The organism is Streptomyces sp. CNT360, from assembly GCF_000424785.1.
Genome location: NZ_AUKO01000031.1, coordinates 1 through 112377, shown reverse-complemented (window position 1 = coordinate 112377; position 112377 = coordinate 1). Strand labels below are relative to the sequence as shown.

Below are 112377 nucleotides of genomic sequence, written 5' to 3'. Positions count from 1 at the left end.
CTGACCCTCGACCAAGCCGCCCGCCCGCGCTGTGACCCGCCGCTCACGCCGCGGCGGCCTGGACCGGGCTGTCGGCAGTGATGCCCTGGGTCGATGCGATCACACCCCGCAGCTTCTTCGCGAGGGCCTCGTAGAACATGCTGAGCGGAAACTCGTCGGGCAGCACCTCGTCCACCAGCTTGCGCGGCGGCAGGCTCACGTCCAGCGCGTCGGGGCCCTTGGCCCAGGTGGAGCCGGGGTGCGGGGCGAGGTAGGTGGAGACCAGCTCGTACGCCTTGAACCAGTGCACCAGCTTGGGGCGGTCGATACCGGCGCGGTAGAGGGTCTCGATCTCCTCACGGAGGGCGACGGTGACCTGGCGGGCCCGGTCCCAGTCGATGGCCAGCTTGTTGTCGGTCCAGCGCAGCGCGTCGTGCTGGTGCAGGTAGGCGAACAGGAGCTGACCGCCGAGGCCGTCGTAGTTGCGCTTGCGCTCACCGGTCACGGGGAAGCGGAAGAGCCGCTCCAGGATCATGGCGTACTGCACGTCGCGGCCCTGCGGAAGGCCGTCCGCCTCCAGCTTGACGCCCTCGTGGAAGGCGGTCAGATCGCAGCGCAGCTCTTCGAGGCCGTACATCCAGAACGGCTGCCGCTGCTTGATCATGAAGGGGTCGAACGGCAGGTCGCCGTGGCTGTGGGTGCGGTCGTGGACCATGTCCCACAGTACGAACGTCTGCTGACAGCGCTCCTGGTCGGCCAGCAGTTCCCGTGCCTCCTCGGGGAGTTCCAGGCTGGTGACCTCGCAGGCCGCCTGGACGACGCGGCGGAAGCGGGCGGCCTCGCGGTCGCAGAAGATGCCGCCCCAGGTGAAGCGCTCGGGGGCCTCCCGTACGGCGATGGTCTCCGGGAAGAGCACGGCGGAGTGGGTGTCGTAGCCGGAGGTGAAGTCCTCGAAGGTGATGCCGCAGAACAGCGGGTTGTCGTAGCGGGTGCGCTCCAGCTCGGCCAGCCAGTCGGGCCACACCATGCGCAGCACGACGGCCTCCAGGTTGCGGTCGGGGTTGCCGTTCTGCGTGTACATGGGGAAGACGACCAGGTGCTGGAGGCCGTCGGCACGGTCCTGCGCGGGCTGGAAGGCGAGCAGCGAGTCGAGGAAGTCGGGCACACCGAAGCCGCCGTCGGCCCAGCGGCGCAGGTCGGCGACCAGGGCGCGGTGGTAGGCGATGTCGTGCGGCAGCAGCGGCGAGAGCTCCTGGACGGCACTCAGGACGCGTTCGAGTTCCGCCCGCACGGACTCCGGGGAGGGGGCGCCCTCGGCGTCGAAGTCGATGGAGCCGTCCTTCGACTGGGCAGGGCGGATCGCTTCCACCGCCGCCTTCAGCGCGGCCCAGGCGGGGTGTGCGGCCACGCTCCCGGCAGCAGCCCCCTCGGACGGCGAAACGCCACCCCGGCCGGGCGCGGGCGAAAGGATTTCCGTCATGTTGACCCCTCCACAGGAGAAACTCGCGTAAGGAAACCGTATACGCGACGCCACCCCCTCTCAAGAGGAGGGGGCAGAAGATTATCCTGTGCACATCGGGGTACCGCCGTCATTCTTCCGGCCAATGACGGTTTCGGCGCACACGTTTCCCAGCGCGCCCGATGTCTCGGCGGCCCCGGCAGCTACTCGTAGGTGCGGGCCACCCAGCCCCACCCAGCCCCACCGAGCCCACCGCCACCCTGGTGGCCCCACCCTCCGAGTCCCGGCCCGGGGCGCCGTTCCGGACTCCGGGCGGGCCGCTAGTCTGGCCCGCGCCACCGATCGACCCCGCGCGAAAGCGAGACCGCACCGTGCCGCTGCTCACCGTCGGACACCGCGGAGTGATGGGCGTCGAGCCCGAGAACACCCTGCGCTCCTTCGTCCGCGCCGAACGCGAAGGGCTCGACGTCATCGAGCTGGACCTGCACCTGAGCAAGGACGGCGCCCTGGTGGTGATGCACGACGCCGATGTGGCCCGCACGACGGACGGGTCGGGCCCCATCGGCGGACTCACCCTCGCGGAGCTGCGTGCACTGGACGCGGGCGAGGGCGAGCGGGTACCGGTCTTCGAGGAGGTGGTGGACGCGGTCCGCCGCCCGCTCCAGGCCGAGATCAAGGACCGGGCGGCCGCACGGGTGCTCGCCGAGACCATCGAGCGGCGCAAGCTGCACGACCGCGTCACCGTGATCTCCTTCCACGCCGAGGCGCTGCGCGAGACCCGGGAGCACCTGCCGGACATCCCGATCGTGCTGGTGGCGGGCCGCTCCTCGCCCAGCGCGCCCGAGCGCGCCCGGGAACTGGGCGCGGGCATGGTGTCGCTGGAGCTCCAGCACCTGGACGCGGACATCGTGGCGCGTGCACACGCCGCCGGGATCGAGGTCATCAGTTGGACCGTCAACACCGACGAGGACCTGGCCCGCGTCCGGGAGCTGGGGCTCGACGGTGTCGTCACGGACATGCCCGCCGTCCGCCGGGCGGTCGTCGCCATGCCGTAGGGCGTTCCGTCCGGACCGGCAGGCCGCCGGTCCGGACGGAACCCCGGCCGCCGCTGTCGCTCAACCTCCCGGATTCCCCCCTCCGGAATCCGGAAGCCCCCTGGGGTGCGGTGCGGCCGACACCGCGGGGCGCCCGGCAGAGCGCCCCGCGCATGACCCGGGTCGGTCCGGGATCAGGGGCGGTAGATCCAGATGGTGTAGAAGTCGGGGCCGGTCCCGGGATCGGCCACACAGTCCACGTCCGTGAAACCCTGCGGGAAGTAGTCCTCCCTGGCCTCCTGTTCGCAGAACGCCTCCCCCTGCGGATAACTCCAGCCGCCGGCTATCTCCCACCCCGAGGCGGTGTGTGCGGTGCCTGTGGACGCCGTGTCGGCGAGAGCACCGGTGGCGGTCAGCGGAACGGTGACCGCCGCGGCACCTGCGGCGAGGCCGACAGCGAGGCGAGTACGCCATGACTTCATAAGTCCTCCGAACGGTAGAGCCGTGCCCACGATTGCCCGCGCGGCTCCTGCGGGCTGCGCCGGCCGGCAGGCGGTTCCGCACGCAGCGTTCACGGAATGCGGAGTGGGCTCCGGGGGGGGTCCTCGACATGGCGAGGATTCGCGTGAGGCCGGCGGCCCCTCCTTGGCGGGGGTCCGGTGCTCACGGTCATCGACGCTACGGCCGCCTCACCGCGCCCACATCGACCTTTCGGCCGACACACCGGCGCCCGGCGGAGCGAGCGGATCGGCCGAAGGGCTGACCTCAACCACCCCGCGTTGCGGCATAGTTGTGCTGGTCGGCATGCTCATGGTCGTGATGGATGCACACAACTTCGCCGAGGCCACCATCGGCCTGCCCGTCAGCGTGCGCGACCTTACGCCGCACGACCTGCCCGCCTGCACCTGGTCGGGCTCGGCCACCCACCTGCGCCACGTCGAGCGGGAGCTGGCGCGCGCCGCGTCGGGCGAGGTGGACTACCTGGCCGTGTGCACCCCGGTGGACCTACCCGTGGCGATCGGCGGCGTCGACTATCACGTGTCCGAGGGAGCCGGAACCGTGTGGCAACTCGCCGTGCTCCCCGCGCTCCGGTCCCGCGGGCTGGGAACGCTGCTGATCCGAGCGGCCGAACAGCGGATCAGGGGCCGCGGCCTGCACAGGGCCGAACTCGCCGTGGAGGAGGACAACCCCCGGGCCCGCGCCCTGTACGAGCGTCTCGGTTACACCGCGTACGGTCGTGAGCCCGACGCCTGGGACGAGGAAGGGCCCGACGGGTCGATCCGTCGCCACGAGACGATGTGCGTCCTCATGCGAAAGGGCCTGTGAGTCCCGCCCGGGCCCCGCCACGAGGCATCTCTCCCGCTCGGCGGCACTACACGTAGCGCATGGCGCCCCAGTAGTCGGCGTCGAAGCGGACCGGGTCGATGCGGACGGGCTTCGAGCCGTGTGCCTCGATCATCCTGCCGTCTCCGACGTACAGGGCGACGTGGTAGATGGACCCGGCTCCCTCCTCATGGGCGTAGAAGAGCAGGTCGCCGGGTTCGAGGTCGTCCCGCGCCACCTTGTGGCCGCCGCCCTGCACGGCCTGCGCGTCGGCGTCCCGCGGCAGTTCGATGCCGTGTGCCTGGTACACGGTGGAGGTGAACCCGGAGCAGTCGACGCCGAATCCGGAGCGCCCGCCCCACAGATAGGGCAGGCGCCGGAACTTCTTCGCGAAGCGCACCAGGTCGGCCCCGGTGGGGCGGGGTATGTCGGTGGCGTGCCGGTACACCGTGACGTCTTTGGCGGCCAGCCACTCGGCGCCGTGGTCCGGGGTGTCCACCAGAACGGACCCGGACGTCCGGGCCAGCACCGGCAGCCGCGTGTTCACACCGATCCGCAGGTCCGCGGAGCGCAGCTGCGGGTCGTCGTAGAGCCGGGCCCGCAGGTGCTTGTCGACCAGGGCGAAGGGCCGGTGTGCGGCGACGGCGCCGTACCCGGCGTTGCGGGTGAGCTGGGTCGTGGGTATCCAACCCGGGTAGCCGAGGGGGTTCTTCGGGGTGGACTGGTCGGGGACGGCGACCTTGCTCCACTCGCCCTTCCGCTCCAGGACGTGCACGGGGCGCCCGTACAGCACCTGGGTCTGCGTCAGCCCCTGGGAGATCAGAGCGCGCTTCTGCTCGGCGGTCATGGCCCGCAGCCACGCGTCCGGGCGTGCCGGGTCACCGAGGGCGGGCGCATCGACGGGGCGGGCGCTGTGCGGGCTGGTCCACACGGTGGCCACGGAGACGTCCACGTACGCCGTGGGCGGCTTCCGGGAGGGGTCCGCACCCGGCTGTGCGGCGGCGTGTGCTGCGGCGGACGGAAGGGTCAGGGCCATGGCGGAGGCCAGTACCGTCAGTCCGGCAGTCGCCCGTCGGCGGCCGGAGCGGCGGGTGGTGACGCGCATGAGGCGGTGCCTCCTCGATCGGGAGTGTGCGGGGGCTCGGGGGTACGGAGAGCTGGGACGCGTCCGTCAGGCGTCGTACCGGCGAGGTCGCAGGTGCGGGCCGGGCCGGGCCGCAAGGGGACGTGGGGAGGGCGTGGGGAGACTGGGGGACATGGCGAAAAATGGTCAGCCGGGGCCGTGCGGGGTGCCCGGCTCGGGGGTGGGGGCCTCCAGCCGGGCGCGGTCGGTCCAACTGGCGCGGGTGACCGCGTGGATCACCGCGCGGGCGGCCGTCTGTGCCATCCCGCTGGTGCACACGGCCAGGACGTACGGGGGCGCGTCCGTCGGCTCGATCAGGGCGACGTCGTGCAGCACGCCGTCGACCCAGCCGTTCTTGTTGGCGACGCGGGTGCCGGGTGGCAGGGCCGCGGGGATCTCCTCGCGGTGGAGCTGCCGGCGCATCGGCTCCAGCAGTCGGCCGTGCCGCTCCGTGGCCAGCGCGGCCACCAGCTCGGCCGCGGCGCGGGCGGTGACGGTGTTGGTCAGCCCCGCCGCGCGTGCGGCATGGTCGCCGATCGGCCGGGTGAGGGTCATTCCGGCCGGTGCCTCGGCGGCCGCGGCTGCCACCCCGACCTGCTCCAGGACCACATCGGTGGCCAGGTTGCTGCTGGCACACACCATCCGCTCCAGCAGCCAGCCCAGCGAGGCGGTACCGCCCAGGCGCCGCCACGGCTCGATGTCGTTGTCGTAGGAGCGGTCGGTGCGGTAGGTGCCGGAGTGCGCCGAACGGAACTCCTGGTGCACCGCCACCGAGGTGGCCGGATCGAGTCTCCGCGCGGCGGCCCGCGCGGCGGCCAGCTTCATCAGGCTTGCCGCGTAGTGCGGCTCGTCCGCGCGGACGTGGAAGGCGGCGGGCCGCCCGGGCCGGCCGCACCACACCGAGACCGCGGCCTGGCCGGAAGGCAGGTGCAGGGCGGCCAGCGCGGCCGCCGTGCTGCTCATTCCGGCTGGGTCAGCGTGATCGGGCGCCCGGTGGCCTGGCGTACCGCGATCACCGCCAACCCGACGACGATCCAGATGCCCCCCGCGATCTGCGCCTTGGCGTCCGCGTTGCAGAGCACGTACGCGATGACGGCGAAGCCGATCAGCGGGACCACCAGGTGCAGGCCCCAGGTCCGCTGCCGCCGTTTGACCAGGTAGTAGGACACCACCGAGACGTGCAGCAGCAGAAAGGAGAAGAGCGCCCCGAAGTTGACCATGCTGGAGAGCAGGCCGATCTGCCCGACGAAGAACACGCCCAGCACCAGGCTGAGTCCGCCCACCAGGAGCACGGCGCGCTGCGGCACCCGGCGGACGGGATGGACGCGGGCGAGGAAGGTGGGGAGCTGTCGGTCACGGGCCATGGAGTACAGCAGGCGCGAGGTGGCGCCCTGCGCTGCCAGGGAGTTCGCCAGCGCCGCGGACAGGGCGACGGTCAGGGCCACGACCGCCTTGAACCAGCCCCCTCCGACGAGGTCGGCGACGGTGTAGAAGGCCTCGTTGGTGGCGGTGTCGCCGTGGAACTGCGTCTTCCCCGGGAGCAGCAGGCCCGACAGGAAGGTCTGCACGACGAACAGCGAACCCACCAGGGCCAGGGACAGCACGGTGGCCCGGCCGACCAGCTTCGAGCCGCCCTTGACCTCCTCGGACAGCGTGGAGATGGCGTCGAAGCCCAGGAAGGACAGCGCCGCGACGGACAGTGCGCCGAAGACCATGCCGACGTGGAAGTGCTCCGGGTCGAACAGCGGATCGAGGCTGAGGTGGGCGCCGTTGACCCCGCGGGCCACCGCGACGGCACCCAGCACGAGGAACAGCAGCAGCACCAGGCTCTCGCCGATGAGGAACACCCGGGTCGCCCACGCGAAGAGCTCCACCCCGGCGAGGTTGACCACCGTGTTGATCAGCACGAAGACGACCACCCACAGCCACTGCGGCACGCCGGGCACGATCGCGTGCAGCGCGGCGGCCCCGGTGACGTACAGCAGGGTCGGGATGAGCAGGTAGTCGAGCAACACACCCCAGCCCGCCAGGAATCCGACCGGGGCGCCCACCCCGCGTCCGGCGTAGGAGTAGACGGATCCGGCCAGGGGGAAGGCCCGGGACATCTCGCGGTAGCTGAACGCCGTGAAGACCATCGCGACGCAGCCGATGGCGTAGGTCAGCGCCACCATGCCCTTGGAGAAGTTGAACACCGACCCGTAGATGGCGAAGGGCGCCGTGGGGACCATGAAGACGAGCCCGTAGACCAGCAGGTCCTTCAGCCCCAGGGAGCGCTTCAGCTCCTGCTGGTAGCCGAGCCGGTTGAGCTCCTGTTGCTGCTCGCGCACCTGTTGCTGCTCGCGCGTCAGCCGTTGCCCGGGGCCGCTCCGCTGCTCGCTCCCGGGCTGTCGTTCGTTCCCCTGCGGCTGCTGTGCGCCGTGGGTCTCAGGGCCTGCCATCGGCACTCGTCCCCTCTGCCGGCGACGGGATGCCTGCCGTGGCTGCGCGTGTTCTGCCGGCCATGGGTCGCTCTCCTCCTCGGCGTGCGGACGGCAGCCATCGTGGGACGGAAAAGGTCGGAAAACAAGACCTTAAAAGCCGGACTTCTGTCCGGCGGCCACCTGCACCGGCCGCGCAGCACGCTTCCGGGTGACCTCGGAGTGACCTGGGGCACACGCGCGGCCACTTCGCGTGACCGTGGTGGCGCCGTCGCCCGGCGTGGCGCAGGATCGGGCAGCGACGGGCAGGAGCGGCGGGCGTATGCGCCCGGAGGGAGAGTCACCCATGGAGCAGGCCGAGGAGCCGACCACGACGCCCCGGCCCCAGCCGTCACAGGGCGCCGGCGCGGACGGCCGGGCGCCGGGCGGGCTGGGCCCCCTGCAGGTGCCCAGCGCCGTGGACTTCGTCACCGACCGGCTGCTCACCGCCATCGCGCTGGGTGAGTTCAGCGTCGGGGAACGCCTGCCCACCGAGCGTGAGCTGGCGGACATCCTGGCCGTGGGGCGGCCCACGGTGCGCGCCGCGACGGCCCGGCTGCGCGAGATCGGCTGCCTGGAGGTCGTCCGGGGGCGCAGCGGCGGCCACTACGTGCGCTCGGGGTGGCAGCGCGAGTCGGGGCCCGCGGTACGCCGCACCCTGTTGCCGCGCTGGGAGCGCACCAAGTCGCTGCTGGACGCCCGCTGTCTGCTGGAGTCGCTGATCGCCAGAACCGCGGCGGAGCGCCGTGACGAGGAGGACGGCGAGCGCATCCGTCAGGCGCTGGAGGAGTACACCGAGGCCGCCGCCTGCGGGGACAGCGCCCGCATCCGTACCTCCGACGCGAGGCTGCACCGCGCCGTCACCCGGGCGGCGAAGAACGAGCCGCTGGCCGTGTACGGCCACACGCTGCTCCAGGAGATCAACGACGGTTTCCCCATCGAGCCGTACCAGGGCGATCTCACCGAGCGCGCGCTGGCCGAGCACCGTGCTCTGGTCCGAGCGGTGCTGGCGGGCGACCAGGAAGAGGCGGGCCGGGTGGCGGCGCACCACTTCACCATCACCGAACAGACCCTGAGCGCGGTGCTGGAGCGCAGCACGGAGGCCTGACGGCGGGGCGGCTCGCCGTGGCAGGAACGCGTTACAGGGGCTTGACCAGCAGCTCGAAGGCGAGGTCCGACCGCCGGGGGATGCCGAACCGCTCGTCCCCGTACGGGAAGGGGGACAGCTCGCCGGTGCGGGTGTAGCCGCGCCGCTCGTACCAGGCGATCAGGGACTCCCGCTGCCGGATGACCTGCATCCGCATCTGCGTCGCACCCCAGTGCTCCCGCACGGTCCGCTCCGCCTCCGCGAGCACGGCCCGGCCCACGCCCCCGCCCTGCAGGCCAGGAGCGACCGCGAACATCCCGAAGTACGCCTCGGTGCCCCGGTGTTCCAGCTGGCAGCAGGCGACCAGGCCGCCGCCGTCCCGCTCGACCACCAGCATGATGCTCTTCGGGTCCCGGACGACGGCACCGACACCCTCCGGGTCGGTGCGCTGGCCCTCCAGCAGGTCGGCCTCGGTGGTCCAGCCCGCACGGCTGGCCTCGCCGCGATAGGCCGACTCCACGAGAGCCGTCAGCGCGGGGATGTCGGCCTCGACGGCGTGGCGGAAGGTGAGGGGCAGCTCGCCCCGCTGTGCGGTCTCGCTCATGTCGGCCGACCCTATCCGGCGCCGCGGGCGGAAAGCGGAACCGGCCCGGGACGCCTGAGGGCCTGCGGAAACGAGGGGCGGAGCCGACGTGCACCAGCCCGCTCGGAACTAGAGTGCGGAGGCATGGTGCATGTACTGAGCAACCGCATCCTGCTGCGGCCCACGGACCCAGACCGGTCGCGGACCTTCTACGGTGAGACGCTCGGCCTGGAGATCTCCCGGGAGTTCGGCACGGGCCCCGAGCGGGGCACCGTCTACTTCCTCGGCGGCGGTTTCCTGGAGGTCTCCGGGCGCAGCGAAGGACCCGCGGGAGAGACGCTCCGACTGTGGCTCCAGGTGGCCGATGCGCAGGCGGCGCACGAGGAGCTGCGGGCCGCCGGGGCCGAGATCCTCCGCGCTCCGCAGCGGGAGCCCTGGGGGCTGATCGAGATGTGGATCGCGGATCCGGACGGTCACCGCCTCGTGCTGGTGCAGGTCCCGGACGACCATCCGCTGCGCTACCGGCCCGGCATCTGAGCTCCGAGCACCGCCACGCCCTCCGCGACGGCGGTGGCGGCGGCGGTGGCCGCCGCGTACCCGAGGACGAGCCCGGGGCAGTCGGGGCGCCGGGTACGGGCTGGCGGCGGCGCGGATGCGCGCCCATGTGCTCTCGCGCCCGCGGGTGGTGCGGTGGATGCACCGTCTGTTCGCCGGGGCCTTCGCCGCGCTCGGTGCCCGCCTCGCGTTCTTCTGAAGACGTCACCCCTCACCCCGTCGCCCCTCGCCCCCGAGACACAGCGGCGGGCCGCCGCAGTACCGCTGTGCCGCCGAGTCGCTGCTGCAGCGGTTGGTCCGCCGCCCTCACCGCGGCGGCGCCTGGTTCCCGGTGGCTGCGGGGGCGGAGGGCCGGGTCTCAGCGGATCGGCATCCCGGAGAGGGTACGGGCGATGACCAGGCGCTGGATCTCGCTGGTGCCCTCGAAGATGGAGTAGATCGCGGCGTCGCGGTGCATCCGCTCGACCGGGTACTCGCGGGTGTAGCCGTTGCCGCCGAGGATCTGGATGGCCTGCGCGGTGACCTTCTTGGCCGTCTCGCTGGCGAACAGCTTGGACATGGAGCCCTCGGCCGACTCGAACTTGCGGCCGGTCACCCCCATCCACGAGGCGCGCCACACCAGCAGGCGGGCGGCGTCGATGCTGGTGCGCATGTCGGCGAGCTGGAAGGCGACGCCCTGGTTGTCGATGATCGGGCGGCCGAACTGCTCGCGGGTCCTGGCGTAGTCGAGCGCCACCTCGTACGCGGCCCGCGCGGTGCCGACCGCCATCGCGCCGACGGCCGGGCGGGAGGCCTCGAAGGTCGCCATGGCCGCGTTCTTGACCCTCTCCCCGCCGGGGTTCTTGGCCCGCTCACGGGCGCGGGCGAGGCGCTCGTCCAGCTTCTCCTTGCCACCGAGCAGGCAGTGCCCGGGTACCCGCACCTCGTCCAGTACGACCTCGGCGGTGTGCGAGGCGCGGATGCCGTGCTTGAGGAACTTCTGCCCCTGGGAGAGGCCGGGGGTGCCGGGCGGGACGATGAAGGAGGCGTGTCCCTTGGAGCCGAGTTCGGGGTCGACGCAGGCCACCACGACGTGGACGTCCGCGATGCCGCCGTTGGTGGCCCAGGTCTTGGTGCCGTTGAGCACCCACTCGTCCTTGGCCTCGTCGTAGACGGCGCGGGTGCGCAGGGAGGCGACGTCGGAGCCGGCGTCCGGTTCGGAGGAGCAGAAGGCGGCAACCTTCACGTCGTTGGCGTCGCCGTACATCTGGGGCACCCAGGTACCGATCTGCTCCTCGGTGCCGTTGGCCAGCACACCGACAGCGGCCAGTCCGGTCCCGACGATGGACAGGGCGATGCCCGCGTCGCCCCAGAACAGCTCCTCCATGGTCATGGGGATGCCGAGGCCGGTGGGGTCGAAGTACTGCTGGGCGTAGAAGTCGAGGGAGTAGAGACCGATCTTGGCGGCCTCCTGGATGATCGGCCAGGGGGTCTCCTCGCGCTCGTCCCACTCCGCGGCCGCGGGGCGTATCACGTCGGCGGCGAAGCCGTGGAGCCAGTCGCGGACTTCCTTCTGGTCGTCGTTGAGGTCCAGTGCGAACTCGGTCTCGGCCATCGTCGGTCCTCCGCCTGTCTCAGAGCTCGTTCGGAAGCTCGTTACCTTCGGTAATCCGCAGTCTGTTACCCGCCAGTAGCCGGTGTCAACTCCCGCTCACCGCCCGTGCAGCGCCCGCTCACCAGCAGATCCCCGCACGTGAGCGCGACAGCGGGGTGCTACGTTGCGGCCGGTGGAAGACGCATGAGGGGGCGGGAAAGCACATGGAGACCACACGCCAGGACGGCCGCACCGGCAGTAGCGCACAGCGGCGCAGGGAGCTGCTGGAAGCCGCCGAACGGGTCGTGCTCCGGGAGGGGCCCGGGGCCTCCATGAACGCGATCGCCGCGGAGGCCGGCATCACCAAGCCCATCCTCTACCGGCACTTCGGCGACAAGGGCGGCCTCTACCGCGCGCTCGCCGTCCGGCACACCGACGCGCTGCTGGCCTCCCTGCGCGCCGCCCTGGACGCGCCCCGCGAACGGCGCGAGCGCGTCGAGGCCACCCTGGAGACCTACCTGGCCGCCATCGAGGCCCACCCCCAGGTCTACCGCTTCCTGATGCACCCTGCGGAGGACTCCTCCAGCAGCGAGCGGGGCTTCGACGTGGGACAGCACGCGGCGCCGCTGCTGCGGCGGTTGGGCGAGGAGCTGGCCACGGTGATCGCCGAGCGGCTCGACCTGGGCCCCGACAGCGAGGAGCTGGCACGGGTGTGGGGCCACGGCATCGTCGGAATGATGCACGCGGCCGGCGACTGGTGGCTGCGCGAGAAGCCGTGCGAGCGCAGCCGGTTGGTGCAGCATCTCGCGGACCTGCTGTGGGGCAGGCTCGCCGCGGCCGGTGACCGCGTGGGCGGCCCGCGCTTCTGAGCAGCTCCCCCGCCGCAGCGACCGCGCGCTCCTGCGGGCTCTTTGCCCGGGAAGCGGATGCGGGAAGCGGTCACGCCTCCCTCGGCGGACGGCGGAACCACTCCGCCTTGCGTACGGCGCGCAGGGTGCGCCACCGGGCGGGCCCGGTGAGCCGGTCGACGTAGAGGCCGCCCTCCAGATGGTCGTACTCGTGCTGGAGGCAGCGGGCGAAGAAGCCGGTGCCCTCGACCCGTACCGGTTCTCCGTGCACGTCCTCCCCCTCGACGACGGCCACGTCGAAGCGGGGCGTACCGGCCTCCAGCCCAGGGAGCGACAGACAGCCCTCGGGGCCGCGGACCCGCGGCCCCTCGGTGTGCACCAGGCGCGGATCGACCACGTGACCGCGGTGGCGGCGGTCCTCGTCGTCGGGGCAGTCGTAGACGAACACCCGCAGTGGTACGCCGACCTGACAGGCCGCCAGCCCCACCCCGTGAGCCGCGTACATGGAGGCGAACAGGTCCTCCACCAGCGCGCCCAGCGGACGGTCCGCCTCGGTGACCGGGCGGCTCGGCGCATGCAGCACGGGGTCGCCGTACGTCCGCACAGGGCGTGCGGTGCCGGCTGAGCCCGGAATACGGCCACGTCGCATGGCCGTCAGCCTACGCGGAGGGCCGAGCCGGTGATCTTCGCAGGGTGGCGCGGTCAGCACAGCCGCCGGATCTCGGTAGGCTGCTCCTCTACGCGAGGGGCAAGGAGGTTCGGACAGATGGCAGGCAATGCGGAGCCACTGTCGCCGCGGTCCAAGCTGGCCGTGACGGCGGGCAAGGCGGCCGCGGCGGTGTCGCGGGCGGCGGGCCGCGGCAGCGGGTCGGTGATCGGCGGCAAGGTGGCGCTCAGGCTCGACCCGGACCTGCTGCAGCGGCTGGCGCAGCACCTGGACGTGGTCCTGGTGTCCGCCACCAACGGCAAGACGACGACCACCCGGCTGATCGCCGAGGCGCTGCGGGCCAACGGCGAGGTGGTCTCCAACGCGCTGGGCGCCAACATGCCTGCCGGTATCACCTCGGCTCTGGCCGGTGGTTCCAGCGCGCGGTACGGCGTCATCGAGGTGGACGAGAAGTACCTGTCCACGGTGGCCCGTGACGTGACGCCCAAGGCCATAGCGCTGCTGAACCTCTCGCGTGACCAGCTCGACCGCGCCGCCGAGACCCGGATGCTGGCCGAGCGGTGGCGCGAGGGCCTCTCGGGCCAGAAGGCCGTCATCGTCGCCAACGCCGACGACCCGCTGGTGGTCTGGGCCGCCTCCTCCTCCCCCAACGTGGTCTGGGTGGCCGCGGGCCAGGAGTGGAAGGACGACGCCTGGTCCTGCCCGGCGTGCGGCGGCGTGATGCAGCGCCCCGGCGACGACTGGTTCTGCGCCGAGTGCGGCTTCCGCCGCCCCACGCCGACCTGGGCGCTCTCCGGCGACCACGTGCTCGACCCGCACGGCTCCGCCTGGCCGATCCACCTCCAGCTCCCCGGCCGCGCCAACCGGGCCAACGCCGCGACCTCGGCAGCCGTCGCCGCCGCCTTCGGCGTGCCGCCGCAGACCGCGCTGGAGCGGATGTACGCGGTCAAGGCCGTCGCCGGCCGGTACGACGTCGTGCAGTTCCAGGACCGCGACCTGCGGCTGCTGCTGGCCAAGAACCCCGCAGGATGGCTGGAGACCTTCTCCCTGATCGACCAGCCGCCCACGCCGGTGATCCTCTCGGTGAACGCCCGCAGCGCGGACGGCACCGACACCTCCTGGCTGTGGGACGTGGACTACGGGCGGCTGGCCGGGCACCCGATCTGCGTGATCGGCGACCGCAAGCTGGACCTGGCGGTGCGGCTGGAGGTCGCGGGCGTGCAGTTCCAGGTGTGCGAGGACGCCGCGGACGCGGTACGCAGGTGCCCGCCCGGCCGGATCGAGGCCATCGCGAACTACACCGCCTTCCAGGACCTGCGCCGCGCCGTCGGCAACTGATCACCCGTATGGTGGGAATCCGGGCGGTCGGTCACGCCGACCGCGCGACCGCCCGGCCCAGCGATCCGCTCAAGGAGAAGTGGCGGCATGAGTGACACGAGTCTGCGTCTGGTGTGGGTCTACCCCGACCTGCTGAGCACGTACGGCGACCAGGGCAACGCGCTCGTGGTGGAGCGACGGGCACGGCAGCGGGGACTGGACGTCCAGCGCCTGGACGTCCGCTCCGACCAGCCGATCCCCACGTCCGGGGACATCTACCTGATCGGCGGCGGCGAGGACCGGCCGCAGCGGCTGGCGGCCGAACGGCTGCTGCGCGACGGCGGGCTGAACCGCGCGGTGGACAACGGCGCCATCGTCTTCGCCGTGTGCGCCGGGTACCAGATCATGGGCCACGAGTTCGTCAACGACCTCGGCGAGCGCTCGGCCGGGCTGGGGCTGCTCGATGTGACCAGCACCCGCGGCGAGGCCGCCCGCTGCGTGGGCGACGTCCTCGGCGACGCCGACGAGTACCTGGGCCTGCCCCACCTGACCGGCTTCGAGAACCACCAGGGCATCACGCACCTGGGCCCGGGGGTACGCCCGCTGGCCCGGGTGCGGCTCGGCCACGGCAACGGGACGGGTGACGGCACCGAGGGTGCCTGGCGCGACACGGTCTTCGGCACGTACCTGCACGGCCCGGTACTGGCCCGCAACCCGCTCATCGCGGACATGCTGATCAAGCTGTCGCTGGACGTGAACGCGCTGACGCCCGTGGACGACACCTGGTACGAGGCGCTGCGGCAGGAGCGGATCGCCGCGGCGACCCAGCCTGTCTGAGCCCCCGCCTTCCCGCCCGGCCGGGTCGGCCGACACCGCCCGTGGCGGGCGCCCCGCCGAGGGTGTCCGCCACGGGCGGTTCTAGTCTGGTGCGGGCGTATCGGTCGGTTGCGGGAGAGTTCGGATGGATCACGGCGGGCACGGCACGATGATGGATCTGCCGCCGTTCACGGTCGCGCGGGGCCTGGAGTTCACGGGTGAGCCGTTCTTCCTGGTGGGGTGTCTGCTGGCGCTGGCGCTCTACGGCTGGGGAGTGGCGCGCCTGCGCAGACGGGGCGACGTGTGGCCGGTGGGCCGCACCGTGGGGTTCGTCCTCGGTGTGCTGACCGTGGGCCTGGTGATGTGCACGGGGCTCAACGACTACGGCATGGTCCTCTTCAGCGTGCACATGGTGCAGCACATGGTCATCAGCATGCTGTCGCCGATCCTCCTGCTGCTGGGCGCCCCGGTGACGCTCGCACTGCGGGCGCTGCCGTCGGCGAGCCGGAGCCGGGGGGCGCGCAAGGGGCCGCGGGAGCTGCTGGTGGCCCTGCTGCACAGCCGCTACATGCGCGTGATCACGCACCCCGCGTTCACCATTCCACTGTTCATCGCGAGCCTGTACGCGCTGTACTTCACCCCGCTGTTCGACTTCCTGATGGGCTCCATGGTGGGGCACCTGGCGATGATGGTGCACTTCCTCGCCGTGGGCCTGGTCTTCTTCTGGCCGATCATGGGCGTGGACCCGGGCCCGCACCGGCCCGGGTACGTGATGCGGATGCTGGAGCTGTTCGCGGGCATGCCGTTCCACGCCTTCTTCGGGATCGCGCTGATGATGGGCTCCGAACCGATGGTGGAGACCTACGCCCATCCGTCCGCCTCCCTCGCGGTCAGCGCCCTCTCGGACCAGTCCGCTGCGGGCGGTATCGCCTGGGCGTTCAGCGAGATCCCGTCGGTGATCGTGCTGGTGGCCCTGGTGTTCCAGTGGTACGTGACCGAGCAGCGGCATGCCCGGCGCCGGGACCGCAGGGCGGACCGGGACGGCGACCAGGAGCTGGCGGCGTACAACGCCTACCTGGCGTCCCTCCGGACCGGGGAGCAGTGACGGGCACGGGAGCCCCTTCCGGGCAGGCTTCCACGGGGGCGCGCGGGGCAGGTACGCAGGCGCCTTGAGGTGCACAGTGGCGCACGGGGCCGCACGCGGGTGACCATGGTGACTTGGCCGCGGCCCCGGCGCGTGCGCAACCCGTACTCCGCGGGGCTGCCGGGAGGAGGCTGTGCAGTGATGGCTGGACTGACACGGGTGCCTGGCTCCGCGAAGGCGATGACCGTGTGCACGGTGGCGGGCCTGGTGACGGTCACGGGGTACACCGTGGCTCTGGGAAGCAGTGGGTGGCTGTGGTTCTGCTGGGTCGTCCTGGCGCTGGTCACCCTCGGAGTGTTCGCCACCCGCACCTGAGAAAGCGTACGGGCACGGCGACAGGAGCGGACACGCAGGACGCCGGGTCCCGGTACCCGCCCGGAAAGGGGCGGGTACCGGGACCCGGCGCTGTGCGGCGCGCGCCGCCCGGTGCAGCCGTCAGCTACCGGGCACGGAGCTGTCAGGTACCGGCGGGACCGTCAGCTGCGGGCGCCGAACTCGGCCAGGAAAGCCTTGTCGAACGCCTTGAGATCGTCCGGCTTCCGGCTGGTGATCAGCTTGTTGTTCCCGCCCTCGCACACCTTGACCTGCTCGTCGACCCAGTTGCCGCCCGCGTTGCGGATGTCGGTACGCAGGCTCGGGTACGAGGTCAGCGTCCGGCCGCGTACCACATCGGCCTCGATCAGCGTCCAGGGCGCGTGGCAGATCGCGGCGACCGGCAGGCCCGCTTCGAAGAACCCCTTCACGAACGCGACAGCCTTCCCGTCGGTACGCAGGAAGTCCGGGTTGGCCACTCCGCCTGGCAGCACCAGCCCGTCGAAATCGGCAGGATCCGCCTGAGCGACGAGCTGGTCGACGGGGAAGGTGTCGCCCCGGTCCAGGTGCTGGAACGCCTGCACGGGCCCGGCGCTGGTGGAGAGCAGGATGGGCGTGCCACCCGCCTCCTCGACCGCGTGCCACGGGTCGGTCAGCTCGATCTGTTCGGCGCCCTCGGGCGTGACGAGAAAGGCAACACGCACGAAGCCTCACGTCCTTTCCGTCGTCTCGCGTGCATTTTGCCGGGTCCCCGCTGCGGGGAGAGGTATGCGTACGTGAGGCAGGCAGTTGCGCGGCGCGAGAGAGACCGAGGGAGGGGGGAAGGGCGGACGGGCGGAGGGCCGAACGCCGAGCCGCGGAGTGCTGCGCGGGTGGACGGCCCCCGGTGCCCGGTCAGCCCGGCGTGCGGCTCGTCCGCCGGAAGAGCCGGGTGGCTCCCGCCAGGCACAGGGCGGCGAAGGCGACGGTGACCGCGGCGCCCACACCGACCGTCCCGGTGGCGAGGTCACCGCGGAAGGCGTCGCGGACGGCCTCCACGGTGTAGCGGAACGGAACCGCGCGGGAGACGGTGTCCAGCCAGCCGGGGGCCAGATCCATGGGGAGCAGCAGACCGGACAGCAGCATCAGCGGAAGCACGGCGGTGTTGGCGATGGCGGCGAACTCGGGCGTGGTGCGCACCCGCATGCCCAGCCCGTGCGAGAGGGCGGCGAGTGCGGCGGACAGCACGGCGACGAAGGCGAGGCCCACGAGGACCCCCCACACCGACACGCGCAGCCCGAACACGAGGCCGAGGAGGACCAGCAGCACGGACTGGGCCACCAGTTGCACGACGTCCCGCAGGGTGCGCCCGACCAGCAGGGCGAGCGGACTGACGGGCGTGACCCGCATCCGGTCGACGACGCCGGTGGTGCGCTCGACCAGTTGACCCATGCCTACGTAGGCGCCGCCCAGCAGCGTGAGCTGGACGAGTACGCCGGGCACCAGAACCTGCCATGACGAGCCGTCCTGTCCCAGGTCGAGGCGGGTCAGCAGCGGCCCGAACAGGCCGAGGAAGAGCAGTGGCTGGAGCATCCCGAAGTACATGCTGGTCTTCGAGCGCAGCGTCGCCCGCATGCAGCGGCCGAAAACGAGTGCCGTATCGGCCCAGAAGTGTCCGCGGGCGCGTACCGCGGCGTCGGTGGAGGGCGTGGTGGTGGCTGGGGCGGTGCTGGTGGTCATGGCGATGACGTTTCCGTGAGAGAGGTTCCGGGAAGGGCGGGCAGGGCCGGCCGGGGTCAGACGGCGACCGGAGCGCGGTCGGCGTCCCGGCCGGTGACGGCGAGGAAGGCGTCCTGGAGGGTGGCTCCAGGGCCAGGACCGTGCTCCCGCTTGAGGGCTTCGGGTGTCCCCTCGGCGACGGTGCGGCCGCCGTCCACGACGACGACGCGGTCGGCCAGGGCGTCGGCCTCGTCCAGGTAGTGGGTGGTCAGGAAGACGGTCGTGCCGTGGTCCTCGCGGATGCGGCGGACCAGCTCCCACAGTTCGGCGCGGCTGCCCGGATCGAGCCCGGTGGTCGGCTCGTCGAGGAAGAGCACCTCCGGTTGGTTGACCAGACCCAGAGCGATCTCCAGCTTGCGCCGCTGGCCTCCGGAGAGAGCCGCCGTCGGCCGCTCCAGCAGGGCGGTGAGGCCCAGGTCCTGGGCGATGTCGGCGGCACGGCGGCTGGCCTCTTGCTTGGCCATACGGTGCAGCCGTGCCTGGGTGACCAGCTCCTCGCGGACGCTGCAGCCCGGGTCGAGCCCGCCGGACTGGGCGACGTAGCCGATCCGGGACCGCACGCGCGACGGTTCGGCCAGCAGGTCGTGTCCGGCGATCCGGGCCGTGCCGCCGGTGGGCCTCAGCAAGGTGGTGAGCATGCGCAGCGTGCTGGTCTTGCCCGCGCCGTTGGGGCCGAGGAAGCCGAGGATCTCGCCGCGTGGCACCACGAGGTCGATGCCGCGGACAGCTTGCACGGGGCCCGCGGCCAGAGCGTAGGTGAGGGCGAGCCCCCGGATGTCGAGGGCGGGCCGTTCGGAGGGGGAGGTTGCCATACGGCGATGGAAGCACATCGGAATGCAAAAATGCAATGCGATTCAGTTTTGCAGCCCACTCCTCCTCGTGCGCTAGGCTGCCCTCATGAGCGAGGGGCTGCGGGAACGCAAGAAGCGGCAGACGCGCCGACGCATCCGCGAGGTCGCCATGCGGCTGTTCGTGGAGCGGGGCTTCGAGAAGGTGACGATCGCGGAGGTCGCGGCGGAGGCCGAGGTCTCCGTGAACACCCTCTACAACTACTTCGAGGCCAAGGAAGACCTCGTCCTCCCGCCCGACGAGGCCTCGCCCCAACGCCTCGCCGAGATCGTCCGCGACCGGGCACCCGGCGAGTCGCCGGCCCGTGCGGTGCTCACCCGCCTGAGACAGGAAGTGCGCGGACGTGAGCGGCAACTGGGCCTCACGGAGGGCTTCGGGCCGGTCTTCGAGATGATGCGGGCCGCACCCACTCTCACAGCCCGCCTGGAGGACCTCGGACACGGGATGACCGATGCGCTGGCCGTACAGCTCGCCGCGGAGACCGGCACCGGGCGGGACGACCCCGCGCTGTGCGCGGCGGCCGGACAGATCGGGTGGTTCCACTCGATGGTGTTCGCCGAGATCGGCCGCCGCCTGGTCGCCGGGCGTACGCCTGACGAGATCGCCGCCGACGTGCTCCGGCTCCTCGACGCCGTCGAAGAACTGCTGGGCGAGCGCGCTTTCACCTACGCCGTACGCGGCGACACCCCACGAGAGGACGCACCATGTTCCGGGTGACCATCCGGGGAACTTTCGGCGCACTCGACGAGACCTCCCGCGCCGCACTGCGGGACGGCTCCGGGAGCGTCGGCGCCGCCTTCACCGAGGCCGGCACCTTCACGTGTGACAGCAGCCTGTCGGCCTTCACCTTCCGCTGCCAGGTGCCGCCCCCGCCCGAAGGCGAGGAACCCGACGAACAGGCGTGGGCCGCCCTCCGCGCCACCGAGGCGCTGGAGGCGCACGGCCACCCGCACCGCGTCCTGCGCCTCGCCGTCACGGACATGCGTGACATCAGGATCCGGCGGAAGAGCCGCGGAGGTTCGCACCGCACCGGCGGACCCACCGCGTGACATGACAAGCCGTCAGCCCCGGCGCGCGCGCAAGAACGCGGAAGGCAGGGCTGACGGCTTGCTCCGCCTGCTGGACCGGTGACCGTACGCCCCGTACGGTTCACCGGTCCTCTTCCGTGTCCGCGTCAGCGCTGGTACCGGCCGACGAGCGTGCCGCTGGCGAGCTGCTCGCGTGCGGCGGCCTCCCGTACCTGGTCGGCTCCCGCGTCCGCGGGCAGCTCCAGCGGTCCGGGCAGCGCGTAGAGCCGGAAGAAGTACCGGTGCGCCGAGTCGCCGACCGGCGGTTGCGGGCCGCCCCAGCCCGGTTCGCCGAAGCCGTTGGTGTGCGCGACACCGCCCGCGGGCGTCTCACCGCTCCCGACCCCCGTGCCGGCCGGGTCGATGCCCGTGACCAGCCAGTGCAGGAAGGTTCCGGTCGGCGCGTCGGGGTCCTCGCACAGCAGAACCAGCTCTGCCGCACCGTCCGGAACGCCCGCCCAGCTCAGCGGCGGGGAGACGTTCTCGCCCGCCTTCGCGTAGCGGTCGGGCACATACGCGTGGTCGTCGAACGCCGCGCTTCGCAACTCGATACCAGCCATGCGCTCGGCGTTACCCGCGCGGCTCGCCCCGCTACCCCGCTGACGGCGTGGCCCACCGCAACAGCCTCACGCGCTCACCGCGCCGGTCCGACCGCCCCCGGGTCTCGTGCGCCGCGTTCCGCGCACCCCCGGCCGGGTTCTGCCTGCGGCGTCCGTCGCCCGGCTGCGGATCCGATGCGGCCCCGGAACAGGTCGGCGCAGGGCGCGGCGCTGCCATATGGCTGCCATGTGGAAGGGCCACCGGCGACCGGTTGCCGTCGTCGGGCAGCCGACGGCGGCACGCGTCAGGCTCCGACGTAGGCCGCCAGGTGCTGCCCGGTGAGGGTGGAGCGGTCGGCGACGAGGCCGGCCGGGGGCCCCTCGAAGACGATCCGGCCGCCGTCGTGGCCGGCGCCGGGGCCGAGGTCGATGATCCAGTCGGCGTGCGCCATGACCGCCTGATGGTGCTCGACGACGATCACCGACTTGCCGGAGTCGACGAGCTGGTCGAGCAGGCCCAGCAACTGCTCGACGTCGGCGAGGTGGAGGCCCGTGGTGGGCTCGTCGAGGATGTAGACGCCGCCCTTCTCCGCCATGTGGGTCGCCAGCTTCAGCCGCTGCCGTTCGCCGCCGGACAGTGTCGTGAGCGGCTGCCCGAGGGTGAGGTAGCCGAGTCCCACGTCGGCGAGCCGGCTGAGGATGCGCTGCGCGGCGGGTACCCGGGCCTCGCCCGCGCCGAAGAACTCCCCCGCTTCGGCGACCGTCATCGCGAGCACCTCGCTGATGTCACGGCCACCGAAGTGGTACTCCAGCACCGACGTCTGGAACCGCCGCCCCTCGCACTCCTCGCAGGTGGTGGCGACGCCGGCCATCATCGCGAGGTCGGTGTAGACGACCCCGGCCCCGTTGCACTCGGGGCAGGCGCCTTCCGAGTTGGCGCTGAACAGTGCCGGTTTGACGCCGTTGGCCTTCGCGAACGCATTGCGGATCGGGTCGAGCAGCCCGGTGTACGTGGCCGGGTTGCTCCGCCGTGAACCGCGGATCGCGCCCTGGTCGATGGACACCACGCGCCCTGCCATGCTTTCCGTCCCGGACCCGTCCTGCCCGGCAGCCTCGGCCCGGTCAGGCAACGACCCGTGCACGAGCGAGCTCTTGCCGGAGCCCGCGACGCCGGTGACGACGGCGAGCACCCCGAGTGGGATGTCGACGTCCACGTCGCGCAGGTTGTGCGTCGCCGCGCCCCGGATCTGCAACGCGCCGGTCGGCTCACGCACCGCCTTCTTCAGTTCGGCCCGGTCGTCGAAGTGGCGGCCGGTGAGGGTGCCGCCGGTCCGCAGCCCCTCGACGGTCCCCTCGAAACAGACGGTTCCGCCTGCGGTACCGGCGCCGGGGCCGAGATCGACGACGTGGTCGGCGATCGCGATCGTCTCCGGCTTGTGCTCCACGACCAGCACCGTGTTGCCCTTGTCCCGCAGCCTCAGCAGCAAATCGTTCATGCGCTGGATGTCGTGAGGGTGCAGGCCCGCGGTGGGCTCGTCGAAGACGTAGGTGACGTCGGTGAGCGAGGAGCCGAGGTGACGGACCATCTTGACGCGCTGCGCCTCGCCGCCCGACAGCGTGCCCGACGGCCGGTCGAGCGTGAGGTAGCCCAGGCCGATCTCCACGAGCGAGTCGAGCGTGCGCAGCAGCGCGTCGAGCAGCGGGGCCACCGTCGGTTGCCCTGTGCCGGACGTACCGTCGGCGGGGGCGTCGAACTCGCGGACCCGGTCGGCCAGGTCGCTGATCTGCATCGCGCACGCACCGGCGATGGAGAGCGCGCCGATCTTCGAGGACCGGGCCGCCTCGCTGAGCCGGGTGCCCTCGCATTCCGGACAGTCGGTGAAGGTGACCGCCCGGTCCACGAACTCCCTGATGTGCGGCTGCATCGCCTCCCTGTCCTTGCTCAGCATCGACTTGCGGATCCGGGGGATCAGCCCCTCGTACGTCATGTTGATGCCCGCGATCCTCATCCTGGTCGGCTCGCGGTGCAGGAAGTCGTGCAGCTCGGTCCCGGTGTAGTCGCGGATCGGCTTGTCCGGGTCGACGAGGCCGGACGCGCTGTAGAGCCGGTGGTTCCAGCCGCCCGCCTTGTAGCCGGGGACGGAGAGGGCGCCCCCGGAAAGCGATGTGGAGTCGTCGTAGAGCTGGGTCAGGTCGAGGTCGGAGACGGTGCCCCGGCCCTCGCAGCGCGGACACATGCCGCCGGCGCGGGAGTAGTTCGCCCGCACGGTTCGGCCGCCGCCGCGTTCGACGGTGATCGCGCCCTTCGCCCGGACCGAGGGGACGTTGAAGGAGTACGCGTTGGGCGGCCCGGCGGACGGCCGGCCGAGCCGGCTGAAGAGGATGCGCAGCATCGCGTTGGCGTCGGTGGCGGTGCCGACCGTGGAGCGGGCGTCGGCCCCCATCGGCTCCTGGTCGACGATGATCGCCGTGGTCAGTCCGTCGAGCACATCGACGTCGGGCCGGGCCAGGGCGGGCAGGAAACCCTGCACGAAGGCGCTGTAGGTCTCGTTGATCAGCCGCTGGGACTCCGCGGCGATCGTGTCGAAGACCAGAGAGCTCTTGCCCGACCCCGAGACGCCCGTGAACACCGTCAGCCGGCGCTTCGGAATCTCGACATGGACGTTCCGCAGGTTGTTCTCGCGCGCTCCGTGCACGCGGATCAGGGCATGGCTGTCGGCGCGGTGGGAAGGCCGTGCGGGCGACTGCCCGGCGGGATCGTCGGCGGCGGTGGAGCCCTGCGACAGCGTGTTGTCCATGGGGCTCACGCTACGGCCGGGCGGGGGCGGCCCGCTTCTCGATTCCTGACCGGTCACACGGCCCGGTACGACGCGGCTGCGCCGGAGCGCGCAGCCGCGTTGCCGGACCGTGTGAGGGCGTTCACTGGTCGGAGTAGCTCAGCTCCCCCATCGTCCAGGCGCTCACGTCCTTGATGGCGATCCGGTACATCCCGCCGGTCTCGGGAATGCCGACGGAGCCCTGGAGGATCCGGGCCACGTGGAAGTGCAGATAGTCGGGCGGGCCGGTCCGCCGGGGTACGGTCTCCTCGCCGGGACCCATGAATGTGGCAGCGAACGGTCCGAGCCGCTGGGAGTCCCGCAGCACCTCGGCCACTCGCTGCCGCCACATCCTCTCCGGTGCGAGGCGGCCCGTGATGACGGCACCGGGCACCACGACGGTGAGGGACATCTGATTGGTGTGCTCGGTCTCGACCTTCGCCGCGATGTCGGCGAGCAGCTCATCAGCGTGCGCCATGGTCGTCGATGATAAAGGGCGGGGCGCAGCTCCGCATGAGGGGGAGACGATCTCGTCGTGCTGCTGGTGCTGCTCACGCTGTCCCGCGAGGAGCAGCGGCCGCGCCGGACCGGCCCGCGGGAGCGGGGGGCGCCCTCATCGGTCGCTCGCCGTGCGGTGGCGGAAGACGGTGACGTTGGCGGCCAGCGTCGCGGCGGTCGCCAGCCCCATGCCCAGCACCGCTCCGCCGACGCCGAGCACGGGAGCGCTGAAGCCGAGCGCCAGGACGACGAGCGCGCCCGCCGCCACCAGCAGTCCGTGCCCGACGGCGCCGGTCCGGGTCACCCGGTGCAGCACACCGACCAGCAGCAGCACGATCACCACGGGCACGGCCACGGCGAGGCCCGCGGCCTGCTCGGTGAGGTGGGCGTGGTGCTCCGTGACGCCCAGGGCGGCCTCCAGCCCCGCACCCAGCGCGGCGAGGGCGGCGAAGACGACGTAGTGCCCGTACCCCCAGGTCAGTGCGGTGTGCAGGCTGCCCAGAGTGACGTCGGCCCCGGAGAAGTAGATCCACCACAGGGCGAACACCAGCAGCAGGCCGCCCACGGCGATCAGCAGGACATGGGCGGACAGGCCGCGTTCGGTGACGGCGGACTGGACGGCCGTGAGGCTGGCCAGGATGACCTCGCCGAGCACGATGATGGTGAACAACCCGTACCGTTCGGCGATGTGCCCGGGGTGCCAGCTGGTGCGGAATCCCCGTGCCTCCGCCCAGGCCGGTACGGCGAGCTCCGCGACGACGAGCACCACGAAGGTCACCGGCGCCCACACGCCGGAGGCCCACAGCCGGGCGACCCAGCCGATCTGCACCACAGCGATCCCCGCGGCGTACCGCAGCGCGCCGCTACGCCCCTGGGCGTGCTGCGCCGCGGCCCGCAGCCACTGCGCGATCATCGCCAGCCGCATCAGGACGTAGCCGGCCACGACGAGGGTGAAGTCGCCGCCGAACGCGTCCGGCACGCCGGCGGCCAGCACCAGCACGCCCGCCATCTGCAGAAGCGTCAGCACGCGGTAGGGCACGTCGTCGGTGTCGTAGGCGGAGGCGAACCAGGTGAAGTTCATCCACGCCCACCAGATGGCGAAGAAGACGGCGGCGTACCCGGCAAGTCCCGAGCCGACATGCCCTTCGGCGAGCGCGTGGTGCAGTTCGGCCGCCGCCTGCGAGACGGCGACCACGAAGGTCAGGTCGAACAGCAACTCCAGCGGCGTGGAGGCCCGGTGCTCCTCCCCCGGGTCCCGTCCGCGCATCGCCCGGCGCAGCGCGCCGGTCCGGGAAGTCACCTCGTCCTGACCACTCATCGTCTCGCTCCTGGACGGTCTGCCGTACGCGCGCCCCATCCTCCCCCATGATCCGGTCCGGGGACATTCCCCTGCGCCGTCACGAGCCGCCGCACCCGGTCGGTGCGCCCGGCAGAACGTACCGGACGGGACGCGGTGGAGGAGCGGGAACGCCGGGAGGCCGTCGTGCGACGGACCCCGGCGACGCGGACGCGGGCGTCGGCCGCGGTGGGCTGCTCAGGCCGCCGCGGTGACCGTGCCGACCGCCGTGGCCCGCCTCACTCGTCCTCGGGAGCCTCCTGCATCGGTTCCCGTGCGTCGGGTGTGTCCTCGGGCGCGGGTTGCTCCTGCTGCCGGGAGGCCACCGCTGCGGTGGCGGCGGCCGCCGCGACCGCGAGGGCCAGGGGAGCCATCCAGCCGCGATTCAGGCGGTGGCCGCTCGCGTGGTCCAGCGAGAACCGTCCCGGTCCCGCCACCGCGAGGCCGGCACCGACCAGGCCGTACAGCGCAGGCAGCTCGTAGCCGCCGGAGGTGTTGAAGAACCCGTTGGGGGCGTGCACGGCGGCCGCGCCTGTCATACCGCCCACGACCGCCGCGCCTGCGGCGGGGGTGGCGAGCCCGAGAGCGAGCAGGGCACCGCCTCCGGCCTCGGCCAGTCCGGAGGCGAGAGCGCTTCGCCTGCCCGGCCGGTAGCCGAGCGACTCCATGAACTGGGCAGTGCCCTGGAGACCGTGGCCTCCGAACCACCCGAAGAGTTTCTGGGCGCCATGGGCGAACAGCGCGCCGCCTGTTCCCAGCCGCAGCGTCAGCAATCCGAGATCGCGACGGACGAAGCATGTCACGTGTCATACCTCCACGGGGGCGACGAGTGCCCTTCCACCGTCGCACGGCACCGGCTGCGGGACGCGCCCGGACAGCCGTGCGGGTGAGGGGGCGTCCAGCGGGTCGGCCGGTGGCTCACCGGTGCTCGTTCCACCGGCCGGGGTCGGTCTCCAGGGCGGGGCGGTCCCAGCCGCCCCGCTCGGCGGCCGCCTCGTAGGTGCTCTGGAGGAAGGCCAGCAGCGTGCGGTCCGGGTCCTGCGCGGTGCGCACCGCCTCGTACGGCAGCAGGTACTGGCCGTTCTCCGCGCTGTAGAACGCCTCGGCCGGCCGGACCGGGTGGTCGGGGAATCCGTCGGGCTCGGGATACGCGTACGCGTAGAACGCCCCCTCCTCTCCCCCGCCGGGCCAGAAGCCGCAGCTGCTCAGCTCGCGGGAGTAGCCCTCGACCATGACCCAGTCACCGCAGTGCGGCGCGCCACCGGGGTGCCGGGGCGCGGGGCGCCCGGAGAACCGGGTGCAGGCCAGGTCCATGGCGCCCCAGAAGAAGTGGACGGGACTGACCTTGCCGATGTAGCGCGCGCGGAACTCGCCCATGACCCGGTCCGCCTGGAGGAGCTGCTGCCAGAACAGCTGGGCGGCCTCGGGGTCGTAGGAGGCGTGTTGCACGTCCTCGGCGAAGGGGATCGCCGGCTCGACCTCGTTCGGGTGGGACTGGATCGGCGCCTCGATGCCCAGCTCGCCCAGCGCGTGCAGGGTCCGCTCGTGGAAGAGGGCCACCGGTTGCGGCTCCAGGGGCACGTGGCGCGTTTCCCCGGTGCTGCTGCGCAGGTGCAACCGGTGATCGACGAAGTCGAACTCGATGTCGAAGGCGCCGGTGCCGTAGGGGATGCCCGAGGTGGTCAGTCCCCGCGGGCTGACGTACAGCGTGACCTGCCACCAGTGGTTGACCAGCGGTGCGTGTGCGAGCCGGACCTTGCCGACGATCTGCGTCCACAGGTGCAGGGTGTCCCGGGTGTCGGTCCAGTCGGCCACCCGGAGCCGGGGCCACGCTCCGGCTGCCGGCTGTGTACGGGGGATCTGCTGGGTCACGTCGCACCTCCCGGCTCGGCGTCGCGCCTCGCACCGAGGCACGGGCGCTCCCCGCTGCCTCCTCCAGGTTCGGCGCCCCGCCCGGACACGGCAACTCGGTCGGTGGTGGCGAGGGCGAGCCCGGCCACGGGCGGTCCCGCGCGGCCGGGCACACCGGATCCGTGCCTGTTACGGACTGCGGACAGAATCCGGTGAACAAGTCCTGCCGGCATGCCATCTCACGGGGTGCAACGGAAAGCAGATGCGGCCGGGCACCCTGCGGAGCAGGCGGAGCGGCCGCATCGTGAGACCCCTGGGGGACTTTCATCATGACCGCACGCCGTACTCGCCGTACCGTTCGTTCCGCCGGCCTCGTGGCCGTGGCCGCCGCTGCGGCGTTCTCGCTGACCGCCTGCCAGGGCGGGGACAAGGACTCCGCCGCCGACCCGCCGAAGTCGCAAGCCGTCTCCGAGTCGCAGTCCGCCGGTAGCGGTGACGGTGACTCGGGCAGCGACGCCAAGGCCAAGGGGCGGACCGAGGCGCCCGCAGCGCACCCCACCTCCACGCCCTCCACCTCGGCCAAGGCGGCGTCCTCGGACCACACTCAGAAGCTGGCGGACGGCAGCACAGCCAAGATCTCCGAGCTCGGTCCGCAGCGCTACCGCGCCGAGATCATCGCCCATGGCGACGTGCTGGCCACGCTGGAGACGAACGGCCACGACGCCGGGCTCGACGCCAACGACATGTTCGTCGTGCTCACGCCGGACGGCCAGGTCCACTCCTGGATGGGCGGCGGTCAGACCGGACCGGGCACGTTCGAGCTCGACGGCGGGTGGACGGCCAAGGTCACGAAGACCGGCGAAGGGCGGTACCGCGCGCAGATCATCGGCCACGACGGGGTGGCGGGCACGCTGAACGCGAACCAGCGCGATGCCGGGCTCGCCGCCAACGGCGTGTACATCGTGCTGACCGCCGGAGGCGAGATCAGCGCCCACGAGTAGGCACCGGCCCGGCTGCGGCGGTGGAGCCGTCTGCACGGCCTCCACCGCCGGGCGCCGGCCCACAGGTCGCCGAGCAGGGTGCACATCTGCTGTGGGGGAGAGCTCGGGCCGTTCGCGCATTACGATCGCTGCCTGAGCGCGACAGCAGGCGCTGACGCCACGTCAGCGAACTCGGCAAGGAGTCAGCATGCATCCGATGAGGCCCTCTCACGTCCGGTCGTACCGAAGGGGCGCACCGACGGCCCTCACGCAGGCCCTTGCCTGCGAAGAATTCCTTGCTGGGCCGATACGGCACGGCCAGAGGTGACCCGTGTTCTACTACGTACTGAAATACGTCTTCCTGGGGCCGCTGCTGCGGCTCGTCTTCCGGCCCCGCATCGAGGGGTTGGAGAACGTCCCGGACGAGGGCGCCGCGATCGTGGCGGGCAACCATCTGTCCTTCTCCGACCACTTCGTGATGCCGGCGATCCTCAAGCGCCGCATCACCTTCCTCGCCAAGGCCGAGTACTTCACGGGACCGGGCCTCAAGGGGCGGCTGACGGCGGCCTTCTTCCACAGCGTGGGGCAGATCCCCGTCGACCGTTCGGGGAAGGGCGCGGGGCAGGCCGCGATCGAGGAGGGCCTGGGGGTGTTGCGCAAGGGCGAGTTGCTCGGCATCTACCCGGAGGGCACCCGGTCCCACGACGGGCGGCTCTACAAGGGCCGGGTCGGAGTGGCGGCGATGGCCCTGGGCGCGGGGGTCCGGGTGGTCCCCTGTGCGATGGTCGGCACGTTCGAACTCCAGCCGCCGGGACGCAAACTGCCCCGCATGGGGCGGGTCACCATCCGGTTCGGCGAGCCGCTGGACTTCTCCCGGTTCGCGGGCATGGAGAACGAGCGGACGGTGCTGCGGGCCGTCACCGACGAGATCATCCACGAGATCATGCGGCTGTCCGGCCAGGAGTACGTGGACCTGTACGCGCCCGACGCGAAGGCCGCCCAGGAAGAGGAGCGGTCCCGGCAGAAGCAGGCGCGGGGCCGGACGAAGGGGCCCGTGGGGCGGCGGACGACGCGCCGCTGACACCGCTCGGCGAGGACGGGCACGCCGCCGACGCCGCCGGGCGGTACGCACTCGGTGAGCTCCGGGCGCTACGCCGTCAGCGTACTCGTCAGCAGCGAAATCACCTGTCCGCCTTGGTGTCGGGCGCCTTAGCGTGCCGCCATGGTGAACGGAGCACGCGCCCTGGTGCTGGGTGCGACGGGACAGATCGGGCGGGCCACGGTGCGCGCGCTGGCCGAGCACGGGTGGGAGGTGACGGCGGCGTCCCGCGGGCGGACCGTGGAGGTGCGGTGGCCCGCCGGGGTGCAGACGGTCACCGTGGACCGCGACGAGCCGGGTGCGCTGGCGGCGGCCGTCGGTGACGGGTACGACCTGCTGGTGGACGTGACGGCGATGACCGTCGGGCACGCCCGTCAGATCGCCGGGCTGGCCGGCCGCCTCGGGTCCGCGGTGGTGCTTTCCAGCGGCGCGGTGTACGAGGACGAGGCGGGGCGCAGCTTCGCCACGCAGAGCGAACCGGACGGCTGGCCGCGCTATCCGGTGCCGATCCCGGAGACGTACCGCACCATGGGCCCCGGCGAGGACTACGGCGCGCGCAAGGTGCTCGTCGAGAACGAACTGACGGCGCTGGGCGACCGGTTGCCGGTCACGATGCTGCGGGCGGGCGCGGTCCACGGGCCGCACTGCCGCACACCGCGTGAGCTGTACTTCGTCAAGCGGTGGCTGGACGGGCGCCGGGTGCGGATGCTGGCGTACAACGGGGAGAGCCGGTTCCATCCGGTGCACGTGGACAACGTCGCGGAGCTGGTGCGGCTGGCCGCGCGCACGCCGGGGTCGCGGACGCTCAACGCGGCCGATCCCGAGGCGCCGACCGTCGCGCGGATCGCCGAGCTGCACGCTCAGGTGCTGGGCTGGGACTGCGAGACGGTGCTGCTGGAGGGGGCGCCGCCCGCCGAGGAGCCGATGCTGGGCAGCACTCCGTGGTCGCTGCCCTCTCCCCTCGTGCTGGACATGACCGCGGCCGAGCGCGAGTTGGGCTACCGGCCCGTGACCACGTACGAGCAGGCACTGCCCGGGACGCTGGAGTGGCTGGTCGGCCACGTCGAGGACCGGGACTGGCGCGAGGCGTTGCCGGGGATGGCCGCGGCCTACGACCCGATGGGCGAGCTGTTCGACTATGCCGCCGAGGACCGCTGGCTGGCCGCCCGGGGGAGGTGAGCGGCGGAACGGGGGAGGGGCGGGCCGGAGTCGTCCGGCCCGCCCCTCACGCCGCGCGCTGTGGCCCTCAGTGAGCGGTCGGTTCCGCGCTCACGGAGTGGTCGCGGGCACGTCCGCGGCCTTGGCCTTCGCCTTGGCCGCGGACTTCTCCGGCTGCGGCTCGGCGTGCGGTGCGCAGGTCACGTCCTTGGCGTCCACCTTGCCCTGCAGCAGGTAGGCGTCGACGCGCTTGTTGATGCAGGCGTTCTCCAGGTTGGTGATGCCGTGCGAGCCCGCGTCCTTCTCGGTGATCAGGCGGGAGCCCTTGAGCCGCTTGTGCAGCTCGACACCGCCCGGGTACGGGGTGGCCGCGTCGCGGGTGCCCTGGACCATCAGCACCGGGTGGGAGGTCTTGGCGTGGATGTCCAGCGCCTTGTGCTGCTTGAGCGGCCAGACGCCGCACGGGTAGTTCATCCAGGTGTTGGACCAGGTGAGGAACGGGTACTTCTCGTGCAGCCTGCTGCTGTCCCGGTCCCAGGTCTTCCAGTTGCGCGGCCACTGGGCGTCGTTGCACTCGACGGCGGTGTAGACGGCGTTGCTGTTCTCGCTCGCCTCGTTGCCCGCGACGTCGGACATGTCCGGGCCCGCCGCCTCGACCAGCGGCTTCTCGTCGCCGTTGAGGTAGGACGACCACACCGCGGCGACCTGGGCCCAGGAGGAGTCGTAGTACGGAGCGTTCTGGAAGAGACCCAGCAGTTCGGACGGGCCGACGACGCCGCCGACGGGGTCTTTCTTCGCGGTGGCCCGCAGCTCACGCCACTTGGCCTCGACCTTGTCGGGGGTCGTGCCGATGCCGTAGACGTCGTCGTGCTTGGCGACCCACTTCTTCCAGTCCTCCCAGCGCGTCTGGAAGGCGATGTTCTGGTCGAGGTTGACGTCGTACCAGATCTTCTCGGGCGAGGGGTTGACGATGCTGTCCGTGATCATCCGCCGGATGTGGCCGGGGAACAGCTCCGCGTAGACCGCGCCCATGTAGGTGCCGTAGGAGACACCGAGGTAGTTGAGCTTCTTGTCGCCGAGCGCGGCGCGGATGACGTCGAGGTCGCGGGCCGCGTTGGGCGTGGTCAACTGGGCGAGGAGGGGACCGCTGCGCTCCTTGCAGCCGTCCGCGTACTCCTTGGCGAGCTTGCGCTGAGCGCGCTTGTCGGCCTCGCTGTCGGGCACCGGGTCCGCCTTGGGGGCCTTGACCCACTCCTGGGGGTCGGCGCAGGAGACCGGCGCGGAGTGGCCGACACCGCGCGGGTCGAAGCCGACGAAGTCGTAGGCGGAGGCGGCGTTGGCCCACAGCGGGTTCTTGTCGGGGATCCGGTTGGGGAAGGCGAGGCCGGAGCCGCCCGGGCCGCCCGGGTTGTAGACGAGGGAGCCCTGCCGCTTCTTCTTGCCGCCGGTGCTGCGCGCCCGGTCCACGGCGAGCTTGATCTTCTTGCCGTTCGGCTTGGCGTAGTCGACCGGAACGGTGACCCAGCCGCACTGGACGCCGTCCTTGGCGCCCCAGTCCGCGGGGCAGTCCTTCCAGTCGATACCGGCGCGGGCGGCGCGGGCGGCCGCCTGCTGCGTCCCGCGGGCCTCGGCGGAGCCGTGCCGCCCGGTGGCCCGGGCGTCGTTGCCGCTCCCGTCCGCGAACGCGGTCGGCGTGGAGATGAGACCTGCCGTGAGGGCCGAGGCGGCGAGAGCGCCGGCGGCGGCTATCGCCGCCTTCCGTCTGGTCACGTGTGCGTATCCCCCTTCGGATGCTGCCGCTTGTGTGACGGCGGTGGTCGGTGACCACGGTGGTGGTGTCAGGGGGATCCTTGTCCCTCACAGGCAGTAAGGGACAGGGTAGAGATCTGTTCTTTACCAAGACGTATCTTTGCGCCGGACACCCGCCCGGCCCGGCCGTGCGGAGCACCCACCGTCACCAGGAAGTGAAGGTCAGCGCCGCGTCCAGTGCCCGCCGCAGGCGCAGCGCGTCGGGCGCCGCGGCCGTCACCAGTACCGCCGGGCCAACCAGCGGGAGGACGGCGGCCCCCTCCCCCACCTGGCGCGGCTCCTCCGGCTTGTCGGCCAGCTCCGGGTCGACGAGGAGCAGTTGCCCCACCGCGCGGTGCCCGCCCAGCACGGCGCCGCCGTCCCAGCCGGGCACGCCGGGACCGAAGTCGAGCCGCTGGTCGAGCAGCGGCCGCCCCGCGTAGTGGACCGACAGCCGACCGGCGAGCCGTCCCGGCTCCTCCCCCGCCCGGCCCAGCACCTGCTCGTCCCGCAGGACGAGGCGGGCCCCCTGCGCGAGATCGGCGCGGACGGTCTGGTGCAGCTCGCTCCCGCGCACGGAGATCAGCGGTTCGGGCAGCCAGTGCAGGCGGCCCCCGGCGCCGACGTCGAGCCGCACGTCCCAGTGGGCGGGGTCGCCGGTGCGGCCCGGCAGGGCGAGGGTGGCGGCGCTGCCGTCCACCCGCAGCGCGGCGCCCGCTTCGACCCGGGTCTCGATGGCGAGCCGGTCCCCGCCCAACGGGGCGCTCATCGCTCCGACGAGCGTGACGCGGGCCCGGGAGGGGTCGGCCGAGCGGGTACGGCGTACCGCGAACGGTCCCTCGCCGCTGCGCAGCGGCAGCGCCGTGCCGCCGCGCCCGTCGGGTGCCGCGGTGATCCGGGCGAGGGCCCGGACCCCGGTGGCGGGCAGGGCTGTCGCCGTCGTCATGCGGGGTGCCCTGCGGGGGCCGCGGCTTCCGGCTCGGCGGCCGCCCGGGACGTCCAGTCGGCGAGCCGGTCGCGCACCCAGCCGGCCACCGGTGCGACGCCGGGCTCGCCGCGCAACGACTGGAGGATCACCGGCAGTTCGCCGCGCTGCTCCCTGGCGTCCCGCTCCATGCCCGCCAGGTCGGAGCCGACGTAGGGGGCCAGATCGGTCTTGTTGACGACCAGCAGGTCGGCGGTGGAGACACCCGGGCCGCCCTTGCGGGGGATGTCGTCGCCGCCGGCGACGTCGATGACGAAGATCTGCGCGTCGACCAGGCCCTTGGAGAATGTCGCGGTCAGGTTGTCGCCGCCGGACTCGACCAGCACCAGGTCGAGCGGGCCGACCTCGTCCTCAAGGTCCTCGACGGCCTCCAGGTTGGCGGAGATGTCGTCCCGGATAGCGGTGTGCGGGCACGCGCCCGTCTCCACCGCGGTGATCCGCTCGGGCGGCAGCACGGCCTCGCGGAGCAGGAAGGCGGCGTCCTCGCGGGTGTAGATGTCGTTGGTGACCACGGCGAGGGAGAGCTGGTCGCGCAGCGCCCGGCACAGCGCCGCCACGGTCGCCGTCTTGCCGGAGCCGACGGGCCCGCCCAGGCCGATGCGGAGCGCCCTGCGGCTGCCGTCGTCCCGGATCGCGGAGGCGCTGTGCCGCTCGGGGTAGGTGGTGGAGTGGTCGAGGTGCATGGGGCACTCCTCGGGATGCGGGGTGTACGAGGTGTACGAGGTATCGGTGCGGCGCAAGCAGCGGGACAAGGCGCCCTGGAGCGGGAGCGTGCGGAGGGGGGTCAGGAGGCGAAGAGGCGTACGGGCCAGGCCGCGTGCTGCTCCGCGGTGATCTCCAGCAGCGGCGCCGCGGCGGCCGGCAGGTCCACCACGGGCCCCCGGCCCGCCGTCTCGGCCCGCCGCGCCACCTCCTCCATGGCGGGGGCGAGCCGGGCCAGCACCGCGGTGGCGTCGAACGGGTCGAGACCGAGCAGCCGGACCGCCGCCGTCGCCGGTCCGCTCACGTTCTCGTACGCGGCGGCCCGGGCGGCGTCCGCCGGGGTCAGGCCCGCCGAGCGCGCCGCCAGGCCCAGCACCACCGGCTGGTGCGCCCCCTTGGGCCGGGCCGCCGCCAGCACGTCGAGCTCGGGGCCCGGCCAGGTGGCGCGGGCGGCGCGCATCATCTGGCGCCCCAGCTTGCGTGCCGTGCGGCGCAGCGCCGGGGAGGGGGTGCGCGCATCGGCGGCCTCGTCCAGGGCGAGGGGGTCGGTCCCCGCTGCGGCCGCTGCCGCGAGGGCCGCCGCCACCAGTCCTGCCGTGTGCAGCCGGCCCGCGCAGAACCGGTGCAGGCTCGCCGCGTCCTGAATCCGGCCCGCCTTCACGGCCGCCTCCGCGCCCCCGGAGTGGGCGTGCCCTCCGGCGGGGAACCTGCCGTCGGCGAGCACCATCAACGCGGCGGTGCCGCTCATGCTGGGACCTCCAATGGTTTCCCTCCGCTTCGTGCCGCGGGGAAAAGGGTGTTGCTCAGGCGGTGCTCAGAACAGGAAGTACCGCTGCGCCATCGGCAAGGTCTTCGCCGGCGCGGGGTCTACCGGGGTGCCGTCGATCGTGACGGTGAAGGTGTCGGGGTCGACCCGCACGTCGGGGCGGGCGTCGTTCCGGCGCATGTCGGCCTTGGTGACGGGGCGGGTGTCGCGGATGGCGACGAACCGCTTGCCGAGGCCGAGCCGTTCGGGCAGGCCGTCGTCGAGCGCGGACCGGGTGACGAAGTTGACGGAGTTGGCGCCGGGAGCGCGCCCCGTGGCCCCGAACATGGGGCGCGGCAGCACCGGCTGCGGGGTGGGGATGGAGGCGTTGGCGTCACCGACCTGCGCGTAGGCGATCTGTCCGCCCTTGATGACGAGTTGCGGCTTGACCCCGAAGAACGCCGGGTCCCACAGCACCAGGTCGGCGAGTTTCCCCTGCTCGATGGAGCCGATCTCGTCGTCCATCCCCTGCGCGACGGCCGGGTTGATGGTGTATTTGGCGACATAGCGACGGGCCCGTAGGTTGTCGGCACGCCCGTCGCCTGACAGGGCACCGTACCGCTCCTTGTTCACGTGCGCGGTCTGCCACGTGCGGAGCACCACCTCGCCGATGCGGCCCATGGCCTGCGAGTCGGAGGAGATGATCGAGATGGCGCCCAGGTCGTGCAGCACGTCCTCGGCGGCGATGGTGCTGGGCCGGATCCGGGACTCGGCGAAGGCGAGGTCCTCGGGAACGGCCGGGTTGAGGTGGTGGCAGACCATCAGCATGTCGAGGTGTTCCTCGATGGTGTTGACGGTGTGCGGCCGCGTCGGGTTGGTGGAGGACGGGAGGACGTTGGCCTCGCCGACGACGGTGATGATGTCCGGCGCGTGCCCGCCGCCTGCCCCTTCGGTGTGGTACGCGTGGATGCCGCGTCCGGCGATCGCGGCGAGGGTGTCGCCGACGAACCCGGCCTCGTTGAGGGTGTCGGTGTGGATGGCGACCTGGGCTCCGGTCTCGTCGCAGGCGGAGAGGGCCGCGTCGATGGCGGCCGGAGTGGCCCCCCAGTCCTCGTGGATCTTGAGACCGACGGCACCGGCGCGCAGTTGGGCCAGGAGCGCGTCCCGCGAGACGGTGTTGCCCTTGCCCAGCAGGCCGACGTTGACCGGCATGCCGTCCATGCCCTCCAGCGTGCGGGCGGTGTGCCAGGCGCCGGGGGTGACGGTGGTGGCCTTGGAACCCTCGGCGGGCCCGGTGCCGCCACCCACCAGGGTGGTGATCCCGGAGGCCAGCGCCTCGTCGACGAGGTCGGGGCAGATGAAGTGGACGTGCGCGTCGATCGCCCCGGCGGTGAGTATCTTGCCGTTGCCCGCGATGATCTCGGTCTCGGGCCCGATGACCAGATCGGGGTGGACGCCGTCCATGGTGTCGGGGTTGCCGGCCTTGCCCAGCGCGACGACGCGTCCGTCACGGATGCCGACGTCGGCCTTGACGATGCCCCAGTGGTCGAGCACCAGGGCCCCGGTGATCACCGTGTCGGGGGCGCCGTCGGCACGCGTGACCAGCGACTGGCCCATGGATTCGCGGATGACCTTGCCGCCGCCGAAGACGGCCTCGTCACCGGAGCGCCCGGGGCCGCCGGACAGGTCGTCCTCGATCTCGACGACGAGCGAGGTGTCGGCGAGCCGTACGCGGTCGCCGGTGGTGGGGCCGAACAGGTCGGCGTAGGCGGCGCGGGACAGCTCAAGCATCGAGGGGGCCTCCTGTGGCGGAACGCAGTCCGGCGACGAGGCGCCGGCCGCCGATGGGCACGAGGGCGACATCGACGGGGATGCCGGGCTCGAAGCGGACGGCGGTTCCGGCCGCGATGTCGAGACGCCTGCCCCGCGCGGACTCGCGGTCGAAGTCCAGTCCGGGGTTGGCCTCGGCGAAGTGGTAGTGGGAGCCGACCTGGACGGGGCGGTCGGCGGAGTTCAAAACGGTCAGCCGGGTCACCTCGGCGCCCTCGTTGACCGGAACCGGTTCCTCGGCGAAGAGGATCTCTCCGGGGATCATGGCCTGCGACTCTCCTCCGTGCGCGCGGTCAGACGATCGGCTCGTGGACGGTGACGAGCTTGGTGCCGTCGGGGAACGTCGCCTCGACCTGGACGTCGTGGAGCATCTCCGGAATACCCTCCATGACGTCGTCGCGGGTGAGGACGGTGCGGCCGGACTCCATCAACTGGGCAACGGTGCGCCCGTCGCGGGCGCCTTCCAGCACGTGCGCGGTGATCAGGGCGACCGCCTCGGGATGGTTCAGCCGCAGACCGCGGTCCTTGCGCCGCTGCGCCACGTCGGCCGCGACGTGGACGAGCAGCCGCTCCTGCTCGTGCGGGGTCAATTGCATACGTTCCACCTCACCGTCGTCGCCGAGCCCGGGAACGCCCAGGTCACCGCGGCAACGACACACGCCGGTAGATGTATCACACATGAGACAGTACGACCTCAAGTGCCCCGGAGATTACGGCAGCACTGTTTCGGTGGCATTAACATCTCTTTGCCTGGGGCGACTCGCGGGGCCGCGGCTCCCGGAGCGCGGTCAGGCGGTCGGACCCGGGGCCGAGCGCGGCGGTACCGACATCGAGACCAGCGCCCGCAGCCCCTGCGCGAACTCCTCAGGGGCGATGCCGCCCCACAGCGCCTGCTGGACGAAGTAGCCCTGCACCGCGCCGATCAGGGTGCGGGCCACATGAACGGTGTTGGCCTGCGGGTCCACCCAGCCGCACGCCTGGTACTCCTCGACCAGGCGCGCCCACTGGACGGACAGCCGGGCGTACGCCTCGTTGACCGTCTCGGCCAGCTCGGGGTTGCGCAGCCCCTCGCTCCAGACCTGAACCAGCAGGCGGGGCAGCTCCCTTGAGTCCGTCTGCGCCCCCATGGACTCACCGAGCCTGCCGAAGACCTCGCAGAACAACTCGTCGGGGGTGGGCGGCACCTCGGCGGCGGCGACCCGTTCGAAGGAGGCGCCGATGGTCTCCAGTGCCTCACCGGCCACGGCCGCGATGATCTCCTCCTTGCTGCGGAAGTACCGGTAGACGGCCCCGGCGGACAGCCCGCTCTCCTTGAGGACGTCCTGCATGGAGGCGGCGTGGAAGCCGTTGCGCAGGAAGCAGCGGCGGGCGCCGTCGAGGATCTGCCGACGGCGGGCTTCCAGGTGTTCGGACGAGACGCGGGCCATGCCTGAACAGTAAAACGAACGTTCATTCTTGACTACCGTGCCCCGGAGCAGCGCGGTGTGTGCCGACGAAAAAACGAACGATCCTTCTCTTTGCTTCGCACGCCACCGCCGGACCGGTGGCCGCACGCCTCTCTTGCCGAAGGGACCACGCCATGACCGCCTCCGAAGCTCCCGCCCACGCGGCCTCCGCCCCCGCCGAGGCGCAGGCCGCTCGGCCCGCTGGCGGTGCTGATCGCCGTACCGCTGATCGCGGCGTTCGCCCTGTGGGCCTTCGCCTGGCCCGCGGCACGTACCGCGCCTCACGACCTGCCGCTCGGGGTCGCCGGGCCCGCCTCCGCCGTCGAGAAGGCGGCAGCCCGGTTGGAGAGCCACCAGGGCGCCTTCGAGGTGCACCGGTACGCCGACGAGGCCGCCGCCCGCGAGGCGATACGCGACCGCGAGGTCTACGGCGCCCTCGTCGTCACCCCGGGCGGCCCGAAGATGCTGACGGCCGGCGCGGCAGGGCCGGTGGTGGCCCAGCTTCTGACCGGGACCGCGCACCGGATGGCCCCCGAGGGCACGCAGGTGCGCACGGAGGACGTCGTCCCTGCGCCGCCTGGCGACCCACGGGGCGCTGCACTCAACGCCGCCGCGCTGCCGCTGGCCCTCGCCGGAGTGGCATCCGGGGCGCTGGTCGTCGTGCTGCGGCTGCGCGGCACACGGGGCGTGCTCGCGCTGCTGGGTGCCGCCTGTCTGGTCGGTGCCGTGGCGGCCGCCGTCGCCGGAAGCTGGCTCGGCGTCCTGACCGGCGGCTGGTGGGCGCAGGCCGCCGCGCTCGGACTGACCGCGCTGGCGGTCGGCGCTGCCGTGGCGGGCCTGGGCAGCCTGCTGGGGCCCAAAGGCATCGCCGCGGGCGCCGTGCTGGCGGTACTGCTGGGCAACCCGTGGTCGGGGGTGCCGTCGGCCCCCGAGCTGCTGCCCGAACCGGTCGGAACGCTGGGGCAGTTGCTCCCTCCCGGCGCCGGGGGCACGTTGCTGCGCGGGGTCGGCTTCTTCGACGGGCGGGGCGTGGACACCCCCGTGCTGGTGCTGACCGTCTGGGCGGTGCTGGGCCTGCTCGCGGTGACCGTCGCCGGGGTGCGCGGCGAGCGCGGGCGCCCCGCGTCGGACGCCGCTACGCACAACATCCCGTCCGCTGTGCGGTCTTGACGGGGCCGGCTCTCCACCCTCAGCCTCATGTCCGCGTCCATTCCTCGCCGCTCCGGGCGACCACCGCCGTCCTCGGCGCACCTCACCCCCACACCAGCATCGGAGCCCAGCAGTGACACGCGGACACGTACGCAGACGCACGACCGGCACTCTTCGCGGGAACCCCCGCCGTGCCGTCCTTGCGACCGTCACCGGCGCGGCCCTCGCGCTCACCTGCCTCGGCAGCACGGGGGCGCAGGCCGACCCGGGGCACGCTGCTGCCGGGCACGGCAGCCACGCGGCCGCCGAGGCGCCGGACATCCCCGTCGCCGCCGTCCAGGAGGATCTCCAGCAGCTCCAGTCGATTGCCGAGGCCAACGGCGGCAACCGGGCGCACGGCAACCCTGGTTACCGGGCCTCCCTCGACCATCTCAAGGAGAAGCTGGACGCCGCGGGCTACAAGACCACCGTCCAGGAGTTCACCGACGGCGGCGAGACCGGCTACAACCTCGTCGCCGACTGGCCCGGCGGCGACACCGGTTCGACCCTCATGACCGGTGCCCACCTCGACTCGGTCCCCGCGGGCCCCGGTATCAACGACAACGGCTCCGGCTCCGCCGGGGTCCTGGAGACCGCGCTCGCCGTCGCCAAGGCGGACCTCAAGCCCTCCAAGCACCTGCGGTTCGCCTGGTGGGACGCCGAGGAGAGGGGCATGGTCGGCTCCAGTCAGTACGTCGAGAGCCTCGGCACCGACCAGCGCGGGGACATCGCCGCCTACCTGAACTTCGACATGATCGGCTCGCCCAACGCCGGGCACTTCGTCTACGACGACGACCCCGCCGTCGAGTCCGTCTTCACCGACTGGTTCGCGGCCAAGGGCGTGCAGACCGAGGTCTCCGAGGAGACCGACGGGCGCAGCGACCACGCCTCGTTCAAGGACGCCGGCATCCCCGTCGGTGGCAGCTCCACCGGAGCCGGAGAGACCAAGACCCAGGCACAGGCCGACAAATGGGGCGGCGCGGCGGGCGAACCGTACGACGCCTGCTACCACTCCGCCTGCGACGACACCTCGAACGTCGGCGAGAAGGCGCTCGACCTGCACAGCGACGCCATCGCCCACGCGGTGTGGGCGCTCGGCTCGTGAGGTCGCCCCACTGGTGATCCTCCGTCCGCGCGCGGGCCCGGCCCGCGAGCGGACTCAGCTCTCCTGGCCCGGCCGCCGGTCACCGGCGGCCGGGCCCGGGTGTTCGGCGGCGATGCCGAACCGGTGCGGTTCGGCCCGCGCGGCGGCACCGCCGACCTCCCGGAAACCGGAGACGGTGCTGATGATCTCCTCCGGTTCCCCCTCCGGCTCCGGCGCCTCCGCGGCCTGAAGCCGCTCCAGATCCGCGGCCGGGACGAGCCCCACGAGCGGCTTTCCGTGCCGGGTCACGACGACGCGCTCGTTGCCGTACACCACCCGGTTGATCAGCTCGGCCAGCTCGGCCCGCGCCTGCGTCACCGGAATCTCGTAAGCCATGCCGCCCATTCTAAGGGTCACGCAAAACGCCTGGTCAGAGCCGTGTTTCCAGTCGCTGCAACTCTTCTAGGAGGGCCGTGACCTGCTTCGCCTTCAGCGGAATCCGCGCCGCAGGGCGGGACGCCGGCGCCAGTTCGTGGTGGGATGCTCGGCGTACGTTCTGTACAACCTGTACGTTTCCCACGCGACGACAGCGGAGTGCGACGCCATGCGGAACCAGTTGACAGCCCGATACGTCCTGCCGGAGTTCACCGAGCGCAACAGCGCCGGCCTGCGGAGGATGGACCCGTACTCGAAGCTGATGGAGGAGCGGATCGTCTTCCTCGGGACGCAGATCGACGACACCTCGGCCAACGACGTGATGGCCCAGTTCATCCACCTCGAACACGCCGCGCCCGATCAGGACATCTCGCTGTACATCAACTCCCCGGGCGGCTCCTTCACGGCGATGACCGCGATCTACGACACGATGCGCTTCGTGACCTGCGACATCGAGACCGTCTGCCTGGGGCAGGCCGCCTCGGCCGCCTCCGTCCTGCTGGCCGCCGGTGCCCCCGGCAAGCGGCTCGCCCTGCCGGGGGCCCGCATCCTCATCCACCAGCCGGCCCTGCACGAGCCCGCCCAGGGGCAGATCGCCGACCTGGAGATCCAGGCACAGGAGATGCTGCGCACCCGGGAACTGCTGGAGGAGCTGTACGAACGCCACACCGGGCAGCCCCGCAACAAGATCAGCACGGACCTCGAACGCGACAAGATCTTCACCGCCGAGGAGGCCGTCGACTACGGGCTCATCGACCGGCTCACCACCAGCCGCAAGACCAGCCCCCTCCACCCGGTACGGAGGTGAGGGGGCGATGGGGGACCGCGGGTGGCCACCGGACCTGCCCCCGCTGCCGGCGCTGACCCGCGCGGAGTGCGACGTGGTGGACGCCTACCTGGAGGTGCTCGACCTCGTCGGAAGGATCAATCCGGCGCGCGGATACGACACCTACCGCGCTCTGCGCGCCGCACAGGGGCTGGTCAGCAAGGCGGCGTTGCTCCGTGACGCCCTGACACTCATGCACGAGCGCGGGGAGAGCGGGCTGCACGCCGCAACCCTGGAGAGGGCGCTGCGCGTGCTCGACGGGGAACGGCGCGCAGCCCTGGTCGGACCGCCACCCGCACCGGGGCGGGACGGCGGCCGATGACGGTGTCCACCGGGTGGACGGCCCGTGGTGCACGGGAGCGAGCACGGTTACAGTGCCGAGCATGAAGCTGGCTTTCGGCACCGTCTCCCCGCCCGCCGCGTAAGGCGGGCGGCCACCCAGCACTGCCGCAGCGGACGAGCGTCCGCCGCGGAGACCGGTGGTGCCCGCGCACGGGACACCATCCGATCTCCTTGACGCGGAGCGCCTTCGTGCCGACTTCTGAATCCTCTGAATCCTGCGCCTCCCCGGCCGGCTCCACCGGCTCCTCTCCGCACCACCTCGGTGCTTCCCACCAGCCCGGCTCGCCCCACCCCTCCGGTGTTCCCCGGCCCGCCGCTGCCGGCCGCACGGCGGGGCGGGGGCTCTGCTTCCTGGCCGTCGCCGGTGCCAGTTGGGGCACCACCGGGGCGGCCGTCGATCTTCTGTACGCGGCAGGCGACACGGGGCCCTTCGCGGTGTCCTTCTGGCGCTACGTGACCGGGCTGACGCTGCTGCTCGCAGGCCGCGCCGTGGCGCGGGCGCGGCGGCCGCGGAAGGGGGCCGGTCCCCTTCCGCGACGCCGGCCCGCACCGACCTGGTCGCGGCTGGCGCTGCGGGTGACGACCGGGCTGTTGCTGGCCGTCTTCCAGACGGCCTACTTCGCCGCCGTGCCCGCCACCGGCGTCGCCGTCGCGACCGTCGTGACGTTGGGAGCCGCCCCGCTGTTCGTCGCGCTGAGCGCCCGGCTGCTGCTGCGCGAACGGCTCGGCCGCGGCGGCGCATCGGCGGTGGCCGCCGCGGTGGCCGGGCTCGCCGTCCTGGTGCTCGGCGGCCGGGAGGCGGGGGCGGACGGTGCCGGAGTGGCCCTCGCGCTGCTGGCGGCGGCCGCCTTCACCGGCTCGGTGGTGCTGGCCCGCTGGATGGGCAGCGCGGGCGGTGGAGAGAGCCCCTTCACCCTGACCGCCTGGTCCTTCGCCGTGGGCGCCCTCGTTCTGACGCCGTTCGCCCTCGCGGAGGGCGCGGTGCCGCACTCGGACGCGCTGCTGCGGATGGTGCTGCTGATGCTGTACATCGCGGCGGTGCCGACGGCGCTGGCGTACCCGCTGTACTTCGCGGGCGCGGCCGTCGTCCGCGCGGCCACCGCCTCGGTCGTCATGCTGATCGAACCGGTCAGCGCGGCCGTACTCGCCGTGCTGCTCCTCGGTGAACGGCTGACCGGTCCGATGCTGTGGGGAACGGCGGTGCTGCTGAGCGCGGTGGTCGGCCTGACCCGGGCGGAAAGCGGGCGGACACCGGACGGCGGACGCGCCTGGACTGCCGCGCACCTTGAAGGAGGCCCGCCGCACGCCGGTCCGCCCGGCGCGGCGGGTCATCCGGCGGAGGGCGGGGTCACCCGGCGGGTAGGGGCAGCCACGGCAGCTCTACCCAGACGGTCTTGCCGCCGCCCTGGGCGGGGGCGACGGTCATGCGGCCTCCGGACTCGGCAGTCAGGGTGCGGATGATGACGAGCCCCCGCCCGTTGTCCTGCTGGACGGCGGCGGGGAGCCGGCGCGGCATGCGGGGGTGGCTGTCGGTGACGCCCAGCCGCAGCCACTCGGCCCCTTCCCGCCGCAGGTCGACGGTGAAGGTCGGGGACCGCCCGAAGGTGTGCTGGACGGCGTTGGTGGCGAGCTCGGAGACGATGAGCCGTACCGACTCCAGCACGTCGGCGTGCTCCCCCATTCCCCAGGCGAGCAGGGTTTCTGTGACATGCCTGCGGGCTGCGGTGACCGAGGCGGGCTCGCTCGGCAGCGTGAGCGTCGCGTCCTGGTTGTCTGCCATGGCGAGGGCGTCCCTTTCCCAAAGACCGTTGGCTCCGAGCCGACTCCCCCGTCGAGTGGCGGCGGCTCGTTACGGGCGGCGAGACGGCCCGGAACGACCGCCGCGAGCGACAGCGTGCCATCCTGCGGCCCACCGCGTCGCCGAACCCCCTGGTTGCCGCGTCCACGATCCCTCGATGCGGTGAACTCTCGGGTCTGCGCCCGCTCTTGCCCGCCGCACCGTCGTAGCGCGGCGACGGCACGGAGGTGGGACGCGGCGGCGACCCGCACCGCACTCCGCCGCCCCGTCGCTGCTGCGTCGCCGCTCCTTCGCCGCTGAGGTGCTGCCGCCCCGTGCCGGTGTCAGGCGCGGTGGCGGGCGGCGGGTGCTGTGGCGAGCACGGCGTCCACCGCCCGAGCGACAGCGGGACCGTCCAGGTCGGCCCGCACGGTCAGCCGCAGCCGCGAGACGCCGTCGGGGGTGGACGGCGGGCGGAAGCAGCCGACGTGGACCCCCGCACCGCGCAGCTCGGCCGCCCAGTCCACCGCGGACTGCGGGGAGGGGGCGCGGACGGAGACGACGGCGGCGTCGGACGGCGTCCAGTCTCGCGCCGGTGAGCCGTGCGTGCAGGCCGACGGCGACCGCACGCGCGCGTGCGGCCCGCTCGGGCTCGCGGCGCAGCAGGCGCAGCGCACCGAGGGCTCCCCCGACGGCCGCCGGAGCCGGCCCGGTGTCGAAGATGAACGTCCGGGCCGTGTTGACCAGGTGGGCGATGACGTGGGCGGGGCCGAGGACGGCGCCGCCCTGGCTGCCCAGGGACTTGGAGAGGGCGACGGTGGCGACCGTACCGGGTCCACCGGCAAGCCCGGCGGCGTACGGCGCGCCCCTCCCCTCGCCCAGCACGCCGAGGCGTGTGCGTCGTCGACCAGCAGCCCGGCTCCCGCCTCGGCGCACACGGCAGCGAGTTCGGGCAGCGGTGCCGCGTTCCCGTCGACGCAGAAGACCGCGTCGGTGACCACGAGCGCGGGCGCACCCGGCGGGCGACCGGTGAGGGCCTCGGCCACGGCGTCCGGGTCCGCGTGCCGGGCCACGGCGGTGCGGGCGCGGGAGAGACGGCAGCCGTCGATCAGCGAGGCGTGGTTGCGGGCGTCGGAGACGAGGAGCCCCGGGCCGGCGGTGCGGCCGGTGAGCGCGGTGACGGCGGCGAGGTTCGCGGCGTACCCGGACGAGAGGACGAGCGCCGCCTCGAAGCCGCGGAAGTCGGCCAGCTCCGCCTCCAGTGCGGCGTGGAGTTCGGTGGAGCCGGTCACCAGCCGTAAGCCCCCGTACCGGCTCCCCAGCGCCTGGCCGCGGCGGCTGCCGCGGAGGTGACGGCGGGATGCCGGGAGGCCCAGGTAGTCGTTGCCCGCCGGATCCAGCAGTGGGGAGTCGGCGGGACGCGGCGTCAGGGTGCGCAGCAGACCGGCGGCACGGCGCGCCGTCAGCGCGTCGGCCGTCCACGTGAAGGGGTCGGGCGACGCCTTCCGGCTCCCCCGGCTCACCACGCGGTTCGCCGCACGCGGCGCGTCCCGGCGGGCGGCTCGGGGATGTCCGCGGACGGGGCCTGGGACGGCTGCGTGGACATGGGCTCTCTTTGTCGCGCTACCGGGCATGTGCAGGCAGCCGATGGCATGCGACTTCGACCGGCGACGGTGCACGAGCCTACGAGCGCCTTGCCCTCCGGACAAACCGACCCCTGACCCTGGGCAACGGAACCCCCGGTGACGCAGGGCAGTTTCGCCGTACCCGTTTGTCGCACCCGCCACCCCGCCACCATGAGGCCCCAGGAACAGGATGCTCGATGCTCGCTTTCCGGCGGGCACCCTACGAGGAGAGGCTGCGATGAATACGGAATGCATCGCTGTGACGAGTCCGGCGTCGATACCGTTGATTCGCGCAAACTTTCCCGGCGTCGCCGCGAACCGTCTTCACGTGTGCCATGAGGCCCGCCCCCGACAGACCATCGGGGCGGGCCCTAGCGGAACTCAGGAAGTCGGGACAGGCGTGCCGTTGGCGGGTACACCTGCGGTGTCCAGCGCGTCCTTGACGCGCCGACGCAGCTCCCGGGTGACGCCCCACTGCTTCAGCGGGACCGTCTTGACGGCAATGCGGACGACGACCCCGCTGGTCTCCAACGACTGGATGCCCCACACCGACAGGTCCTCAAGGAGGACGCCGGCGAACTCGGGGTCCTCGCGCAGTTCCCGGCCGGTCCTCTCCAGCACGCTGTAGACCGTGTCCAGGTTGGCCTCGTAGGCGACGGAGACATCCAGAACTGCTCGGGACCAGTCCTGGCCGTCGTTCCGCACCCGAGCAATCTCCCCGTTGCGGATGTGCCACAGGGATCCGTTGAGGTCGCGGATCTGAGTCAACCGCAGCCCGACATGCTCGACTTCGCCGACCGCTTCGCCCAGGTCCACGGAGTCTCCGACGCCGTACTGGTCCTCCAGCATGATCAGCATGCCGGACAGGTAGTCCCTCACGAGGCTCTGGGCCCCGAAGCCGATCGCCAGCCCGACGACACCGGCGCTGGCGAGCAGCGGGCCCAGGGCGATCCCGAGCTGGTCGAGGACCATCGCGACACCCATCAGCCCGATGACGACCGAGGCGATGCTGCTGAGCACCGACCCGATCGTCCTGGCTCGCTGCTCCCGTCGTTCGTTCGCGCGGGCACGGTCCCGATGCAGTACTGCCGGTCCGCGGCTGGTGCGGCGCGGCTCGCCGTCTCCGTCGCTCTGGTCCAGGACGCGCCTGACGACGCGGGTGACGGCCTTCTTCGCCAACGCACGAAGGACGGCGACTCCGATGACGATGAGCAGGATGCGCAGCGGCACCCCTACGAGGGTGTCCACGTTGTCACGCAACCAGTCGGGGGCGGACACGGCCTGCGCCTGCACGCCGCCACTGCTCATTGCGTATGACGCCGACGCGTCGGTAGGTGACACGGAGCTGCTCCATTGTTCATCGAGGTCATCTACACCGGTCGCACCGGAACGTAACCGGCGCCGCGGAAAGCGGTCAAAAGCGTGAAGGTTACGAGCTGAAGATGTAGACGAAGTGCGATGACGACGTGACGGAGGGCGACTCTTCGCGGCCCCGAAAACATCCATTTCTTCTTCGGTTCGGCGTTCGCATGCGGGGCGGGTTCGCGTCATGCAGTTCGGTTCCGGGGTGCGGATATCCGCGAACCGGCGTCGATACCGAGGGGCAGGATTCCGGGATTTCTGGATTTCTGGATTCCGCACAGGCTCGTGTCGCCCTGCCTCCGCCTCGCGGCCGTCCCGAGCACGTGAAGACCAGTGGGCCTGCGGAGGAGCCAGTGGGTCTGCGGAGGAGGCGGCCGGGCCGCGCGGCGCTCGCTCGATACCGCCCGGTTGGACACCTCGCACAAACGCGGTGCAGCGCGCTTCGCCGACGGCCCCGCCCTGCCGCGCGGCTTCCCCGCCGCCGCAGACACCTCCAAGTCGCATGCTAATCACTCTTCGTAGTAAAAACAGGGCACCCCCGTGACTTCATATACGCCATGACCTGGACATAAGCCGTCATTCGCGCGTAAGAAAGCGAGAGAACGTAACCTCTCCTCCCAGACCTCCAGGTGCGGCAACATCCACACCTCGGTCAGATGGTCTTGTGGGCTTCCTCCATTACCCGGCCCGGCACCTTCGGCGAGGATCGTCCGCATGGACGACCTGCTGAACTCACTGGTGGACAAGGGCCTGGAGGGCCGGACGCCCACACGGGACGAGGCACTGGCGGTGCTGAGGACGAGCGATGACGAACTGCTCGACGTGGTGGCGGCCGCAGGCAAGGTGCGCCGCGCGTGGTTCGGGCGGCGGGTGAAGCTCAACTACCTGGTGAACCTGAAGTCCGGGCTGTGCCCCGAGGACTGCTCGTACTGTTCCCAGCGGCTCGGCTCCCGGGCCGGCATCCTCAAGTACACCTGGCTGGGGCCCGAGGAGGCGGCCGAGGCCGCGGCGGCGGGCGTGGCCGGAGGGGCCAAGCGGGTCTGCGTGGTCGCGAGCGGGCGCGGGCCCACGGACCGGGACGTCTCCCGGGTCTCGAGGACGATCGAGGCCATCAAGGAGCGCAATGCGGGGGTGGAGGTGTGCGCCTGCCTGGGGCTGCTCGCCGACGGTCAGGCCGAGCAGTTGCGGAAGGCGGGCGCGGACGCCTACAACCACAACCTCAACACCTCGCAGGCCACCTACGCCGACATCTGCACCACGCACACCTACCAGGACCGGGTGACGACCGTCGAGCAGGCCCGGGGCGCCGGGCTCTCACCGTGCTCCGGCCTGATCGCAGGCATGGGCGAGACGGACGAGGACCTGGTGGACGTCGTCCTCACCCTGCGCGAACTGGACGCGGACTCGGTGCCCGTCAACTTCCTCCTCCCCTTCGAGGGCACGCCGCTGGCCGACGAGTGGAACATGACGCCGCAGCGGGCGCTGCGCATCCTGGCCATGGTGCGGTTCGTCTGCCCGGACGTGGAGGTGCGGCTCGCGGCCGGCCGCGAGGTGCACCTGCGCTCGCTGCAGCCGCTGGCGCTCCACCTGGCCAACTCCCTCTTCCTGGGCGACTACCTCACCAGTGAGGGGCAGGCGGGGAAGGCCGACCTCGACATGATCGAGGACGCCGGTTTCGTGGTGGAGGACAAGCAGACCAGCACCCTGCCCGGCCACCGGCGGAACGGGACCGCGCCGACCGGCCGGCAGCCGGAGGCCACGGGCGGGCAGCCGACGGAGAACCGGGCAGCCGCACGTGGACCGGCGGACGGCTCAGGTCGTCCGCACCCGCGCGTGGCCGTACGGATGCGGGGCGCGGGGACGGAGCTGCCGCCCAATGCCTGAGCGCACATGCGTGACCTCACCCACGGCCCGGGAGCAGTCCGCGCCCGGGGCGCGCCGCTCCGCCCTGACCACCGGCGACCTGCTGGCGCTCGACAGGCGGCACGTGTGGCACCCGTACGCGCCCATGCCGCCGGCCACCGAGCCGCTGGTCGTGGAGTCGGCCTCGGGGGTACGGCTGCGCCTGGCCGAACCGGCGCAGGGGCAGCGCGAGCTGGTGGACGGGATGTCCTCGTGGTGGTCGGCCGTCCACGGCTACAACCACCCGGTGCTCAACGAGGCCGCCCGCGGCCAGCTGGAGAAGGTGAGCCACGTGATGTTCGGCGGGCTCACGCACGAGCCCGCGGTACTGCTCGCCGAACGGCTGGCCCGCATCACGCCCGGCGACCTCGACCATGTCTTCCTGTCCGACTCCGGTTCCGTGGCGGTCGAGGTCGCGGTCAAGATGTGCCTGCAGTACTGGCGTTCCCTGGGCAGGCCCGAGAAGCGGCGCCTGCTGACCTGGCGGGGCGGCTACCACGGCGACACCTGGCATCCGATGTCGGTGTGCGACCCGGACGGCGGGATGCACCACCTGTGGTCGGGGGCGCTGCCCGTGCAGGTGTTCGCCGCAGCGCCGCCGTCCGGCTTCGACGCCGAGCCGGACCAGGAGTACCTCGCCGGGCTGCACGAGCTGGTGGGGCGCCACGCCCACGAGTTGGCCGCCGTCGTCGTCGAGCCGGTGGTGCAGGGCGCGGGCGGCATGCGGTTCCACTCCCCCGCGTACGTGCGGGCGCTGCGCGAGGCGTGCGACGCGCACGGCGTGCTGCTCGTACTCGACGAGATCGCCACCGGCTTCGGCCGTACCGGCGCGCTCTTCGCCGCCGAGCACGCCGGGGTGGCGCCGGATGTGATGTGCCTCGGCAAGGCGCTGACCGGCGGCTGTCTGTCCATGGCAGCGACACTGTGCACCCCGCGCGTGGCGGAGGGGATCGCGCACGGCCCGGTTCCGGTGCTGGCACACGGACCGACGTTCATGGGCAACCCGCTGGCATCCGCCGTCGCCGTCGCCTCCGTCGATCTGCTGCTGTCGCAGGACTGGCGGACGCGGGTGCGGCGGGTCGGCGACGGCCTGCGCGCCGGGCTCGCCGAAGCGGCCGGGCTGCCGGGCGTGCGGGAGGTGAGCGTGCTGGGCGCCATCGGGGTCGTCCGGCTCGACCACGAGGTGGATCTGACGGCCGCCACCCGTGCGGCCGTACAGGCCGGCGTGTGGCTGCGGCCGTTCCGCGACACGGTGTACGCGATGCCGCCGTACGTGGCCACGGACGAGGACGTGGCACGGATCGCCGCCGCGATGTGCGCGGCGGCGCGGGAAGGGTGAACGGCACCGTGAACGAGATCGTCCACCCCGTGGGCAACGGAAGCGCCGACCCGGCGGGCGGAGCAGCGCGCGGTGTGCTGTGCGTGTCCGGAACGGGAACGGACATCGGCAAAACGGTCACCACGGCCGCGGTGGCGGTCTGCGCACTGCGCGCGGGACGGTCGGTCGCCGTGCTGAAGCCCGCACAGACGGGTGTGGCACCGGGCGAGCCCGGCGACGTGGCCGAGGTGCGACGCCTGGTGGGCGAGGACCGGGTGACCGGCGTCGAACTGGTCCGGTATCCGGAGCCCTTGGCACCCGAGACGGCCGCCCGGCGCGCGGGCACGGCCTACCTGTCGGCGGGCGAGGTCGCCGAGGCCGCGGAGAAACTGGCCGCCTCGCACGACCTGGTGCTGGTGGAGGGCGCGGGCGGGCTGCTGGTGCGGTTCGACGCCCAGGGCTCGACCCTGGCGGACGCGGCCAGGCTGCTGGCGGCGCCCGTGCTCGTCGTCGTCCAGGCGGGGCTGGGCACGCTGAACACGGCCGCGCTGACCGCCGAGGCGCTGCGGGCCCGGCGGGTGGAGGCGGCCGGCACGGTGATCGGTGCGGTGCCCGCGCAGCCCGGAACTGCGGAGCGCTGCAACGTGGCCGACCTCCCCCGCTATACGGGGCTCCCGCTGCTGGGCGCGGTCCCGCAGGGGGCGGGCGGTCTGGCGCCGGACCGGTTCAGGGCCGAGGCGCCCGGGTGGCTCGCGCCCTCCCTGGGCGGCACCGCCCCTCACCAGCCGTAGGTGTCAGGAGCCGCGGAGCCGGGCAGGGTGACCGTCCCACGCCCGGACCGCTGCGGCCTGTGCCGCAGCATTCGAAAGGGAGACCCGCACCATGCCGCTCGCCCCGGCCCGTGACGCTGTACGGCACCCGCTGTTCACACGGTTCTACGCGCGGCTCAGCGCCCTCTCGGACGAGCGGGGCGCGGCAGCACACCGTGAGGCTCTGCTGCGGGGGTTGACGGGACACGTCCTGGAGGTCGGGGCGGGCAACGGACGCAACTTCGCGCGGTACCCCGCCACCGTGCGCCAGGTGACGGCCGTCGAACCGGAGCGCCACATGCGGCGGTTGGCGGCCGCAGCAGGTCTCGATGCTCCAGTGCCGGTCGACGTCCTCCCCGGCACAGGTGAGGCGCTCCCGGCCGAGAACGCGTCCTTCGACGCCGCGGTGGTCTCGCTCGTGCTGTGCTCGCTGGCCGACGTCGGGCAGGCGCTGGCGGAGATCCGACGGGTGCTGCGGCCCGGAGGCGAGCTGCGGTTCTACGAACACGGTGCGGCCGAGGGGCGGCCGGTGCTGGCGTCGGTGCAGCGGGCGCTGGACCGCACGGTGTGGCCGCGCCTGTTCGGCGGCTGCCACACCGCGCGGGACCCGCTGGCGGCGATCGAGGAGGCCGGCTTCGTGTCCCTGCGCACCAGGCGGCTGCGGGTCCCGGAGCGCGGACCCGCACTGCCGTCCTCGTTCCATGTGCTGGGCTCCGCACGGCGACCGTGAGGGCAACCGTCGCCGGGTCCCGGGGAGACCGGGCCGGGGCGGGTGACGGAGGGGCCGCGCGGGTCTGTCGGCCTGCGCCCTTCCGTCTCTAGGATCGGCACAGCGCAGGATCCCGTTCGCTCACCGCCTCGACGGGCGGCCGTCCATGGAGGCCAGGTGCCCACTTCCCCGCAGGGTTCGGCGCGTCCGTTCCGCTTCGGCGTCAACATCCTGGAATTCAGCTCGGGCGAGGAGTTCCGGCAGCGCTGCCGCCGCGCCGAGGAGCAGGGGTACGACATCCTCCACGTCCCCGACCACCTGGGCTGGTGCGCGCCGTTCCCCGCCCTGGTGGCGGCCGCACAGGTGACCGAGCGGCCACGGCTGGGCACCTTCGTGCTGAACGCCGGATTCTGGAACCCCGCGCTGCTGGCCCGCGAGGTGGCCACCCTCGACCAACTCTCGAACGGGCGGTTCGAGCTGGGTCTGGGTGCCGGTTACGTGAAGGCGGAGCACGACGCGGCCGGGCTGCCGTTCGCCTCGCCCGGCGGCCGGGTGGACCACCTGGAGCACACGGTCACGGAGGTGACGCGGTTGCTCGCGGACCCGGAGCAGACACCGCGCCCCCAGCAGGAGCAGGTACCGCTGCTGATCGGGGGCAACGGCGACCGGGTGCTGCGGCTGGCGGCCCGCACCGCGGCCGTGGCGGCCTTCACCGGGGGCCGGCAGGTGCGCGGCAAGCCGGAGGGCACGATCGAACTGATCCCGCCGGGCGAGCTGGAGGGCCGGATCGCGGCGCTGCACGGCTTCGCCCAGGGCCGGGCCGAGCCGCCCGAGCTGAACTACCTCGTCCAGCACCTGGCGGGGACCGGCGACCGCCGTACGGCGCTGGAGCGTCTGCGCCCCTACGGCCCGCGGATGAGCGACGAGGAGCTGCTGTCCCACCCGGCGCTCCTGGTGGGCTCCGCCAAGGAGATGGCCGAACAGCTCCGCGCGCACCGGGAGCGGTTCGGGTTGTCGTACTTCACCGTGCTGGACCCGCACATGGACGCGTTCGCCCCGGTGATCGAGGAGTTGCACGGCAACTGAGCACCTCGCGGCCCGTCTCACCAGGAAAAACGCGATGGCGGTCGGTCGTCCATCGTGGAGGTGTGCGCCGCATGAGTGAACTGATCATCCGATCCGCGGGCGCGGAGGACATCGACCAGGTGCTGGCCTACTGGCGGCAGGCCGCCGAGGGCACCGGCGTCAGCGACGACCGGGAGGGGATCGCGAGGCTGATCGCCCGCGCCCCGGCGGGCCTGCTGCTGGCGGAGCGGGACGGCGCACTCGTCGCTACGGTGATCGCGGGCTGTGGGGGTACCTCCCGGCCGGAGGCTGGGGAAGGGTGGCGTTGCTCCCTCTACCGGCTGGCCGTCCACCCCTCCCACCGGCGGCAGGGCGTGGCGCGGTCGCTGCTGACGGCCGCCGAGGAACGGTTCGTCGCGCTGGGCGGGCGGCGCGCGGGGACGCGAGAGTGCTGGACGGGAACGAGCGGGCGCACCAGGCGTGTGAAGCCGCCGGTTACGCACCGCAACCCTGGTGGAGCCGCTGGGTGAAAACCCTCACCGCCTGACTGCCGAGGGGGAAACCCCCGGTCAGCGCGGGGAACCCGGGGGCCACCCTGCCCGTTTACGATGGACAGCACCGCCGGGCCCGCACGTCTGAGGCCCGGCGTGGTTCTCACAACGGAAAACGAACGAAAGGTGTGAGCGTCCGTCCATGGGCGACCCTCCTAGTTGCATCCGCCTCGCTTCCGCTGCTTCCTCCGGGCGGCACCCCGCGGGACACCGCGCAGGCCCGCGCCTCCTGCCCCACCATGGGAAGGAGGTGAAGGAGCGTTGATGGAAGTCCTTCTGCTGCTCGTGGCGCTGCTGCTGGCGCTGGCCTGTGGTGGTTTCGTCGCGGCGGAGTTCTCCCTCACGACGGTCGAGCGCAGCGAGCTGGAGCGGGCGGAGCAGCGCGGTGAGCGCGGCGCCCGGAGTGCCCTGGCCGCGGTGCGGTCCCTCACCTTCCAGCTCTCGGGCGCGCAGCTCGGCATCACCGTCACCAACCTGGTGGTCGGCATGCTCTCCGAGCCGTCCATCGCGGCGCTGATCGCCGGGCCGCTGCGGTCGATGGGCGTACCGTCCTCCGCCTCCTCGTCACTCGCCCTGGTCATCGGTACCGCGCTCTCCACCGTCGTGCTGATGGTGATCGGTGAGCTGGTGCCCAAGAACTGGGCGATCTCCAAGCCGCTGCCGGTCGCGAAGAAGGTGGCCACGCCCCAGCGGGTCTTCTCGGCGGCGTTCCGCCCACTGATCCGCCATCTGAACAACACCGCCAACCGCATCCTGGTGCGGATGGGCCTGGAACCCACCGAGGAGCTGGCCTCGGCCCGCTCCCCGCAGGAGCTGGTGGCCCTCGCGCGGCACTCCGCGAAGGAGGGCGCGCTGGAGGAGGACACGGCCGACCTGTTCGTGCGGACCCTGCACCTGGCCGAGCTGACCGCGGAGAACGTCATGACGCCCCGGGTGCAGGTCACCTCGTTGGAGGTGTCGGCCACGGCGGAGGACGTCGCCAACGCGACCCGCGCCACCGGGCTGTCCCGCTTCCCCGTCTACCGGGGCAATCTGGACACCGTCGTCGGCATCGTACGGATCAAGGACGTGCTGGCCGTGCCCGCCCAGGAGCGGCGGCTGCGCCCGGTGACGGACCTGATGCGCGAGGCGCTGCTGGTGCCCGAGTCGCTGACGGTCGACCGGCTGCTGGACCAGCTCTCGGGCGGGGACCGCTCCATCGCGGTGGTCATCGACGAGTACGGCGGCACCGCGGGTGTCGTCACCCTGGAGGACATCATCGAGGAGGTCGTCGGCGAGGTCCGCGACGAGCACGACCCGCTGGAGACGCCCGACCTGGCCCCCGCGGGCGAGGATGCGGACGGCCGGCCGGTCTACGACGCGGACGGCGCGGCCCGCACCGACCAGCTCGAAGCCATCGGGCTGCGCGCCCCGGAGGGCCCCTTCGAGACGCTGGCCGGCCTGATGGCGACCGAGCTCGGCCGCATCCCGGCCGTCGGTGACACGGCCACGGTCGCCGGCTGGCGGATCGAGGTGACGGACGCCTCCGGCAGGCGCGCCGCCCAGGTGAGGCTGTACGGGCCGAAGCCGGGTGACGCCGTGGTCGACGAGGACGAGACGCGGACGGAGGCATGGCGATGACCGCCGTCCAGCTCTTCGTCGGACTGCTGACCCTGGTGGTCAACGCGTTCTTCGTCGGCGCCGAGTTCGCGATGATCTCGGTACGGCGCGCCCAGATCGAGCCGCTGGCCGAGGACGGGGACAAGAAGGCACGCAAGGTGCTGTGGGGCCTGGAGCACGTGGCGCAGATGCTGGCCGCGGCCCAGCTCGGCATCACGCTGTGCACGCTGGTGCTCGGTGTCGTCGCCGAGCCCGCGATCGCCCATCTGCTGGAGCCGGTCTTCCACGCGGCAGGGGTCCCGGACGGGGTGGCGCACGGCGTCTCGTTCGCGATCGCCCTGTCGCTGGCGACCTACCTGCACATGCTGCTGGGCGAGATGGTGCCGAAGAACATCGCGCTGGCCGGACCCGAGCGGGCCGCGCTGCTGCTGGGGCCGCCGCTGGTGGCGCTCTCGCGGGCACTGCGGCCGGTGATCTTCACGGTGAACTCGTTCGCGAACGGGCTGCTCAAGCTGATCCGGGTGGAGCCCAGGAGCGAGGTCGAGGCGGCGTTCTCGGACGACGACCTGGCGCAGATGGTGGCCGACTCCAGCGAGGCCGGGCTGCTGGACGACCGGTCCACCGAACGGCTGCGGGACGCGCTGGAGCTGGGCAGGCGGCCGGTGGGTGACGTGGCGCAGCCGCTGCCCAAGGTGGTGATCGCCAGGCGCGGGGTGACGCCAGAGAGCCTGGAGCGGCTGTCGGCCGAGTCCGGGTTCTCGCGCTTCCCCGTGGTGGACGACGACGGGCGGGTGCTGGGCTATCTGCACGTCAAGGACGCGCTGGACGCCTCGCCGCGGGAGGCTCCCTTCGCGCTCTCGGCGATGCGGCCCATCGCACGGGTGAGGGCCTCGCTGCCGTTGGACGACGTGCTGGGCGCCATGCGTTCCAGCGGCACCCACCTGGCGGCGGTGACGGGCCCCGACGGGCGCGCCACCGGCGTGGTCACCATGGAGGACGTGCTGCGGGAACTGGTCGGCCGGCCCTAGCTCCGCCGTCCACCGGGGCCCACCGCCGAGGCGGGCCCCGGCGGCGGCCCGTTGCCCCGAGGGCGAGAAATCGTTGCTCGGGGCAACGGGCTACGATGGACGACCGTGACCAGCACAGCCGCCACCCCGCCCGCCCGTACCCCGCAACCTCCCGCCGCGTTCCGCTCGTTCGTCGCGCTGGGTGACTCCTTCACCGAGGGCATGTCGGACCTGCTGCCGGGCGGCGGCTACCGCGGCTGGGCCGATCTGCTGGCGGCCCGGCTCGCCGCGCTGGAGCCGGACTTCCGGTACGCGAACCTCGCGGTGCGCGGCAAGCTCATCGGGCAGATCGCCGCCGACCAGGTCGCCCCGGCCGCCGCGATGCAGGCCGACCTGGTGACGCTGGTGGGCGGCCTCAACGACGTCCTGCGGCCCGGTTGCGACACCGCACGGGTGTGCGCGCTGCTGGAGAAGGCGGTGGCCGCGCTCGCCCCGTCCTGCGGCACGCTGGTGCTGATGCGCAGCCCCGGTCGGCGCGGTCCGGTGCTGGAGCGGTACCGGGCCCGGATGGAGGAGCTGTTCGCCTTCATCGACACCCTGGCCGCGCGGTACGACGCGGTGGTCGTCGACCTGTTCGGCTCGCAGGCGCTGGGCGACCCCCGGATGTGGGCCGACGACCGGCTGCACCTGTCGGCCGAGGGACACCGCCGGGTGGCCGAGGCCGTCTGGCAGCGGCTCGGGCTGCCCGCGGAGGCCGACTGGGACGCCCCGCTGCCGCCCGCCGCCCCGCCCTCCTGGTTCGCCCGCCGCGCCGCCGACGCCCGGTTCACCCGCGTCCATCTGCTCCCGTGGATAGGGCGGCGGCTGACCGGCCGCTCCTCCGGCGACGGACGCGCGCCCAAGCGTCCCGAGCTCACCCCGCTGGCCTGCGGCGACGCCCGGTAGAGCGGCCCCGTAGACTCGGGCGGCGTGAGTGACAAGCCGCGCATCCCGAACGTCCTGGCAGCCCGCTACGCCTCCCCCGAGCTGGTCCGCATCTGGTCCCCCGAGTCGAAGATCGTGCTGGAGCGGCGGCTCTGGCTCGCCGTGCTCAAGGCCCAGCGGGACCTGGGCGTCGCCGTGCCCGAGGAGGCGCTGGGCGACTACGAGCGGGTGCTGGAGACCGTGGACCTGGCCTCCATCGCGGAGCGCGAGAAGGTCACCCGGCACGATGTGAAGGCCCGCATCGAGGAGTTCAACGCGCTCGCCGGGCACGAGCACGTCCACAAGGGCATGACCTCCCGCGACCTGACGGAGAACGTCGAGCAGCTCCAGATCAGACTCTCCCTGGAACTGGTCCGCGACCGCACGGTGGCGGCGCTGCACCGGCTGGGCGTGCTGGCGGGCGAGCACGCGGCGCTGGTGATGGCGGGCCGCTCGCACAACGTCGCCGCGCAGGCCACCACCCTGGGCAAGCGGTTCGCAACCGGCGCCGACGAACTGCTGGTCGCCTTCGAACGGCTGGAGGAGCTGCTGCGGCGCTACCCGCTGCGCGGCATCAAGGGGCCGGTCGGTACCGCGCAGGACATGCTGGACCTGCTGGACGGTGACGCGGGCAAGCTCGCGGACCTGGAGCGCCGGGTCGCCGAGCACCTGGGCTTCGGGCGGGTGCTCACCTCCGTCGGGCAGGTCTACCCGCGCTCCCTGGACCACGAGGTGGTCGGCACCCTGGTGCAGCTCGCCGGTGCACCCTCCTCGCTGGCCAAGACGATCCGCCTGATGGCCGGACAGGAGCTGGTGACCGAGGGCTTCAAGGAGGGCCAGGTCGGGTCCTCCGCGATGCCGCACAAGATGAACACCCGCTCGTGCGAGCGCGTGAACGGCCTCATGGTGATCCTGCGCGGCTACGCCTCGATGGCGGGCGAGCTGGCGGGTGACCAGTGGAACGAGGGTGACGTCTCCTGCTCCGTGGTGCGGCGCGTGGCGCTGCCGGACGCGTTCTTCGCCTTCGACGGCATGATCGAGACGTTCTTGACGGTGCTGGAGGAGTTCGGTGCCTTCCCGGCCGTGATCGCCCGGGAACTGGACCGCTACCTGCCCTTCCTGGCGACCACGAAGGTACTGATGGCGGCTGTGCGCGCCGGGGTGGGCCGCGAGCTGGCGCACGAGGCCATCAAGGAGCACGCGGTGGCGTCGGCACTGGCCCTGCGCGAGGGCGCCGAGCACAACCAGTTGCTGGAGCGGCTGGCCGGCGACACCCGCATCCCGCTGGACCGCGCCGCGCTGGACGAGCTGATGGCCGACCGGCTCTCCTTCACGGGCGCGGCGGCAGCACAGGCGGCGGAGGTCGTCTCCCGCGTCGAGGAGGTCGCCGCCCTGCACCCGGAGGCGGCCGCCTACCGGCCGGGGGCGATCCTCTGAGTCCCCGTCCCGCCAAGGAGGAGCTGGAGGCCGCCCGCGACAGTCCCCCGGACCTCATCCGGGAGCTGCCCCCGGTGCCGGACGTGACCGCCGAAGGGCTGCGTGTGCTGTTCTGCGGCATCAACCCGGGCCTGCTCTCGGCCGCCACGGGGCACCACTTCGCCCGGCCGGGCAACCGGTTCTGGCCCGCGCTGCACGCCTCCGGCTTCACTCCGCGCCGGCTCCAGCCGCAGGAGGAGGCCGAACTGCTCGGTTACGGGCTCGGCATCACCAACGTGGTAGCCCGCGCCACCGCGCGCGCCGACGAGCTGGCCCGCGAGGAGTTCGCCGAGGGCGGGCGGTTGCTGGAGGAGAAGGTCGCCCGGTTGCGGCCGCACTGGCTGGCCGTCCTCGGCGTCACCGCCTACCGGGCCGCCTTCGACGCCCCCAAGGCCGCCATGGGCCCGCAGGAGCGGCTGATCGGCGGCGTCCCGGTGTGGGTGCTGCCCAACCCCAGTGGGCTCAACGCCCACTACACGCCGCCCGCGTTGGCCGAGGAGTTCCGCAAGCTGCGCCTGGCCGCCTCACCCGAGGACTGAGGGCGCGGGCGGCAGCACAGGGGTGCCCTGCTCCCCCACGGCGGCGAGCAGGCGCAGCGGGACCGCCTCGCTCCGGCGGGCCGGCCCGAGACCGGCACAGCGGCCCTCCACCGTCCAGACGGCCACCCTGGCGAGGTGCCCGCACAAGGTGGCCTCGGGTTCGGAGAGCACGGCACCGTCCGCGGCGGCCGGCAGGTGCGGCTCCGAACCGAACCACCGCGGCTCGCCCCACTGCCCGGACAGCAGCACGAGGAGGGCCTCGTGTTCACCGCACACCTCCCGTCCGGCTTCCGGGAGTTCGGCCGGATCGGCGTCGGAACCGCACTCTGCGGCGCGTAGGACGGCGGCCCGGGCGCCGGGTCCAGCCCGCAGGGGGGCCAGGGCGGCGAGGTGCTGCGAAGGGTGCACGGGACCAGTCGACCTCCTGGCACCAACAGCGGATCGGCCCCCTGTTCCGTTCCCGTACGGGCGCCGTGGGCGGGCGGAGTACCCGCGCCACTCGCCGGGATCCCGGGGAGCGGTTACGATCCGCCCACGCGGCACAGGCAGGAGGCGGAGCGTGAGCAGGCTGAGCGGACGGGACCCGTCCCTGCTGCGGCGGATCAATTCCACGGTCGTCCTGCGGGAGCTGCGCGGATCGGCCACGCCGCACATTCTGACCCTCACCGAACTGGTCCGCGCCACCGAGCTGTCCCGCCCCACGGTCGAGGGGGTGGTGGAGGACCTCATCGAGGCCGGTCTGGTCGCCGAGGCCGAGGAGGAGCCCACGCAGGCGGGCGCCGCCCGCCGGGGCCGCCCCGCACGCCGGTTCCGCTTCCGCGCCGAGGCGGGCCATCTGCTGGGTTTGGAGATCGGCCCGCACCGGGTGGCCGCGGTCCTCTCCGACCTGACGGGCCGCATCACCGGCTCCCTCGCCCGGGACGTGGCGGAGACGGCGCCGGCCGACACGCGGCTGGAGAAGTGCCGCAGCGCCGTGGCCGAACTGCTGCGCCGCACCGGTACCGCGCGGGACACGCTGCGGGCGGTCGGCGTGGGCACCCCCGGCATCGTGGAAGCCGACGGGACGGTGCACCTGGGCACGGCTCTCCCGGGGTGGACGGGGCTCGCGCTGGGTGAGCGGCTGCGGCGCTCGTTCCGCTGTCCGGTTCTGGTGGAGAACGACGCCAACGCGGCGGCGCTGGCCGAGCACTGGAAGGGCGCGGCCCGCGGCGTGGACGACGTGGTGATGGTGCTGGCGGGGCTGAGTCCCGGAGCCGGCTCGCTGATCGGCGGACGGCTGCACCGGGGCTTCGGCGGCGCCGCCGGGGAGATCGGGGCGCTGCACCTGCTGGGCCGGGAGGCCCGCCCCGAGCGGCTGCTGTCCACCACGGACGAGCCGCTGCACCCCCTCGACGAGGCCGCCGTGGCGCGGGTGTTCGCCCGGGCCAAGGGCGGCGACGAGCAGGCGCGACGCGCCATGGACCGGTTCATCGCCCGGCTCGTGCACGACGTGGCGGCGCTCGTGCTGGCGCTCGACCCGGAGCTGCTGGTGGTCGGCGGTTGGGCGTCCGGGCTGGACGGCGTACTGGAGCCGCTGCGCGCGGAGTTGGCCCGCTACTGTCTGCGCCCGCCGCGCGTGGCACTCTCCCGCCTGGGCGAGACGGCGGTGGCAACGGGCGCGCTGCGCGTCGCCCTGGACCAGGTGGAGAACGAACTGTTCACCCTCCAGGAGACCGAGCCGGCCTTCTAGCCCCGTCGGTCTCCCTCAGCTCGCCCCGAGGCGGGAGGCGTTCTTCAGCTCGCCATGAGGGAGACGGCATCGCCGTCGCTGAAGGAGAGCCGGCAGGTGTCGGCCCGGTACGTCGCGAGGGAGACGGCGGCGGTACGGGCGTCGGCCAGGTAGCGCGTCGTGACGACGAGGACCGGGGCGCCGGGCAGCCGGTCCAGTCGGCGCGCGTCGTCCGCCCGGGCCGAGCCGAGCTCGACGGTACGGTCCTGGCCGCCGAGCTCCAGCTCGTGCAGCTCGCGCAGGACGGCCCGCCCCCGGGCCGTCCCGTTCGCGGTGGTGCCGGCGGAAGCGGTGTCGGCATCGGCGTCCACCGGGACGGCGGGCACCGAGGCGGCGGGCACGTAGAGGAGGTCGGAGGCGACCTGCTGGCCGCCGGACATCCGGCTGCGCCGCACCGCGTGCACGGGGGTCTCCCCGGCCACGCCCAGCATCCGGGCGACGGCTGCGGGGGCCGCCACGTACCCGTACTCCTCCGTGTGCCAGGCGTCGCCCGGCGCGCCGGGCCAGGTGTGCGGGCCGCTCTCGGAGCCGACGTCCACACCGACGCGAGGCGGTGCCACGGTCGTGCCCACGCCGCGGCGGCGCTGGAGGCGGCCTTCCAGTTCGAGCTGTTCCAGGGCCTGGCGGAGCGTCGCGCGGGCGACGCCGAAGCGGGCGGCCAGCTCCCGCTCGTTGGGCAGGATCTCGCCCACCGCGAATTCGGAGTCGAGCGCTTCGGAGAGCACCGACTTCAGGTGCCAGTACTTCGGCTCCGGCACGGTTTCGAGCTGCGTGGTCCCCACCCTTGCCTCCGCAATCCCCGTACGCCCAGCGGGCGGTGTGTGGCGGTGTTTATGTGTCCTTGTTTTTTAAAGGCCCTTGCGTATGTCCCTGACCATAGGACGGCCCCCACCCTTGGTCAAGACCAATCAGCAGCGGCTGCCGCCGCGTGACGCGGGCCGGGCCTTGCCGCGTCGCCACGGTACTGGGATGATCGATCATCGATCAAAAGCCTTCGCGGCTCGCCCTCGTGCTTCTCCCCGCACTGCAACTGTCCGGAGGTCCCCATGCCCCGCCCCGTCACACCCGCCTCCCTCCAGCGCGTCACCGTCGTCACCGGCGGCAGCCGCGGTATCGGCGCGGCCACGGCGCTGCGGCTCGCCCGGGACGGGCACCACGTGGGAATCGGCTACGAGCGCGACGAGGAGGCGGCGGACCGCACGGCGGAGGCGGTGCGGGCGGCGGGCGGCGAGGCGGTCACCGTGCAGGTGGACACCAGCGACGCCGAGGCCGTCGACCGCCTCTTCGAGACGGTGCGCGCCGCACTCGGGCCGGTCACCGGACTGGTCAACAACGCGGGCGTCTCCGGGCCGCTGGGACGGTTCACCGAGACGTCGCCCGAGGTGATGCGGCGCGTGGTGGACGTCAACGTGACCGGCGCCCTGCTGTGCGCCCGCCGCGCACTGCGCGAGATGTCCACCGCGCACGGCGGCCGCGGCGGCGCCGTCGTCAGCATCTCCTCCTCCGCGGCCACGCTGGGCTCCCCCGGCGAGTACGTGCACTACGCCGCCTCGAAGGCCGCGGTGGACGCCATGACGGTGGGCCTCGCCAAGGAGTTCACCGGCGAGGGGGTGCGGATCAACTGCGTCCAGCCGGGCTCCGTGCTCACCGAGATGCACGCGGCGATGGGGGACCCCGACCGGGCGTGGAAGAAGGCGGAGATCACCCCCGCACGCCGGCCCGGTGAGCCCGAGGAGATCGCCGACGCGGTGGCCTGGCTGCTCTCGGACGAGGCCTCCTACGCCTCGGGCGCCGTGCTGCGGGTCGCCGGCGGCCTGTGAGGCGGCGCCCCGGGGCGGGGCGCGACGACGGGACTACTCCCGCGCCTCGTCCGGCCCCGCAGGGCTCTCGTGCGTGTCGTCCAGATGCGCGATCTTGTCCGGGTTGCGGATCAGGTAGACCGCCTGGATCAGCCCGCCGGCCACGTCCACCGCGAACACCGTGTCCGCGCGGCCCTCGTGCGTGGCCACCAGCGCGTGGCCGCCGTTGAGCTCCACGAAGCGGTAGCCGACCGCGGCGTCCTGTCCCTGCGGGCCGACTGCCGCCAGGAACCGGCCGACCTTGTCGGCGCCGTCGATCACCCGGCGGGGCGCCTTGGCCTTGCCGGCGCTGTCGGAGACCAGCCGCACATCGGGCGCCAGCACGGCCATCAGGCCCTGCAGATCGCCGTCGACGGCCGCCTTCAGGAACCGCTCGGTCAGGTCCCGTTGCAGCCCGGGGTCCACCTCGAAGCGCGGCTTGCGCTCCGCCACGTGCCGTCGGGCCCGCCCCGCCAACTGCCGCACAGCGGCCTCGCTGCGCTCCAGCGTCCCGGCGATCTCGGCGAACGGGAAGCCGAACGCCTCCCGCAGCACGAAGACCGCGCGCTCCAGTGGCGTGAGGGATTCCAGCACGACGAGCACGGCCAGCGAGACCGACTCGGCCAGCACCACGCGCTCGGCGCCGTCCTGCCGGTCGCGGGCCGCGCCCGTCGCGAAGTCGGTGACCACGGGTTCGGGCAGCCAGGTGCCGACATAGGCCTCGCGTCGCGACTGCGCCTGGCGCAGCCGGTCGATGGCCAGCCGGGTGGTGATGCGGACGAGGTAGCCGCGGGGCTCGCGCACCTGGTCGCGGTCGGCGGCCGACCAGCGCAGCCACGCCTCCTGCACCACGTCCTCGGCGTCGGCCACCCGCCCGAGCATGCGATAGGCCACCCCGTCGAGTACGGGACGGTGCTCCTCGAAGACCTCGGTCGCGTCAGCGGTCACGCCGCCATGATGCCACCGGCCGCGCCGGGCGCGGCCCGCGTGGGGGTTCCTGCCGCGGCCCCTTGCTGACATTCTGTCAACGAGCGCGGTGCCCCCGCCTCGCGCACACCTGGGAACCGTAGGAGTGGTCATGTCCGCCGTCTTCACCCCACAGACGCCCGCCCGCGTCACCTCCTCCGTCGTCCGGGTCTCCCCGCCCGCGCACACCGCCTTCGACCTTTCCTACGAGCGGCGCGGGCAGGGCGAGCCGATGCTGTTGCTGCACGGCATCGGCCACCACTGGCAGGCGTGGGAGCCGGTGTTGACCGTGCTGGCCGGGAGCTACGACGTGATCGCCGTCGACCTGCCCGGGTTCGGTGCCTCGCCCCGGCTGCCGGACGGCGTCCCGTACGAGCGCGAGGTGGTCGCGGAGCTGCTCGCGCATGCGTGCCGGGCGCTGGGCATCGAACGTCCGCACGTGGCGGGCAACTCCCTGGGAGGTCTGCTGGCCCTGGAGATGGGTCTGCGGGGGAACGCCAGGTCGGTCACGGCGCTGGCACCCGGCGGCTTCTACACCACGCCGGAGCGCCTGTGGGCCTTCGGAGTGCTGCGGGCGATGCGGGCCGGAGCACGGGCGCTGCCGGACCCGCTGCTGCAGCTGACGGCCCGGTCGGCCGCCGGACGCGCCGCCCTGACGAGCACCATCTACGCACGGCCCGGGCGCCGCGCGGCCGAGGCCGTGGTCGCCGAGACCCGCGCGCTCCGCCGGGCACCGGGCTTCGCGCCGGTGCTGGCCGAGGGGCGGCGTTCCGGCGCGCTGTTCGACGCCGATGTCCCGGACGTGCCGGTGACCCTCGCCTGGGGCGACCGGGACCGGCTGCTGCTGCGCCGTCAGGGCGTACGGGCCCGGCTCACCGTGCCCGGGGCGCGTCTGGTCCGGCTGCGCGGATGCGGACACGTCCCGATGAACGACGACCCCGCGACCGTGGCCCGCGTCATCGCCGACACGGCCCGGTCGGCAACCCGCCCGGCGGACCGGCCCGCCGGCTGACTGCCGAGGCCCGGCGGCACGGGCCGGCCCGCCGGTTCAGCGCGCTTCCGCCGCGTACGCGCTCTCGATGCGCACCTCCAACGCGCCTGCCTCGCTCATGCGTTCGGCGATGGTGCCCTGCGGGTCGGGGGCGCCCTCCGGGTAGGTGGCGCGCACCCGGGTCAGCCGGGCGACGGCCTCGTCGTAGCGGCCCAGGTCGGCCTCCAGCCCGGCGGCCCGCAACTCCGCACCCGTCGCCTCGTGCAGCCCGGCCTCACCGCAGGTCCGGAAGGCCGCCACCGCACGATCCGCGTACGCGATCCCCCGCTCGTAGCGCTCCCGGGCCGCCTCGCCCTGCTCACCCGGCACCGGCACGGCCACCGGTTCGATGAGCAGTTCGGCCGTCTGCCGCCAGGTGTGGCCGGTCTCCAGGCGCAGGCGGAGCTCCTGCTCCTCGTCCAGCTCCGCGTCCGCGCCGTGCAGCAGCGTGTTGATCTCCTCCTGCGCCGCCGCCATGTACCGCAGCGACTCGGTCACTTCGTCCCCCGCCTCCATGGCGAGCCAGGCGCGGGCGTGCAGGGTACGGATGAGCGCGTGCGGGTCGTCCAGGGCCCGCCACAGCTCGGCCGCCTGCTCGTACAGCTCCGCCGCCGCCGCGTACCGGTGGCCGGCGCGCTGGGTGTCGGCGGCGAGATGGGTGACGACGGCACGCCCGTGCCGGTCCTGCCACGGGTGCGGGTGGGCAGCGGCGCGGTGCAGCAACCGGGCGGCCTGCCTCATCTGTTCCGGCCGCCCGCAGGCGTGGCCGAGCCAGACGCAGGCCTGCACGATGCCGGTTTCGTCGGCCACCCCCAGCAGCCCCTCAAGGGCGGACACGAGGACGGCCGCGGCCTCGTCGGTCTGTTCCAGAGCCAGCAGGCAGCCACCGAGCCGGAGCCTGGCACGGGCGGCGTCGCCCTCCTTGGCGGAGCTGTGCGGTTCCTGCCCGGTGAGGAGCTCCGCGATCGCGCACCGCAGGGACGCGGCCTCGTCGGCGAGCAGCCCCTGGGCGGCGTGCGCGTCGGCGTGCAGCAGGTGCAGTCGGACCAGGTCGTGCGGGGTGCGGGCCGCGAGCCGTTCCGGGTGATCCTCGCCCAGCGCCTCGCGGAGCACCTCGTCGGCGCGCTTGTGGTCGCCGGTCTCCATCAGCAGGCGCGCCAGGGCGAGTTCGGGGCCGGTCGCCGCCCACGGGCGCCCCGCCTCGTGGAAGAGGTCCACGGCCCCGGCCAGCAGCTCGGCGGCCCGCGCGGGCGCGCCCCGCTGCACCGCCAGGCGTCCGCGGGTCTCGGTGGCCTCGGCGATGCGGGCCCGCACCTGCGGCTCGTCGCGGTCCGGCTCCGCCAGGGCGATCAGGTCCGCCAGCTCGGCGTCGAGCGCGTCGGCGGCCGGGCCCAGCGCGTCGGGCGCGCCCCGCGCGGCGTCGAACGGCGTACCGTCCTCCTCGCCGTCGTCCGCCGCGACGCCCAGTTCGTGCGCGCGCATCCGGGCCCGGGTCAGCAGAACAGCGGTGGCGTGCCGGGTGCCGACGCGCCCCTCGGCGTGCGCCCCCCGCGCCTCGTCGCACAGCCCGTCGATCGACGTGCCTGCGGACGCCGCCGGTACGGCCTCGTCCCGGGGTGCCAGGAAGGCCGCGTGCGCCGCGCGGGCCCGGCAGGCAAGGGCCTCGCCCGGCAGGCCCGCCGCGGCGAAGAGACCGGCCGCCTCGGTGAACTCCGAGGCAGCAGCGGCCGGGTCGTCGAGGACCAGCCGCATGGCGTGGTGGTCGAGGAGCTCGGCCCGCTCACCCGCACCGGGCGCAGCGCCCTCGCGGGTGACGGCGTCCTCGGCAGCGGCCCACCGCCCCGCCGCTTGCGGGTGGCCGAGCGCACTCAGCCGGCGCGCTTCGGCCAGCAGTCGGTGCCCTTCCCCGGCGGCCGGTTCGACCGGGGCGGCGGTGGCCACCCCGGGCGGGGCAGCGGTGGCCGTCCCGCCCAGGGTGCCCGGCGGGACCGGGGTGGGGGCTGCGGCGTCCGGCGGCGGCAGCGTGACGGCTCCCACACCGAGGGGGAGGCGAGCCGCCTGCGGGCGGGGCGACCACACGGTGTGCAGAGCCGCGGTGTGGTGGGTGGAACCGGCGCGCGCGTCGAAGCGCTCGGCGACGGCGCGGGCCTGCCCGGCGGCGTGTTCCGCCAGCGACGCGGCCGTCCAGCCGCGGTCCGGGGGTCCGGGCACGGCCAGGTTCCCGTGGCCGAGCTCCGTCAATCGCCGTGCCAGCAGGGCGACGGCTGCGGTCCAGGCGCCGTGGCCCACCGCGTCGCCGTGCGGCTGCCACCACGTCACGTCCCGGTCCGCGAGGATCTCCAGCCCGCGCGGTTCGTTCCCGGTACGGGCACAGAAGCTCAGGTGCCGGGCGAGGGCGAGGCGTGCGGCGGGCGCGTCCCGCACCAACAGCTGGCCCGCGACGTGCCGGGAGCGTGCCTCGTCGAGTCGGCCGAGCCGCAGCAGCGGGGCCAGCGAGGCGGCCAGCAGGTCGGGTTGGCAGTCCCGGCACGGGTAGTCGCCGCGCAGTACCGGCTCCCACAGCCGCAGCGCCGCCTCGTCGTCCGAGGTGCCCGAGCCGGGCTCGGCGGCGTCCGCCTCCCGGGCCTGCTCGGCGTGCGCCTGTCCGCGCCTGACGAGTTCGCAGCCCGCACAGTCGGCGCTCCCGTCCCGCTCCGCCGCCAGCCAGGCGTCATGGGCACGGGCGGCCCGCGTACGGTCACCGAAGCTGCGTGCCGCCAGGAATTCCCGGGCGTGCACGGCGCGTTGCGAGAGGCCGGCACCGGCGTAGCGGCGCCCCATGGCCGCCAGCCGTTCCTCGATCCGGGACGCCGGGACGGCCGGGTCGGCGATCTGTTCCTCGACCGCCCAGCGCAGCGACCACAGCAGCGCTGACCCCGCCTCCTCGTCGAAGGCCTCGGGGTGTGCCTCGCGCAGCCGCACAGCGCGGTCGACGGCCTCGGCCGCGCCCTGGTGCCCGGGTTCCGTGGCCCGGCTCGCGGCCAGGTGCAGCAGCGCTTCGGCCAGTGCCGCGCGCCCCTCGCGTGCGGGGGCGTCCGCGAGCTTCTCGGCGTCGGCGACCAGCCCCTCGGCCCGTGCGACACGTTCTGGCCCGTGCGGGTCCAGTCCCCGCGCCCGGATCTCCTCGCGCAGCTCTGCGGACGTTCGGCTGGTGGTCATCGGGCCTCCTGGGCCGGGCTTCGGCATGCGTGCGGCGTGCGGTCGGAGTTGTCCGTGAAGCGGCATCCTAGGGTGCTCGGAGCGGTCGACCGGTACCGGTCGGGCCGGACCCCTTCTGCCGAGTGTGACGCCGGGTGTTCACTGAGACGTCGGGTGCGGTGCACCCGGGCGGGCTACAACCGGCACGGCACGCCGGGCCGGTCCCCCTCCGGTGACCCGCGCCGTCACGAGAGTGGACACGTCCTGGCGAGAACGTTCGTTTGAGGTCTCACCGCATCGAGGAGCTCCGTTCATGGCACAAGGCGATCCGACCACCGGCGAAACGCCCGCCCGCCGCACCGTACTGCGCGGCACGGCGGCCACGGGAGCGGCGCTGTCCCTGCCGCTGCTGGGAGCTGCGGCGCCCGCTCAGGCCCGGCGCGGGCGCCCCGCGGCGGAGTGGGGCGTGCAGGCCGGCGACGTCACCTCCTCCTCGGGGCTGGTGTGGGTGCGCTCCGACCGCCGGGCACGCATGGTGGTGGAGACGGCGGCGACCGAGGCGTTCCGCAACCCGAAGCGGTGGCACGGCCCCGTGGTCGGCCCGGGGACGGACTTCACCGGCCGTACCGCCCTGCACGGGCTGCGCGCGGGGGAAGAGGTCCACTATCGGGTGACCCTGACCGACCCGGACGACCCCCGGCGGGCGGGCGAACCGGTGCACGGCACCTTCCGTACGGCGCCCGACCGGCGGCGCGACGTACGGTTCCTGTGGTCGGGCGACCTGGCGGGGCAGGGGTGGGGCATCAACCCGGACCGGGGCGGCTATCCGATCTTCGCCGAGATGCGGCGGCTCGACCCGGACTTCTTCCTCAACAGCGGCGACGCCATCTACGCCGACTCCCCCATCCAGGAGCGCGTCGAGCTGCCGGACGGCGGCGTATGGCGCAACGTCACCACCGAGGAGAAGTCGAAGGTCGCCGAGACGCTGGCGGAGTTCCGCGGCAACTTCCGCTACAACCTGCTGGAGCAGAAGCTGCGCGCCTTCAACGCCCAGGTGCCCTGGATCGTGCAGTGGGACGACCACGAGGTGCTCAACAACTGGTATCCCGGCGAGATCCTCGACGACGACCGGTACACCGTCAAGGACGTCTCCACCCTCGCCGCACGCTCCCTGCGGGCCTTCAGCGAGTACTTCCCCGTCAGCACACTGCCGCCCGGGGACGAGGAGGGGCGCGTCTACCGCGTGGTGCGGCACGGTCCGCTGCTGGACGTCTTCGTGCTGGACATGCGCGCCTACCGCAACGTCAACTCGCCGGGCCGGCAGCCGGACGACACCCAGGGCATCCTCGGTCGGCGGCAGTTGGAGTGGCTCAAACGGGAGCTGTCGCGGTCGCGTGCCACCTGGAAGGTCATCGCCTCGGACATGCCGCTGGGGCTGGTCGTCCCGGACGGCGAGACCGACTTCGAGGCGGTCGCCCAGGGCGACCCGGGCGCTCCGCTCGGCCGGGAGTTGCAGATCGCCGACCTCCTGCGGCACATCAAGCACCGCAGGGTCACCGGAACGGTGTGGTTCACCACGGACGTGCACTACACCTCCGCCCAGCGGTACGACCCCGGCCGGGCGGCCTTCAAGGACTTCGCGCCGTTCTGGGAGTTCGTCTCCGGGCCGATGAACGCGGGCGGCTTCGCGGCACTGGAGCTGGACGGCACGTTCGGCCCCGACCAGAAGTTCGTGAAGGCACCGACCCGGGCCAACACACCGCCGACGGAAGGCGGGCAGTACTTCGGCCAGGTCGACATCGACGGCTCCACCGGCGAGCTGACGGTGCGGCTCCGCGAGGAAGGCGGCGCGGTGCTGTTCACCAAGGTGCTCCAGCCGGGCCGGGTGGGGCAGTAACCGTCGGGCGGCGTGCGGCAGACTCCGGGCATGAGCTCTGCGCCTTCCTTCACCTACGCCCCCGTCGGCGAGACGGCGCGCGAGGTGACTCCGCCCGGCTTCAACGGTCTGTGCGTGCGCACGCTGCTGGGCAGTGGCGGGGCCGTCTTCGCGGCCGCCGCGCCGGCTCTCGCGGAGTGGCGGATGCACCGGGCGATGGGCGTACGGGTGCGGACGGACGCCGAACAGGCCGCTCCCGGTGTGCGGGTGACGGTGGGGCTGGGCGTGGGGCCGCTGCGGGTGAACGGGCCCTGCCGGGTGGTGTGGACGGTCGCGGAGGAGCGGCGGGCCGGATGGGCGTACGGGACGCTGCCCGGACATCCGGAGTGCGGCGAGGAGGCGTTCCTGGTCGAGCACGCCCCGGACGGCCGGGTCTGGCTGACCGTCCGGGCCTACAGCCGGCCCGCGACCTGGTGGACGCGGACCGCAGGGCCGCTGGTGCCGGTGCTGCAACGGCTCTACGCCCACCGGTGCGGGCAGGTGCTGCGGCGGCTGGCCCGGCGGGGAGCCACCGGGGGATCCACGAGACCTTCGGGGCCTGGCCGGAAAAGGGGCTTTTGAGGGCCCGGTACTCCTTTTACGCACCTGTGACAGCTCGTTCGCAGCCTGGCAACGCCCGTCCTCCAGGGTGGTGGCATGGCTGATGACTCCGCCGCGAAGACGACCGGCCGCAAGGCAACCGCGACCCGCCCCTGGCACCGCGCGGCACGGGCCGCCCGCGAAGGATGGCGGGCGTGGTGCGATCCGGCGGCTCGGGCAGCCTCGGCGGCCCGCGACGGCGGGACGGGACGGGTGCAGGCCACCGGGACGGCTCCGCAGGAAGTTCGTGCCCCGGACGTCTCCGCAGCCACCGGAGGTGCCGCCCCCGGCGGGGCGACCGCGCTGTGGCGGGCGCGTACCACCGTGCGCGAGGAGCCGGGCTCCCTCGCGCAGGTGTGCGGAGCGCTGGCGGCCGGGCGTGTCGACATCCTGGCGCTCCAGACGCATCCGCTGGGCGACCGCACCGTCGACGAGTTCCTGCTGCGCGCGCCCGTCTCGCTGGAGCGGCAGGCGCTGGCCCGGCTGCTGTCCGAGGCGGGCGGCACGGACACCTGGACCGAACGCGCCGACACCCACGACCTGGTGGACACCCCCGCGCGGGTGCTCGGTCTCGCCACCCGCACCGCCCTCGACAGCGCGGAACTGCCGCTGGCGCTGCGCCGGCTGCTGGGGCGCTGCCACATCCGTTCGATACCCGGCGAGACCCCCGCGGAAGGCACACTGGAGGGCACATCGGTACGCCTGCCCGACCCTGCCGGAGGAGAGATCGTCGTGGAACGGCCCCACGTGCCCTTCACCCCCACCGAGTACGCGCGTGCCCACGCGCTGGTGGAGCTGGACGCGCGGCTGGGCCGCCGCACCCCACGCCACAGCGACGCGCTGACGCTTCCCGCGGGCCGCTCCGTCACCGTCCGCCGCGCCGACGAGGGAGACCTGGAAGCCGCGCTCGCGATGCACGCCCGCTGCTCGGAGCAGACCCTCGACCGCCGCTACCACGGACCCGTCAAGGACGCCGACAGCTACCTGCGCCATCTGCTCTCGCCCCGGTTCGGCCGCACCCTCGCGGTGGAGTCGGCGGCCGGTGCACTCGTCGCCCTCGGTCATCTGATGTGGGACGGCGACGAGACCGAGGCGGCATTGCTCGTCGAGGACGCCTGGCAGCAGCGGGGCGTCGGCTCCGAGCTGCTGCGGCGGCTGACGCGGATGGCGCGCGAGGCCCACTGCGAGAGCGTCTACGCCGTCATGCAGGCCTCCAACACCGGGATGGTCGCCACGATGCGGGGGCTCGGGCTGCCGCTGGACTACCAGGTGGAGGAGGGCACTCTCGTGGTGACCGCCGCCCTGGAGACGGCCGCCGTCGCACCGCGCTGACCGGCGCTGACCGGCGCTGACCGGCGGCTGGGCCGCCCCGCCGCGCGGCCCGTTCGCGGGCCGCGTGATCGGGGGAGCTGACGCCGCGGGCCCGCCCGTACGAGGATGGGCCCATGTCCGATGCGAACACCTCAGCGTCCACCGCCCCCCTGCCGCGCCAGGTGGCCGACACCTACGTCGACGCGCTCGTCGACCTCGACCCGATCTCCGGTACCTACCTCGGGGTGCCCGAGAGCCACGGAAAGCTGCCCGACTTCTCCCCCGCAGGACAGGAGGCGATGGCCACCCTCTGTCGCACCACGCTCGACGAACTCGCGGCAGCCGAGTCGCGGCCCGGCGGCGACAGCGACAAGGAGCGGCGCTGCGCGCGGCTGCTGCGCGAGCGGCTCACGGCGGAACTGGCCGTCCACGAGGCGGGCGAGGGCCTGCGCGCGGTCAGCAACCTCAGCTCGCCCGTGCACTCGGTGCGCGGAATCTTCACCGTGATGCCCTCCGAGACCGAGGACGACTGGCGGAACATCGCCGCGCGGCTGCGGGCGATGCCCGTCGCGCTCGACGGCTACCGCGCTTCCCTGGCCGAGGGTCTTGCGCGCGGCCTCCTCGCCGGGCCGCGCCAGGTGACCACGGTACTGGGCCAGCTCGCGGAGTGGCTCGGCGAGACGGAGGGCGCCGACGAGCGCGGCTGGTTCGCCCAGTTCGCCGGGGAGGGCCCCCAGTCGCTGCGGGCCGAGCTGGACGGGGCGGCGGCCGAGGCCACCCGCGCCATCCGCGAACTGCGCGACTGGCTGCGCTACGTGTACGCGCCCGGCGTCGCGGGTGCCCCCGAGACCGTCGGCCGCGAGCGCTACGCCCGCTGGGCCCGTTACTGGAACGGCGCCGACCTCGATCTGGAGGAGGCCTACCGGTACGGCTGGCAGGAGTTCCACCGGCTGCTGGCCGAGATGCGCACCGAGGCCGAGAAGATCCTGCCCGGCGCGCAGACGCCCTGGGAGGCGCTGCGCCATCTGGACACCCACGGCGAGGCCGTCGAGGGCGTCGACGAGGTCCGCGAGTGGCTGCAAGGTCTGATGGACCAGGCGATCGCGGAGCTGGACGGCACCCACTTCGAGCTGTCGGAGAAGGTCCGCCGCGTGGAGTCCCGCATCGCCCCGCCCGGTAGTGCGGCGGCCCCGTACTACACCCAGCCCTCGCTGGACTTCTCCCGTCCGGGACGCACCTGGCTGCCCACCATGGGCGAGACCCGGTTCCCCGTCTACGATCTGGTCAGCACCTGGTACCACGAGGGCGTTCCCGGCCACCACCTCCAGTTGGCGCAGTGGACGTACGTCGCCGACCGGCTCTCCCGCTACCAGACGACCGTCGGCATGGTCAGCGCCAACGCCGAGGGCTGGGCCCTGTACGCGGAGCGGCTCATGGACGAGCTGGGCTTCCTGACGACGGCCGAGCGGCGGCTGGGCTACCTGGACGCGCAGATGATGCGCTCGACCCGGGTGATCGTCGACATCGGCATGCACCTGGAGCTGGAGATCCCCGCCGACTCCCCCTTCCACCCCGGTGAGCGGTGGACCCCGGAGCTTGCCCAGGAGTTCTTCGGCATGCACAGCGGCCGCCCTGCCGATTTCGTGGAGAGCGAACTGGTGCGCTACCTGGGCATGCCGGGGCAGGCCATCGGCTACAAGCTGGGCGAGCGCGCCTGGCTGCGGGGCCGTGCCGCGGCGCAGCGCGCCCACGGCGACGCCTTCGACGCCAAGTCCTGGCACATGGCCGCCCTTTCGCTGGGCTCGCTGGGCCTCGACGACCTGGAGACGGAGCTCTCCGCGCTCTGACAGCGTCCCTTCTTCCCCGGGTCGGCGAACGAGGGACGGTGCAACTCCGGGTCGGACCGGACGGGAGAAGCGGGTGGGAGGGCGTCGCGCCGGCGTGCCCTCCCACCCGCCGCTCCGGGGTGGTGGCGGTCTCAGCCCGCCGCGGGCGCCGTGTGGTGGCGCAGTACGGAGCCCGCGCGGGACTTGACGACCTCCAGCTGGGCCGGCACCCGCTGCCGCAGGTCGGCCACGTGGCTGACGATGCCCACACAGCGGTCCCGTTCGCGCAGCGAGTCGAGCACGTCCAGCACCTCGTCCAGCGTCTGTTCGTCGAGGCTGCCGAAGCCCTCGTCGATGAACAGGGTCTCCAGGCGGGTGCCGCCCGCCTCCTCGGTCACCACGTCGGCCAGGCCGAGGGCGAGGGCGAGTGAGGCGAAGAAGGTCTCTCCGCCCGAGAGGGTGGCGGTGTCGCGTTCGGCCCCGGTCCAGGCGTCCACCACGTGCAGTCCCAGCCCGGACCGGCCGCGCCCACCGGCTCTCTCGTCGGAGTGCACGAGCGTGTAGCGGCCGCCCGACATCCGGCCGAGGCGGGCCGAGGCCGCGGCGGCGACCTGTTCGAGCCGGGCTGCCAGCACGTACGACTCCAGTCGCATCCGGCGTTCGTTCTCGGCGGAGGTGCCCGCCGTCAGCCCGGCGAGCCGCGCCACCTGATCGTAGGCCGTGCGCAGCGGGGCGACGCGGCGGGCGCCCGCCACCGCCCGGCCGCTCAGCTCGTCGAGCGCCTCGACGCGGCTGCGCGCCGTGTGCTGTGCGGCCTCGGCGGCGCGCCCGAGCTCCTCCGCCCTCTCGGCCGCTTCGCGGGCAGCCTCCGGGTCGGCGGCAGGGCGGGCGGCCGCGGCGGTCAGTGCCGGATCGGAGAGCTCCTCGCGCACGGCGGCCTCCTCGGCCTGCCGGCGCTCCCAGCGCTCCCGCAGGTCGCGCTGTTCCGTCTCGGGCAGCACGGCCTCCGCCGCTTCGTCCACCGTGCCGAATCCGGCCCGGCGTGCGGCGCCGGCGAGTTGGTCCGCCGTCTCGGCGAGGCGCGCGGCGGCCGCGTCGGCCGCCTGTGCGGCCTGTGCGGCGTGGGAGAGCGCCGCCGTGCGCCGCTCCAGTTCGCTGTAGCGCGCCGCCACGCTGGGGGCCGGGCCCCGGGCGCGGTCCAACCGCGCGGTCAGGGCGGTCAGCTCCCGCTGGAGGGCGTCCCGGGTGGAGGCCCGGCCCGCGGCACGGCGTTCGGCCTCCTGCTGCGCGCCGCGCCGTTCGTCGTGCTCACGTTCGGCGGCGGCGAGTGCTTCGCGGGCCTGGTGCGCGGTGGCGGCCTGCGCGTGGGCGCACTCGTGTTCGCTCTCCAACCCCGCCACTGCGGCGGCCAGTTCGTCGGTGGCGATCTCCTGCGGCGGACCGGCGCCCGTGTCCGCCCCCGGTGCGGCCTCCCCCGCCTCCTGAGCGGCCCGGGCGCTCTCGGTCCCCCGCGCGGCCGTGCTCCCGGCCTCGGCTTCTGCCGCCCCGTCCCCGACTGGCGGACCCTGCCCCTGCGCGGTGGTACCGGCGGCTTCCGCCCGGGCGGTGGCGAAGCCGTCACGGAGGGCGGCGAGGCGGTGGTGGGCGGACTCGCGGCGCTCGCCCGCACGTTGGGAGGCGGCCAGGGCGGCCTCCTCGGCGGCCCGGTCCACGTGGCCCGGCTCCTCGCGGGCGGGTTCGGGGTGGGAGCGGGAGCCGCACACGGCGCAGGGTTCGCCGTCCGTCAGGTTCCCCGCGAGCTCTGCGGCGACACCGCGCAGCCGCCGCTCGCGCAGGGCCAGCCACTGCTCCTTCGCCTCGGCGGCCTCCTCGCGGGCGCGGCGGAGCTCCTCCGCGGCGACCTCCACGTCCTCGGCGAGCCGGTCGCGGCGGCGGGCCGCTTCGAGGCGGGCGCGCGCGGGGTGCAGGCGGCCCGCGAGGCGTTCGGCGCGGGTGGCGGCCTCCTGGGCGTCATCCACCCGGCGCTGGAGGGCGTCCCGTCGGGCCTCCCACCCGGCGAGCCACTCCGCGGTCTCGCTCAACAGCTCCTCGTCGGCCCGGGACTCCGCCTCCAGCCTGCGCAGTTCGGCTTCGGCACCGGCGACCCGCGGCTCCTCCTCGCGTGCGCTGCGCAGGGCGCCGAGCTCCTGGCCCGTCTCCCTCTCCAGCTCCGCGAGCCGTTCGGTTCCGGCGTGGGCCACGGCGTCCGGCAGGAGGGACCGTGCGTGCTGCGCGGCGGCCTGGGCCCGGGTGTGCTCCTCGCGGGCCGCCTGGTGCAGGCGCAGCGCGGGGGCGACGGTCTCCGCGGCGTGTGCGGCCTCCAGACGTCGCCGCAGCGTGTCGCGCTCCCCGGTCGCGGCCGCGAGCTCGTCGGCGCGCTGCCTGGCCCGTGCGAACCTGGCCTGGTCCCGGGCGAGTTCGCGCACCTCCTCGAACCGCTGGGCGGCGGCAGCGTGCCGCTCACGGGCCGTGCCGGCGGCCAGTGTGGTGGCGGTGAGACGTTCGCGGGCGTGGGAGCGGGCCTGGGCCGCCCAGGCCAGGACCGCGTCGGCGAGTCCGGCGTCGCCGGGAGCGAGCGGCGTCGGTTCGGTGTCCTTTGCGGCGCTCGCGCCCCGGTTGCGCCTGGGCGCGGTGCGCCGCCCGCCGGGTGCCGTGCCCGAGCGCGGGGAGGGCACGGTGTCGGTGTCCGGTCGGGCCCCGGATGCCGTGCCCGGGGTGGTGCCGGGGCCCTCGCCCAGCTCGGCCGGGTCACCGACCGCCTGACGCATCCGGTGGGCGAGGGCCAGCAGTTCCTCGTCCGCCGTGACGACGTCCTGCTGTGCGGTTCTGCGCATACGCGCCAGCTCCTCCTCGACGGCGGCGTACCGTGAGGTGTCGAAGAGACGGCCCAGCAGCTTGGCCCGGTCCTCGGCGCCGGCGCGCAGGAACCGCGCGAAATCGCCCTGCGGGAGCAGGACGACCTGGCAGAACTGGTCCTTGCTCATACCGAGGGCCTGGCCGATCTCCTCACCGATCTCCTGGTGGGAGCGGCTGAGGCCGTGCCATCGGCCGGTGGCGGGATCGAAGGCGCGCAGCTCGCAGCGGGCACGCTCGCGGGTGAGCCCGGTGCCGCGTGCCTTGGGCCGCAACTGCTCGGGGGCACGGGTGAGTTCCAGTCGGCGTCCGGCGACGGTCAGGTCGAGCACGACCTCGGTGCGGGTGTGTGCGTCGGCGTGGTCACTGCGCAGAGTGCCGCCGGGCTGCTGCCGGGCGCCGGGGACGCCGCCGTACAGGGCGAAGCAGACGGCATCCAGCACGGAGGTCTTGCCCGCACCGGTGGCACCGTGCAGCAGGAAGAGCCCTGCCGAGGAGAGCGCGTCGAAGTCGACGGTGTGGGTACGGCTGAAGGGGCCGAAGGCGGTCAGCGTGAGCTGGTGCAGCCTCATCGTGCCCCCTCCCGGCCGGGCGTGCGGGAGGCGGCGGGTTCGGCGTGCTCGGTCTCCGCGACGCGGACGGCCTCCAATGCCCGGCCGAGCATTCTGCGTTCCTCGGGGGCTGCGGCCCGCCCGGGGCGTACGTGCCCGACGAAGTCCTCGGCGATCTGCCGTTCGGTGCGGCCCTTGAGCCGTACGGCGTAGGAGCGTGCGTCCTCCGCCTCCTCCCGTTCCGGTGCGAAGACGAGGCTGACCGTGTGCGGGAACCGCTTCTCCAGCCGCGCCATCGGGTCGTGCGGGCGTGCCGCATCGGTCAGGGTGGCCTCCACCCACGCATCGGTGTGCCGGTCGAGGGCGGGGTCCTCCAGCAGTTCGGCGAGGGTGCCGCGGAGCCGGGCGAGGGGGCGAGGAACGGGACAGTGGAGCCGTTCGGCCGTCACCTCGCCGCCGGGCCCCAGGTCGACCAGCCACATCGACTTGGGGTGGTTCGCCTCGGAGAAGGAGTAGGCGATCGGCGTGCCGGAGTAGCGCACCCGTTCGGTGAGGGTCTGGCAGTTGTGCAGGTGGCCGAGCGCTGCGTAGTCGACGCCGTCGAAGACCGAGGCCGGTACGGAGGCGACGCCGCCGACGGTGATGTCCCGCTCGCTGTCGGAAACCTCCCCGCCGGTGACGAACGCGTGCGCCAGCACGACGGAGCGCGTCGCGGGCGGACGGCCGGCCAGGTCGGCCCGCACCCGGTCCATGGCGGCGCTCAGGACGGCGGTGTGGCTGCCCCGCTCCACGCCGAGGGTCTGCCGTACCAGAGAGGGTTCGAGGTAGGGGATCCCGTACACGGCGATCTGACCGTGCCCGTCGCGGTCCGGCAGCAGCACCGGCGTACCGCACTCCTTGGGATCGGTGCGCAGATGGATGCCCGCCTGTCCCATCAGCTTCGAGCCGACCCCCAGCCGGCGGGCCGAGTCGTGGTTGCCCGCGATCATGACGGTGGGGACGTCGCGCTCGGCGAGGCGGTGCAGGGCGTGGTCGAACATCTCGACGGCTGCCAGGGAGGGCACGGCGCGGTCGTAGACGTCGCCGGCGACGAGCACGGCGTCCACCGCGCGCTCCTCGACGGTGGCGACCAGGTGGTCGAGGAAGGCGCGCTGGGCGTCCAGGAGGCTCACGCGATGGAAGCTCCGGCCCAGGTGCCAGTCCGAGGTGTGCAGCAGACGCATGGTCAACGACCTTAAGGCCCGCCACCGACAGTCCGGTCGCCGCCCGTCACGCCGGGCCCCTACGGGATGCGCACACGGCGGCTGCCGGTCCCGCGCCGGTGCGGCTCCCCCGGTCGCGGTCCAGGTGCTGCGGGCCGACGCGGTTCACACGGTGCCGAAGGCCTCGCCGCCCACCTCGCATCGGGCTGTCCCCGCCGTGGCGTCGGCGAGCCACCCGCGAAAGGCGTCCACTTCCTGCTGGGGCAGCCCGAGTTCGATGGTGACCTCGGCTCCGTACCGGACGTCCCGTACGTCGCGGCCGGTCGCGCGCAGGTCGTTCTCCAGGCGCCCGGCCCGCTCGTGCCCCACCGTGACGGTCACCAGCCGGAAGCGTCGCCGGGTGACGGTGCCGAGCGCGTCGAGGGCCTCGCCCACCGCGCCGCCGTACGCCCGGATGAGCCCTCCGGCGCCGAGCTTGACGCCGCCGAAGTACCGGGTGACGACGGCGACCGCGAAACGCACCTCGCGGCGCAGCAGCATCTGGAGCATGGGTACGCCCGCGGTGCCGCCCGGCTCGCCGTCGTCGTCGGCCTTCTGGACGCGGGCGTCCGCGCCGATGACGTACGCCGAGCAGTTGTGGTGGGCCCCGGGGTGGTCCTTGCGGACGCGGGCGATGAACTCCCGCGCCTCGTCCTCGGTGGCGGCGGGCGCGAGGGCGCACAGGAAGCGGGAGCGGTTGACCTCGGTCTCGTGCACGCCCTCGGCGGCGACGCTCACGTACTCCTCGGGCCCCGCGGGCGGCTCCTGCTGCATCCGGTCAGCCTAGGGCCCGCCCCGCGGGAATCCGCGCGGGGTGGTCCTCGTTGGCACGCTCAGCAGGCCCTCCGGCGGCGTCCCACGAAGGAGCAGAGGAGCAGAGACGGTGTATGGCGATCCCGAGACGGTACGGCGCATCCTCACGGAGCTGGGCGACACCTGGGCGGTGGTGGGACTGTCCCAGAACACGGCGCGGCCCGCCTACGGGGTGGCCGAGGTGCTCAAGCGCTACGGCAAGCGCGTCGTCCCCGTCCATCCCAAGGCGGAGACGGTGCACGGGGAGCCCGGTTACGCGAGCCTGGCCCGGATTCCGTTCCCGGTGGACGTGGTCGACGTCTTCGTCCACTCCGCTGCGGCGGGCGAGGTCGCCGACGAGGCGGTGGCCGTCGGCGCGCGGGCCGTCTGGTTCCAGCTCGGGGTGGTGGACGAGGCGGCTTACGAGCGCACTCGGGCTGCCGGGCTGCACATGGTGATGGACCGGTGTCCGGCGATCGAGATCCCCCGGTTGGGCGCCGAGGGTCTGGGCTAGCGTCCCCCGCATGATCAGCACACGCAGGGCGGCTCCGGAAGACGCCGAGGAGATCGTGCGGTTGCGCCGCGTCATGTTCGCGGCGATGCGCGGCGCGGACGAGCCGGGGGCGTGGGAGGCGGAGGCCGTGCGGGTGGCCAGGCGGCAGCTCGCGCAAGGCCCTTCCCCGCTGTCGGCGTTCGTGGTGGACGGCGACGCCTCCGGCGGCCCGGCCCACCTGGCGGCGTGCGCGGTGGGCCGGGTCGAGGAGCGGCTGCCCGCGCCGGTGAGCCCGCTGGGCCTGTTCGGATTCGTGTTCAACGTGTGCACCGACGAGCGCTATCGCGGGCGCGGCTACGCGCGGGCGACGACGGAGGCGTTGCTGGCGGACTTCGCCCGCCGCGGGGTGACCCGGGTGGACCTGCACGCCACGCCGGACGCGGAGCGGATGTACCGCACGCTGGGCTTCGCCGAGCACTCGATCCCGCTGTCGCTGGACCTCAGCACGCGCCGTGCGGCCGGGGGCTGAGCCCTCGGCCTGCCCCGGCCCGGGCGGAAGCTGCTCCGGACCGCGGCCGGGGCGAAACGCTATCCGCGCAGCCCGAGTCCCTCGACGACCTCCGCTCCCGGCAGTGTGGCCAGCGCCTTGCCGGGGAGGATCAGCTTGCCCCGGCGGCTGCCGCTGCCGATCAGCACCCACGGGAGTGCGGCGGCCTCGGCGTCCACCAGGAGCGGCCAGCCTTCGGGCAGTCCGACGGGGGTGATTCCGCCGTACTCCATGCCGGTCTGCTCGACGGCGGTCTCGTGCGGGGCGAAGGAGACCTTGCGTGCCCCGAGCCCGCGCCGGGCCGCGCCGTTGACGTCGACACGGGTGGCGGAGAGGACCAGGCAGGCGGCGAGGGTACGTTCGCCGCCGCGCTTCGCCGCCACCACCACGCAGTTGGCCGAGGTCTCCAGCAGGTCCTCGCCGTAGGTCTCGACGAAGACGGCCGTGTCCGCCTTCTCCGGTGCGGTGTCGACGTACAGCAACTGGTCGGCGGGGACCGGGCCCTGCCATCCCCGGACGGCCGCGGCGACGGGCGCGGTCAGCCGGTCCAGTGCGTCGGGGGCCGGGACCGCGGTGTCGAAGTTTCCGATGGGTGCGCGCATGGCACGCACTTTAGCCAGCGCGGGACAGGGAGTCAGCGCGGTTCGGGAACCGAGACGGCCATGGTCATCTCGACGGCTTCGCTGCCGTCGTTGCGGTAGCCGTGCGGGACGTGGGACTCGAAGCAGGCGGAGGTTCCGGTGGCCAGGGCGTGGTCGGTGCCGTCCACGTCGAGGGTGAGCGTTCCCGCGGTGACGTGGACGAGCTCGGTGGTTCCGACGGGGTGCGGGTCGGAGGTGCTGGCCTCGCCCGGCATCAGCCTCCAGTGCCACAGCTCCAGCGGCCCGGGGGCCTCGGTGCCGGCGAGCAGGGTGCTGTGGCTGCCGGCTTCGGTGGACCACAGGCGGATGGCCTGCTCGGGCGGCACGAGGCGGACCTGCGGCTCCTGGTCGAAGTCCAGCAGCGAAGTGATGCTCACCCCGAGGGCGTCGCCGATCTTGACGACGGTCCCGACGCTGGGATTGGTGCGGGCCTGTTCGATCTGGATGAGCATCCCGCGGCTGACGCCGGCGCGGGCCGCGAGGGCGTCGAGGGTGAAGCCACGTTCGGCCCGCTGGTGCTTGAGATTGCGGGCGAGGGCTTGCGTGAGCTGGTCGAGGTCCGTCACGGCGTTCCGCACCATCCAGAATATTCGATGACAGAGTGCAGCCTGTTGCACTACGGTGTGCTGGACTTGAGTGTTCACCACACTGTACTGCGAGGGAATCCGCCGTGACCGCTGTCTTCGCCCTGGCCACCAGCCTCCTGTCGGGGCTGGCCGACTTCGGCGGCGGACTGCTCAGCAGACGTCTGCGCGAGCTGACCGTGGTCGTCGTCTCCCAGGGCGCGGCCTGCGCGGTACTGGCCGTCGTCGTGGCGGCCACGGGTGCCTGGAGCGATCTGGACGCCCGGCTGCTGTGGTGCGCGGTGGCGGCCGGCGCGATCGGCCCGTTGGCGATGCTGTGCTTCTACCGGGCGCTGGCCATCGGCCCGATGGGGGTGGTCTCCCCTGTTGCCACCCTGGGCAGCGTCGCGGTCCCGGTGGCGGTCGGCATGGTGCTGCACGGCGAGCGGCCCGGAATCCTCCAGGCGCTCGGCACCCTCGTCGCCGTCGCCGGTGTGGTGCTGGCCGGCGGGGTGGGTGGTGGTGGAGCCCCCGTCCAGCAGCGGACGATCCTGCTGACCCTCGTCTCCGCCTTCGGGTTCGGCGCAACGATGAGCCTGGTGGCCGAGGCCTCCACCACGGTCGCCGGGCTCTTTCTCACGCTGTTCGTGCAACGGGTCGTCAACGTCGTCGTGGGCGGTGGGGCGCTGTACGTCTCGGTGCGGCGGGGCGTCCCCGCGCTGCCGGAGGCGGGGGCGCGGGCGGTGTGGTCGTCGCTGCCCGCGCTCGCCTTCGTCGGGCTCGCGGACGTCGCCGCCAACGGCACCTACGCGGTCGCGGCGCAGAACGGGCCCGTGACCGTCGCCGCCGTGCTGGCCTCGCTCTACCCCGTGGTGACCGCGCTGGCCGCGCGGAGCGTACTGCACGAACGGCTGCGCGCACTCCAGACCGTCGGGGCCGGACTGGCCCTGCTGGGCACCGTGCTGCTCGCCTCGGGCTGACGGCTCCTCCCCCACGCCGCGGAGAGCTTCCGCAGTCCGGGGGAGAGGGTCACGGTTCCGCCTGGACCCCGGGCTGCTCGGGCAGTTCGGGCAGTTCGGCCAATGCCGCCAGCTCCTGGGAGGTGACCCCCTCGGGGACGGGCACGGGCGGCGGGGTACGCAGCGGTGGCTGCCAGCCCGCCTCCGGGTCCAGCCGGCGCACCACCCTCGCCGGGGCCCCGGCCACCACGGCGTGGTCGGGCACCTTCCCCCGCACCACCGCGCCGGCCGCCACGACGACGTTCCGGCCCAGCTTCGCGCCGGGCAGGACGACCGCCCCAGCGCCGATCCAGCTCCCGGCGCCGATCTCCACCGGTGCCGTCCGGGGCCACTGCTTGCCGACGGGCCGGGCGGGGTCGTCGTAGGAGTGGTTGGTGGAGGTGATGTAGACGTACGGGCCGCAGAACACGTCGTCCCCGATGCACACCCGGGTGTCCGCGATGACGTGGCTCCCCCGCCCCAGGACCACGCCGTTGCCCAGCCGCAGCACGGTCTGAGGGCCGAGGTCGAGATCGGGCATCATCCCTGCGGTCAGCGTCACGTCCTGGCCGACGATGCAGTGGTCGCCCAACTCGATCCACCGCGTGCCGAACAGGGTGCCCTGCGGGAAGGCCAGCCGGGTGCCGGTCCCGATCCGGCGGAACGCGTACGGCCCGGGGCGCCGCGCGGTGACGGCCCCGGCCCGCTGGGCCCGCCGCCAGAGGCCGTGCACCAGGCGGGAGGTGACGGACGAGAACATGTTCTGGATCGATGGCACGCCGTCACGGTAGCGCCCGCGCGGACCGCCGCCCCGGGTGAGGTTCCTCACGGGTAACCCTGCGGAACGGGCCACCGCGGGCGACGGACAGCCTCGTGCCGCGGACACCCCGCGCGCGTACGGCTCAGGAGTCGCCGCGTCCCTGGCCGGTGACCGCCTCCCGGTGCTGCTCGGCGAGGTCGACATAGACGGCCGCGTTGAACCGGACGCCTTCGCGCTCCTCCTCTGTCAGCTCCCGCCGCACCTTGCCCGGGACACCCGCCACCAGCGAACCGGGCGGGACGACCATCCCCTGCGGGACGAGGGTCTGGGCCGCGACCAGCGAGCCCGTACCGATGTGCGCGCCGTTGAGAACGGTCGCCCCCATGCCGATGAGGACGTCGTCCTCCACGGTGCAGCCGTGCAGGACGGCGTTGTGCCCGACAGTGACACCGGCTCCGATCGTCACGGGGAAGCCGGGATCGCCGTGGACGGTGCAGTTGTCCTGCACGTTGCTGCCCTCGCCCAGCACGATCGGCCCGGCGTCGGCCCGCAGCACGGCGCCGTACCACAGGCTCGACCCGGCGGCCATGGTGACCTCACCGGCGACCACCGAGGTGGGCGCGTGGAACGCCTTCGGGTCCAGCCGGGGCTCCCGCCCGCCGACGGTCACGGTCAGTCCTCGCTCTGCCACGGCGCTCTCCGCTTCACGTTCCGTACCGCTGCTCATCCGTCTCGTCCCCGCTTAGGCTCCGACGCCCGGGCCGCCTTTTGCGGACGTACCCCGCCACGGCTTCCCGGCACGGATCCGCCCCCGCCCGGTGACTCCGGTCCCGGCCTGGACCTGGGCCTCGGCCTCGGCCTCGGCCTCGGCGGAACCTACTCCCCCGCCGCAGCCGGGGTCGACGCCGTCGTACCGGTCGGCCCGGGCGCCGCCTCACCGGCCACACCGGCCGACTCGGCAGCCGGGTCGTCCATCCGCCCCGTAGCCGGAGCACCGTCGACGGCCGACTCCCCGCCGGTCGTGGCGGTCGCCGTGACGGTGTCCGTGGCGGCGACCGCGTCCGGGGCCGGACGTCCCGCACCCGTGCCCGGGCCGTCCGGCGTCGCACCCCCGGCCTCGGCGGCCTCGGCGGATTCCGCGGAGGCGGCGGCCGCGGCCGAGCGGCGCTTGACGACCAGCATGGAGACGACGCCGATCAGCACGGCGACGACCAGCCCCAGCCACGAGAACCGCTTGAGCCACGCCTCGGCGACGATGCCGACGTAGTAGATGACGGCCGTGGTGCCCCCGGCCCAGACCGCGCCGCCCAGCACGTTCGCCGTCAGGAACTTCCAGTACGGCATCTTCAGCACACCCGCGAGGGGCCCGGCGAAGATGCGCAGCAGGGCGATGAAGCGCCCGAAGAAGACCGCCCACATGCCCCAGCGCTGGAAGGACTGCTCGGCGGTGGCGACATGCGCGGGCCCGAAGTGCTTGGGGAATCTTCTGCCCAGCCACTCCAGCAGCGGCTTGCCGCCCTTGCGGCCGATGCCGTAGCCGATCGAGTCGCCGACGATGGCCCCGACGGTGGCGCTCAGCCCCAGGACGACCGGGTCGATGTGGCCCTGCTGCGAGGCGAGCAGCGCGGAGCTGACCAGGACGATCTCGCCCGGGAGCGGGATTCCCAGGCTCTCCAGACCGATGACGACCCCCACCAGGAGGTACACGCTGACGGCCGGGATGTGCTCCAGCCACTCCTGGACGTGCAACTAGGGCTTCCTCTCACGGCGTTCGGGCTCGTTTTCGGAAGCCTACTCGACCGGCCCGGCGAGGCGTGCGCACAGGGTCGCGTGGAACCGCGCACACTGCCGCCGGGCCGGGCAGGGAGTCAGCCGTTCGGCCGCAGCGTCCACACGATGGTCATCTCGCCGGTGACGGCGCCGTCCGCCCTGGTGATGGCCACGTGCACGGGGAACTCGGGACGCTCGCCCCGGTCGAGCTCGGCGACGACCTCGGCGACCGGGCGGCCGAGTTCCGCGGTGGCGGTGACGACACCCTTGGCCAGCTTCTTGAAGTCCATCTCCACATGGACCGGCAGCGGCACCGCCCGGGAGAGCTCGTCCGCGAAGGCCGCGAGGGTCACCGCTCCGCTCGCGGACTCGGCGAGGGTGAACATGGCACCCGCGTGCGGGCCGCCCACATGGTTGTGGAACTCGCTCTGGTCCGGCAGCGAGACGACGACCCGCTCGGGCGAGGTCTCCAGGTATGTGAGGTTCAGGGTGCGGGCCATCGGCACGGATGCCGTCATCATTGCGCCTATGTCCGGCTGTGACTCTGTCGTCATACCCGCACGTTACCACCGAGTAACCATCGGGGGTGCGGGGCTTCACCCCCGGCTCCGCGTACGGCGGGCGCCTGCCAGGTAGCAGGTCCGTACCGATCGGAGGGCGCCCGTGGCCCCCGCACCGGGCGCACCATAGGCTTACCGGCCATGTGGCCAGGACAGCAACAGCCCGGGGGCGAGCAGAACCCGGGGCAGCCGAACCCGTATCAGCAGCCGGGTTATGGACAGCCGAACCCCTATCAGCAGCCCGCGGCTCAGCCCGGGTACGGCCAGCAGCCGGGCCAGCCCGGTCAGCCGGCTCAGCCGGGCTACGGGCAGCAGCCTGCGGGCGGGTCCGGTTACGGGCAGCAGCCTGCTCAGCCGGGTTACGGGCAGCAGACCGGAGGGCAGCCCCCGTATCCGTACGGCCAGCAGCCGGGCGGCCCCGGCTCCGGCCAGTGGGGTCCGGCCAGTGCTCCGGGGAGCCCGCAGTCACCCAACGGCGGCGGGGGAAACCGGAAGAGGACGGTCGTCATCTCGATCGTCGCGGCGGTCGCCGTCATCGCGGCGGCGGTGACGGGCGTCGTGGTCTTCACGGGCGACGACGGGGACGGCAAGAAGGACGAGGCCGGCAAGTCCTCTTCACCCACCGTCAAGGAGAAGCCCGACAAGACGGGGAAGACCGACCCGGGCGGGGGCGGCGGCGCGTCCGAGGACCCCTCCGAGCCGGTGGTCCCCGGCTGGCAGACCGTCGTCAACCCCAAGTGGTACTCCGCCTTCGACGTGCCCGACAACGACGACTGGACGGTGGCGAGCCAGGGCACCATCACCGGCTTCGAGGACGACAAGGGCAAGGTCCTGGTCGCCATGTCGGCACCCGCCCACTACAAGGACAACTGGTGCGACGAGGCCACCCGCGCCTCCGTCGGCACCAAGGGCGGGCAGGGCTCGAAGAACACCAAGGAGGCCTCGAAGATAGCCGCCGAGAACTTCGCGATCGCCGGCTACGACCAGAAGCAGAAGGGGGACCTCAAGGTCTCCGGGCCCAAGGCGTTCGAGAACAAGCACGGCATCAAGGGGCACACGGCCACCGCCAAGATCACCGGCGCGCCCAAGGACGACAAGTGCACCACGAGCGCCGGCAAGGTCGTCACCGTGTCGTGGATCAACAGCAACGGCGACCTGGCCATCTTCGTGCTGTACACCGACGCGGGTGTCAAGGACGAGCTCTCGGACGCCACCATCAAGAAGATCACCGGCAGCCTCCGTACCTACGAGGCACCCGGCGGCAGACAGGAACCGCGCGGCTGAGCCGCCCCGCCTCCGCGTCTTCCGCGTCGCGGTGTCCAGGCCCCCAGGACGGCGCCCTCAGCCGATGCTGAAGGCGCCGTCCGGCGGTTCGGGTGAGGGCACGGCATCGCCGTCCTCCACCGGGCGGGCACCCGGGGCGAGCCGGGCCAGTGCCGCTCCGTGCTCCACCCGCGCGGGAAAGGGGTCGGCCGCGCAGCGCCGGGCCAGCTCGTCCAAGGGCTGCTCGGCGCGTGAGGCGAGCAGCACCAGGTTTCCGAACCGGCGCCCGCGCAGCACCGCGGGCTCCGCGAGGAGCGCGAGGTGCGGGAAGACCTCGGCGAAGGTCGCAAGTTGCGAGCCGAGGAACCGGAACGGCGTGGCGTCGGCGAGGTTGGCCACGTGGACGCCGCCGGGCCGCAGCACCCGCGCTGCCTGGCGGGCGTAGGAGAGCGTGGTGAGGTGGGCGGGCATCCGCGCGCCCCCGTACACGTCGGAGACGACGACGTCGGCGCAGGACTCGGCGCAGGACTCCAACAGCGCCCGCCCGTCGGTCGCCTCCACCCGGATGTCCGCGCCCGTCGGCAGCGGCAGGTACGCGGTGACGAAGGCCGCCAGCTCGGCGTCCGGCTCGGCCACCCGCTGGCGGGACCCTGGCCGGGTCGCGGCCAGGTAGCGCGGCAGGGTCAGGGCGCCGCCGCCCAGGTGCAGGGCGTCCAGCGGTGCTCCGGGCGGCGCCAGCACGTCCAGGAGGTGGCCGACACGGCGCGCGTACTCGAACTCCAGATGCTCGGGAGCGTCGAGGTCGACGTAGGACTGCGGGGCGCCGTCCACGGTCAGCAGCCAGGCGCGGCGCCGGTCGATGTCCGGCATCAGCTTGGCCGCGCCTCCGGCGACGGTTCGGGTGCGGGGTATCGGCTCCCCGCCGGTCTCGGTGTCCACCGCCCCATTGTGCGACGGCGCGCTCAGCGGGCTCCCGCGCAGGGCCCGGAGGACCCGCGCTCCCCGTCCGCCGCCCCGCTGCCCGGGCCGGCGCCGGGCAGCGGAACGTAGGTGTCGACGGCGTCCAGCAGGGCCTCGATCGCGCCCTGCCAGCGCGGGTCGCCCTCCAGCGCGCGGCGGGCGGAGACCCAAACGAACGGCAGCGTCTCCCCCGCGTACCCGTGCGCGCTCAGCAGGGCCCGCACCTCGCACTCCACCAGCTCGGTCAGCTCCTCCCTGCCCTCTTCCGCCATGGTGGCAGCGACGACGAGGGGCAGGCGGGCCGCGCGGCACGCACGTACGACCTGCTCGGCCGCGCCGGGCCGCGCCCCGTCCACGACGGAGACGACCAGTACGGCACCGTCCAGACGGACCGGCTCGCCTGTCGCCTCGTCGAGCACGGTGGCCGGGTCGTCGAGCACGGTGCAGCGCCGGGTGTCGGTGGCGTACCGGTAGCGGCCACGGGCCGGGTCCGCGGCATCCTGCGAGGGACAGGGCCGGGCTGCCGCCAACGCCCTGGCGAGTGTCGTCCTGCCGTGGCCGCGGGGGCCCAGTGTGCCGAGGATCAGATGCGGGAGCGGGTACGGACGGGTGTACGCGGACACGGGTGCCCTCCTGGACCGGTGCGGGACGGAAAAGCGGGACCCCTGGAGAGGACCGGCCCTGCACCCGCGGGGTCCTCGGAGCGGTCCGGGGAGGGTCAGCGTCGGCGGCCGCGAGTGCCGCACAAGGAGGGGCGGACACACACGCCCCCGGTCAGGAAGGCGGCAGCGCTCGGAGGGGCCGGGACCACGGCCTCGGGCACCACGACGAGCTGCCGGAACACCGATCGATCATCGCTGAGCCGACTGCCGCCCGTCGAACGGTTTTCGTCCGGCTTCGCGCCGAAGCGGTGCGGTAGCCGTCGGCGCAGGTGGACACGGGGGTGTACGGCAGGCGAACACCGGCCCGCAGAGGGATCTTCCGGACTTTCCAGCCCTCTTCGAACGGCGGAGGGACCGGTTCGTCGGTTACGCTCCCCACGTGCCCGTCCCCGCCACCCAGCCAGACGGACTCCCCGGCCGTCTCGCCCAGACGCTGCTGTCACCCTGGTCCCGCCTCGCCCTCCTCGCCGTACTCCTGTCCGGCGCGGCCACGGCGATGCTGCTGTACGAGCCCCAGCGCCTGCTCTCCCACGGCTGGCCGCCCCAGGTCGCGGGCGGAGCGGCCGTCGCCCTCTTCGGCGCCGCCTACGGGCTGTGCACGGCGGCGTTCGTGCCACGGCCCGTGCTCAACGTCGCGGCGGGTGTCCTCTTCGGCGCCCAGGCGGGCACCTTCTCGGCGACGGCCGGGACGGTGATCGGCGCGGGTATCGCCTTCGGGCTCGGGCGGCTGCTGGGCCAGGACGCACTGCGCACCCTGCTGCGCGGGCGCTGGATGACGGCGGCCGACCGGCAGTTGAGCAAGCACGGCTTCCGCTCCATGCTGGTGATCAGACTGCTGCCCGGGGTGCCGTTCGCGGCCTCCAACTACGGCGCGGCCGTCTCGCGGATGCGCTGGGTCGCCTTTCTGGCGGCGACCGCCGTGGGGTCCGTCCCCAACACCGCGGCGTACGTCATCGCCGGCTCCAGTGCGGCCACCCCCACCTCGCCGGTCTTCCTGGCCTCCTTCGGCTTCATCGCGCTGTCCGGGCTGGCCGGGGCCGTCTTCGCCTGGCGCAAGCGGGCCCACCTGCGCCGCTCCGCACGCCGGGCCGAAGCACCGGACCACCGCCCGGGCGCCACAGCCGACACCGACCACCACAGGGACGAGCCCCACCACAGATGTCTTGGTTTGAATCCTTCGTCCTCGGCCTCGTCCAGGGACTGACCGAGTTCCTCCCCATCTCCTCCAGCGCCCATCTGCGGCTCGTGGCCGCGTTCGCGGGCTGGCAGGACCCTGGAGCCGCGTTCACCGCCGTCACCCAGATCGGTACCGAGGCGGCGGTGCTCATCTTCTTCCGCAAGGACATCGGGCGGATCCTGGCGGCCTGGTTCCGCTCGCTGTACAGCCGCGAGGCCAGGCGCGACCACAACGCCCGGACGGGCTGGCTCGTCATCGTCGGCTCCCTGCCGATCGGCGTCCTGGGGCTGGCCTTCAAGGATCAGATCGAGGGGCCGTTCCGCGACCTGCGCCTGATCGCCACCACCCTGATCGCGCTGGGCGTCATCCTGGGCATCGCCGACCGGATGGCCGCCCGGGAAGCGGCGGGAGGCCGGCACCGGGCCCGGCGGGAGCGCAAGTCCCTCGAACAGCTCAGCGTCCGCGACGGTCTGCTCTACGGCTGCGCGCAGGCCCTGGCGCTGATTCCCGGCGTCTCCCGCTCCGGAGCCACCATCAGCGGCGGCCTGTTCATGGGGTACCGGCGGGAGGCGGCGGCCCGCTACTCGTTCCTGTTGGCGGTCCCGGCGGTGCTCGCCTCGGGCCTGTTCGAACTCGCGGACATCGGCGAGGGGCACGTCTCGTGGGGCCCCACCCTGTTCGCCACCGTGCTGGCGTTCGGGGTGGCCTACCTGGTCATCGCATGGTTCATGCGCTACATCTCGCAGCGAAGCTTCATGCCCTTCGTCATCTACCGCATCCTGCTGGGGCTTGCCCTGTTCGCCCTGATCGCGGGCGGAGTGCTCAGCCCGCACGCGGGCCAGTCGGTGGGCTGAGCCGCTGCCGGGGACGGTACGCGCACGGCACCACCCGAACGGGCCACGGGCCGCGCCGGCACCTGACAGGACCGGCCGTCAGCGCTGATCGGCGCGGGCCTGAGCGCGCCGGCGGCGCAGTACCAGCAGGTCGACGGCGGCACCGAGCGCGAGCGCCGCGCAGACGCCGGCCAGCACGCTGAGCAGCCGGTCGCTGGGCGAGCTGTGCGGACCGGAGGAGACGGCCCACCAGGCGAAGAGCGCGGCCGCCGCGGCGAAGAGCGGCACTCCGACGGAGGACAGCACCGTGCGCAGCCACAGATCGCTGCGTGCGGTCACCGGTTCCGTTCCCGAGCGGGCACGGCGGCCGGGGCGGGGAGGATCGCGCCGGTCGCGGCCGGGCTGCGGTGGCTGGGACACGGGGTTCGCCTTTCGCCAGGTCTCGGGGAAGACGCTCGCCGGGTGGCGGCCCGCACCATGATTGCCACAACGTGCGGGCGATGCCCGCGGACGCGCCCGGCCCGGGGGCCCGCCACCCGCTCACAGTCCCGGCAGGGTCTCCTGATCGACCTCGTGCCGGGGCGGTGCGGGCGCGGTGCGCACGGCCAGCTTGTGGCGGCAGTCGGGCCCCAGCCCCCAGATGCGGGAGGCGCGGTCACGCAGCGGCTGGCCGCACATCCGGCACAACACGCGCCGCCCGGGCACCGGTTCGCTGCCGGGCAGGGCGTCCGCCGGATCCTCGTCCGCGGCGGCCGGTACGGCTGTCGGGCCGACGCCCCGCTCGTCGTCCGCCGCGTTCCCGCCGGCGGCGGTGTCCGCTCCGTCCATGCGTGCCCCCTTCCCCCTGCGTCCCCGTGCCTCCCGTGCGCCTCGGCACGCACCGTACCAGCGCCGGCACTCGCCCGGAGTAGCCCGAAATGCGCTTCCCGCACCGGGGCATCCACGGTGGGTTGTGGAGACAACAGCTACCCCTTCTCTCGGGAGCGAACATGCGTATTCGTACAGCCATCGCCGCCGGCGCCCTCGGCGCCCTCGCCCTGGTCGGCTCCACCACCGGGACGGCGCTCGCCAGTGGACACGACCCGGGCCCCGTCGGGGTCACCGGCAACTCGCCCGGTGTGCTCTCCGGCGACAACGTCCAGATCCCGGTGAAGGTCGGCGCGAACGTCTGCGGCAACCCGATCCTGCTGCCGCTGCTGAGCCCGGCTGCCCAGAACGCCTGCAAGAACCAGTGACCCCACAGGCGGTCGGGTGATCCGGCACGTCGGCCGTCGGACCCCGTCGCCCGCTCACGCGGGCGGCGGGGTTCCGTCGTGCGGGGCACGGCTCACCCGTACCGCTGCGTTCCCCGGCGGCGGGGCGGTCGTCCTGCGCGCGCCGGTGACGGTTGTGCCGCATGGGGCGCCGGCTGCCACACTGGCCGCATGGAGAACTTCTACCGCGGCCCCGCGATCCTGCTGACCGGAGCCTCCGAGGTGCCTGTCGACGCCGCGCTGTTCACCGAGGCGGCCGGACCCGAGACCGCCTGGTCCGGCACCATCAGGCCGGAAGGCAGTGAGCCGCTGTGGGTCGAACTGGAGGGCGACACCGCTCGGCTGCGGCTCGCCGACGGGCGCGAGGGCCGGATCACCATTCTGGGCAGCGGCTTCGGCACGGTCCAGGTCTCGGGCGAAGGGCCCCTCCCCGCGCCCCGGCCCTGACGGAGGCTCCGGCGCGCCGACTCCGACCGGGCTCCGGCGCGGCTGCCACTGCGGACACCGCCCCGTCACCGTCCGGCCTTCCTCGAAAACCGCCCTCTCCTGCCCTTTCGCCTCATGGCCGCGTCACCTGCCAGGTGGACACGGGGCCGAGTCGTACTCCGCTGGCTGTACGTCAAGACGAGCCTGACAGGTGACGACAGGTCACCGGGTCCGAGGGATCGTTGAGGCATGAACGCGATGGGCAACCCCGGTCGGACGGGCCGGACATGAGCGCGCTGACTGCCTCCGTGCTGCTGTCCCTGGTCTCGGCGGTCAGCTATGCCCTGGCCGCGATCGTCCAGGAGCGGATCGCCTCGACGACCGCACCCGCCCGGTGGGGGCTGCTGCGCTCGGGCACCTGGTGGACGGCGGCAGCGCTCCAGGGAGCGGGCGCCCTGCTGCACGTGCTGGCGCTGGCGCTGGGCCCGTTGACGGTCGTGCAACCGCTCGGGGTCCTCACCCTCGTCCTCGCCGCGCCGATGGCCGCCCTGGTGAGCCGGCGGCCGGTCGCCCGCAGCACCTGGCGCGGCATCCTGCTGGTCTCCGCCGGGCTGGCCGGCATCCTGCTGCTGACCGGCGACCCGGGAGCCGGCGCGCTGCACGGCCCGGAGCAACTCGTGCTCGCCGGAGCCGTCCTGGGTGCGCTCGTGCTGCTGGTGGGCGTCGCCGGGGTCGTGGCACGCCGGGGCCACGGGCAGCCGGGACCCCGCGCACTGGCGCTGCGGAGCGTGGTGCTGGCGCTGGCCGCCGGGGTGGCCTACGGGGCGGCCTCCGTCTTCGTCAAGAGCCTGGCAGACCGGTGGACGTCCGCCCCGCTGGTCGTCTCGGTTCCGCTGACCGTGCTGACGGTCGCGCTGGCGGCTGCCGGGCTCGCCACCTCGCAGGCCTCCTATCGGGGCGGCGGACTGGCCACTCCCCTGGCGACGGCCACGGTCGCCAATCCGGTGGTCGCGGCGGCGGCCGGCATCGTCCTGCTGGACGAGGGCTTCCTGTACGGCACGAGCGGCGCCCTCCTGGCGGCGGCCGCCGGAGTGGTGGCCACATGGGGGCTGGCCGCGCTCACGGCCGACAGCGCGCGGCGCTCGAAGAGCTCGCCCGGTACACACTCCCCGGGCGAGCCGGAGTCCGCGGACGCGACGCCGACGGCCCCGGCCTGTGCCGTCCCGCCCCAGCCCGGCGGGGCAGAACCGTCAGGACCCCGCTTCGACGGCTCCGGTCGCTCACCGGGCACGGAGTCCGACACGGAGCGCGGCGGCCGTAAGGCGCGCCGGGGCAGGTCACGCGGGGGCGCCGGACGCGGGGTCGGCTCGCGGCGCTTCCCGGGGCCCCGCGGCTCCGTCCCGTCCGACCACCACCCGGTGCCGACGCCGTAAGAAGGGCGCCGGGGGCCGGTGCGAAGACGCGGGCGGACGAGCGCGGCGGACCGGACCGCCGGACGCGTACGGCGGAGCCACGCGAAGGACGCGCGCGGCGGGTGGCGGAGCCGAGTGCCTCGCCGGCCTCGTCATCTTCTCCCTCCTCCCGCACACTGGTGGCCTGGGCACCGGAACTGGAACTTCGGTGGCCCGAGCACCCGACGAAGGAGGCGGGGCATGCGTCCCCTCCCGGCTTCCCGCTGGGCGCGCTGGGTGTTTCCGCCGCTGGCGGGAGCCGTACCGGCACCGGCGTTCCCCGAGCCCGGGCTGTGGTGGCTGGCCTACGTGGCTCTGGTGCCGTGGCTGCTGCTCCTCCGTGCCGCCCCCTCCCCGCGGGCGGCCGCCCGCGTGGGCTGGCTGGGCGGGACGGGTTTCATGCTGGCCATGCACCACTGGCTGATGCCGAGCCTGCACGTGTTCATCGTCCTGCTCGCCGCGCTGCTGGGGCTGTTGTGGCTGCCCTGGGGCGTGCTGGTCCACCGGCTGCTCGCGGATCCGCTGCGCGGCGGCCGACTGGCGGCAGCCGTGGTGCTGGTGCCGTCCGGGTGGCTGCTGGCCGAACTGGTCCGCTCCTGGGAGTACCTGGGCGGGCCCTGGGGGCTGCTGGGGGCCAGCCAGTGGCAGGTGACGCCCGCGCTGCGGCTGGCGTCCGTGGGCGGCGTGTGGCTGGTGAGCTTCGTCGTGGTGGCGGTGAACACCGCGCTCGCCGTGCTGCTCTCGGCCCCTCGCGCCCGCCGGGCCGCGGCCGTCGCCCTGCTGGCCACGGCCGTCGTGACGGGCACGGTCTGGCTGTGGGCACCGCGCCCGCAGCCGGCGGGCGGGAGCCGGATCGCGGTGGTCCAGATCGGGGAGTCGTCCTCGCGTGCGGAGCGGCTCGCACGGGGCGAGGAGCTCACCCGCGAACTGGCCGGGCGCCGCCCCGACCTGGTGGTGTGGGGCGAGAGCAGCGTCGGCTACGACCTGTCAGGCCACCCGGGCCTGGTGCGCAGGCTCGCCGCGCTCTCCCGGCAGACGGGTGCGCCGCTGCTGGTCAACGTGGACTCGCGGCGCAGCGACCGGCCCGGCATCTTCAAGAGCGCGGTGCTTGTGGACGAGCACGGGCTGACAGGGCAGCGCTACGACAAGATGCGGCTGGTGCCCTTCGGCGAGTACGTCCCGGCGCGCTCGCTGCTGGGCTGGGCGACGTCGGTCGGGCGTGCGGCCGGGGAGGACCGGCAGCGGGGGCGGGCGCCGGTGGTGATGCGGGCCGACGGGCTGCGGTTCGGACCGCTGATCTGCTTCGAGACGGCCTTCCCCGACATGAGTCGGCACCTGGCCTCCGCGGGCGCCCGGGTCCTGGTGGCCCAGTCGTCCACGTCGACCTTCCAGCAGAGCTGGGCGCCCGAGCAGCACGCCTCCCTCGCCGCGCTGCGGGCCGCCGAGTCCGGCCGGCCCATGGTGCACGCGACGCTCACCGGGGTCAGCGCGCTCTTCGGCCCCGACGGGACACAGGCCGGGCAGCGGATGGGTACGGACGCCAGTGCGGTCACGGTCACCGACGTACCGCTTGCGCGCGGCACGACACTGTACGTGCGCCTGGGTGACTGGACGCCGAAGCTGGCGGTGACCGCGCTGGCGGGCTACCTCGCGCTGGCTGCGGCCCGTGCAGTGCGGGCACGGCGGCCCGGTGAGGGCCGCAACCGCGACGGGGACGGGCCCGGCAAGGGCGCGCCGGTCAGCCTGACTGCTCCTGTACGTCGTTGACCACCCGCTCGCACAGCTCGTGGGTACGCAGGGCGTCCTGCGCCGAAGGGGTCCGCCCGGCGCGTACGGCGTCGAGGAAGGCGAGGACGCACTGCTCGATGCCCCGCTGCCGGGCCACGGGCACCCAGTCGCCACGCCGGCGGACGCTGGGGACCCCCTTGTGGTCGAGCACGTCCGCCAGATCCCGTACCTCGCGCTTGGCGTCCCGGCCGGAGACCTCCAGCCGTTCCTCGGCCGAGCCGGAGAGCCGGTTCATGACACCCAGCGCGGTGAAACCCTCCCCGGCGAGCTGCAGCACGACATGGTGCAGCAGCCCCTCCCGTACCCGGGCCTGGACGGCGATGTGGTCGGGCTCGCCCGGCGCGAGGAAGCGGAGGGTGTCCACCACGTGGATGAAGTCGTCCAGGATCATCCGGCGCGGCTCCTCCGGAAGTCCCACCCGGTGCTTCTGCAGGAGGATCAGATCCCGCGGCAGCTCCAGGCACTGGGCGTAGCCGGGCGCCTGGCGCCTGTTGAAGCCGACGGTGAGGCCGGTACCCCGCCGTTCTGCCAGCTCGACCAGGGCGCGGGAGGTGGCCAGGTCGTAGGCGAGGGGCTTGTCGACGAAGGTGGGCACCCCCGCCTCCAGCAGCCCGCGCACCAGCGCGGGATGGGCGCTCGTGGCGGCGTGCACGAAAGCGGCGTCGGGGCGCGCGGCGAGCAACCCGTCGAGTCCGGTGTGACGTCGGGCGGCAGGCACCCGGTAGGCCCCGCCCAGCTCGTCGAGGACGGTGGCGGTCCGGGTGACCAGGTGCGGTTCCAGGCCCGGCTGGGCCATCAGCACCGGCAGGTACGCCTTCCGCGCGATGTCCCCAAGGCCGATGACACCTATCTTCACGCTTCCCCCTCGCTGCCGGTTCTCGGGCCCCCTCGCGGGGCGGGGCCGCTGTGGAGGCGGCCGTCGTGCACTGCGAGGCGGCCCCTGTTCACCGCCGTGCGGCCGATCGCGTCCGGGCAGCATACGTGCGTTCCGGTGGGCACCAGTCGGCGATCCCCGCCAGTGCGCGGAGGGCGGCCCCGGGGACCGACCGTCCTACGACGGCGAGCGCGGCGTTGCGCAGGGCGCAGGCGGGTCCGCCTGTGAGCGTCGTCATGCGGGACGCCCGCGCCGACCGCCGGACGATCTCGGTCGTCCGGGGGAGCCGCTGCCGCGTGTAGGCGGCGAGCGCCTCGCCGACCCGCCCTGCCGGGTCGGCGAGCTGCCCCAGCACGACGGCGTCCTCGACGGCCTGGTTGCCGCCCTGGCCCATGCTGGGCGTCATCGCGTGCGCCGCGTCACCGAGGAGGACGGTGCGACCCGCGTGGTGGGCGGGGAGCGGATCGATGAGGTGGTGCACGTCGTTGCGGAGCACGGCTTCCTCGGGCACCGAGGCGATGAGCCGGGGCAGCGGCTGGTGCCAGTGCGCGAACAACCGGCGCAGCTCGGCGCGTTCCCCCCGGGGCGCGGGCCGGGCGGCGGGTGCGGCGGCTGCCGCGTAGGCGTAGATCCTGCCGTCCGGAAGCGTCTGGGTGCCCCAGATCCGGCCCCTCCCCCAGGTCTCGTGCGGCTCCACGCCGCCCTGGGGGGCCTCGGTGAGGAAGCGCCAGGTCGTGAGGCCCGCGTACCGGGGGCCCGGATGGGAGGGGAAGAGGACCGGGCGGGTACGGGAGTGGATGCCGTCGGCGGCGACGACCAGGTCCGCCTGAAGGGTCCCGCCCTTCTCGGTGGTGACGACGGCGGGTCGTTCGACGCCCCCGGGGTCGGCGAGGGTCACGCCCGTGTCGGTACGCAGGACAACGGTGTCCGGCAGCCGGCTGCACAGCAGCGCGACGAGGGCCGGGCGTGCCATCAGGACGACGGGATCGCCGAAGCGGGCGGCCGTCCGATCGCCTGTGGTGGGCACCAGCCACCGGCCGGAAGGGGAACGCAGGCCGCCGCGTCCGCTCCAGCTGCGCAGTGCCCGGACGCTGTCGCCCAACCCGACGACGTCCAGGGCGCGCAGCGCGTTGGGGGCGAGGGCGATGCCGGCACCCACCGGTTCGAGGGCGGGCCTTCGTTCGAGGACGGTGACGGACCAGCCGCGGGCACCGAGCGCGACGGCCGCGGTCAGGCCGCCGATTCCGGCTCCGATGACGAGGGCACGCGAGGCGGGCACAGGAGTCCTCCAGGGGCAGGCACCGCCACGCGCGTGGGGTGCCTGCGAGTCGTCGCGCCGTGCACTACGGCTGTAGTAGTACGAGTCGAGGCTACTACACATGTAGTGGTCCGGATAGATTGCCTTCATGACCGCACGCGAGGACGGCACCCGGCTCACGCTGATCGCCGACACGGCGATCCGCCTGCTGGCCGAACGCGGCATGCGGGGGCTGACCCACCGTGCCGTGGACGAGGCGGCCGGGCTGCCGCAGGGCTCGACCTCCAACCACGCCCGCACCCGGGCCGCCCTGCTGAAGGCCGCCGTCCGGCGGCTGACCGTTCTCGAAGGCGCCGTCCTCTCCCCGGAGGAGATGAAGGACGCCACCCGGCGCCCCGGCGGCCCCGGCCCGCTCGCGGAGCTCCTCGCGGCCGCCCTCCACCGGCATCTGACCCGCAACCGCACCCTGTTGGTCGCCCGCTACGAATTGGCACTCGAAGCCACCCGGCGCCCCGAGCTGCGGACCGACTACGACAGAACGGGGATCGAGGACTTCGCCGGGCCCCTCCGCGAGCTGCTCCGCGCCGCCGGTTCCACCTCCCCCGAGCGGCACGCCCTCTCATTGCAGGCCTGGTGCGACGGCATTCTGTTCACCTGCACCGCGGGCTCCCTCCACCGCGTCCTCCCCTCGGTGGCCGAACTGCGCACCGACGCGCGGGAACTGCTGAGCGGCATGCTGGGAGACGCCGGGGACTGAACCAGCGTCCACGGCGCAGCCGCCCGCTTCGGCAGGTACCGGCCGGGCAACATCCCCGAGACATCCACCGCCCCCGGCCGAAACCGTCCCTCTCCCGGCGGGACCGCCTGTCCGCAGCGGAAAGCACTCGCCCTGGCAGGCCGCAGTCCGCAGGATGGGCCCATGACCACCGACTCGGAACAGCCGCAGAGGCCACCCACGACCACCAGTGGCGTCCCCCTCCCGGACGGCATCGGCACCGAACGGCACCTGCTGGAGCAGTGGCTCGACCTCCAGCGGGCCACGCTCGCCGCGAAGTGCGCGGACCTCGGCGACGAGGAGCTGCGCCGGGCCGCCACCCCGCCCTCCGCGCTGACCCTGCTCGGGCTGGTGCGCCACATGACCGATGTGGAGCGGCACTGGTTCCAGGCGATGTGGAGGGAGCCGGACTCCGCGCCGCTCTACCGCGCCCCCGAGCGCCCGGACGACGACTTCGCGGTCACCGAGGGCGACACCGGAGAGAACACGCTGGCCGTCTGGCGCCGCGAGATCGACCGGGCCCGGACGTCCGCCGCGCAGCGCTCCCTGGACGACGTGGCCACCCATCCCCGGCGTACCGAGTGGCGGGTGACGCTGCGCTGGATGTACGTGCACATGATCCAGGAGTACGCGCGGCACAACGGCCACGCGGACCTGCTCCGGGAGCGTCTCGACGGGAGGACCGGCTTCTGAGGCACTCGGGCTGCCGAGGCGGCCGGTTGCCGACGGGTGCGGGCCGGTGCCGAAGCCGTCGGCTTCCGACGCGGCGCAGCAGGCTGTTGATAGGCCCGCGATCAACCTCGGCGCTCGCCCGTCACCCCTGGGGGGACTTCCCACGGGGTGCGCGCGTTGGGAAAAGTTGCCGGGGTGTCACGGATGAGGATGACGAGAGCCTTGGCCGTCGCGGGAGTGGCCCTCTCGGCCGCGACGGGGTGCATGACCGTCCACGGCCATGCCGGCGCGCCGGGCGACGGTGCCTCGCCCCGCCACTCGACCGCCAGAGGGCATGGCGAGGCGTCGCCCGGCACGGGCGGATCCCCCGCGAAGGAGACGCTGTCCCGCAAGGACCGCCAGGAGGCCGACGGGCGGGAGGGCGGGGCCCCCGAAGCGAGGCAGGAGGCCCGGCTCGGCAAGGCCTCGGACGGTGCCCCCGCGGCGGGCCACTCGGACACCGGGCGCCAGCCCACGTCCCGTCCCGTGGCGCCGCCCGGCGGCTGGCGAAAGGGCTGGAACGGCGGAAGCCACGGCCGTGCCGGGGGCCACGAAGGCCCCGTGGGCCCCGGCTGGCACGGGCGCCACGGCCCCGGCCCGGGCCACGGTCGTGGCAACGCCGGGCGGGAGATGTGCGAGCTGGGCGAGGCGTACGGACGGTGGGAGGCGGACAGCGCCCAGGCCCGCATCTGCCGCTCGACCTACGGCAGGTGACCCGCCGGCCGTCCACCACGGCGGCCCCGCCGACGGCTCCACCTTCCGTCGGCGGCGTACCGCTCACGGCAGGTGGTCGGTGCCGCCGCCTCCGGGCTCGTCGACGGTGCCGTCCGTGACCTGCTGCTCCAGGCGGTCGATCGCGGCGCGGATGCCCTCCCCGTAGGCGTCGGAGGCGAGGGCGTCCAGCGTGGCGCGGGCACGCGCCAGCTCCCGCCGGGCCGCGGGCCCGTCGCCGAGCCGGGCGTGCCCCGCGGCGATGTTGAGGTGCAGGGACGGGTACAGCGAGCGGACGGCGAGCCGGTGCTCCCCCCAACTCACCTCGTCCCGGCGGAGGGCGTCGGCTGCGGCGAGCGCGCGCAGGTCCCAGCTGAGTTCGTCGGCGGGGGCGTCCTGGGTGTCCGCCATGTAGTGCGCGATGGTGCAGCGGTGGAAGAGGTCGGTGCGCGGGTCCGTCTCCTCCCACAGGGCGGCGAACCGGTTCCTGGCCTCCTCCCGGTCGCCACCGCGGTGCAGCATGACGGCCTGGCCGATCCTGACCATCCTCGCGTCCTCCGCGCCGTCTTGGGACGCGTCCTGCTGGGGCTCCGCCACGAGGGGTTCCTCCCGTTCACCGTCTGCCGTACGGCCGCCTCGGCCGGTTGTCGCTGTCGTACGCACGACTGTCGCCGTCGTACGTACGACGCTAGCGGCCTCCTCCGGCGATGGCGCTCATCACGGGCGGGGCCCGGCGCGGCTCAGCCCAGATCGGGGATACGCCAGTCGATGGGCGTATGCCCCTGGGCGGCGACCGCCTCGTCGATCCGGGTGAAGGGACGGGAGCCGAAGAACTTCTTCGCCGACAGAGGCGAAGGGTGGGCGCCCTGCACGACGGCGTGCCGTCCGGTGTCGATGAGGGGCAGCTTCTTCTTGGCGTAGTTCCCCCACAGCACGAACACCGCCGGGTCCGGACGGTCGGCCACCGCGCGGATCACGGCATCGGTGAACCTCTCCCAGCCCTTGCCCTTGTGCGAGTTGGCTTCACCCTCGCGGACGGTCAGCACCGCGTTCAGCAGGAGGACGCCCTGCTCCGCCCAGGGCATCAGATACCCGTTGTCCGGAACGGGGTGCCCCAGTTCCTCGTGCATCTCCTTGAAGATGTTCCGCAGCGAGGGCGGGGTCCTGACCCCCGGCCGCACCGAGAAGCACAGGCCGTGCCCCTGCCCCGGGCCGTGATACGGGTCCTGGCCCAGGACGAGCACCTTCACCTGCTCGTACGGCGTGGCGTCGAGGGCCGCGAACACCTCCTCGCGGGGCGGGTAGACCGGTCCGCGCTCCCGCTCCGCCTCGACGAACTCCGCCAGCTCCTTGAAGTAGGGCTGCTCGGTCTCGTCCCCGAGGACGCCCTGCCAGGACTGGGGCAGCATCTCTTTCACGCGCCGTACCTCCGCTGCGGTGGTGCTCGCCGGGCCCGTGCCCGATTTCCGCACCGAAGGTACCGTCCGCCACCGACAGTCCCGGACCGGAGTCCGGGCGGCTACCAGCTCGACTTCTTGTACAGCTCCCACACGCGCATGAGGGACGAGGCGTCGATCGTCCATTCGACACCGGCCACGTCCTTCTCCGAGGGGCGATGTGAACCTTGCCCTGCCACAGCGGCAGCAGCCGTGCGTCCTTCGCGATCAGCTGCTGGGCTCTCCCGAAGCCCTCACCGGCCGCTCCCCGGTCGCTCTGCCGTCGCGAGGAGGGCAGCACGTCCTCGGTCAGCTCCCGGTTCCGGTAGGGGGTGCCCAGCGCGTTCTCCTGCCCGACGAAGGGCGTGACGTAGTTGTCCGCGTCGGGGAAGCCGGCGGACCAACCGCGGCCGAAGACGGGGTACTCACCCTTGAGGCACCCCTTCTGGAAGGCGTCCCAGGGGCGTGACTTGAGGGTGATGCCGAAGAGGCCGGAGTCGTCGAGCCGCTGCTTCAGTTGCAGGAACTCACGCCGGGCGGAGTCCCCGTAGCGGTCCTCGGTGTACCAGAAGGTCAGCGCCACCTTCTTGTTGATGCCTGCCGCGCGCAGCGTGCGGCGTGCCGCCTTCTCGTCCGGTGGTCCGTAGCGGTCGAGGAAGGCGTTGGTGTGTCCGGTGACACCGGTGGGGACCATGGAGTACAGCGGGTCCGCGGTTCTGTCGTAGACGTCGCGCACCAGTTCCTTGCGGTCGACGAGCTGGGCTGCCGCGCGCCGCACCGCCGGGTCGCCGGCCTTCGGTTCCGCGGGGTCGAGGACCAGGAAGTGGATCTCCGAGCCGGTCACCTCACTCAGGTCGAAGGAGTCGTCACCGGCCGAGCCCGCCTCCTGGAAAGCCGTGATCTGTGCGGGGGTCAGGCCGCGGTAGGTGAGGTCGATGCGGCCGGCCTTCAGGTCGCCGACCATCCGGGCGGAGCGGGAGTAGTAGCGGATGGTGACGGTGTCGTTGTGCAGCTCCGCCGGGCCCTTGTAGCCGGGGTTCCTGGCCAGGACGGCCTGCTTGCCCGGCTGGTAGCTCTTCAGGGTGTACGGCCCCGAGCCGGTGGCCGGGGTGCCGGGGTGCAGGCCGGCACCCGGGTACACGTCGGGGTCCACGAGGGAGGTCGCGGGGGTGGTCAACAGGAACGGGAACGTCGCGTCCGGTCTCTTCAGGTGGAAGACCACCGTGCGCGCGCCCCGGGTCTCGACCTCGTCGAGGCCGGCCAGCAGCGGCGCCGGGCCGGACGGCGCCTCCAGGGACGTGGTGCAGTCGAAGGAGTGCTTGACGGGCTCGGCGTCCAGCGGCGCGCCGCTGGAGAACCTCAGCCCGGAGCGCAGCACGCAGCGGTAGACCTTGCTGGCCGCGTCGGTGAAGCCGCAGCTCTTGGCGGCGTCGGGCTCGGGTGAGGTGCCGGACTCCGAGACGGTCATCAGGGTCTGGTAGATGTTCCGGTACAGCTCCCAGGAGCCGTCCCAGGCGGCGGCAGGGTCGAGGGAACTGGGAGCGCTGGTGGTGCCCGACCACGATGCTGTGCTCTTCCTCCCTGCCGCCCGGCAGCGAGCTGCACCCGGTGACCAGTGCGAGGGGGAGGATGGTCGCTGCGGCTCTCAGCAGCCCGTTCCGGTCGCACACGTGCGCTCCTCAGTCGGCGATGCCTGTACTGGTGGTGCGGTGCCCAGGACGGCGCGCCCGCGCTCGGAGGCGCTGCCCAGAAGGGGGAGAGCGACCCGACATCACCCCGGCCCCTGCCGTATCCGGAGCCCCAAGGAACGCACGCGTTCCGGCATTTGGAGTTCCGGAACCCGGACGCCCTCGCGAGCGGCGCAGCACTCCGTCGGCCCGGACGCACCCGGCTCCCGAGCGCACCGGGGCGGTGCGCGCAGCAAAGCGGCCCGTGCCGCCGCGCGGACCACGAGGGTCAGGCGGTACGGACACGGGCCGGGCGGCGCGGATCGCATGGGGGCGGGACGCACCGACAGCTCACACGGGAGAGGTCACCCGGAGCGGAACATGCTGCTCCGCCTCACTCCACGCCGGCGTTGAGGAAGAGGCCGCCGTCCAGGGTGAGGGTCTGGCCGGTGACCCAGGCCGCGTCGTCGGAGGTGAGGAACGCGGTGGCACCCGCCACGTCCTCGGGGGCGCCCAGCCGCCCCATCGGGTAGCGTGCTGCGGCCTCCTCCTCACGGCCCTCGTAGAGCGCGACCGCGAACTTCGTCTTGACCACGGCGGGCGCCAGCGCATTCACCCGCACCTTGGGCGCGAACTCGTGAGCGAGCTGGAGGGTCAGATTGATCATCGCTGCCTTGCTCATCCCGTACGCGCCGATGAACGGCGAGGCGGAGACACCGGCGATGGAGGCGATGTTGACGATGGTGCCGCCGTGCTCGCTCTGCCAGGCGGCCCAGGTGCGCTGCGCGAAGCCGAGCGCCGAGATCACGTTCGTCTCGAACACCTTGCGCGCCACGTTCAGGTCCACTTCGGCCATCGGGCCGAAAACCGGGTTGGTACCGGCGTTGTTGACCAGGTGGTCGATGCGCCCGTAGGTCTCCATCACGCGCTCGACGACGGCGGCCTGGTGCTCCAGGTCGTGCGCCTTGCCGGGGACACCCATGGCCCGGTCGGGGCCCAGCCGCTCGACAGCTTCCTTGAGAGCGTCCTCGTTGCGTCCGGTGACGCACACCCGGTCGCCGCGCGCCACCAGCGCCTCGGCGATGCCGTAGCCGATACCGCGGCTGCCGCCGGTGACCAGGGCGACCCTGCCGCTGTCGGGCCGTCCGCCGCCCGGGCCCGCTGTCTGCTGTGTCATCTCGCTTGTTCCTCGCCTCTTCTCGCTGCCTGCCCGAACTGCTGGTAAGGAGCTGTCAGTCGAGCGGTCCGCCGGCGATGTAGAGCACCTGCCCCGAGACGAACCCGGCCTTCTCGTCCGCGAAGAAGGCGACCGCGTTGGCGATGTCGGCGGGCTCGCCCACCCGCTGGACGGGGATCTGGGTGGCGGCCGCGGCCTTGAAGTCCTCGAAGCCCATGCCGACGCGCTGGGCGGTGGCGGCGGTCATGTCGGTGGCGATGAACCCGGGCGCCACGGAGTTGGCGGTGATACCGAACTTGCCCAGCTCCTTGGCGAGGGTCTTGGTGAAGCCCTGCATGCCCGCCTTGGCCGCGGAGTAGTTGACCTGGCCGCGGTTGCCCAGCGCCGAGGAGGACGAGAGGTTCACGATGCGGCCGAAACCGGCGTCGACCATGTGCTTCTGGCAGGCCCGGGACATCAGGAAGGCGCCGCGCAGGTGCACGTTCAAGACCGTGTCCCAGTCGTCGTCGCTCATCTTGAACAGCAGGTTGTCGCGCAGCACACCGGCGTTGTTGACCAGGACGACGGGCGCTCCGAGCTCGTCGGCGACCCGCGCCACCGCGGCCTCCACCTGGGCGGAGTCGGAGACGTCGCAGCCGACGGCGAGGGCCTTGCCGCCCTCCTGGGTGATCTGCCCGACGGTCTGCGCACAGGCGGCCTCGTCGAGGTCGAGGACGGCGACGGCGTGGCCCTCGGCGGCCAGACGGACGGCGGTGGCCGCGCCGATTCCACGGGCTGCGCCCGTCACGATGGCGACTCGCTGCTCGGTGCTGGACATGCTGGTCTCTCCTCGGCCTGAGTGAGTGGGCAGTGGGTGCGCGGACGAGCTGGGTGAGCAACCGCTTAGTACCTACGGCAGTCGTGACGCTATGAGGCGGGCAACGCCCTGTCAACGCCGTCGCGGGGCGCCGGGCTCGGACCCCGTCGCCCCGCGAGGGCTCTCATCGCACCAGCAGATCCAGCAGCCGCTCGCTCTCGGCCCGCGGGTCGGCCGTCAGCCCGGTGTGCACGGGACCCGGCTGCACCACGGTGCTGCGCGGCGCCACCAGCCACCGGAAGCGGCGTCCCGCGTCGTCCCCGGCCGCCTGTCCCGCCCGTACTCCCCCGTCGCAGACGCTTTCCACGGCGTGCAGCGCCGAGCGGACCCCCTGGATGTCGGCACACGGATCGAGGGCGAACAGCCGGTCCTCGTCCAGGTGGGTGCGGGCCACCAGGAACGAGCGGGCCCGGCAGTAGACCAGGACCCCCGCGTTGATGAGCTCACCGCGCTCGATGTGGGGAACAACACGCAACAGGGCGTACTCGAACACGTCGAGATCGCCGCGCTCCGCTGCCCGCGTGCTCGGTGTCGTCGTACGCGTCACTTGGCATCGCCGTCCTTCCCGGTGAGCCACCCCGGCGCCTGCGAAGGCCGGTCCTTGCCCGGCTCGCCGACCGTGATCCGCTCATGGATCGTACGGGCGCGGGCCGCCAGCACCCGGACATACGCGGCGCGCACGTCGTCCGGACTCGCGAAACCGGGCTCGTCCTCCAACCAGACGTCGGGGATCTCGGCCGCGCACTCGGCCAGCAGCTCCTCGGTGACGCGCGGCGCCAACTCGGCCGCAGCCTCCCCGACGAGCGGGCCGACCGGGGCCAACGCATGGTCGGAGGCGTCGTACGGCCGGTCCGCGGAGCCCTGCGCCGTGGGCCAGTTGTGGTGGAAGATCAGCGTGGCTCCGTGGTCGATCAGCCACAGATCTCCGTGCCACACCAGCAGGTTCGGGTTGCGCCAGGAGCGGTCGACGTTGTTGACGAGCGCGTCGAACCAGACCACCCGCCCGGCCTCCTCGGGGCCGACCCGGAAGGCGAGCGGATCGAAACCGAGCGACCCGGGCAGGAAGTCCATGCCCAGATTGAGCCCGCCGCTCGCCTTCAGCAGCTCCTGCACCTCCTCGTCCGGCTCCGCCAGGCCGATCACCGGATCGAGCCAGAGCCCCACCAGATCGGGCACCCGCAGCCCGAGCCGCCGGGCCAGCCCGCCGCACAGAATCTCCGCCACGAGCGTCTTGCGTCCCTGGCCGGCGCCGGTGAACTTCATGACGTAGGTCCCCAGGTCGTCGGCCTCGACCAGACCGGGGAGCGAACCGCCTTCTCTGAGCGGCGTGACGTAGCGCGTGGCTGTGACTTCGGGCAGCATTTCCCCAGGCTATACGGCCGCTCACCCTTGCGATCCGTGGTGGACGGCTGAGGCAGTGCGCCCCGGCGCCCCGCCATGATCACCGCTGGGGAGAATCCGGGGAGTTCCGCGTCCTCACGAGCTGCCTCGCTCCCCCGTAGCCGGACAAGGCATCGGCGGCACCACGTCCCCGATCACCGGCCTGGGTCCGCGCCACGGGGATGCCGGTGGTCGACCCGGGCATCCTCTTCGCCGCGCCGACGTCACCCGTCTCCCGATCGAGGAGTGGACCGAGGAGGCATTCGACAGGCTCTACGCCACCGATCTCAAGTCGCCGTTTCTCCTGATCCGAGAGCTGCTGCCGCTCTTCTCGCAGCAGTCCTCGATCATTCTCCTCGGTTCGGTCTCCGTTTTCGCCGGACACGAGAACGCGACGGTCTACGGTGCGGTGCGGCCAAGGCGGGGCTGCTGTCCTGCACCCGAGGGCTGACCCACGAGTTGAAAGACCGGGGTATCCGCGTCAACGGACTGAGCCCGGGGCCGACCGTCACCAAGGGGGCGGCCGGCGGGCCGGGAAGTCTCCACCGCGGGAGACGCCCCGGCTGGGTTAGGGTGGGCTAACTTCGATCACGAGGAGCAGCACGGTGGCAGAGACTCCCGGATCCGGCACCGACCCGCGGCCGGACACGCTTCGGGCGGAGCGCCCCCCGTTCCGCAGCGAACTCGTCCGCGACGCACGCGTCCTCGCGGTGCTCGACGAGTTGTACGAGCAGGAGCGGCACATCAATTGGGACGAGTACGCCCACCACCCCGACCCCCGCCACCACGCCGGCACCGGCTTCTCACTCAGCCCCGAGCAGGGCGACCAGCTCTACCTGCTGGTGCGCTACGGACAGGCGCGCCACGTGGTGGAGTTCGCCACCTCCCTCGGCTTCTCCACCCTCTTCCTCGCCGCGGCCGTCCGGGACGGCGGCGGGGGCCGGGTGCACACCGCCGAACTGGTGCCGGAGAAGGTCGAGCAGGCGCAGGAGAATCTCGCCCGCGCCGGCCTCGCCGACCACGTGACGTTCCTGGAGGGCGACGCCCGCGAGACCCTCACGGGGGTGCCGGACGGGATCGACTTCGCACTCGTGGACGGCTGGGCACCGCAGGTCTCGCTGGAGGTGCTGCAGGTGATCGAACCGAAGCTGCGCCCCGGCGCCCTGGTCTACAACGAGAACCGGGACCGCGAGTTCCTCGACCACGTCCGCGCCCCCGGCAACGGCTACCTGCACCTGCCGCTGCTGAGCGGCTCCGCCTACAAGCCGCAGGGCGAACTGGCTCTGCGCGCCTGACACCCGCCCGGAACCCCTTGTGGCCCCGGCCCGTCCACGGCCGGCAGAGCACACCAGCACGCCGCCACTGCCCGCGAAAGGGAGCCGCGGCAACAAGGGCACGTCCGGTGGAGCCGCTGTACGGCCGCTCACGCGATCCGTGGTGGACCGTCGAGGCCACGGCCTCCCCGCTTCCAGCATGATCGAAGCGTAGGTCGCCGGTTCCCGCGGCCGTCCGTCCGCGCCGGCGCGGACGCGTGCGCGAGGGCCCCGCCCCGCGCGCCGCCCGCCGTCGTGTGCGGCGGGGCGAGCGGGGGCGGGGCCATGGTTCAGGCGCCGGCGGGGTCCGTGTCCTTGCTGAGCGCGTACACCAGGTCGACGACGTCGCCCACCGTCCGGACGTAGGACAGCTGCTCGCGCTCCACGCGCCGGCCCAGTTCCCGCTCCAGAACGGTCACCAGTTCCACGAAGTCCATCGAGTCCAGGCCGATCTCCTCGCGGAGGTTGGTCCTCGGATCGGCGATGTCCTCCCGCGGTACCACCGCGGCCTGGGAGAGGAGCGTCAGTACCCGGTCCTCGATCCGTGCACGCTCCGCCTTCTCCTCGGCGGTCAGATTCACAGCGTCACCCCCTGTGACGAGATGGGAAGTCCTGCCATGGCCAGTGCCTTCGGGGACAGCTCGTCGCGCTGCCAGCCCAGGGACGAGAACCTGCTGAGCCCGTCGCCCTCATTGTTGTGCCCCACCAGCACCGAGTACAGGTTCACCGTCCCCGGCTCCTGCAACTGCTGCGCCAGTGGTACGTCGTCGAACCGGGCGATGCGGCGGTGCCGGATCGTCAGCGGCCCGTAGGTGTGCTCGTAGTCCGGCGGGGTGAAGGTCAGCACACCGGTCTGGCCGCTGACCCCGGAGGGATCCAGCGACTCCCGGTAGGTCCTGATGACGGAGTGGCTCCCGTTGACGAACCGGAAGACGGTGAGGTTGTGTTCGAACGCCGAGCCGTCCACCGCGATCTGCTGCACCAGGCTGGGGATCACGTCCGGGACCATGGCCACCGTGCCGTCCCCGGTGAAGGAGATCACGTTCCGCTCGCGCCGGGTCACGATTCCGGGCAGCGCCATCACGCCGTCGCCCATCAGGCCCCGTCCGTACCAGCCCGAGACGCAGGGGCCCGTCCTGGGCAGGCTGTTGACCGCCGAGAGACCGGCGCGTCCGATGTCGTAGACCCCGACGTACTCGTAGCCGTCCTCCCGGATGATGCCGTCCAGGACACCGCGCAGCCTGCGGAAGAAGTGGTTCGTCGTCATGGGCAGCACCGGCAGCAGGCCGATCACGTCGCCGTCCGAGTCGGTGGTGGAGGCGATGGCCGTGCGCCGGTAGTCCAGTACCTCCGGGTCCACGTCGAGCCGCTCGTGGAGGGCGCGCAGCACCCCTTCCAGCTCCCCGACCACGCCCAGGCCGGTGAACGGCGCCTGGTCGACCTCCCTGTCGGTGATTTGTACCGGCGCCAGTTTCCGCAGTGCCGACTCCGAGAACGGTGTGTCGATCTGCGGGATCTGCGTGCCGAGGAACATCACCGTCTGCTCGTCCGCGGGTCGCATGGCCCCGTCCCGGTAGAGGTACTCGTGGACGCGGGCCGAGTAGCCGTACATGCTGAGCGTGCCGATGAACTCCTCGACCGTCCGCCCGTCGTGGTAGCGGCTGACGGTGCCCGGCTGGGCCACCGAGTCCGCGAGCGCGATGCCCGCCTTGTGTGCCAGCGAGTACATCAGTTCCTTCGCGGTCCCGCGCAGCGGCCCGACCTGGCACAGGATCCGCCGGCGTCCCGTGTTGAGCAGGGTCGCCAGCTCCTCGATCCCGTCAGAGCGTGCCGCCTCGACACGCGGGGCGGGTGGGGTGACGACCGGCGGTACCTCCTCGGCCGGCAGAGTCGTCTGCAGCACGTCCCGCGGGGCGATCACCATGACGGGACCACGGTCGGCCGAGTAGGCCTCGAACGCCTCGGCGAGCCCACGGGCTATGTCGTCGGACTTGCCGATGTGCACCACCGGGAAGCCGCGGGCCAGCAGCGAGGGGCGGCTGTCCTCGGTGCGGTGGATCGTGCCCTGGAACGGGTGCCACTGGTCCTCTCGGGAGTCGCAGCAGATGATGAAGCCCTTCGTGCGCACGGCGACGTGGTTGGCCAGGGTGCCGCGGAACTCCTCGTGCATGCCGCTCGTCGCGACGATGGCGAACGGTGCCGCATCCAGGGTCCAGCGCGCCAGTGCGGAGCAGGCGAGGCTGTGCTCACTGGGCCCGCGTACGACCGGGTTGCCACCCGCGGCGGCCCGCCGCTCGATGTCGTCGATGAACGTGGCGACTCCGGAACCCGTGTAGTAGTGCAGCCCCCAGGCGGAGCCCGCCTGGGCGGTCAGAAAGTCGGCGACGGCGTTCGCGATGGTGCTGGACTTCATTCCCGGCCGCAGCCGGCTGGTGCTGTGCAGCTGCACCGAGTCGACGAAGGCGCAGGCGATGTCGGCGGTGACCACCCACTCCTCGTCCGGGTACCAGCGGGGCGTGAATTGTTCGACGGAGTAGAAGCTCTCGATGTCCGCGTCGGTGTAGACCTGCACGGAGCACGGGCCGGGCTCGAAGGCCACCGTGTCACCGAGCGAGCGGGCCAGTTCGGCCAGCCGCGTGTTCAGGTCGTCCGGTGACGTCATCCGGTAGCGGTGCTCGGCGTGGTCGATGACCAGCAGGCTCAGCACCGCCTTGTGGTCCCCGGCCGCCTCCAGCGCCGCCTTGCCGACCTCGTCCAGTGAGGAGACCGTCAGCAGGGTGACGCGGTCCTCGGGCGCCACCAGGTCGAGGAAGCGCAGACCGCGCTCGACGACCTCCCGGTAGTCCTGCTGCGACGGCGCGGGAGCCGGGGACGCGCCCACATCGGCCTCGCGTGTCCCGGCCAGGTCGGTCAGAGCACGGCTCGCCGCGGGGCCCACCGCGTCACGGTCGGTGACCACGGCCACCAGGCGGTGGGTGGAGCTGATGGGTGGCAACTCGGACATGAATACTCCCTCATGAGATGTGGTCGGACGACGTTGCGAAGAGGCGGGCGGGGCGGTCGGGCCCGCGGGGACGGGCAGTGGGCGGACAGCGGTGGGACCCTCAGTTGCGGAGGCGGAGCACCGCGCCCCAGGGCGCGCGGCCGGGCCGCCTGGGGTCGGGCTCGGGCAGCAGGGCCAGCAGCCGCATCAGCGGGGAGAGGCGCTTCCAGCGGGCCGCGGCAGACAACTGGGTGGAGACGGACTCGACCGTCCAGCCGTCCCGTTCGAAGAAGGCGGCGCCCTCGGACGGCCCGAAGGTGACCGGGGCGTTGTTCTTCCGGCTCGCCTTGTCCGACAGGGTCACCACCGCGGGACTGACCACGTCCGTGATCCACCAGTGGGCCCCGTGGGAGCGCAACTGCGACGCCAGCTCGCGGACCTGGGCGTGCTGCAGGTACAGCAGCAGTCCTTCCGTGACGACCAGCGTCCTTGCGTCCTGCCCGAGCACCCGGGCGAGGAATGTGCCGCGTGCGTCCGCGTCGGCGAGGTCGACCGGCACGCGCTCCAGCCGGCACCGCGGGGTCTCCGAGGCGAGTGCCTTGTCCTTCTCCTCAAGGAGCGGGGGCAGATCCGCCTCGATCCACTCCAGGTCCGGCGGGAGATCCAGCCGATACGGTCTGGCGTCCAGCCCGGCGGCGAGGTTGACCACCCTGGTGCAGCCCTCCTGGAGGCACGCCGCGATCAGATCGTCGATCAGCTTCGTCCGGGCGATGAAGAACCAGCCGTTGCCGAAGGAGCGCTTGGCCTCCTCCGCGATGATCCGGCCGCGTTCGCCGGCCAGCCCGGCGGCGAACGGGTCGCGGAAGAGGGCGTCGGGCCGGGCGGACTCCCGCGCCCGGTACTCGGCCACCCAGCGCGCGGTGTCCGAGACGTTGTGCATCACCGATTTCACCATGGGTTCTCCCAAACGCCTCGCATCGAGGACGGGCGGCTGCAATGTGTGGGGCCGCTCCGGTGGGCGGCGGGGGTGCGGGTCGGGCAGTCTTCGGCTGTCGCGGTCGCGGAAGCCGGTGTCGCGCGGGAGGGTGGGGGTAGACTCCCCGAACTCCGGAGTCTCCCGCTATTTGGTGACTTGCGCTGTTCCATCCACTGTCGAAGTCCAAGCCGAAGGAGCCACTCTTCATGACCACTCCGCAAGCACGACGGGTCGACGTGCCCAAAGAACTCCTGGACAGCGAGGAGTTCACGGACGCGCACTACATGTCGGCCTACGAGGTGGCGGCCCCCGACGCCCGGTCCGTGACACCCGAGCAGTGGGGCCGGGCAACCTTCGAGGGCGCTCCCGCCGCCGTCCGCGGCTTCCTGGGGATGGGATGGACCCAGGTGCTCCGGCTGCGGCTGGGCCCCAGGTCCTCGCGTGAGCACATCCTCGGCTGGCACCTGTCCGGGCCGGTCTCCACGCAGGACGACACCTTCGACTCGCTCGTGCTCGAAGGCCACTCCGGGCTCGTGGCCACCTACAACATCGTGATGGTCAAGAGCGCCGGCGTCCTGTGGGCCACCTCGGTGCACTTCCGCCGCCCGGCCGGCCGCGTGGTCTGGCGTACGGCCCAGCCCGTCCACCAACTCACGGTGCCCACCCTGCTCAAGCGCGCCGCCGGGACGCTTTCCGTCGGTTGACGCGGGGGTGCGCCCGGCCGACCCGCCCGGTCCGGCCGGGCGCTCCCGCACGCCCGGGTGCGGGAGCACGCCGGCGATCGGGGCGGCGGGTCCCACCCTGCACCCCGCTCGTGGCGCGACCTGCCGAGTCCGTCCTGGCACGGTGTGCTCCGGCCGGACGAGCGGTACCGGCCGGAGCGCCTCTAGTGGAACTGCTCCTCCTCGGTGGAGCCGGTGAGTGCGGTGGTGGTGGAGGCGGGGTTGAGGGCGGTGGAGACGGCGTCGAAGTAGCCGGTGCCGACCTCGCGTTGGTGTTTGACGGCGGTGAAGCCGTCCTGCTGGGCGGCGAACTCCTTCTCCTGGAGGTCGACGTAGGCGGTCATGCCGCTTTCGGCGTAGCCGCGGGCGAGGTCGAACATGCCGTGGTTGAGGGAGTGGAAGCCGGCCAGGGTGATGAACTGGAAGCGGTAGCCCATCGCGCCCAGTTCGCGCTGGAACTTGGCGATCTGGTCGTCGTCGAGTGCGGCCCTCCAGTTGAAGGAGGGAGAGCAGTTGTAGGCGAGCATCTGGTCCGGGTGGCGGGCGTGGACGGCCTCGGCGAACTCGCGGGCCTGCGCCAGGTCGGGTGTGCCGGTCTCCATCCACAGCAGGTCGGCGTAGGGGGCGTAGGCCAGGCCGCGGGCGATGACCGCTTCCATGCCGCTGCGCACCCGGTAGAAGCCCTCGCTGGTGCGCTCGCCGGTGCAAAAACGCGCGTCGCGTTCGTCGACGTCGCTGGTCAGCAGGTTGGCGGCCAGCGCGTCGGTGCGGGCGACGATGAGGGTGGGCACGTCGGCGATGTCGGCGGCCAGGCGGGCGGCGTTGAGGGTGCGGATGTGCTGGGAGGTGGGGACGAGGACCTTGCCGCCCAGGTGGCCGCACTTCTTCTCGGAGGCCAGCTGGTCCTCGTAGTGGATACCGGCCGCACCCGCCGCGATCATCGCCTTGGTCAGTTCGAAGGTGTTGAGAGGGCCGCCGAAGCCGGCCTCGGCGTCGGCCACGACGGGGGCCAGGTAGTCGGTCGTGTCCCCGGCGCCCTCGGCGGTGGCGATCTGGTCGGCCCGCAGCAGCGCGTTGTTGATGCGGCGCACGACCTGCGGCACCGAGTTGGCCGGGTAGAGGCTCTGGTCGGGGTAGGTGTGCCCCGCCAGGTTGGCGTCGGCGGCCACCTGCCAGCCCGACAGATA

Annotated in this window: 108 protein-coding genes and 5 pseudogenes; 54 read left to right on the top strand and 59 right to left on the bottom strand. The window is 73.1% G+C overall.

All coding sequences use genetic code 11. The features are described from left to right. Window positions 1-43 precede the first annotated feature (43 nt). Window positions 44-1459: a DUF6421 family protein gene (locus tag H297_RS0123400; RefSeq protein WP_027739038.1), complete on the bottom strand. Its 1416-nt coding sequence runs from the start codon at window positions 1457-1459 to the stop codon at window positions 44-46. Between the two features lie 350 nt (window positions 1460-1809). Between H297_RS0123400 and H297_RS0123395 the strand changes: the two genes are divergently transcribed. After that, on the top strand, window positions 1810-2493 hold the full coding sequence (locus tag H297_RS0123395; protein ID WP_027739037.1) for a glycerophosphodiester phosphodiesterase family protein: 684 nt from the start codon (window positions 1810-1812) through the stop codon (window positions 2491-2493). A 173-nt stretch (window positions 2494-2666) separates the two neighbouring features. On the opposite strand, the gene H297_RS38005 is transcribed toward H297_RS0123395, so the two are convergent. Continuing rightward, window positions 2667-2954 carry a hypothetical protein gene (locus H297_RS38005; RefSeq protein WP_037795194.1) on the bottom strand — a complete coding sequence of 96 codons (288 nt, stop codon included), beginning with the start codon at window positions 2952-2954 and terminating at the stop codon, window positions 2667-2669. A gap of 322 nt (window positions 2955-3276) precedes the next feature. Here H297_RS38005 and H297_RS0123385 point away from each other — a divergent pair, with 322 nt between their 5' ends. After that, window positions 3277-3798, top strand: coding sequence for a GNAT family N-acetyltransferase (locus H297_RS0123385; protein WP_027739036.1), 522 nt, complete (start codon window positions 3277-3279; stop codon window positions 3796-3798). A gap of 46 nt (window positions 3799-3844) precedes the next feature. Here H297_RS0123385 and H297_RS0123380 read toward each other — a convergent pair whose 3' ends face one another. The 3 genes from H297_RS0123380 to H297_RS0123370 all read right to left on the bottom strand — a co-directional run bounded on the left by H297_RS0123380 (window position 3845) and on the right by H297_RS0123370 (window position 7356). Further along, on the bottom strand, window positions 3845-4900 hold the full coding sequence (locus H297_RS0123380) for an NlpC/P60 family protein (protein WP_027739035.1): 1056 nt from the start codon (window positions 4898-4900) through the stop codon (window positions 3845-3847). Between the two features lie 165 nt (window positions 4901-5065). Further along, on the bottom strand, window positions 5066-5881 hold the full coding sequence (locus H297_RS38000; protein WP_051352102.1) for a serine hydrolase: 816 nt from the start codon (window positions 5879-5881) through the stop codon (window positions 5066-5068). Beyond that, entirely contained in the window at window positions 5878-7356 is a 1479-nt protein-coding gene (locus H297_RS0123370) for an APC family permease (protein WP_078514491.1), read from the bottom strand. The genes H297_RS38000 and H297_RS0123370 overlap by 4 nt, the downstream gene beginning before the upstream one ends. 325 nt (window positions 7357-7681) lie before the next feature. Here H297_RS0123370 and H297_RS37995 point away from each other — a divergent pair, with 325 nt between their 5' ends. Further along, window positions 7682-8482, top strand: coding sequence for an FCD domain-containing protein (locus H297_RS37995; protein WP_051352101.1), 801 nt, complete (start codon window positions 7682-7684; stop codon window positions 8480-8482). 31 nt (window positions 8483-8513) lie between these two features. Here the strand turns inward: H297_RS37995 and H297_RS0123360 are convergent, their stop codons facing one another. Next, window positions 8514-9065: a GNAT family N-acetyltransferase gene (locus H297_RS0123360; RefSeq protein ID WP_027739033.1), complete on the bottom strand. Its 552-nt coding sequence runs from the start codon at window positions 9063-9065 to the stop codon at window positions 8514-8516. 123 nt (window positions 9066-9188) lie between these two features. Between H297_RS0123360 and H297_RS0123355 the strand changes: the two genes are divergently transcribed. Next, on the top strand, window positions 9189-9581 hold the full coding sequence (locus H297_RS0123355) for a VOC family protein (protein WP_027739032.1): 393 nt from the start codon (window positions 9189-9191) through the stop codon (window positions 9579-9581). A 376-nt stretch (window positions 9582-9957) separates the two neighbouring features. Here H297_RS0123355 and H297_RS0123345 read toward each other — a convergent pair whose 3' ends face one another. Next, the gene (locus tag H297_RS0123345) at window positions 9958-11193 is read right to left on the bottom strand and encodes an acyl-CoA dehydrogenase family protein (protein ID WP_027739031.1); all 1236 of its coding nucleotides are present in this window, start codon (window positions 11191-11193) and stop codon (window positions 9958-9960) included. A gap of 203 nt (window positions 11194-11396) precedes the next feature. Between H297_RS0123345 and H297_RS0123340 the strand changes: the two genes are divergently transcribed. After that, complete coding sequence (locus H297_RS0123340; RefSeq protein ID WP_027739030.1) at window positions 11397-12041, top strand: TetR/AcrR family transcriptional regulator; 645 nt, start codon at window positions 11397-11399, stop codon at window positions 12039-12041. Between the two features lie 70 nt (window positions 12042-12111). On the opposite strand, the gene def is transcribed toward H297_RS0123340, so the two are convergent. Beyond that, window positions 12112-12669 (bottom strand): peptide deformylase, encoded by a 558-nt coding sequence (gene def, locus H297_RS0123335; RefSeq protein WP_027739029.1) that lies wholly within the window; start codon window positions 12667-12669, stop codon window positions 12112-12114. A 117-nt stretch (window positions 12670-12786) separates the two neighbouring features. Here def and H297_RS0123330 point away from each other — a divergent pair, with 117 nt between their 5' ends. The 4 genes from H297_RS0123330 to H297_RS43340 all read left to right on the top strand — a co-directional run bounded on the left by H297_RS0123330 (window position 12787) and on the right by H297_RS43340 (window position 16279). Next, window positions 12787-14025, top strand: coding sequence for a MurT ligase domain-containing protein (locus tag H297_RS0123330; protein WP_027739028.1), 1239 nt, complete (start codon window positions 12787-12789; stop codon window positions 14023-14025). An 87-nt stretch (window positions 14026-14112) separates the two neighbouring features. Then, on the top strand, window positions 14113-14841 hold the full coding sequence (locus H297_RS0123325) for a glutamine amidotransferase (RefSeq protein ID WP_027739027.1): 729 nt from the start codon (window positions 14113-14115) through the stop codon (window positions 14839-14841). Window positions 14842-14965: 124 nt separating this feature from the next. After that, the gene (locus H297_RS0123320) at window positions 14966-15925 is read left to right on the top strand and encodes a cytochrome c oxidase assembly protein (RefSeq protein WP_027739026.1); all 960 of its coding nucleotides are present in this window, start codon (window positions 14966-14968) and stop codon (window positions 15923-15925) included. Between the two features lie 180 nt (window positions 15926-16105). Further along, complete coding sequence (locus H297_RS43340) at window positions 16106-16279, top strand: hypothetical protein (protein ID WP_037795192.1); 174 nt, start codon at window positions 16106-16108, stop codon at window positions 16277-16279. A gap of 161 nt (window positions 16280-16440) precedes the next feature. Here the strand turns inward: H297_RS43340 and H297_RS0123310 are convergent, their stop codons facing one another. The 3 genes from H297_RS0123310 to H297_RS0123300 all read right to left on the bottom strand — a co-directional run bounded on the left by H297_RS0123310 (window position 16441) and on the right by H297_RS0123300 (window position 18846). Next, on the bottom strand, window positions 16441-16980 hold the full coding sequence (locus H297_RS0123310; protein ID WP_027739024.1) for a type 1 glutamine amidotransferase domain-containing protein: 540 nt from the start codon (window positions 16978-16980) through the stop codon (window positions 16441-16443). A 190-nt stretch (window positions 16981-17170) separates the two neighbouring features. Beyond that, window positions 17171-17995 (bottom strand): ABC transporter permease, encoded by an 825-nt coding sequence (locus H297_RS0123305; protein ID WP_027739023.1) that lies wholly within the window; start codon window positions 17993-17995, stop codon window positions 17171-17173. Between the two features lie 56 nt (window positions 17996-18051). Then, the gene (locus H297_RS0123300) at window positions 18052-18846 is read right to left on the bottom strand and encodes an ATP-binding cassette domain-containing protein (RefSeq protein ID WP_051352100.1); all 795 of its coding nucleotides are present in this window, start codon (window positions 18844-18846) and stop codon (window positions 18052-18054) included. Between the two features lie 85 nt (window positions 18847-18931). Between H297_RS0123300 and H297_RS0123295 the strand changes: the two genes are divergently transcribed. Together H297_RS0123295 and H297_RS0123290 are read left to right on the top strand one after the other, a co-directional pair. Further along, a complete protein-coding gene (locus tag H297_RS0123295; RefSeq protein WP_027739021.1) occupies window positions 18932-19600 on the top strand; it encodes a TetR/AcrR family transcriptional regulator in 669 nt (222 codons plus the stop codon). Beyond that, window positions 19588-19932, top strand: a complete 345-nt coding sequence (locus tag H297_RS0123290) for a DUF6204 family protein (protein ID WP_027739020.1) — start codon at window positions 19588-19590, stop codon at window positions 19930-19932. The genes H297_RS0123295 and H297_RS0123290 overlap by 13 nt, the downstream gene beginning before the upstream one ends. A gap of 125 nt (window positions 19933-20057) precedes the next feature. On the opposite strand, the gene H297_RS0123285 is transcribed toward H297_RS0123290, so the two are convergent. From H297_RS0123285 to H297_RS0123260, 6 genes are all read right to left on the bottom strand, one after another. Beyond that, window positions 20058-20510, bottom strand: coding sequence for a YbhB/YbcL family Raf kinase inhibitor-like protein (locus H297_RS0123285; protein WP_027739019.1), 453 nt, complete (start codon window positions 20508-20510; stop codon window positions 20058-20060). Between the two features lie 284 nt (window positions 20511-20794). Beyond that, window positions 20795-23287, bottom strand: a complete 2493-nt coding sequence (locus H297_RS0123280; protein WP_051352099.1) for an excinuclease ABC subunit UvrA — start codon at window positions 23285-23287, stop codon at window positions 20795-20797. 121 nt (window positions 23288-23408) lie between these two features. Then, on the bottom strand, window positions 23409-23783 hold the full coding sequence (locus H297_RS0123275) for a hypothetical protein (protein ID WP_027739017.1): 375 nt from the start codon (window positions 23781-23783) through the stop codon (window positions 23409-23411). A 135-nt stretch (window positions 23784-23918) separates the two neighbouring features. Further along, entirely contained in the window at window positions 23919-25121 is a 1203-nt protein-coding gene (locus tag H297_RS37990; RefSeq protein ID WP_051352098.1) for a low temperature requirement protein A, read from the bottom strand. A 257-nt stretch (window positions 25122-25378) separates the two neighbouring features. Further along, window positions 25379-25942: a DoxX family protein gene (locus H297_RS0123265; protein WP_027739016.1), complete on the bottom strand. Its 564-nt coding sequence runs from the start codon at window positions 25940-25942 to the stop codon at window positions 25379-25381. A 115-nt stretch (window positions 25943-26057) separates the two neighbouring features. Next, entirely contained in the window at window positions 26058-27011 is a 954-nt protein-coding gene (locus H297_RS0123260) for a DUF5996 family protein (protein WP_078514486.1), read from the bottom strand. A 308-nt stretch (window positions 27012-27319) separates the two neighbouring features. Here H297_RS0123260 and H297_RS0123255 point away from each other — a divergent pair, with 308 nt between their 5' ends. The 3 genes from H297_RS0123255 (at window position 27320) to H297_RS0123245 (ending at window position 30248) form a co-directional block, all read left to right on the top strand. After that, window positions 27320-27991 carry a hypothetical protein gene (locus tag H297_RS0123255; RefSeq protein WP_027739014.1) on the top strand — a complete coding sequence of 224 codons (672 nt, stop codon included), beginning with the start codon at window positions 27320-27322 and terminating at the stop codon, window positions 27989-27991. Between the two features lie 310 nt (window positions 27992-28301). Then, window positions 28302-29051, top strand: coding sequence for a lysophospholipid acyltransferase family protein (locus tag H297_RS0123250; RefSeq protein ID WP_027739013.1), 750 nt, complete (start codon window positions 28302-28304; stop codon window positions 29049-29051). A 141-nt stretch (window positions 29052-29192) separates the two neighbouring features. Next, window positions 29193-30248, top strand: coding sequence for an NAD-dependent epimerase/dehydratase family protein (locus tag H297_RS0123245; protein ID WP_078514484.1), 1056 nt, complete (start codon window positions 29193-29195; stop codon window positions 30246-30248). A gap of 90 nt (window positions 30249-30338) precedes the next feature. Here the strand turns inward: H297_RS0123245 and H297_RS0123240 are convergent, their stop codons facing one another. The 8 genes from H297_RS0123240 to H297_RS0123205 all read right to left on the bottom strand — a co-directional run bounded on the left by H297_RS0123240 (window position 30339) and on the right by H297_RS0123205 (window position 37704). Further along, window positions 30339-31997, bottom strand: coding sequence for an alpha/beta hydrolase (locus H297_RS0123240; RefSeq protein WP_027739011.1), 1659 nt, complete (start codon window positions 31995-31997; stop codon window positions 30339-30341). A gap of 184 nt (window positions 31998-32181) precedes the next feature. Continuing rightward, a complete protein-coding gene (locus H297_RS0123235; protein ID WP_027739010.1) occupies window positions 32182-32961 on the bottom strand; it encodes an urease accessory protein UreD in 780 nt (259 codons plus the stop codon). Further along, entirely contained in the window at window positions 32958-33683 is a 726-nt protein-coding gene (gene ureG / locus H297_RS0123230) for an urease accessory protein UreG (RefSeq protein ID WP_027739009.1), read from the bottom strand. The genes H297_RS0123235 and ureG overlap by 4 nt, the downstream gene beginning before the upstream one ends. Before the next feature lie 101 nt (window positions 33684-33784). Then, window positions 33785-34450: an urease accessory UreF family protein gene (locus H297_RS0123225; RefSeq protein ID WP_027739008.1), complete on the bottom strand. Its 666-nt coding sequence runs from the start codon at window positions 34448-34450 to the stop codon at window positions 33785-33787. A gap of 66 nt (window positions 34451-34516) precedes the next feature. Continuing rightward, window positions 34517-36238 (bottom strand): urease subunit alpha, encoded by a 1722-nt coding sequence (locus H297_RS0123220; RefSeq protein ID WP_027739007.1) that lies wholly within the window; start codon window positions 36236-36238, stop codon window positions 34517-34519. Continuing rightward, window positions 36231-36542 carry an urease subunit beta gene (locus H297_RS0123215; RefSeq protein WP_027739006.1) on the bottom strand — a complete coding sequence of 104 codons (312 nt, stop codon included), beginning with the start codon at window positions 36540-36542 and terminating at the stop codon, window positions 36231-36233. Before H297_RS0123215 ends, H297_RS0123220 begins: the two co-directional genes overlap by 8 nt. 28 nt (window positions 36543-36570) lie before the next feature. Next, window positions 36571-36873 (bottom strand): urease subunit gamma, encoded by a 303-nt coding sequence (locus tag H297_RS0123210; RefSeq protein ID WP_027739005.1) that lies wholly within the window; start codon window positions 36871-36873, stop codon window positions 36571-36573. Between the two features lie 192 nt (window positions 36874-37065). Next, entirely contained in the window at window positions 37066-37704 is a 639-nt protein-coding gene (locus H297_RS0123205) for a TetR/AcrR family transcriptional regulator (protein WP_027739004.1), read from the bottom strand. A gap of 219 nt (window positions 37705-37923) precedes the next feature. Here H297_RS0123205 and H297_RS37985 point away from each other — a divergent pair, with 219 nt between their 5' ends. Next, window positions 37924-38892, top strand: a complete 969-nt coding sequence (locus H297_RS37985) for a hypothetical protein (RefSeq protein WP_037795188.1) — start codon at window positions 37924-37926, stop codon at window positions 38890-38892. A gap of 112 nt (window positions 38893-39004) precedes the next feature. Continuing rightward, entirely contained in the window at window positions 39005-40015 is a 1011-nt protein-coding gene (locus H297_RS37980) for a M28 family metallopeptidase (protein ID WP_051352097.1), read from the top strand. Between the two features lie 54 nt (window positions 40016-40069). Here the strand turns inward: H297_RS37980 and H297_RS0123190 are convergent, their stop codons facing one another. Continuing rightward, the gene (locus H297_RS0123190; RefSeq protein WP_027739003.1) at window positions 40070-40390 is read right to left on the bottom strand and encodes a type II toxin-antitoxin system Phd/YefM family antitoxin; all 321 of its coding nucleotides are present in this window, start codon (window positions 40388-40390) and stop codon (window positions 40070-40072) included. A gap of 208 nt (window positions 40391-40598) precedes the next feature. On the opposite strand from H297_RS0123190, the gene H297_RS0123185 reads away from it, so the two are divergent. From H297_RS0123185 to H297_RS37975, 3 genes and pseudogenes are all read left to right on the top strand, one after another. Beyond that, a complete protein-coding gene (locus H297_RS0123185) occupies window positions 40599-41237 on the top strand; it encodes an ATP-dependent Clp protease proteolytic subunit (RefSeq protein WP_027739002.1) in 639 nt (212 codons plus the stop codon). A gap of 7 nt (window positions 41238-41244) precedes the next feature. Continuing rightward, window positions 41245-41577 carry a hypothetical protein gene (locus H297_RS0123180; RefSeq protein WP_027739001.1) on the top strand — a complete coding sequence of 111 codons (333 nt, stop codon included), beginning with the start codon at window positions 41245-41247 and terminating at the stop codon, window positions 41575-41577. 371 nt (window positions 41578-41948) lie between these two features. After that, window positions 41949-42848: pseudogene (locus H297_RS37975) on the top strand (DMT family transporter); the annotation flags it as partial. A gap of 97 nt (window positions 42849-42945) precedes the next feature. Here H297_RS37975 and H297_RS0123170 read toward each other — a convergent pair. From H297_RS0123170 to H297_RS37965, 3 genes and pseudogenes are all read right to left on the bottom strand, one after another. After that, window positions 42946-43377, bottom strand: coding sequence for an ATP-binding protein (locus H297_RS0123170; protein ID WP_027739000.1), 432 nt, complete (start codon window positions 43375-43377; stop codon window positions 42946-42948). Between the two features lie 341 nt (window positions 43378-43718). Then, window positions 43719-45008, bottom strand: a pseudogene (locus H297_RS37970) (8-amino-7-oxononanoate synthase). Window positions 45009-45380: 372 nt separating this feature from the next. After that, window positions 45381-46292, bottom strand: a complete 912-nt coding sequence (locus H297_RS37965; RefSeq protein ID WP_486589632.1) for a mechanosensitive ion channel family protein — start codon at window positions 46290-46292, stop codon at window positions 45381-45383. 783 nt (window positions 46293-47075) lie between these two features. Between H297_RS37965 and bioB the strand changes: the two genes are divergently transcribed. The 11 genes and pseudogenes from bioB to mug all read left to right on the top strand — a co-directional run bounded on the left by bioB (window position 47076) and on the right by mug (window position 58299). After that, the gene (bioB, locus tag H297_RS0123155) at window positions 47076-48245 is read left to right on the top strand and encodes a biotin synthase BioB (RefSeq protein WP_027738999.1); all 1170 of its coding nucleotides are present in this window, start codon (window positions 47076-47078) and stop codon (window positions 48243-48245) included. After that, window positions 48238-49602: an adenosylmethionine--8-amino-7-oxononanoate transaminase gene (locus H297_RS0123150; RefSeq protein WP_078514480.1), complete on the top strand. Its 1365-nt coding sequence runs from the start codon at window positions 48238-48240 to the stop codon at window positions 49600-49602. Before bioB ends, H297_RS0123150 begins: the two co-directional genes overlap by 8 nt. Window positions 49603-49619: 17 nt before the next feature. Further along, window positions 49620-50372 (top strand): dethiobiotin synthase, encoded by a 753-nt coding sequence (gene bioD, locus H297_RS0123145; protein ID WP_486589634.1) that lies wholly within the window; start codon window positions 49620-49622, stop codon window positions 50370-50372. A 91-nt stretch (window positions 50373-50463) separates the two neighbouring features. Beyond that, the gene (locus tag H297_RS0123140) at window positions 50464-51120 is read left to right on the top strand and encodes a class I SAM-dependent methyltransferase (protein ID WP_027738996.1); all 657 of its coding nucleotides are present in this window, start codon (window positions 50464-50466) and stop codon (window positions 51118-51120) included. Between the two features lie 156 nt (window positions 51121-51276). Continuing rightward, entirely contained in the window at window positions 51277-52185 is a 909-nt protein-coding gene (locus H297_RS0123135) for an LLM class F420-dependent oxidoreductase (protein ID WP_027738995.1), read from the top strand. 71 nt (window positions 52186-52256) lie between these two features. Further along, window positions 52257-52711: pseudogene (locus tag H297_RS37960) on the top strand (GNAT family N-acetyltransferase). Between the two features lie 265 nt (window positions 52712-52976). Then, window positions 52977-54335 (top strand): hemolysin family protein, encoded by a 1359-nt coding sequence (locus H297_RS0123125; RefSeq protein WP_027738994.1) that lies wholly within the window; start codon window positions 52977-52979, stop codon window positions 54333-54335. Beyond that, on the top strand, window positions 54332-55342 hold the full coding sequence (locus H297_RS0123120) for a hemolysin family protein (protein ID WP_027738993.1): 1011 nt from the start codon (window positions 54332-54334) through the stop codon (window positions 55340-55342). Before H297_RS0123125 ends, H297_RS0123120 begins: the two co-directional genes overlap by 4 nt. 105 nt (window positions 55343-55447) lie before the next feature. Continuing rightward, complete coding sequence (locus tag H297_RS0123115; protein ID WP_027738992.1) at window positions 55448-56266, top strand: SGNH/GDSL hydrolase family protein; 819 nt, start codon at window positions 55448-55450, stop codon at window positions 56264-56266. Between the two features lie 24 nt (window positions 56267-56290). Further along, window positions 56291-57721, top strand: coding sequence for an adenylosuccinate lyase (gene purB, locus H297_RS0123110; RefSeq protein WP_027738991.1), 1431 nt, complete (start codon window positions 56291-56293; stop codon window positions 57719-57721). Window positions 57722-57795: 74 nt separating this feature from the next. Beyond that, window positions 57796-58299 carry a G/U mismatch-specific DNA glycosylase gene (mug, locus tag H297_RS0123105; RefSeq protein ID WP_027738990.1) on the top strand — a complete coding sequence of 168 codons (504 nt, stop codon included), beginning with the start codon at window positions 57796-57798 and terminating at the stop codon, window positions 58297-58299. On the opposite strand, the gene H297_RS0123100 is transcribed toward mug, so the two are convergent. Beyond that, on the bottom strand, window positions 58285-58707 hold the full coding sequence (locus H297_RS0123100) for a hypothetical protein (RefSeq protein WP_027738989.1): 423 nt from the start codon (window positions 58705-58707) through the stop codon (window positions 58285-58287). The two genes, mug and H297_RS0123100, sit on opposite strands and share 15 nt — an antisense overlap. Window positions 58708-58858: 151 nt before the next feature. Between H297_RS0123100 and H297_RS0123095 the strand changes: the two genes are divergently transcribed. Then, the gene (locus tag H297_RS0123095; RefSeq protein ID WP_027738988.1) at window positions 58859-60028 is read left to right on the top strand and encodes an ROK family protein; all 1170 of its coding nucleotides are present in this window, start codon (window positions 58859-58861) and stop codon (window positions 60026-60028) included. Between the two features lie 44 nt (window positions 60029-60072). Here H297_RS0123095 and H297_RS0123090 read toward each other — a convergent pair whose 3' ends face one another. After that, window positions 60073-60849: a GntR family transcriptional regulator gene (locus H297_RS0123090; protein WP_027738987.1), complete on the bottom strand. Its 777-nt coding sequence runs from the start codon at window positions 60847-60849 to the stop codon at window positions 60073-60075. A gap of 264 nt (window positions 60850-61113) precedes the next feature. Here H297_RS0123090 and H297_RS0123085 point away from each other — a divergent pair, with 264 nt between their 5' ends. Continuing rightward, window positions 61114-61887: an SDR family oxidoreductase gene (locus H297_RS0123085; RefSeq protein ID WP_027738986.1), complete on the top strand. Its 774-nt coding sequence runs from the start codon at window positions 61114-61116 to the stop codon at window positions 61885-61887. A gap of 33 nt (window positions 61888-61920) precedes the next feature. On the opposite strand, the gene sigJ is transcribed toward H297_RS0123085, so the two are convergent. Beyond that, window positions 61921-62853 carry an RNA polymerase sigma factor SigJ gene (gene sigJ / locus H297_RS37955; RefSeq protein ID WP_051352096.1) on the bottom strand — a complete coding sequence of 311 codons (933 nt, stop codon included), beginning with the start codon at window positions 62851-62853 and terminating at the stop codon, window positions 61921-61923. A 130-nt stretch (window positions 62854-62983) separates the two neighbouring features. Here sigJ and H297_RS0123075 point away from each other — a divergent pair, with 130 nt between their 5' ends. Beyond that, complete coding sequence (locus H297_RS0123075; RefSeq protein WP_027738985.1) at window positions 62984-63883, top strand: alpha/beta fold hydrolase; 900 nt, start codon at window positions 62984-62986, stop codon at window positions 63881-63883. A 36-nt stretch (window positions 63884-63919) separates the two neighbouring features. Here H297_RS0123075 and H297_RS0123070 read toward each other — a convergent pair whose 3' ends face one another. Then, a complete protein-coding gene (locus H297_RS0123070; protein WP_027738984.1) occupies window positions 63920-67099 on the bottom strand; it encodes a hypothetical protein in 3180 nt (1059 codons plus the stop codon). Window positions 67100-67391: 292 nt separating this feature from the next. Here H297_RS0123070 and H297_RS0123065 point away from each other — a divergent pair, with 292 nt between their 5' ends. The 4 genes from H297_RS0123065 (at window position 67392) to H297_RS0123050 (ending at window position 72751) form a co-directional block, all read left to right on the top strand. Further along, on the top strand, window positions 67392-68975 hold the full coding sequence (locus H297_RS0123065; RefSeq protein WP_027738983.1) for an alkaline phosphatase D family protein: 1584 nt from the start codon (window positions 67392-67394) through the stop codon (window positions 68973-68975). A gap of 30 nt (window positions 68976-69005) precedes the next feature. Then, window positions 69006-69575, top strand: a complete 570-nt coding sequence (locus H297_RS37950) for a DUF1990 domain-containing protein (protein WP_051352107.1) — start codon at window positions 69006-69008, stop codon at window positions 69573-69575. Between the two features lie 75 nt (window positions 69576-69650). Further along, complete coding sequence (locus H297_RS0123055) at window positions 69651-70925, top strand: GNAT family N-acetyltransferase (RefSeq protein ID WP_027738982.1); 1275 nt, start codon at window positions 69651-69653, stop codon at window positions 70923-70925. A 113-nt stretch (window positions 70926-71038) separates the two neighbouring features. Continuing rightward, window positions 71039-72751: a DUF885 domain-containing protein gene (locus tag H297_RS0123050; protein WP_027738981.1), complete on the top strand. Its 1713-nt coding sequence runs from the start codon at window positions 71039-71041 to the stop codon at window positions 72749-72751. A 131-nt stretch (window positions 72752-72882) separates the two neighbouring features. Here the strand turns inward: H297_RS0123050 and H297_RS0123045 are convergent, their stop codons facing one another. The 3 genes from H297_RS0123045 to H297_RS0123035 all read right to left on the bottom strand — a co-directional run bounded on the left by H297_RS0123045 (window position 72883) and on the right by H297_RS0123035 (window position 78188). Continuing rightward, window positions 72883-76194 (bottom strand): AAA family ATPase, encoded by a 3312-nt coding sequence (locus tag H297_RS0123045; RefSeq protein WP_027738980.1) that lies wholly within the window; start codon window positions 76192-76194, stop codon window positions 72883-72885. Next, the gene (locus tag H297_RS0123040) at window positions 76191-77396 is read right to left on the bottom strand and encodes an exonuclease SbcCD subunit D (protein ID WP_027738979.1); all 1206 of its coding nucleotides are present in this window, start codon (window positions 77394-77396) and stop codon (window positions 76191-76193) included. Before H297_RS0123040 ends, H297_RS0123045 begins: the two co-directional genes overlap by 4 nt. Window positions 77397-77540: 144 nt before the next feature. Beyond that, window positions 77541-78188 carry a YigZ family protein gene (locus H297_RS0123035; protein ID WP_027738978.1) on the bottom strand — a complete coding sequence of 216 codons (648 nt, stop codon included), beginning with the start codon at window positions 78186-78188 and terminating at the stop codon, window positions 77541-77543. 109 nt (window positions 78189-78297) lie between these two features. On the opposite strand from H297_RS0123035, the gene H297_RS0123030 reads away from it, so the two are divergent. Beyond that, window positions 78298-78720: a CoA-binding protein gene (locus H297_RS0123030; protein WP_027738977.1), complete on the top strand. Its 423-nt coding sequence runs from the start codon at window positions 78298-78300 to the stop codon at window positions 78718-78720. A gap of 10 nt (window positions 78721-78730) precedes the next feature. Then, a complete protein-coding gene (locus tag H297_RS0123025) occupies window positions 78731-79228 on the top strand; it encodes a GNAT family N-acetyltransferase (RefSeq protein ID WP_027738976.1) in 498 nt (165 codons plus the stop codon). Between the two features lie 59 nt (window positions 79229-79287). Here the strand turns inward: H297_RS0123025 and H297_RS0123020 are convergent, their stop codons facing one another. Together H297_RS0123020 and H297_RS0123015 are read right to left on the bottom strand one after the other, a co-directional pair. Then, on the bottom strand, window positions 79288-79848 hold the full coding sequence (locus H297_RS0123020; RefSeq protein ID WP_027738975.1) for a YbaK/EbsC family protein: 561 nt from the start codon (window positions 79846-79848) through the stop codon (window positions 79288-79290). Between the two features lie 32 nt (window positions 79849-79880). Then, window positions 79881-80468, bottom strand: a complete 588-nt coding sequence (locus H297_RS0123015) for an XRE family transcriptional regulator (protein ID WP_037795185.1) — start codon at window positions 80466-80468, stop codon at window positions 79881-79883. An 89-nt stretch (window positions 80469-80557) separates the two neighbouring features. Here H297_RS0123015 and H297_RS0123010 point away from each other — a divergent pair, with 89 nt between their 5' ends. Then, the gene (locus H297_RS0123010) at window positions 80558-81430 is read left to right on the top strand and encodes a DMT family transporter (protein ID WP_027738973.1); all 873 of its coding nucleotides are present in this window, start codon (window positions 80558-80560) and stop codon (window positions 81428-81430) included. Window positions 81431-81479: 49 nt separating this feature from the next. Here H297_RS0123010 and H297_RS0123005 read toward each other — a convergent pair whose 3' ends face one another. From H297_RS0123005 to H297_RS0122990, 4 genes and pseudogenes are all read right to left on the bottom strand, one after another. Beyond that, window positions 81480-82208, bottom strand: a complete 729-nt coding sequence (locus H297_RS0123005) for an acyltransferase (protein WP_051352106.1) — start codon at window positions 82206-82208, stop codon at window positions 81480-81482. 142 nt (window positions 82209-82350) lie between these two features. Then, entirely contained in the window at window positions 82351-82899 is a 549-nt protein-coding gene (locus H297_RS0123000) for a gamma carbonic anhydrase family protein (RefSeq protein WP_027738971.1), read from the bottom strand. A gap of 434 nt (window positions 82900-83333) precedes the next feature. After that, a pseudogene (locus H297_RS37945) lies at window positions 83334-83957 on the bottom strand (DedA family protein); the annotation flags it as partial. A gap of 119 nt (window positions 83958-84076) precedes the next feature. Next, window positions 84077-84532 carry a DUF4442 domain-containing protein gene (locus H297_RS0122990; protein WP_027738970.1) on the bottom strand — a complete coding sequence of 152 codons (456 nt, stop codon included), beginning with the start codon at window positions 84530-84532 and terminating at the stop codon, window positions 84077-84079. A 147-nt stretch (window positions 84533-84679) separates the two neighbouring features. Here H297_RS0122990 and H297_RS0122985 point away from each other — a divergent pair, with 147 nt between their 5' ends. Then, the gene (locus H297_RS0122985; protein WP_027738969.1) at window positions 84680-85822 is read left to right on the top strand and encodes a DUF8017 domain-containing protein; all 1143 of its coding nucleotides are present in this window, start codon (window positions 84680-84682) and stop codon (window positions 85820-85822) included. A gap of 57 nt (window positions 85823-85879) precedes the next feature. Here H297_RS0122985 and H297_RS0122980 read toward each other — a convergent pair whose 3' ends face one another. Together H297_RS0122980 and H297_RS37940 are read right to left on the bottom strand one after the other, a co-directional pair. Then, on the bottom strand, window positions 85880-86671 hold the full coding sequence (locus tag H297_RS0122980; RefSeq protein WP_051352105.1) for a fused MFS/spermidine synthase: 792 nt from the start codon (window positions 86669-86671) through the stop codon (window positions 85880-85882). A gap of 92 nt (window positions 86672-86763) precedes the next feature. Next, window positions 86764-87384: a GTP-binding protein gene (locus H297_RS37940; RefSeq protein WP_064744862.1), complete on the bottom strand. Its 621-nt coding sequence runs from the start codon at window positions 87382-87384 to the stop codon at window positions 86764-86766. A 418-nt stretch (window positions 87385-87802) separates the two neighbouring features. Between H297_RS37940 and H297_RS37935 the strand changes: the two genes are divergently transcribed. Both H297_RS37935 and H297_RS0122960 read left to right on the top strand, forming a co-directional pair. Further along, window positions 87803-88627: a TVP38/TMEM64 family protein gene (locus H297_RS37935; RefSeq protein ID WP_078514476.1), complete on the top strand. Its 825-nt coding sequence runs from the start codon at window positions 87803-87805 to the stop codon at window positions 88625-88627. Next, window positions 88582-89454 (top strand): undecaprenyl-diphosphate phosphatase, encoded by an 873-nt coding sequence (locus H297_RS0122960; RefSeq protein WP_027738967.1) that lies wholly within the window; start codon window positions 88582-88584, stop codon window positions 89452-89454. The genes H297_RS37935 and H297_RS0122960 overlap by 46 nt, the downstream gene beginning before the upstream one ends. A gap of 78 nt (window positions 89455-89532) precedes the next feature. Here H297_RS0122960 and H297_RS0122955 read toward each other — a convergent pair whose 3' ends face one another. Together H297_RS0122955 and H297_RS44515 are read right to left on the bottom strand one after the other, a co-directional pair. Next, on the bottom strand, window positions 89533-89772 hold the full coding sequence (locus H297_RS0122955) for a hypothetical protein (RefSeq protein WP_027738966.1): 240 nt from the start codon (window positions 89770-89772) through the stop codon (window positions 89533-89535). Window positions 89773-89973: 201 nt separating this feature from the next. After that, window positions 89974-90261 (bottom strand): DUF6011 domain-containing protein, encoded by a 288-nt coding sequence (locus H297_RS44515; protein WP_486589631.1) that lies wholly within the window; start codon window positions 90259-90261, stop codon window positions 89974-89976. 161 nt (window positions 90262-90422) lie between these two features. On the opposite strand from H297_RS44515, the gene H297_RS0122945 reads away from it, so the two are divergent. From H297_RS0122945 to lnt, 4 genes are all read left to right on the top strand, one after another. Further along, window positions 90423-90668, top strand: coding sequence for a chaplin (locus H297_RS0122945; protein ID WP_027738964.1), 246 nt, complete (start codon window positions 90423-90425; stop codon window positions 90666-90668). A 189-nt stretch (window positions 90669-90857) separates the two neighbouring features. Continuing rightward, window positions 90858-91133, top strand: coding sequence for a hypothetical protein (locus H297_RS0122940; RefSeq protein WP_027738963.1), 276 nt, complete (start codon window positions 90858-90860; stop codon window positions 91131-91133). Between the two features lie 266 nt (window positions 91134-91399). Beyond that, on the top strand, window positions 91400-92545 hold the full coding sequence (locus H297_RS37930; protein ID WP_078514474.1) for a DMT family transporter: 1146 nt from the start codon (window positions 91400-91402) through the stop codon (window positions 92543-92545). Window positions 92546-92764: 219 nt separating this feature from the next. After that, window positions 92765-94330, top strand: a complete 1566-nt coding sequence (lnt, locus tag H297_RS0122930; protein WP_027738962.1) for an apolipoprotein N-acyltransferase — start codon at window positions 92765-92767, stop codon at window positions 94328-94330. Here lnt and H297_RS0122925 read toward each other — a convergent pair. Both H297_RS0122925 and H297_RS0122920 read right to left on the bottom strand, forming a co-directional pair. Further along, window positions 94302-95207 (bottom strand): Gfo/Idh/MocA family protein, encoded by a 906-nt coding sequence (locus tag H297_RS0122925; RefSeq protein ID WP_027738961.1) that lies wholly within the window; start codon window positions 95205-95207, stop codon window positions 94302-94304. The genes lnt and H297_RS0122925 overlap by 29 nt on opposite strands. Window positions 95208-95295: 88 nt before the next feature. Then, a complete protein-coding gene (locus tag H297_RS0122920; protein WP_027738960.1) occupies window positions 95296-96504 on the bottom strand; it encodes an FAD-dependent monooxygenase in 1209 nt (402 codons plus the stop codon). A gap of 127 nt (window positions 96505-96631) precedes the next feature. Here H297_RS0122920 and H297_RS0122915 point away from each other — a divergent pair, with 127 nt between their 5' ends. The 3 genes from H297_RS0122915 to H297_RS40450 all read left to right on the top strand — a co-directional run bounded on the left by H297_RS0122915 (window position 96632) and on the right by H297_RS40450 (window position 98683). After that, window positions 96632-97240: a TetR family transcriptional regulator gene (locus H297_RS0122915; RefSeq protein ID WP_027738959.1), complete on the top strand. Its 609-nt coding sequence runs from the start codon at window positions 96632-96634 to the stop codon at window positions 97238-97240. 162 nt (window positions 97241-97402) lie between these two features. After that, entirely contained in the window at window positions 97403-97951 is a 549-nt protein-coding gene (locus tag H297_RS0122910; protein WP_027738958.1) for a DinB family protein, read from the top strand. A 183-nt stretch (window positions 97952-98134) separates the two neighbouring features. Beyond that, the gene (locus tag H297_RS40450; protein WP_158693722.1) at window positions 98135-98683 is read left to right on the top strand and encodes a hypothetical protein; all 549 of its coding nucleotides are present in this window, start codon (window positions 98135-98137) and stop codon (window positions 98681-98683) included. A 63-nt stretch (window positions 98684-98746) separates the two neighbouring features. Here the strand turns inward: H297_RS40450 and H297_RS0122900 are convergent, their stop codons facing one another. The 7 genes and pseudogenes from H297_RS0122900 to H297_RS0122870 form a co-directional block, all read right to left on the bottom strand. Then, window positions 98747-99226: a hypothetical protein gene (locus H297_RS0122900; RefSeq protein WP_106959685.1), complete on the bottom strand. Its 480-nt coding sequence runs from the start codon at window positions 99224-99226 to the stop codon at window positions 98747-98749. Between the two features lie 194 nt (window positions 99227-99420). Beyond that, window positions 99421-100089, bottom strand: coding sequence for a uracil-DNA glycosylase (locus H297_RS0122895; RefSeq protein ID WP_027738955.1), 669 nt, complete (start codon window positions 100087-100089; stop codon window positions 99421-99423). Window positions 100090-100519: 430 nt separating this feature from the next. Then, window positions 100520-101584 (bottom strand): annotated as a pseudogene (locus tag H297_RS37920) (ABC transporter substrate-binding protein); the annotation flags it as partial. Between the two features lie 593 nt (window positions 101585-102177). Continuing rightward, entirely contained in the window at window positions 102178-102960 is a 783-nt protein-coding gene (locus H297_RS0122885) for an SDR family oxidoreductase (protein ID WP_027738954.1), read from the bottom strand. Between the two features lie 55 nt (window positions 102961-103015). Continuing rightward, window positions 103016-103777, bottom strand: a complete 762-nt coding sequence (fabG, locus tag H297_RS0122880) for a 3-oxoacyl-ACP reductase FabG (RefSeq protein WP_027738953.1) — start codon at window positions 103775-103777, stop codon at window positions 103016-103018. A 163-nt stretch (window positions 103778-103940) separates the two neighbouring features. After that, window positions 103941-104363, bottom strand: coding sequence for a DUF3037 domain-containing protein (locus H297_RS0122875; protein WP_027738952.1), 423 nt, complete (start codon window positions 104361-104363; stop codon window positions 103941-103943). After that, window positions 104360-105178: a HipA family kinase gene (locus H297_RS0122870; protein ID WP_027738951.1), complete on the bottom strand. Its 819-nt coding sequence runs from the start codon at window positions 105176-105178 to the stop codon at window positions 104360-104362. Before H297_RS0122870 ends, H297_RS0122875 begins: the two co-directional genes overlap by 4 nt. 85 nt (window positions 105179-105263) lie before the next feature. Between H297_RS0122870 and H297_RS44510 the strand changes: the two genes are divergently transcribed. The 3 genes from H297_RS44510 to H297_RS37915 are packed head-to-tail and all read left to right on the top strand — an operon-like array spanning window position 105264 to window position 106491. Beyond that, a complete protein-coding gene (locus tag H297_RS44510; RefSeq protein WP_486589633.1) occupies window positions 105264-105647 on the top strand; it encodes an SDR family oxidoreductase in 384 nt (127 codons plus the stop codon). Between the two features lie 8 nt (window positions 105648-105655). Beyond that, entirely contained in the window at window positions 105656-105778 is a 123-nt protein-coding gene (locus H297_RS44505; RefSeq protein ID WP_486589630.1) for a hypothetical protein, read from the top strand. 23 nt (window positions 105779-105801) lie between these two features. Further along, on the top strand, window positions 105802-106491 hold the full coding sequence (locus H297_RS37915; protein ID WP_051352094.1) for a class I SAM-dependent methyltransferase: 690 nt from the start codon (window positions 105802-105804) through the stop codon (window positions 106489-106491). Window positions 106492-106799: 308 nt separating this feature from the next. Here H297_RS37915 and H297_RS37910 read toward each other — a convergent pair whose 3' ends face one another. From H297_RS37910 to H297_RS0122850, 3 genes are all read right to left on the bottom strand, one after another. Continuing rightward, a complete protein-coding gene (locus tag H297_RS37910) occupies window positions 106800-107090 on the bottom strand; it encodes an acyl carrier protein (protein ID WP_486589629.1) in 291 nt (96 codons plus the stop codon). Next, on the bottom strand, window positions 107087-109513 hold the full coding sequence (locus H297_RS0122855; protein WP_027738950.1) for a hypothetical protein: 2427 nt from the start codon (window positions 109511-109513) through the stop codon (window positions 107087-107089). The genes H297_RS37910 and H297_RS0122855 overlap by 4 nt, the downstream gene beginning before the upstream one ends. Window positions 109514-109613: 100 nt before the next feature. Next, window positions 109614-110447: an SAM-dependent methyltransferase gene (locus H297_RS0122850; RefSeq protein WP_037795181.1), complete on the bottom strand. Its 834-nt coding sequence runs from the start codon at window positions 110445-110447 to the stop codon at window positions 109614-109616. A gap of 227 nt (window positions 110448-110674) precedes the next feature. On the opposite strand from H297_RS0122850, the gene H297_RS0122845 reads away from it, so the two are divergent. Further along, on the top strand, window positions 110675-111172 hold the full coding sequence (locus H297_RS0122845) for a hypothetical protein (protein WP_051352093.1): 498 nt from the start codon (window positions 110675-110677) through the stop codon (window positions 111170-111172). Between the two features lie 182 nt (window positions 111173-111354). On the opposite strand, the gene aceA is transcribed toward H297_RS0122845, so the two are convergent. After that, a partial coding sequence (gene aceA, locus H297_RS0122840; protein WP_027738049.1) for an isocitrate lyase occupies window positions 111355-112377 on the bottom strand: 1023 nt, incomplete at its 5' end.

Bases quoted from the DNA above. Each gene is read 5' to 3' on its own strand.
- H297_RS0123235 (WP_027739010.1), bottom strand. From the start codon at position 32,961: ATGACGACGGCGACAGCCCTGCCCGCCACCGGGGTCCGGGCCCTCGCC.
- H297_RS0123070 (WP_027738984.1), bottom strand. From the start codon at position 67,099: ATGACCACCAGCCGAACGTCCGCAGAGCTGCGCGAGGAGATCCGGGCG.
- H297_RS0123205 (WP_027739004.1), bottom strand. From the start codon at position 37,704: ATGGCCCGCGTCTCGTCCGAACACCTGGAAGCCCGCCGTCGGCAGATC.
- H297_RS0123185 (WP_027739002.1), top strand. From the start codon at position 40,599: ATGCGGAACCAGTTGACAGCCCGATACGTCCTGCCGGAGTTCACCGAG.
- bioB (WP_027738999.1), top strand. From the start codon at position 47,076: ATGGACGACCTGCTGAACTCACTGGTGGACAAGGGCCTGGAGGGCCGG.
- H297_RS0123340 (WP_027739030.1), top strand. From the start codon at position 11,397: ATGGAGACCACACGCCAGGACGGCCGCACCGGCAGTAGCGCACAGCGG.
- H297_RS37995 (WP_051352101.1), top strand. From the start codon at position 7,682: ATGGAGCAGGCCGAGGAGCCGACCACGACGCCCCGGCCCCAGCCGTCA.
- H297_RS0123045 (WP_027738980.1), bottom strand. From the start codon at position 76,194: ATGAGGCTGCACCAGCTCACGCTGACCGCCTTCGGCCCCTTCAGCCGT.
- H297_RS37990 (WP_051352098.1), bottom strand. From the start codon at position 25,121: ATGAGTGGTCAGGACGAGGTGACTTCCCGGACCGGCGCGCTGCGCCGG.
- H297_RS0123370 (WP_078514491.1), bottom strand. From the start codon at position 7,356: ATGGCAGGCCCTGAGACCCACGGCGCACAGCAGCCGCAGGGGAACGAA.
- H297_RS0123285 (WP_027739019.1), bottom strand. From the start codon at position 20,510: ATGGCTGGTATCGAGTTGCGAAGCGCGGCGTTCGACGACCACGCGTAT.
- H297_RS0123295 (WP_027739021.1), top strand. From the start codon at position 18,932: ATGAGCGAGGGGCTGCGGGAACGCAAGAAGCGGCAGACGCGCCGACGC.
- H297_RS0123140 (WP_027738996.1), top strand. From the start codon at position 50,464: ATGCCGCTCGCCCCGGCCCGTGACGCTGTACGGCACCCGCTGTTCACA.
- H297_RS0123225 (WP_027739008.1), bottom strand. From the start codon at position 34,450: ATGAGCGGCACCGCCGCGTTGATGGTGCTCGCCGACGGCAGGTTCCCC.
- H297_RS0123040 (WP_027738979.1), bottom strand. From the start codon at position 77,396: ATGCGTCTGCTGCACACCTCGGACTGGCACCTGGGCCGGAGCTTCCAT.
- H297_RS0123050 (WP_027738981.1), top strand. From the start codon at position 71,039: ATGTCCGATGCGAACACCTCAGCGTCCACCGCCCCCCTGCCGCGCCAG.
- H297_RS0122990 (WP_027738970.1), bottom strand. From the start codon at position 84,532: ATGACGACAGAGTCACAGCCGGACATAGGCGCAATGATGACGGCATCC.
- lnt (WP_027738962.1), top strand. From the start codon at position 92,765: ATGCGTCCCCTCCCGGCTTCCCGCTGGGCGCGCTGGGTGTTTCCGCCG.
- H297_RS0122985 (WP_027738969.1), top strand. From the start codon at position 84,680: ATGTGGCCAGGACAGCAACAGCCCGGGGGCGAGCAGAACCCGGGGCAG.
- fabG (WP_027738953.1), bottom strand. From the start codon at position 103,777: ATGTCCAGCACCGAGCAGCGAGTCGCCATCGTGACGGGCGCAGCCCGT.
- H297_RS0123385 (WP_027739036.1), top strand. From the start codon at position 3,277: ATGCTCATGGTCGTGATGGATGCACACAACTTCGCCGAGGCCACCATC.
- H297_RS0123005 (WP_051352106.1), bottom strand. From the start codon at position 82,208: ATGTTCTCGTCCGTCACCTCCCGCCTGGTGCACGGCCTCTGGCGGCGG.
- H297_RS0123360 (WP_027739033.1), bottom strand. From the start codon at position 9,065: ATGAGCGAGACCGCACAGCGGGGCGAGCTGCCCCTCACCTTCCGCCAC.
- H297_RS40450 (WP_158693722.1), top strand. From the start codon at position 98,135: ATGAGGATGACGAGAGCCTTGGCCGTCGCGGGAGTGGCCCTCTCGGCC.
- H297_RS0123345 (WP_027739031.1), bottom strand. From the start codon at position 11,193: ATGGCCGAGACCGAGTTCGCACTGGACCTCAACGACGACCAGAAGGAA.
- def (WP_027739029.1), bottom strand. From the start codon at position 12,669: ATGCGACGTGGCCGTATTCCGGGCTCAGCCGGCACCGCACGCCCTGTG.
- H297_RS0123280 (WP_051352099.1), bottom strand. From the start codon at position 23,287: ATGGACAACACGCTGTCGCAGGGCTCCACCGCCGCCGACGATCCCGCC.
- H297_RS0122855 (WP_027738950.1), bottom strand. From the start codon at position 109,513: ATGTCCGAGTTGCCACCCATCAGCTCCACCCACCGCCTGGTGGCCGTG.
- H297_RS0123150 (WP_078514480.1), top strand. From the start codon at position 48,238: ATGCCTGAGCGCACATGCGTGACCTCACCCACGGCCCGGGAGCAGTCC.
- H297_RS0123245 (WP_078514484.1), top strand. From the start codon at position 29,193: ATGGTGAACGGAGCACGCGCCCTGGTGCTGGGTGCGACGGGACAGATC.
- H297_RS0122945 (WP_027738964.1), top strand. From the start codon at position 90,423: ATGCGTATTCGTACAGCCATCGCCGCCGGCGCCCTCGGCGCCCTCGCC.
- H297_RS43340 (WP_037795192.1), top strand. From the start codon at position 16,106: ATGGCTGGACTGACACGGGTGCCTGGCTCCGCGAAGGCGATGACCGTG.
- H297_RS0122895 (WP_027738955.1), bottom strand. From the start codon at position 100,089: ATGCTGCCCCAGTCCTGGCAGGGCGTCCTCGGGGACGAGACCGAGCAG.
- H297_RS0123075 (WP_027738985.1), top strand. From the start codon at position 62,984: ATGTCCGCCGTCTTCACCCCACAGACGCCCGCCCGCGTCACCTCCTCC.
- H297_RS0123025 (WP_027738976.1), top strand. From the start codon at position 78,731: ATGATCAGCACACGCAGGGCGGCTCCGGAAGACGCCGAGGAGATCGTG.
- H297_RS0122845 (WP_051352093.1), top strand. From the start codon at position 110,675: ATGACCACTCCGCAAGCACGACGGGTCGACGTGCCCAAAGAACTCCTG.
- H297_RS0122960 (WP_027738967.1), top strand. From the start codon at position 88,582: ATGTCTTGGTTTGAATCCTTCGTCCTCGGCCTCGTCCAGGGACTGACC.
- ureG (WP_027739009.1), bottom strand. From the start codon at position 33,683: ATGCACCTCGACCACTCCACCACCTACCCCGAGCGGCACAGCGCCTCC.
- H297_RS0123320 (WP_027739026.1), top strand. From the start codon at position 14,966: ATGGATCACGGCGGGCACGGCACGATGATGGATCTGCCGCCGTTCACG.
- H297_RS0123065 (WP_027738983.1), top strand. From the start codon at position 67,392: ATGGCACAAGGCGATCCGACCACCGGCGAAACGCCCGCCCGCCGCACC.
- H297_RS0122915 (WP_027738959.1), top strand. From the start codon at position 96,632: ATGACCGCACGCGAGGACGGCACCCGGCTCACGCTGATCGCCGACACG.
- H297_RS0123015 (WP_037795185.1), bottom strand. From the start codon at position 80,468: ATGGTGCGGAACGCCGTGACGGACCTCGACCAGCTCACGCAAGCCCTC.
- H297_RS0122850 (WP_037795181.1), bottom strand. From the start codon at position 110,447: ATGGTGAAATCGGTGATGCACAACGTCTCGGACACCGCGCGCTGGGTG.
- H297_RS0123400 (WP_027739038.1), bottom strand. From the start codon at position 1,459: ATGACGGAAATCCTTTCGCCCGCGCCCGGCCGGGGTGGCGTTTCGCCG.
- H297_RS0123330 (WP_027739028.1), top strand. From the start codon at position 12,787: ATGGCAGGCAATGCGGAGCCACTGTCGCCGCGGTCCAAGCTGGCCGTG.
- H297_RS0123190 (WP_027739003.1), bottom strand. From the start codon at position 40,390: ATGGCTTACGAGATTCCGGTGACGCAGGCGCGGGCCGAGCTGGCCGAG.
- H297_RS0123035 (WP_027738978.1), bottom strand. From the start codon at position 78,188: ATGCAGCAGGAGCCGCCCGCGGGGCCCGAGGAGTACGTGAGCGTCGCC.
- H297_RS0123085 (WP_027738986.1), top strand. From the start codon at position 61,114: ATGCCCCGCCCCGTCACACCCGCCTCCCTCCAGCGCGTCACCGTCGTC.
- H297_RS0123180 (WP_027739001.1), top strand. From the start codon at position 41,245: ATGGGGGACCGCGGGTGGCCACCGGACCTGCCCCCGCTGCCGGCGCTG.
- H297_RS0123255 (WP_027739014.1), top strand. From the start codon at position 27,320: ATGACCGCACGCCGTACTCGCCGTACCGTTCGTTCCGCCGGCCTCGTG.
- H297_RS0122980 (WP_051352105.1), bottom strand. From the start codon at position 86,671: ATGCCGGACATCGACCGGCGCCGCGCCTGGCTGCTGACCGTGGACGGC.
- H297_RS0123055 (WP_027738982.1), top strand. From the start codon at position 69,651: ATGGCTGATGACTCCGCCGCGAAGACGACCGGCCGCAAGGCAACCGCG.
- H297_RS38005 (WP_037795194.1), bottom strand. From the start codon at position 2,954: ATGAAGTCATGGCGTACTCGCCTCGCTGTCGGCCTCGCCGCAGGTGCC.
- H297_RS0123325 (WP_027739027.1), top strand. From the start codon at position 14,113: ATGAGTGACACGAGTCTGCGTCTGGTGTGGGTCTACCCCGACCTGCTG.
- H297_RS0123380 (WP_027739035.1), bottom strand. From the start codon at position 4,900: ATGCGCGTCACCACCCGCCGCTCCGGCCGCCGACGGGCGACTGCCGGA.
- H297_RS0123220 (WP_027739007.1), bottom strand. From the start codon at position 36,238: ATGCTTGAGCTGTCCCGCGCCGCCTACGCCGACCTGTTCGGCCCCACC.
- H297_RS37930 (WP_078514474.1), top strand. From the start codon at position 91,400: ATGAGCGCGCTGACTGCCTCCGTGCTGCTGTCCCTGGTCTCGGCGGTC.
- H297_RS0123290 (WP_027739020.1), top strand. From the start codon at position 19,588: ATGTTCCGGGTGACCATCCGGGGAACTTTCGGCGCACTCGACGAGACC.
- H297_RS0122910 (WP_027738958.1), top strand. From the start codon at position 97,403: ATGACCACCGACTCGGAACAGCCGCAGAGGCCACCCACGACCACCAGT.
- H297_RS0123020 (WP_027738975.1), bottom strand. From the start codon at position 79,848: ATGCGCGCACCCATCGGAAACTTCGACACCGCGGTCCCGGCCCCCGAC.
- H297_RS0123170 (WP_027739000.1), bottom strand. From the start codon at position 43,377: ATGGCAGACAACCAGGACGCGACGCTCACGCTGCCGAGCGAGCCCGCC.
- H297_RS0122870 (WP_027738951.1), bottom strand. From the start codon at position 105,178: ATGCTGCCCGAAGTCACAGCCACGCGCTACGTCACGCCGCTCAGAGAA.
- H297_RS0123305 (WP_027739023.1), bottom strand. From the start codon at position 17,995: ATGACCACCAGCACCGCCCCAGCCACCACCACGCCCTCCACCGACGCC.
- H297_RS44515 (WP_486589631.1), bottom strand. From the start codon at position 90,261: ATGGACGGAGCGGACACCGCCGCCGGCGGGAACGCGGCGGACGACGAG.
- H297_RS0123120 (WP_027738993.1), top strand. From the start codon at position 54,332: ATGACCGCCGTCCAGCTCTTCGTCGGACTGCTGACCCTGGTGGTCAAC.
- H297_RS0122885 (WP_027738954.1), bottom strand. From the start codon at position 102,960: ATGACACAGCAGACAGCGGGCCCGGGCGGCGGACGGCCCGACAGCGGC.
- H297_RS0123210 (WP_027739005.1), bottom strand. From the start codon at position 36,873: ATGCAATTGACCCCGCACGAGCAGGAGCGGCTGCTCGTCCACGTCGCG.
- H297_RS0123215 (WP_027739006.1), bottom strand. From the start codon at position 36,542: ATGATCCCCGGAGAGATCCTCTTCGCCGAGGAACCGGTTCCGGTCAAC.
- H297_RS0123275 (WP_027739017.1), bottom strand. From the start codon at position 23,783: ATGGCGCACGCTGATGAGCTGCTCGCCGACATCGCGGCGAAGGTCGAG.
- H297_RS0123300 (WP_051352100.1), bottom strand. From the start codon at position 18,846: ATGGCAACCTCCCCCTCCGAACGGCCCGCCCTCGACATCCGGGGGCTC.
- H297_RS38000 (WP_051352102.1), bottom strand. From the start codon at position 5,881: ATGAGCAGCACGGCGGCCGCGCTGGCCGCCCTGCACCTGCCTTCCGGC.
- H297_RS0122940 (WP_027738963.1), top strand. From the start codon at position 90,858: ATGGAGAACTTCTACCGCGGCCCCGCGATCCTGCTGACCGGAGCCTCC.
- H297_RS37950 (WP_051352107.1), top strand. From the start codon at position 69,006: ATGAGCTCTGCGCCTTCCTTCACCTACGCCCCCGTCGGCGAGACGGCG.
- H297_RS0122900 (WP_106959685.1), bottom strand. From the start codon at position 99,226: ATGGTCAGGATCGGCCAGGCCGTCATGCTGCACCGCGGTGGCGACCGG.
- H297_RS0123355 (WP_027739032.1), top strand. From the start codon at position 9,189: ATGGTGCATGTACTGAGCAACCGCATCCTGCTGCGGCCCACGGACCCA.